Source organism: Kribbella sp. NPDC049227 (assembly GCF_043197265.1).
Lineage (GTDB): Bacteria > Actinomycetota > Actinomycetes > Propionibacteriales > Kribbellaceae > Kribbella.
The window spans coordinates 283,015-397,637 of the sequence record NZ_JBICST010000009.1 but is presented as its reverse complement, the minus strand read 5'-3'; the positions used below and the strand labels follow the sequence as shown (position 1 = coordinate 397,637).

At 68.7% G+C, this 114,623-nt stretch carries 105 protein-coding genes and 1 tRNA gene (2 of these 106 only partly in view); 57 read left to right on the top strand and 49 right to left on the bottom strand.

Features of this window, described 5'->3' with window-relative positions:
• A protein-coding gene (locus tag ACGFH6_RS38390) for an aspartate-semialdehyde dehydrogenase (RefSeq protein ID WP_393394577.1) crosses the window boundary here: on the top strand, positions 1-653 show its 3' portion. The gene continues 454 nt to the left of window position 1, outside the view; the window shows 653 of its 1,107 coding nt (coding positions 455-1,107); its start codon lies beyond the left edge, outside the window; the stop codon is at positions 651-653.
• Between the two features lie 62 nt (positions 654-715).
• Here ACGFH6_RS38390 and ACGFH6_RS38385 read toward each other — a convergent pair whose 3' ends face one another.
• Positions 716-1,705 (bottom strand): helix-turn-helix domain-containing protein, encoded by a 990-nt coding sequence (locus ACGFH6_RS38385; RefSeq protein ID WP_360457006.1) that lies wholly within the window; start codon positions 1,703-1,705, stop codon positions 716-718.
• Between the two features lie 1,256 nt (positions 1,706-2,961).
• On the opposite strand from ACGFH6_RS38385, the gene ACGFH6_RS38380 reads away from it, so the two are divergent.
• From ACGFH6_RS38380 to ACGFH6_RS38305, 16 genes are all read left to right on the top strand, one after another.
• Positions 2,962-3,828 (top strand): ABC transporter permease, encoded by an 867-nt coding sequence (locus ACGFH6_RS38380; protein ID WP_393394574.1) that lies wholly within the window; start codon positions 2,962-2,964, stop codon positions 3,826-3,828.
• A gap of 16 nt (positions 3,829-3,844) precedes the next feature.
• Positions 3,845-4,633, top strand: a complete 789-nt coding sequence (locus tag ACGFH6_RS38375; protein ID WP_393394571.1) for an ABC transporter ATP-binding protein — start codon at positions 3,845-3,847, stop codon at positions 4,631-4,633.
• Positions 4,634-4,635: 2 nt separating this feature from the next.
• Entirely contained in the window at positions 4,636-5,742 is a 1,107-nt protein-coding gene (locus tag ACGFH6_RS38370; protein WP_393394568.1) for a glycosyltransferase, read from the top strand.
• Complete coding sequence (locus ACGFH6_RS38365; RefSeq protein WP_393394566.1) at positions 5,739-7,061, top strand: glycosyltransferase; 1,323 nt, start codon at positions 5,739-5,741, stop codon at positions 7,059-7,061. Before ACGFH6_RS38370 ends, ACGFH6_RS38365 begins: the two co-directional genes overlap by 4 nt.
• Entirely contained in the window at positions 7,058-7,945 is an 888-nt protein-coding gene (locus ACGFH6_RS38360) for a hypothetical protein (protein ID WP_393394563.1), read from the top strand. The genes ACGFH6_RS38365 and ACGFH6_RS38360 overlap by 4 nt, the downstream gene beginning before the upstream one ends.
• Positions 7,946-7,949: 4 nt before the next feature.
• Positions 7,950-9,137 carry a hypothetical protein gene (locus ACGFH6_RS38355; RefSeq protein ID WP_393394560.1) on the top strand — a complete coding sequence of 396 codons (1,188 nt, stop codon included), beginning with the start codon at positions 7,950-7,952 and terminating at the stop codon, positions 9,135-9,137.
• Entirely contained in the window at positions 9,134-9,745 is a 612-nt protein-coding gene (locus ACGFH6_RS38350) for an acyltransferase (protein ID WP_131361405.1), read from the top strand. The genes ACGFH6_RS38355 and ACGFH6_RS38350 overlap by 4 nt, the downstream gene beginning before the upstream one ends.
• Positions 9,742-10,833, top strand: coding sequence for a DegT/DnrJ/EryC1/StrS family aminotransferase (locus ACGFH6_RS38345; protein WP_393395108.1), 1,092 nt, complete (start codon positions 9,742-9,744; stop codon positions 10,831-10,833). The genes ACGFH6_RS38350 and ACGFH6_RS38345 overlap by 4 nt, the downstream gene beginning before the upstream one ends.
• A gap of 1 nt (position 10,834) precedes the next feature.
• Positions 10,835-11,842 carry a Gfo/Idh/MocA family protein gene (locus tag ACGFH6_RS38340; protein ID WP_393394556.1) on the top strand — a complete coding sequence of 336 codons (1,008 nt, stop codon included), beginning with the start codon at positions 10,835-10,837 and terminating at the stop codon, positions 11,840-11,842.
• The gene (wecB, locus tag ACGFH6_RS38335; protein ID WP_393394554.1) at positions 11,839-12,891 is read left to right on the top strand and encodes a non-hydrolyzing UDP-N-acetylglucosamine 2-epimerase; all 1,053 of its coding nucleotides are present in this window, start codon (positions 11,839-11,841) and stop codon (positions 12,889-12,891) included. The genes ACGFH6_RS38340 and wecB overlap by 4 nt, the downstream gene beginning before the upstream one ends.
• 4 nt (positions 12,892-12,895) lie before the next feature.
• Positions 12,896-14,086: an acyltransferase family protein gene (locus tag ACGFH6_RS38330; protein WP_393394551.1), complete on the top strand. Its 1,191-nt coding sequence runs from the start codon at positions 12,896-12,898 to the stop codon at positions 14,084-14,086.
• A gap of 25 nt (positions 14,087-14,111) precedes the next feature.
• Positions 14,112-15,413, top strand: a complete 1,302-nt coding sequence (locus tag ACGFH6_RS38325) for a nucleotide sugar dehydrogenase (protein ID WP_393394548.1) — start codon at positions 14,112-14,114, stop codon at positions 15,411-15,413.
• Positions 15,410-18,013 carry a glycosyltransferase family 4 protein gene (locus tag ACGFH6_RS38320; RefSeq protein WP_393394545.1) on the top strand — a complete coding sequence of 868 codons (2,604 nt, stop codon included), beginning with the start codon at positions 15,410-15,412 and terminating at the stop codon, positions 18,011-18,013. The genes ACGFH6_RS38325 and ACGFH6_RS38320 overlap by 4 nt, the downstream gene beginning before the upstream one ends.
• Position 18,014: 1 nt before the next feature.
• Entirely contained in the window at positions 18,015-19,166 is a 1,152-nt protein-coding gene (locus tag ACGFH6_RS38315) for a glycosyltransferase (protein ID WP_393394543.1), read from the top strand.
• Positions 19,167-19,275: 109 nt separating this feature from the next.
• On the top strand, positions 19,276-20,313 hold the full coding sequence (locus ACGFH6_RS38310) for a hypothetical protein (RefSeq protein ID WP_393394540.1): 1,038 nt from the start codon (positions 19,276-19,278) through the stop codon (positions 20,311-20,313).
• Between the two features lie 34 nt (positions 20,314-20,347).
• Entirely contained in the window at positions 20,348-21,028 is a 681-nt protein-coding gene (locus ACGFH6_RS38305; RefSeq protein WP_393394537.1) for an SDR family NAD(P)-dependent oxidoreductase, read from the top strand.
• Here ACGFH6_RS38305 and ACGFH6_RS38300 read toward each other — a convergent pair.
• From ACGFH6_RS38300 to lipB, 7 genes are all read right to left on the bottom strand, one after another.
• Positions 20,985-21,878, bottom strand: coding sequence for a carbohydrate kinase family protein (locus ACGFH6_RS38300; protein WP_393394534.1), 894 nt, complete (start codon positions 21,876-21,878; stop codon positions 20,985-20,987). The two genes, ACGFH6_RS38305 and ACGFH6_RS38300, sit on opposite strands and share 44 nt — an antisense overlap.
• 60 nt (positions 21,879-21,938) lie before the next feature.
• Positions 21,939-22,568, bottom strand: coding sequence for a CoA transferase subunit B (locus tag ACGFH6_RS38295; protein ID WP_393394531.1), 630 nt, complete (start codon positions 22,566-22,568; stop codon positions 21,939-21,941).
• Position 22,569: 1 nt separating this feature from the next.
• On the bottom strand, positions 22,570-23,358 hold the full coding sequence (locus ACGFH6_RS38290) for a CoA transferase subunit A (RefSeq protein ID WP_393394528.1): 789 nt from the start codon (positions 23,356-23,358) through the stop codon (positions 22,570-22,572).
• 122 nt (positions 23,359-23,480) lie between these two features.
• Positions 23,481-24,413 (bottom strand): tetratricopeptide repeat protein, encoded by a 933-nt coding sequence (locus tag ACGFH6_RS38285; RefSeq protein WP_393394525.1) that lies wholly within the window; start codon positions 24,411-24,413, stop codon positions 23,481-23,483.
• Positions 24,414-24,456: 43 nt separating this feature from the next.
• Positions 24,457-25,158 (bottom strand): carbohydrate-binding family 9-like protein, encoded by a 702-nt coding sequence (locus ACGFH6_RS38280; RefSeq protein ID WP_393394522.1) that lies wholly within the window; start codon positions 25,156-25,158, stop codon positions 24,457-24,459.
• Positions 25,151-25,567 carry a hypothetical protein gene (locus ACGFH6_RS38275; protein WP_360442779.1) on the bottom strand — a complete coding sequence of 139 codons (417 nt, stop codon included), beginning with the start codon at positions 25,565-25,567 and terminating at the stop codon, positions 25,151-25,153. The genes ACGFH6_RS38280 and ACGFH6_RS38275 overlap by 8 nt, the downstream gene beginning before the upstream one ends.
• 9 nt (positions 25,568-25,576) lie before the next feature.
• On the bottom strand, positions 25,577-26,215 hold the full coding sequence (gene lipB / locus ACGFH6_RS38270; protein WP_393395105.1) for a lipoyl(octanoyl) transferase LipB: 639 nt from the start codon (positions 26,213-26,215) through the stop codon (positions 25,577-25,579).
• An 89-nt stretch (positions 26,216-26,304) separates the two neighbouring features.
• Between lipB and ACGFH6_RS38265 the strand changes: the two genes are divergently transcribed.
• From ACGFH6_RS38265 to ACGFH6_RS38255, 3 genes are read left to right on the top strand one after another with little or no spacing between them, the layout of a single operon-like run.
• Positions 26,305-27,270, top strand: a complete 966-nt coding sequence (locus ACGFH6_RS38265) for a DUF4268 domain-containing protein (protein ID WP_393394518.1) — start codon at positions 26,305-26,307, stop codon at positions 27,268-27,270.
• Between the two features lie 8 nt (positions 27,271-27,278).
• Complete coding sequence (locus tag ACGFH6_RS38260) at positions 27,279-28,259, top strand: GIY-YIG nuclease family protein (protein ID WP_393394515.1); 981 nt, start codon at positions 27,279-27,281, stop codon at positions 28,257-28,259.
• 44 nt (positions 28,260-28,303) lie between these two features.
• Entirely contained in the window at positions 28,304-28,660 is a 357-nt protein-coding gene (locus ACGFH6_RS38255) for a YciI family protein (RefSeq protein ID WP_393394513.1), read from the top strand.
• Between the two features lie 40 nt (positions 28,661-28,700).
• On the opposite strand, the gene ACGFH6_RS38250 is transcribed toward ACGFH6_RS38255, so the two are convergent.
• Positions 28,701-28,777, bottom strand: a tRNA-Pro gene (locus ACGFH6_RS38250).
• 9 nt (positions 28,778-28,786) lie between these two features.
• Positions 28,787-29,740 (bottom strand): metallophosphoesterase, encoded by a 954-nt coding sequence (locus ACGFH6_RS38245; protein WP_393395102.1) that lies wholly within the window; start codon positions 29,738-29,740, stop codon positions 28,787-28,789.
• A gap of 32 nt (positions 29,741-29,772) precedes the next feature.
• Here ACGFH6_RS38245 and ACGFH6_RS38240 point away from each other — a divergent pair, with 32 nt between their 5' ends.
• Positions 29,773-30,240: a GatB/YqeY domain-containing protein gene (locus ACGFH6_RS38240; RefSeq protein WP_393394510.1), complete on the top strand. Its 468-nt coding sequence runs from the start codon at positions 29,773-29,775 to the stop codon at positions 30,238-30,240.
• 50 nt (positions 30,241-30,290) lie between these two features.
• On the opposite strand, the gene ACGFH6_RS38235 is transcribed toward ACGFH6_RS38240, so the two are convergent.
• The 4 genes from ACGFH6_RS38235 to ACGFH6_RS38220 form a co-directional block, all read right to left on the bottom strand.
• A complete protein-coding gene (locus ACGFH6_RS38235) occupies positions 30,291-32,699 on the bottom strand; it encodes a penicillin-binding protein (protein ID WP_393394507.1) in 2,409 nt (802 codons plus the stop codon).
• A gap of 143 nt (positions 32,700-32,842) precedes the next feature.
• On the bottom strand, positions 32,843-35,194 hold the full coding sequence (gene lon, locus ACGFH6_RS38230) for an endopeptidase La (protein WP_393394504.1): 2,352 nt from the start codon (positions 35,192-35,194) through the stop codon (positions 32,843-32,845).
• Positions 35,195-35,318: 124 nt separating this feature from the next.
• A complete protein-coding gene (locus tag ACGFH6_RS38225) occupies positions 35,319-36,440 on the bottom strand; it encodes an ArsA family ATPase (protein ID WP_393394501.1) in 1,122 nt (373 codons plus the stop codon).
• Positions 36,437-37,387, bottom strand: a complete 951-nt coding sequence (locus ACGFH6_RS38220; RefSeq protein WP_393394498.1) for an ArsA-related P-loop ATPase — start codon at positions 37,385-37,387, stop codon at positions 36,437-36,439. Before ACGFH6_RS38220 ends, ACGFH6_RS38225 begins: the two co-directional genes overlap by 4 nt.
• Before the next feature lie 62 nt (positions 37,388-37,449).
• Between ACGFH6_RS38220 and ACGFH6_RS38215 the strand changes: the two genes are divergently transcribed.
• The 5 genes from ACGFH6_RS38215 (at position 37,450) to ACGFH6_RS38195 (ending at position 40,794) form a co-directional block, all read left to right on the top strand.
• Entirely contained in the window at positions 37,450-37,611 is a 162-nt protein-coding gene (locus tag ACGFH6_RS38215) for a DUF4177 domain-containing protein (protein ID WP_165553378.1), read from the top strand.
• Positions 37,608-38,069, top strand: coding sequence for a RidA family protein (locus ACGFH6_RS38210; protein ID WP_393394495.1), 462 nt, complete (start codon positions 37,608-37,610; stop codon positions 38,067-38,069). Before ACGFH6_RS38215 ends, ACGFH6_RS38210 begins: the two co-directional genes overlap by 4 nt.
• Positions 38,070-38,078: 9 nt before the next feature.
• On the top strand, positions 38,079-38,909 hold the full coding sequence (locus ACGFH6_RS38205; protein WP_393394492.1) for an NUDIX hydrolase: 831 nt from the start codon (positions 38,079-38,081) through the stop codon (positions 38,907-38,909).
• Positions 38,906-39,682 carry an MBL fold metallo-hydrolase gene (locus ACGFH6_RS38200; RefSeq protein WP_393394489.1) on the top strand — a complete coding sequence of 259 codons (777 nt, stop codon included), beginning with the start codon at positions 38,906-38,908 and terminating at the stop codon, positions 39,680-39,682. Before ACGFH6_RS38205 ends, ACGFH6_RS38200 begins: the two co-directional genes overlap by 4 nt.
• Positions 39,683-39,846: 164 nt before the next feature.
• Positions 39,847-40,794, top strand: coding sequence for a type IV toxin-antitoxin system AbiEi family antitoxin domain-containing protein (locus ACGFH6_RS38195; RefSeq protein WP_393394486.1), 948 nt, complete (start codon positions 39,847-39,849; stop codon positions 40,792-40,794).
• A 193-nt stretch (positions 40,795-40,987) separates the two neighbouring features.
• Here the strand turns inward: ACGFH6_RS38195 and ACGFH6_RS38190 are convergent, their stop codons facing one another.
• Positions 40,988-41,665 carry a Crp/Fnr family transcriptional regulator gene (locus ACGFH6_RS38190; RefSeq protein WP_131361434.1) on the bottom strand — a complete coding sequence of 226 codons (678 nt, stop codon included), beginning with the start codon at positions 41,663-41,665 and terminating at the stop codon, positions 40,988-40,990.
• 134 nt (positions 41,666-41,799) lie between these two features.
• Here ACGFH6_RS38190 and nth point away from each other — a divergent pair, with 134 nt between their 5' ends.
• Genes nth through ACGFH6_RS38160 form a run of 6 tightly spaced genes read left to right on the top strand, consistent with a single transcriptional unit; the run spans position 41,800 to position 46,334 of the window.
• Complete coding sequence (nth, locus tag ACGFH6_RS38185) at positions 41,800-42,576, top strand: endonuclease III (protein WP_393394483.1); 777 nt, start codon at positions 41,800-41,802, stop codon at positions 42,574-42,576.
• Positions 42,573-43,163 (top strand): TlpA family protein disulfide reductase, encoded by a 591-nt coding sequence (locus tag ACGFH6_RS38180; protein ID WP_393394480.1) that lies wholly within the window; start codon positions 42,573-42,575, stop codon positions 43,161-43,163. The genes nth and ACGFH6_RS38180 overlap by 4 nt, the downstream gene beginning before the upstream one ends.
• Positions 43,160-43,930 carry an NUDIX hydrolase gene (locus ACGFH6_RS38175; protein ID WP_393394477.1) on the top strand — a complete coding sequence of 257 codons (771 nt, stop codon included), beginning with the start codon at positions 43,160-43,162 and terminating at the stop codon, positions 43,928-43,930. The genes ACGFH6_RS38180 and ACGFH6_RS38175 overlap by 4 nt, the downstream gene beginning before the upstream one ends.
• On the top strand, positions 43,927-45,099 hold the full coding sequence (locus ACGFH6_RS38170; protein ID WP_393394474.1) for a MarP family serine protease: 1,173 nt from the start codon (positions 43,927-43,929) through the stop codon (positions 45,097-45,099). The genes ACGFH6_RS38175 and ACGFH6_RS38170 overlap by 4 nt, the downstream gene beginning before the upstream one ends.
• Positions 45,100-45,145: 46 nt before the next feature.
• Positions 45,146-45,655 (top strand): SigE family RNA polymerase sigma factor, encoded by a 510-nt coding sequence (locus tag ACGFH6_RS38165; protein WP_393394472.1) that lies wholly within the window; start codon positions 45,146-45,148, stop codon positions 45,653-45,655.
• Position 45,656: 1 nt separating this feature from the next.
• Positions 45,657-46,334: a hypothetical protein gene (locus tag ACGFH6_RS38160; RefSeq protein ID WP_393394469.1), complete on the top strand. Its 678-nt coding sequence runs from the start codon at positions 45,657-45,659 to the stop codon at positions 46,332-46,334.
• Here the strand turns inward: ACGFH6_RS38160 and ACGFH6_RS38155 are convergent.
• From ACGFH6_RS38155 to ACGFH6_RS38140, 4 genes are all read right to left on the bottom strand, one after another.
• Positions 46,291-47,142, bottom strand: coding sequence for an alpha/beta fold hydrolase (locus ACGFH6_RS38155; protein ID WP_393394466.1), 852 nt, complete (start codon positions 47,140-47,142; stop codon positions 46,291-46,293). The two genes, ACGFH6_RS38160 and ACGFH6_RS38155, sit on opposite strands and share 44 nt — an antisense overlap.
• A 53-nt stretch (positions 47,143-47,195) precedes the next feature.
• Positions 47,196-47,657 (bottom strand): phage holin family protein, encoded by a 462-nt coding sequence (locus ACGFH6_RS38150; protein WP_393394462.1) that lies wholly within the window; start codon positions 47,655-47,657, stop codon positions 47,196-47,198.
• Positions 47,658-47,751: 94 nt separating this feature from the next.
• A complete protein-coding gene (gene nhaA, locus ACGFH6_RS38145) occupies positions 47,752-48,966 on the bottom strand; it encodes a Na+/H+ antiporter NhaA (protein ID WP_393394459.1) in 1,215 nt (404 codons plus the stop codon).
• A gap of 91 nt (positions 48,967-49,057) precedes the next feature.
• A complete protein-coding gene (locus tag ACGFH6_RS38140; protein WP_393394456.1) occupies positions 49,058-50,005 on the bottom strand; it encodes a glutathione S-transferase family protein in 948 nt (315 codons plus the stop codon).
• A gap of 211 nt (positions 50,006-50,216) precedes the next feature.
• On the opposite strand from ACGFH6_RS38140, the gene ACGFH6_RS38135 reads away from it, so the two are divergent.
• Positions 50,217-50,975 (top strand): GntR family transcriptional regulator, encoded by a 759-nt coding sequence (locus ACGFH6_RS38135; protein ID WP_393394453.1) that lies wholly within the window; start codon positions 50,217-50,219, stop codon positions 50,973-50,975.
• Here ACGFH6_RS38135 and ACGFH6_RS38130 read toward each other — a convergent pair.
• Entirely contained in the window at positions 50,960-51,535 is a 576-nt protein-coding gene (locus tag ACGFH6_RS38130; protein ID WP_393394450.1) for an AAA family ATPase, read from the bottom strand. The two genes, ACGFH6_RS38135 and ACGFH6_RS38130, sit on opposite strands and share 16 nt — an antisense overlap.
• A gap of 6 nt (positions 51,536-51,541) precedes the next feature.
• Positions 51,542-52,216 (bottom strand): sugar isomerase domain-containing protein, encoded by a 675-nt coding sequence (locus ACGFH6_RS38125; protein WP_393394447.1) that lies wholly within the window; start codon positions 52,214-52,216, stop codon positions 51,542-51,544.
• A 111-nt stretch (positions 52,217-52,327) separates the two neighbouring features.
• Here ACGFH6_RS38125 and ACGFH6_RS38120 point away from each other — a divergent pair, with 111 nt between their 5' ends.
• Together ACGFH6_RS38120 and acs are read left to right on the top strand one after the other, a co-directional pair.
• Positions 52,328-52,765 (top strand): MarR family winged helix-turn-helix transcriptional regulator, encoded by a 438-nt coding sequence (locus ACGFH6_RS38120; protein ID WP_393394444.1) that lies wholly within the window; start codon positions 52,328-52,330, stop codon positions 52,763-52,765.
• Between the two features lie 247 nt (positions 52,766-53,012).
• Positions 53,013-54,947, top strand: a complete 1,935-nt coding sequence (gene acs, locus ACGFH6_RS38115; protein WP_393395099.1) for an acetate--CoA ligase — start codon at positions 53,013-53,015, stop codon at positions 54,945-54,947.
• Positions 54,948-55,012: 65 nt separating this feature from the next.
• Here acs and glnII read toward each other — a convergent pair whose 3' ends face one another.
• Positions 55,013-56,059: a glutamine synthetase gene (glnII, locus tag ACGFH6_RS38110; protein ID WP_393394441.1), complete on the bottom strand. Its 1,047-nt coding sequence runs from the start codon at positions 56,057-56,059 to the stop codon at positions 55,013-55,015.
• A 124-nt stretch (positions 56,060-56,183) separates the two neighbouring features.
• Here glnII and ACGFH6_RS38105 point away from each other — a divergent pair, with 124 nt between their 5' ends.
• The 3 genes from ACGFH6_RS38105 to ACGFH6_RS38095 all read left to right on the top strand — a co-directional run bounded on the left by ACGFH6_RS38105 (position 56,184) and on the right by ACGFH6_RS38095 (position 59,041).
• Positions 56,184-56,624 carry a hypothetical protein gene (locus tag ACGFH6_RS38105; RefSeq protein WP_393394438.1) on the top strand — a complete coding sequence of 147 codons (441 nt, stop codon included), beginning with the start codon at positions 56,184-56,186 and terminating at the stop codon, positions 56,622-56,624.
• A gap of 87 nt (positions 56,625-56,711) precedes the next feature.
• Complete coding sequence (gene asnB, locus ACGFH6_RS38100; protein ID WP_393394436.1) at positions 56,712-58,553, top strand: asparagine synthase (glutamine-hydrolyzing); 1,842 nt, start codon at positions 56,712-56,714, stop codon at positions 58,551-58,553.
• A 71-nt stretch (positions 58,554-58,624) separates the two neighbouring features.
• Positions 58,625-59,041, top strand: a complete 417-nt coding sequence (locus tag ACGFH6_RS38095) for a MarR family transcriptional regulator (RefSeq protein ID WP_360442688.1) — start codon at positions 58,625-58,627, stop codon at positions 59,039-59,041.
• A 145-nt stretch (positions 59,042-59,186) separates the two neighbouring features.
• Here the strand turns inward: ACGFH6_RS38095 and ACGFH6_RS38090 are convergent, their stop codons facing one another.
• The 3 genes from ACGFH6_RS38090 to ACGFH6_RS38080 form a co-directional block, all read right to left on the bottom strand.
• Positions 59,187-59,570, bottom strand: coding sequence for a hypothetical protein (locus ACGFH6_RS38090; RefSeq protein ID WP_393394433.1), 384 nt, complete (start codon positions 59,568-59,570; stop codon positions 59,187-59,189).
• A gap of 187 nt (positions 59,571-59,757) precedes the next feature.
• Positions 59,758-63,348 (bottom strand): discoidin domain-containing protein, encoded by a 3,591-nt coding sequence (locus tag ACGFH6_RS38085; protein WP_393394430.1) that lies wholly within the window; start codon positions 63,346-63,348, stop codon positions 59,758-59,760.
• A 205-nt stretch (positions 63,349-63,553) separates the two neighbouring features.
• Positions 63,554-63,982: a pyridoxamine 5'-phosphate oxidase gene (locus tag ACGFH6_RS38080; protein WP_393394427.1), complete on the bottom strand. Its 429-nt coding sequence runs from the start codon at positions 63,980-63,982 to the stop codon at positions 63,554-63,556.
• Between the two features lie 58 nt (positions 63,983-64,040).
• On the opposite strand from ACGFH6_RS38080, the gene ACGFH6_RS38075 reads away from it, so the two are divergent.
• Positions 64,041-64,697, top strand: coding sequence for a winged helix-turn-helix transcriptional regulator (locus ACGFH6_RS38075; RefSeq protein WP_393394424.1), 657 nt, complete (start codon positions 64,041-64,043; stop codon positions 64,695-64,697).
• A gap of 81 nt (positions 64,698-64,778) precedes the next feature.
• Here the strand turns inward: ACGFH6_RS38075 and ACGFH6_RS38070 are convergent, their stop codons facing one another.
• The 10 genes from ACGFH6_RS38070 to pseB form a co-directional block, all read right to left on the bottom strand.
• Positions 64,779-65,402 carry a class I SAM-dependent methyltransferase gene (locus ACGFH6_RS38070; protein WP_393394421.1) on the bottom strand — a complete coding sequence of 208 codons (624 nt, stop codon included), beginning with the start codon at positions 65,400-65,402 and terminating at the stop codon, positions 64,779-64,781.
• 64 nt (positions 65,403-65,466) lie between these two features.
• Positions 65,467-67,710, bottom strand: coding sequence for a hypothetical protein (locus tag ACGFH6_RS38065; RefSeq protein ID WP_393394419.1), 2,244 nt, complete (start codon positions 67,708-67,710; stop codon positions 65,467-65,469).
• Positions 67,711-68,168: 458 nt separating this feature from the next.
• On the bottom strand, positions 68,169-69,821 hold the full coding sequence (locus ACGFH6_RS38060; RefSeq protein WP_393394416.1) for a cation acetate symporter: 1,653 nt from the start codon (positions 69,819-69,821) through the stop codon (positions 68,169-68,171).
• On the bottom strand, positions 69,818-70,159 hold the full coding sequence (locus ACGFH6_RS38055; protein WP_393394413.1) for a DUF485 domain-containing protein: 342 nt from the start codon (positions 70,157-70,159) through the stop codon (positions 69,818-69,820). Before ACGFH6_RS38055 ends, ACGFH6_RS38060 begins: the two co-directional genes overlap by 4 nt.
• Positions 70,160-70,264: 105 nt before the next feature.
• A complete protein-coding gene (locus tag ACGFH6_RS38050; RefSeq protein ID WP_393394410.1) occupies positions 70,265-71,101 on the bottom strand; it encodes a class I SAM-dependent methyltransferase in 837 nt (278 codons plus the stop codon).
• A gap of 38 nt (positions 71,102-71,139) precedes the next feature.
• Positions 71,140-71,874, bottom strand: coding sequence for a cytidylyltransferase domain-containing protein (locus tag ACGFH6_RS38045; RefSeq protein ID WP_393394407.1), 735 nt, complete (start codon positions 71,872-71,874; stop codon positions 71,140-71,142).
• A complete protein-coding gene (locus ACGFH6_RS38040; protein ID WP_393394404.1) occupies positions 71,865-72,677 on the bottom strand; it encodes a hypothetical protein in 813 nt (270 codons plus the stop codon). Before ACGFH6_RS38040 ends, ACGFH6_RS38045 begins: the two co-directional genes overlap by 10 nt.
• Positions 72,677-74,191 (bottom strand): hypothetical protein, encoded by a 1,515-nt coding sequence (locus ACGFH6_RS38035; protein ID WP_393394401.1) that lies wholly within the window; start codon positions 74,189-74,191, stop codon positions 72,677-72,679. The genes ACGFH6_RS38040 and ACGFH6_RS38035 overlap by 1 nt, the downstream gene beginning before the upstream one ends.
• Before the next feature lie 25 nt (positions 74,192-74,216).
• A complete protein-coding gene (pseC, locus tag ACGFH6_RS38030) occupies positions 74,217-75,341 on the bottom strand; it encodes a UDP-4-amino-4,6-dideoxy-N-acetyl-beta-L-altrosamine transaminase (RefSeq protein WP_393394398.1) in 1,125 nt (374 codons plus the stop codon).
• 10 nt (positions 75,342-75,351) lie between these two features.
• Positions 75,352-76,332 carry a UDP-N-acetylglucosamine 4,6-dehydratase (inverting) gene (gene pseB / locus ACGFH6_RS38025; RefSeq protein ID WP_393394395.1) on the bottom strand — a complete coding sequence of 327 codons (981 nt, stop codon included), beginning with the start codon at positions 76,330-76,332 and terminating at the stop codon, positions 75,352-75,354.
• 186 nt (positions 76,333-76,518) lie between these two features.
• Between pseB and ACGFH6_RS38020 the strand changes: the two genes are divergently transcribed.
• Entirely contained in the window at positions 76,519-77,547 is a 1,029-nt protein-coding gene (locus ACGFH6_RS38020; RefSeq protein WP_393394393.1) for a PseG/SpsG family protein, read from the top strand.
• Between the two features lie 115 nt (positions 77,548-77,662).
• On the opposite strand, the gene ACGFH6_RS38015 is transcribed toward ACGFH6_RS38020, so the two are convergent.
• Entirely contained in the window at positions 77,663-78,721 is a 1,059-nt protein-coding gene (locus tag ACGFH6_RS38015) for a putative sugar O-methyltransferase (RefSeq protein WP_393394390.1), read from the bottom strand.
• 187 nt (positions 78,722-78,908) lie between these two features.
• On the opposite strand from ACGFH6_RS38015, the gene ACGFH6_RS38010 reads away from it, so the two are divergent.
• Positions 78,909-79,904, top strand: a complete 996-nt coding sequence (locus ACGFH6_RS38010) for a glycosyltransferase family 2 protein (RefSeq protein WP_393394387.1) — start codon at positions 78,909-78,911, stop codon at positions 79,902-79,904.
• A 12-nt stretch (positions 79,905-79,916) separates the two neighbouring features.
• Positions 79,917-80,669 carry an N-acetyltransferase gene (locus ACGFH6_RS38005; RefSeq protein WP_393394384.1) on the top strand — a complete coding sequence of 251 codons (753 nt, stop codon included), beginning with the start codon at positions 79,917-79,919 and terminating at the stop codon, positions 80,667-80,669.
• Positions 80,670-80,726: 57 nt separating this feature from the next.
• Here ACGFH6_RS38005 and ACGFH6_RS38000 read toward each other — a convergent pair whose 3' ends face one another.
• Positions 80,727-81,464, bottom strand: a complete 738-nt coding sequence (locus ACGFH6_RS38000) for a class I SAM-dependent methyltransferase (protein ID WP_393394381.1) — start codon at positions 81,462-81,464, stop codon at positions 80,727-80,729.
• A gap of 288 nt (positions 81,465-81,752) precedes the next feature.
• On the opposite strand from ACGFH6_RS38000, the gene ACGFH6_RS37995 reads away from it, so the two are divergent.
• The 4 genes from ACGFH6_RS37995 to ACGFH6_RS37980 are packed head-to-tail and all read left to right on the top strand — an operon-like array spanning position 81,753 to position 88,762.
• Positions 81,753-84,035, top strand: a complete 2,283-nt coding sequence (locus ACGFH6_RS37995; protein ID WP_393394378.1) for a glycosyltransferase — start codon at positions 81,753-81,755, stop codon at positions 84,033-84,035.
• Positions 84,035-84,856, top strand: coding sequence for a hypothetical protein (locus ACGFH6_RS37990; RefSeq protein ID WP_393394376.1), 822 nt, complete (start codon positions 84,035-84,037; stop codon positions 84,854-84,856). Before ACGFH6_RS37995 ends, ACGFH6_RS37990 begins: the two co-directional genes overlap by 1 nt.
• Positions 84,849-86,516, top strand: a complete 1,668-nt coding sequence (locus ACGFH6_RS37985) for a hypothetical protein (RefSeq protein WP_393394373.1) — start codon at positions 84,849-84,851, stop codon at positions 86,514-86,516. Before ACGFH6_RS37990 ends, ACGFH6_RS37985 begins: the two co-directional genes overlap by 8 nt.
• A 2-nt stretch (positions 86,517-86,518) precedes the next feature.
• Positions 86,519-88,762 carry a glycosyltransferase family 2 protein gene (locus ACGFH6_RS37980; RefSeq protein ID WP_393394371.1) on the top strand — a complete coding sequence of 748 codons (2,244 nt, stop codon included), beginning with the start codon at positions 86,519-86,521 and terminating at the stop codon, positions 88,760-88,762.
• Positions 88,763-88,766: 4 nt separating this feature from the next.
• On the opposite strand, the gene pseI is transcribed toward ACGFH6_RS37980, so the two are convergent.
• Positions 88,767-89,816, bottom strand: coding sequence for a pseudaminic acid synthase (pseI, locus tag ACGFH6_RS37975; protein ID WP_393394368.1), 1,050 nt, complete (start codon positions 89,814-89,816; stop codon positions 88,767-88,769).
• Complete coding sequence (locus ACGFH6_RS37970) at positions 89,813-90,334, bottom strand: GNAT family N-acetyltransferase (protein ID WP_393394365.1); 522 nt, start codon at positions 90,332-90,334, stop codon at positions 89,813-89,815. The genes pseI and ACGFH6_RS37970 overlap by 4 nt, the downstream gene beginning before the upstream one ends.
• Positions 90,335-90,417: 83 nt before the next feature.
• Here ACGFH6_RS37970 and ACGFH6_RS37965 point away from each other — a divergent pair, with 83 nt between their 5' ends.
• Entirely contained in the window at positions 90,418-91,998 is a 1,581-nt protein-coding gene (locus tag ACGFH6_RS37965) for a glycoside hydrolase family 10 protein (RefSeq protein ID WP_393394362.1), read from the top strand.
• A 3-nt stretch (positions 91,999-92,001) separates the two neighbouring features.
• On the opposite strand, the gene ACGFH6_RS37960 is transcribed toward ACGFH6_RS37965, so the two are convergent.
• Positions 92,002-94,443, bottom strand: a complete 2,442-nt coding sequence (locus tag ACGFH6_RS37960) for a hypothetical protein (protein ID WP_393394359.1) — start codon at positions 94,441-94,443, stop codon at positions 92,002-92,004.
• Positions 94,444-94,551: 108 nt separating this feature from the next.
• Here ACGFH6_RS37960 and ACGFH6_RS37955 point away from each other — a divergent pair, with 108 nt between their 5' ends.
• Genes ACGFH6_RS37955 through ACGFH6_RS37940 form a run of 4 tightly spaced genes read left to right on the top strand, consistent with a single transcriptional unit; the run spans position 94,552 to position 96,983 of the window.
• Positions 94,552-94,743, top strand: a complete 192-nt coding sequence (locus ACGFH6_RS37955; protein WP_393394357.1) for a hypothetical protein — start codon at positions 94,552-94,554, stop codon at positions 94,741-94,743.
• An 11-nt stretch (positions 94,744-94,754) separates the two neighbouring features.
• A complete protein-coding gene (locus ACGFH6_RS37950; protein WP_393394354.1) occupies positions 94,755-95,006 on the top strand; it encodes a phosphopantetheine-binding protein in 252 nt (83 codons plus the stop codon).
• Positions 95,003-96,244, top strand: coding sequence for an AMP-binding protein (locus ACGFH6_RS37945; protein WP_393394351.1), 1,242 nt, complete (start codon positions 95,003-95,005; stop codon positions 96,242-96,244). The genes ACGFH6_RS37950 and ACGFH6_RS37945 overlap by 4 nt, the downstream gene beginning before the upstream one ends.
• Positions 96,234-96,983, top strand: a complete 750-nt coding sequence (locus ACGFH6_RS37940; RefSeq protein ID WP_393394348.1) for an SDR family NAD(P)-dependent oxidoreductase — start codon at positions 96,234-96,236, stop codon at positions 96,981-96,983. The genes ACGFH6_RS37945 and ACGFH6_RS37940 overlap by 11 nt, the downstream gene beginning before the upstream one ends.
• A gap of 50 nt (positions 96,984-97,033) precedes the next feature.
• Here the strand turns inward: ACGFH6_RS37940 and ACGFH6_RS37935 are convergent, their stop codons facing one another.
• Entirely contained in the window at positions 97,034-98,425 is a 1,392-nt protein-coding gene (locus ACGFH6_RS37935) for an FAD-binding oxidoreductase (protein WP_393394345.1), read from the bottom strand.
• A gap of 177 nt (positions 98,426-98,602) precedes the next feature.
• Between ACGFH6_RS37935 and ACGFH6_RS37930 the strand changes: the two genes are divergently transcribed.
• Both ACGFH6_RS37930 and ACGFH6_RS37925 read left to right on the top strand, forming a co-directional pair.
• Positions 98,603-99,817 carry a DUF2786 domain-containing protein gene (locus tag ACGFH6_RS37930; protein WP_393394342.1) on the top strand — a complete coding sequence of 405 codons (1,215 nt, stop codon included), beginning with the start codon at positions 98,603-98,605 and terminating at the stop codon, positions 99,815-99,817.
• The gene (locus ACGFH6_RS37925) at positions 99,814-100,365 is read left to right on the top strand and encodes a dTDP-4-dehydrorhamnose 3,5-epimerase family protein (RefSeq protein ID WP_393394340.1); all 552 of its coding nucleotides are present in this window, start codon (positions 99,814-99,816) and stop codon (positions 100,363-100,365) included. Before ACGFH6_RS37930 ends, ACGFH6_RS37925 begins: the two co-directional genes overlap by 4 nt.
• On the opposite strand, the gene ACGFH6_RS37920 is transcribed toward ACGFH6_RS37925, so the two are convergent.
• Positions 100,328-100,924 carry a TetR/AcrR family transcriptional regulator gene (locus tag ACGFH6_RS37920; protein ID WP_393394337.1) on the bottom strand — a complete coding sequence of 199 codons (597 nt, stop codon included), beginning with the start codon at positions 100,922-100,924 and terminating at the stop codon, positions 100,328-100,330. The genes ACGFH6_RS37925 and ACGFH6_RS37920 overlap by 38 nt on opposite strands.
• 135 nt (positions 100,925-101,059) lie before the next feature.
• On the opposite strand from ACGFH6_RS37920, the gene ACGFH6_RS37915 reads away from it, so the two are divergent.
• Entirely contained in the window at positions 101,060-102,547 is a 1,488-nt protein-coding gene (locus tag ACGFH6_RS37915; RefSeq protein WP_393394335.1) for an MFS transporter, read from the top strand.
• On the opposite strand, the gene ACGFH6_RS37910 is transcribed toward ACGFH6_RS37915, so the two are convergent.
• The 4 genes from ACGFH6_RS37910 to ACGFH6_RS37895 form a co-directional block, all read right to left on the bottom strand.
• Complete coding sequence (locus tag ACGFH6_RS37910) at positions 102,548-103,525, bottom strand: GNAT family N-acetyltransferase (protein WP_393394332.1); 978 nt, start codon at positions 103,523-103,525, stop codon at positions 102,548-102,550.
• A gap of 40 nt (positions 103,526-103,565) precedes the next feature.
• Positions 103,566-104,594 (bottom strand): alpha/beta hydrolase-fold protein, encoded by a 1,029-nt coding sequence (locus ACGFH6_RS37905; RefSeq protein ID WP_393394330.1) that lies wholly within the window; start codon positions 104,592-104,594, stop codon positions 103,566-103,568.
• Positions 104,595-104,612: 18 nt separating this feature from the next.
• Entirely contained in the window at positions 104,613-106,307 is a 1,695-nt protein-coding gene (gene argS, locus ACGFH6_RS37900) for an arginine--tRNA ligase (protein ID WP_393394327.1), read from the bottom strand.
• A 126-nt stretch (positions 106,308-106,433) separates the two neighbouring features.
• Positions 106,434-108,650: a CDP-glycerol glycerophosphotransferase family protein gene (locus tag ACGFH6_RS37895; protein WP_393394324.1), complete on the bottom strand. Its 2,217-nt coding sequence runs from the start codon at positions 108,648-108,650 to the stop codon at positions 106,434-106,436.
• Positions 108,651-108,718: 68 nt separating this feature from the next.
• Between ACGFH6_RS37895 and ACGFH6_RS37890 the strand changes: the two genes are divergently transcribed.
• A complete protein-coding gene (locus tag ACGFH6_RS37890; RefSeq protein WP_393394321.1) occupies positions 108,719-109,498 on the top strand; it encodes a cell filamentation protein Fic in 780 nt (259 codons plus the stop codon).
• A 259-nt stretch (positions 109,499-109,757) separates the two neighbouring features.
• Here ACGFH6_RS37890 and ACGFH6_RS37885 read toward each other — a convergent pair whose 3' ends face one another.
• A complete protein-coding gene (locus ACGFH6_RS37885; RefSeq protein ID WP_393394319.1) occupies positions 109,758-110,606 on the bottom strand; it encodes an HAD family hydrolase in 849 nt (282 codons plus the stop codon).
• Positions 110,607-111,028: 422 nt separating this feature from the next.
• Between ACGFH6_RS37885 and ACGFH6_RS37880 the strand changes: the two genes are divergently transcribed.
• Positions 111,029-112,717, top strand: coding sequence for a chitinase (locus ACGFH6_RS37880; protein ID WP_393394316.1), 1,689 nt, complete (start codon positions 111,029-111,031; stop codon positions 112,715-112,717).
• Between the two features lie 9 nt (positions 112,718-112,726).
• On the top strand, positions 112,727-113,644 hold the full coding sequence (locus tag ACGFH6_RS37875) for a helix-turn-helix domain-containing protein (RefSeq protein ID WP_393394313.1): 918 nt from the start codon (positions 112,727-112,729) through the stop codon (positions 113,642-113,644).
• Here the strand turns inward: ACGFH6_RS37875 and ACGFH6_RS37870 are convergent.
• Together ACGFH6_RS37870 and ACGFH6_RS37865 are read right to left on the bottom strand one after the other, a co-directional pair.
• Entirely contained in the window at positions 113,641-114,090 is a 450-nt protein-coding gene (locus ACGFH6_RS37870) for an aminoacyl-tRNA deacylase (protein WP_393394310.1), read from the bottom strand. The two genes, ACGFH6_RS37875 and ACGFH6_RS37870, sit on opposite strands and share 4 nt — an antisense overlap.
• Before the next feature lie 4 nt (positions 114,091-114,094).
• On the bottom strand, positions 114,095-114,623 hold the 3' end of the coding sequence (locus ACGFH6_RS37865) for an MFS transporter (protein ID WP_393394307.1). 698 nt of this gene lie beyond the right edge of the window; the window shows 529 of its 1,227 coding nt (coding positions 699-1,227); its start codon lies beyond the right edge, outside the window; it ends in the stop codon at positions 114,095-114,097.

The following is a 114,623-nucleotide window of genomic DNA, read 5'->3' as shown; positions in this document are numbered from 1 at the left end:
CGATGGGTGCGCTGCACCACCGCTTCGAGCTCGAGCAGCTGGTCGTCGCGTCGTACCAGGCGGCCTCGGGTGCCGGGCAGGAAGGCATCGACGCGCTGTACGACCAGCTGATGAAGGTGGCGGGCAATCGCGACCTCGGCACCACGCCGGGCGACGTCCGCCGGGTGATCGGCAACGCGCTCGGCCCGTTCCCGGCGCCGCTCGCGCTGAACGTCGTTCCGTGGGCCGGTTCGCTCAAGGACGACGGCTGGTCGTCGGAGGAGCTCAAGGTCCGCAACGAGTCGCGCAAGATCCTCGGCCTGCCCGACCTGAAGGTGTCCGCGACCTGCGTCCGGGTGCCGGTCGTCACCACGCACTCGTTGTCGGTGCACGCGCGGTTCGCTCAGGAGGTCGACGCCGACGAGGCCCGCGAGGTACTGCGGGACGCTCCGGGCGTGCTGCTGTTCGACAACCCGGCGGAGGGCGAGTTCCCGACCCCGGCCGACGTGGTCGGCACCGATCCGACCTGGGTCGGCCGGATCCGCAAGTCGCTGGACGACCCGAACTCGCTGGAGCTGTTCGTCTGCGGCGACAACCTGCGCAAGGGCGCGGCGCTGAACACGGCGCAGATCGCCGAGGTCGTCGCCAAGGAGTTCACCGCGACCGCGTCCTAGAAGTCCCTTGTGGCAAAGGCCCGTCGCCTGCCCGCCCGCCCCGGCGAGCAGGCGACGGGTGTCTAGAGCCAGTTCTCCCGTGCGGCGTGCAGGGCGAGCTGGAAGCGGGTGCTGGCGCCGGTGCGGTTCATCAGGCGCTCCAGGTAGCGGAAGAAAGTACGTCGGCTGATACCCAGCGTACGGGCAATCGTGTCGTCCGCGGCACCCGTGGCGAGCAACGCGAGCAGGCGGCGCTCGATCGGTTCGAGCCGGTCGTCCTCGGTGCCGACCGACGCGTGCAGCGGCAGCGCGTTGCGCCAGCACAGCTCGAACATCCCGATCAGGGCGGTCAGCAGGCTGCTCGGCCGGATGATCAGCAGCGACCGGTTCACATCGGTGTCGCGCACCGACATCGACACGAACGCGATCGAACCGTCGATGATGGTCAGCTTGGCCGGTACGTAGGGCAGGACCCGCGCCTGCTCGCCGGCCTCCACACAGGGCAGGATGTTCTCGGTCAGGTACCCCGGCACCTCGACCGACTCAGGCGAGTACACGACCCGGTAGGAGACGCCCCGCTTGAGGTGGTCGATCTCCTCCTGGTTCGGCCCGCCGATGTAGTACGGCGGCGAGTCGATCGCCAGGATCTCCCGCTGCGCACCGCCCTTGATCTGGTGGATGCGTTCGACGATCGCGCTGCCGGTGACGACCTCGATCAGGTGCGTGGTCGACTCGTTGTGCACGGTCCGGCGGAACTCGTCGTACGCGTTCAGCACCTCGATCCGGGCCTGCTTCAGCTCGGACTCGCGACGCAGGGTCATCGCCTCGAGGCCGGCGTCGGGTGGCACGGGCAGGAAGCGGGAGTGGTCCGAACCGGACCGCCGCGCCAGGCCCGCCTGCACCAGCCCGCCGAGGGTGGCGTCGATGGTGGCGTCGCGGTCGGGGACCGCCTCGTCCAGTTCGGTGATCGACGACGGACCGGTCCGCAGCAGGTGCTGGTAGACCTTGATCTCGTCGTTGCTGAGTCCGAGCACCTTCAGATGGTCGGCACGCTCCGTGTCCGTTGTGCTCACAACTCTCTCCTCCCTTCCGAGTGCTGTCACTGCCCGCTACCGCCCCTCCAGAGTAGGGCGGTCGATCCAGTGCCGATCGCACTGTCCGTGTCGCCCTGAATGCACCCAGCGATATTTGTTGTCCTGTCAGCATTCTTGTGCCGTGTCACCATCTGGCCACCATTTCTGCGCAGTTGTGAGCGAGAATTGAGGTCCAGCAGCCCGGCGACGGACCACCTGAGCGCCGCCGGGCTGCTGTTCCAATTCTGGCCCGAGTTCGCTGTTCCGTCAGCGGAGCCCGTTTCGGTTGGGTCTCGATCCCGGCGCATCGGTGCCCTCGCACTCCCGTGCCATCACCGGCTGTGCTGGAGGGTGTACAAACTGTGCATCTCCATCGTGAGGCCGATGAGGAGGAGAAGCGCCGATGCGACCGGTTCCGCCCCGTTCCGCCGCTCGCTGTGGTGCTGCCGTCCCCAGTGTCCGGTCGTGGCTCCCCGTCCTTGAGTCACGCTGCCGGGCAGTGTCTTCCGTCACCGGCCTCGGGTCCGTCTCGACGTCTGCTGCGCGCACCTGCTGGCGATCGCAGCCGATCCGGGGACGTGCCCACGGCGCGATGACCGCCGCCCTGGTCATCGTGCCTGCCGATCCGGTGTCCGCCCGTCCCGTCTCCGCCCCGCGCGGACGGGTCACCGGATCGCCGGTTGCGGCCGTGTCGCCCCTGACACGGCCCGGGCCCCGGGAGGTGCCGAGCGGAGCTCCGTGGATGGTGAGGCTGTCCATGGCGCGCGGGGACCTCGTGTCCCCCGTCCGGCTCGCCCCGGCCAGGAAGCACCGCCTGGGGCCCACCGCCGGCTGACACCGGTCCAGACCACTCGTGGGGTGGTGCGACACATCACGCCGCCGCTGCGAACTTCGCGGCCCCGCCGGACGTCGTACAGGGGAATTGACCGCGATTTGATCTTGCTCCCTGGTGTTCGCGAGAGTGCTCGGTGAGCATGGTCCGCGCGCCGTTTCCATGCTCTGGAAGGCGTTTTGGCCGTCGCAGGTTGTCAAATGTATATTCCGGATAACGATCGGCGACGGACGATTTCTTCCAGTGGTTCCCTCGGTCGGGCGCGGCAGTGGTAGCTGTCTGTACGTCGTTGCTCACTATGGAGGACCACCGTGTCGTCGGCCAAGTGCCCGGTCCGCTACTCTGCTCCCGGTCTGCGTGGCTGCGAACGGCAGGAGTTCGGCCGGCGCGGACTCGACTTCCGGCAGAGAGAGGCGTCGCCTGAATGAACGCGACTAGCGTCGACGAGGAGTTCAACCCGTCGGTGCATGTGTACGAACCGCACAAGGTCGGCCTGCCGCCGTTGCGTCCCTATTTCAAGGCGCTGTGGCAGCGGCGGGAGTTCGCGGCCGAGATGTCCCGGACGAACATCCGGGCCGCCAACAGCAACACCTTCTTCGGACAGGTGTGGCTGGTGCTGAACCCGTTGCTCCTGGCGGCTGTCTACTACCTGCTGACCGAGATCATCGCGGGCGGTGCGAGCAAGACCGACGGCGCGGAGCGGTTCGCGCACATGTGTGGCGGCCTGTTCGTCTTCTATTACTTCTCCGGTGCGATGACGGCCGGAGCGACCAGCGTCGTCGGCGGCGGCAAGCTGCTGATGAACATGTCGTTCCCGCGGATGCTGCTACCGCTGGCCGCCCTCCGGACCTCGTTCTTCCGCTTCCTGCCGACGATGGTCGTGTATCTGGCGATCCACCTGATCATGGGACAGCCGCTGCGGTGGCCGATGCTGCTCGCGCCGGCGTTCCTGGTCATGCTGACGTTCTTCGCCGCCGGCATGGGCATGGTCTTCGCCGCGCTGCAGGTGTACTTCCGGGACACGACGTCCTTCCTGCCGTACTTCGTCCGGATCTGGCTGTACCTGTCCCCGGTGCTGTGGTTCGCCGAGCAGGCCCCGGCCAGGTTCAAGGGCTTCATCCAGTACAACCCGCTCTACTCGCTGATCGGCGGCTGGACCGACCTGCTCGTCCGCGGTGACATCCCGCCGTTGAAGATGTGGGTCGGGGCAGGGTTCTGGGCGGTCCTCGCCGCCGTGGTCGGCTCGTTGTTCTTCATGTCGAGGGAGCGTGAGTTCGTTGTCCGTCTCTGAGGCTGAGAAGAAGTCGATGCAGAAGACCGAGCCGGCCGTGCCCGCCGTCAAGGTGCAGGATGTGTCCATCACCTACCGGACCACGTTCGAGCGGGTGCCGACCTTCAAGAGCGCGATCGTCCGGTTCGGCCGCGGCGAGCGGGCGATCCGGGAGGTCAAGGCCGTACAGAACGTCTCCTTCGACGTGAACCACGGCACCACCATCGGCATCATCGGTGCGAACGGCGCCGGCAAGTCGACGCTGATGCGGTCGATCGCCGGCATCCTGCCGCCGACCTCGGGCCGGATCGAGGTGCACGGCCGGGTCAGCACCCTGCTGTCGCTGGGCGTCGGCTTCAACGCGGCCCTGTCCGGCCGCGAGAACGTCGTACTCGGTGGACTGGCCGCGGGCCTGAGCCGCAAGGCGATCCAGGAGCGGTACGAGGAGATCGCGGAGTTCGCCGAGCTCGGTGACTTCATGGAGATGCCGATGCGGACGTACTCGTCCGGCATGTTCAGCCGGCTGGCGTTCTCCGTCGCGGTCCACATGGACCCGGACATCCTGCTGATCGACGAGGCCCTGTCGGCCGGCGACGCGTCCTTCAAGACCAAGGCCGCGGCCAAGATGAACGAACTGGTCACGAACAGCCGGACCATGTTCCTGGTCAGCCACGCGATGAGCAGCGTCCGGGATCTGTGCAACGACTGCATCTGGCTGCACAAGGGCAAGGTGATGATGCGCGGTGAGCCCAACGAGGTGATCACGGCGTACACCAAGTTCCTCCAGGTCGGCGAACAGGAATCCGTCTCTCTCGAGGACCTCTGACCATGCCCGATTCCGGGTCCCGCAGTACGGCGCCGGACGTGGGGATCATCACGACCGGCCACGACGTGGCCGACGCACGCCTGCACAAGATCACCGCGGCCCTGCACCAGCGCGGCCTGAGCGTCGAGCTGTGGGGCCTGGGTGAGGCCGAAGGCGGGCCGGTCGGCGCGGTCGTCCACGCCGGTCCCCGGGGCAACATGGTCCAGCGGATGGCCCGGACCGCGGTGCTGCCGTGGCGGACCAAGGCGAAGGTGGTGATGACGGTCGATCCGGACATGATCCCGGTCACCCGTCTCGTCAGCACCCTGCGCCGTCGCAAAATGGTTGCCGACGTTCACGAGGACTACGACCTGCTGCTCGCCGACCGGGCCTGGGCGAGGGGACCGGCCGGCCTCCCGGCCCGGCTCATCGTCCGGGCGAGTTCCAAGCTGGCCGCCGGCGCCGACCTGACCGTCGTCGCCGACTCGCATCTGGCCCCGCACGAGGCGAAGCGGCGACTGGTCGTCCAGAACTTCCCCTACGTGCCGTTCCTGGCCCCGACGCCGCCTTCGGGCCCGCCGCGGGCCGTGTACATCGGGGACCTGCGGGCCAGCCGTGGCCTGTTCGACATGGTCGAGACCGTCGCCGCGGCACCGGACTGGTCACTCGACCTGGTCGGCCCGGTGGCGTCGTCGGACTGGGACCAGCTTCAGGCCCGGATCGAGCAGTCCGATCTGGCCGGCCGGGTCCGGTTGCACGGGCGCCAGCCTCCGGTCGACGCGTGGCGGCTCAGCCAGGGTGCCTGGGCCAGCCTGGCCATGCTGCAGCCGACACCGGCGTTCGTGGAAGCGATGCCGTCCAAGATCTACGAGTACCTCGCCAGCGGTCTTCCCGTCCTGTCCACCCGGCTGCCCCGGCAGACCAAGGTGATCGAGGAGTCCGGTGGCGGAATCCTGGTGGACTCGGTGGCAGAGGCGTCCGAGGTCCTGCGGCGCTGGTCCGCGGATCCCGGCGAGCTGGAGAAACTGCGCGACCACGCGCTTCAGTGGGCGGCCGAGCACCTGCCCGCGACCACGCCGTACGACGAACTGGCCGACGCGATTCTCAACTTGCTAAGAGGAAGTGCATGAAGGACCGCCCACACATGCTGTACGTCGCCTGGGGCTTCCCGCCCTGCCGAGGAGGCGGTGTCTACCGGGCCCTGGCCACGGCCAACCGGTTCGCCGCGCTCGGCTGGAAGGTGACCGTGCTGACGGCCGACCGCGAGACCTTCCACCGGTTCACCGGCGCCGACCTGACCCTGGAGGAGCGGGTCGACCCGTCCATCGAGGTCGTCCGGGTGCCGTTCGACTGGCCGATCCTCGAGGCCGACCTGCGCCGGTGGTCCAAGCGCCGTGCCCTCAACCCGAAGGTCTGGAGCAAGTGGCGGACCAAGCAGGACCACGTGCCGTTCCCGGAGACCGGGTACGGGCCGTGGCGCTCGGTCATCGAGAAGGCCGCGGACCGGATCCACAAGGCCAACAAGGTCGACCTGACGGTCGCCACCGCGAACCCGAACGTCGCGTTCACCCCGGCGTACCTGCTGCACAAGAAGTACGGCGTGCCATACGTGATGGACTACCGCGACGCCTGGCTGCTGGACGTGTTCACCGGTGACCGGTTGCACGAGCCGAAGAGCCGCGCGGCCCGCTGGGAGAAGAAGCTGGTCGACTCCGCGCGCGAGATCTGGTTCGTCAACGACCCGATCCGGGACTGGCACGAGAAGCTCTACCCCGCGCACGCGCACAAGATGCACACGGTCTCCAACGGCTTCGATGCCGACCTGGTGCCGGACACCACGGACCGTGGCCCGGCCGGCGACCGGCCGTTGACCTTCGGGTACGTCGGCACCGTGTCGCCGAAGGTCCCGCTGACCGAGTTCGTCGAGGGCTGGCAGCTGGCCCGCTCGCAGTCCGGCGAGCTGGACGGTGCGAAGGCCAAGATCTACGGCTACCTCGGGTACTACGCCCAGCCGCGCGCCGACATGCTTGCCACGATCAACAAAGCCACCGACGACGGGGTCAGCTACGAGGGACCGGTCGGCAAGGCGGAGATCGCCCGGGCCTACGACGAGTTCGACGTCCAGTTGCTGATGCTGGGCAAGGGGCGGTACGTGACCAGCGGCAAGGTGTTCGAGTACCTGGCGACCGGGTTGCCGATCGTGTCCGTGCACGACCCGGAGAACGCGGCGTCCGACGTACTGCGTGGTCATCCGTTGTGGTTCCCGGTGACGGACGTGACGCCGGAGGCGATCGCGGCCGCGCTCGTCGAGGCGGCGCACGCGGCCCGGACCGCCGACGAGGGGATCCGGGCGAAGGCGCGTGAGTTCGGTGCGTCGTACCGGCGGGATCTGCAGCTGGATCCGCGGATCGAGTCGCTGGCCGCGTCCGTGCAGGGGGTGGCGGCGTGAAGACCGTCGTCCTGCTGAGCACCCGGCGCCTCCCGCCGACGTACTTCGACACCGTCCGCGAGGACCTCGGCAACCAGGAGTTGTCCCTCGACGTCATCGCCTGGATGCCGCCGTCGGGGTGGGTCGCCGACAAGGTCAACACCTTCACCCTCATCGGGCCGGGCCGGATGCCCAAAGCGCCCGCGCCGGAGCCGGTCGTCGAGGCTGACCCGACCGAGGAAGCCCCGGACGCGGTCATCGCTCCTGAGGCTGTTGCCGGGCCGGAGTCCGTGGTCGGTGAAGCTGAAGTAGCACCCGCCGCGGCTGAGGTCCCCGCCGATGCGGCGGAAGACGAAGCTGCCACACCGGCCGCGTCCGCCGAGGAAGTGGAATCCAAGGCCGATTCCCCCCAACCCACCGAAACCCCGGCAGGCGCCGCGCCCACCACCCCGGCGGGTGCCGCCTCGACCACCCCGGCGGGTGCCGCTGGCGCTGCGTCGGGTGGTGCATCCGCCTCCTCTCGGCCTGCGGGGAAGCCGCGGGTCACTGGGTTGAAGCGGGTTCGGAAGGCTTTGGGGTGGCGGTATCGGAGGGCTCGGAAGGTTGCGGGCAAGGTGTTGCCCAAGGCAATCAAGACGTCGGCGCCGGTGAAGTTCCTGCGCGGGAACCGGGCCAGCAAGGACCTGGGCAAGACGTACTGGGGCCGGATCGAGAGCCGTCGCGACGTACTGACCACGATCGCGCAGGCGGATGTCGTCATCGCCCTCGACGCCGGTGCGATCTGGGCCGGCTGGAACCTCGGCCAGCGCCGCGGCAGCGTCCCGGTCGTCCTCGGACTCCCGGCTGCCCGCCGCGAGCTGGATCAGCTGAAGGCCACGACCAAGGCCGCTGCAGGTAATGGATGACGCGATGACGGTGACGCGTTCGATCCGCGAGCACCTGCCGGCGCCATTGGCCCGGACCGCTGGAGCGGTCCGGCGGCGCCTGCGTGGTGTGCGGTACTCGTTCGCGCAACTGCCGGCGTTCCCGCCGGTGGCCACGACCCCCGTGCGGATGCTGGTCGGACCGACCAACTCCGCCGGTCAGGGGCACGCCTGGGCCCAAGCCGCCCAGACGATCCCCGGGGTCAGCGCCGTCTCGTTCACCTTGCAGCGCAAGGCCCAGTTCCAGTTCGTCCACGACTACGGCGTACCGCTCGCCTGGTTCGGCCAGCCGCGTTGGCAGCGGTCCCAGGAGCAGCACATCGTCGGTTCGTACACGCACGTGATGGTGGAATCGCTGCGCCCGATCTTCGGTGCCCGCGGCTTCCCGGACGCGTCGCCCGACATCGCGACCATGGTCGATGCCGGTATCAACGTTTCCCTGCTCTTCCACGGTTCCGACATCCGCCTGCCCAGCCGGCACGCGAAGCGCGAGCGCTGGTCGCCGTTCGTCCCCGGTGACGAGCTGACCGAGCGCCTGGAGACGCAGGCCCGTCGGCACGCCGAGCTGGTCGAGCGCCTCGGCCTGCCGGTGTTCGTGTCCACGGTCGATCTGCTCGACGACGTACCGGACGCGCGATGGTTGCCGGTGGCGATCGACGCGACGCGCTGGCAGCAGGCGGCCCGCCCGCTGTTCACCGGCGAACGACCGGTCGTCGCGCACGTCCCGTCGAACGCGAAACTCAAGGGCACCGAGGAGATCGACGCCGTCCTGACCCGGCTGCACGAGTCCGGCGCGATCGAGTACCGGCGCATCACCGGCGTACCGCACGACCGGATGCCGAGCGTCATCGGCGACGCGGACATCGTTGTCGACCAACTTCGGATCGGCCTGTACGGCGTGGCCGCCGCGGAAGCACTGGCCGCCGGGCGGATCGTGGTGTCGTACGTCGGTGATGCCGTTCGCCACCGCGTGCATAGTCTGACTGGGCGAGAGGTGCCGATCGTGGAGGCGGATCCAGACACCCTGGGTGATGTTGTCACGGGCCTGATCGCCGATCGTGACGCCGCGGCCGAGCGGGCGGCCGCCGGCCCCGGCTACGTGGCGGAACTGCACGACGGAAGCCGCTCGGCCGCAGCACTCACCCCCTGGCTCACTTCGAAGGAGATCCTGTGACGTCCCGCATCGCGCCCACCGCCGACGTCGACGACAGCGCCGTGATCGGCGACGGTTCGTCGATCTGGCACCTGGCCCAGATCCGTGAGAACGCGGTGCTGGGCGAGAACTGCATCGTGGGCCGCGGCGCCTATGTCGGAACCGGGGTCCGGATGGGCAAGAACTGCAAGATCCAGAACAACGCCCTGGTCTACGAACCGGCCTCGCTCGAGGACGGCGTGTTCATCGGTCCGGCCGTGGTGCTGACCAACGACTACTTCCCGCGCGCGGTGAACCCGGACGGCTCACTGAAGAGCGGGCACGACTGGGAGCCGGTCGGCGTCACCATGAAGGAAGGCTGCTCGCTCGGTGCGCGCAGCGTCTGCGTGGCGCCGGTCACGATCGGCCGCTGGGCCACCGTCGCCGCGGGTGCGGTGGTCACCAAGGACGTGCCAGACTTCGCGCTGGTCGCCGGGGTTCCGGCCCGCCGGATCAAGTGGGTCGGCAAGGCCGGAGTTCCGCTGCTCGACGTCGGGAACGGCGAGTGGAAGTGCCCGAACACGGGCGAGACGTACATCGAAACCGACGGACGGCTGCGGCCGGCCGGTGAAGACATGGAGGAGAACTGATGGTGCAGCCGATTCCGGCCGCGAAGCCGATCATCGGGAAGGAGGAGCGCGAGGCCGTCGACCGGGTGATGCAGTCCGGCATGCTGGCCCAGGGCCCCGAGGTGGCGGCGTTCGAGCAGGAGTTCGGCGCAGCGCTCGTCTCCGGCCGAGCCTGCGTCGCGACGAACTCGGGCACGTCGGGTCTCCACCTCGGCCTCCTGGCTGCGGGCGTCGGACCGGGTGACGAGGTCATCGTCCCGTCCTTCACCTTCGCCGCGACCGCGAACAGCGTCGCGCTGACCGGCGCCACCCCGGTGTTCGCCGACATCGAGCCGACGTACTTCTGCCTGGACCCGGCCGCGGTCGAGGCCGCGATCACCGAGAAGACCAAGGCCGTCATGCCGGTGCACCTGTTCGGTCACCCGGCGAACATGACCGCCCTGCAGGCCATTGCGGACAAGCACGGCATCCAGATCTACGAGGATGCCGCGCAGGCGCACGGCGCGACCTGGAACGGCGCGCAGGTCGGCAGCTTCGGCGAGTTCGCGATGTTCAGCCTGTACCCGACCAAGAACATGACGTCCGGTGAGGGCGGCATGAACTCGGTCGCGAACGCCGACATCGAGCGCCGGATGCGCCTGCTGCGCAACCAGGGCATGCTCAAGCAGTACGAGAACGAGCTGGTCGGCCTGAACAACCGGATGACCGACCTGCACGCCGCGATCGGCCGGGTGCAGCTGACCAAGCTGACCGGCTGGACCAAGCAGCGGCAGGAGAACGCGGCCTTCCTGGACGCCAACCTGCAGGGTGTCGCCGTACCGGCCGTGGCCGCCGAGGCGACGCACGTGTACCACCAGTACACGATCCGGGTGACCGACGACCGCGACGGCTTCGCGAACGCGCTGCGCACCGAGTACGGCGTCGGCTGCGGCGTCTACTACCCGATCCCGAACCACCGGCTCCCCTCGTTCCAGCGCGAGCTGGACCTGCCGGAGACCGAGAAGGCCGCGGCGCAGGTGCTCTCGCTGCCGGTCCACCCCTCGCTGTCCGAGGACGACCTGGACCGGATCGTTTCCGCAGTGAACACCGTGGCGAAGGCTGGTGCGTGAGATGGCGAACCTGCGAGCCGGACTGATCGGCCTGGGCATGATGGGGCGCCACCACGCCCGCGTGCTCGCCTCCCTCGAGGGCGTCGACCTGGTCGCCGTCGCCGACCCGGGTGGTGACAAGTTCGGCGTGGCCGGCGGTCGCCCGGTGCACGAGAACATCGAGCAGTTGATCGCCGAGGGCATCGACTACTGCATGGTGGCCGTCCCGACGCAGTACCACTCGGAGATCGCGAAGGCGCTGGCGGAGGCCGGCGTACACGCGATGATCGAGAAGCCGCTGGCCGGATCCGCGTCCGAGGCGACCGAGATCGCCAAGGCGTTCGAGGCGGCCGGCGTCATCGGCGCGGTCGGTCACATCGAGCGGTACAACCCGGCGCTGCAGGCGCTGCGGGTGCGGCTGGAGGCCGGCGAGCTGGGCGACATCTACCAGATCACCACCCGCCGCCAGGGCCCGTTCCCGGCCCGGATCGCCGACGTCGGCGTGGTGCTCGACCTGGCCACCCACGACATCGACCTGACGGCCTGGGTGACCCAGTCGCCGTTCATCGCGGTGTCCGCACAGAGCGCGCACAAGTCCGGCCGGCAGTACGAGGACCTGATCGCGGTGACCGGCAAGCTTGCCGACGGCACCGTGACCAGCCACCTGGTCAACTGGCTGTCCCCGATGAAGGAGCGGCTCACCGTCGTCACCGGTGAGAAGGGCGCCTTCATCGCCGACACGCTGCTGGCCGACCTGTCCTTCCACGCCAACGGCACGGTCGCCACCGCGTGGGACGACGTCGCGCACTTCCGCGGTGTCAGCGAGGGCGACATGATCCGGTACGCGATCAGCAAGCCGGAGCCGCTGCGCACCGAGCACGAGGCGTTCCGCGACGCGGTGCTGGGCAAGGAGGCCGACATCGTCACGCTGAAGCAGGGTCTGCAGACCGTCGTCGTCGCCGAGGCCGTGATCCAGTCCGCGGCCGAGGACCGCACCATCAAGGTCGCCCAGGAGCCCGCGCAGTCATGAAGGTCCTGAGCGTCGTCGGGGCACGACCACAGTTCGTCAAACTGGCGCCGGTGGCGGAGGCGTTCGCCGCCACCGAGCACCAGCACGTGATCGTGCACACCGGGCAGCACTACGACAAGAACATGTCCGACGTGTTCTTCGCCGACCTGCGCATCCCGGACCCGGACGTCCACCTGGGCGTCGGGTCCGGCAGCCACGGTGTCCAGACCGGCGCGATGCTGGCCGCGATGGACGCCGTACTGGACGAGCACCAGCCGGACTGGGTGCTGGTGTACGGCGACACCAACTCGACGCTGGCCGGGACGCTGTCGGCGGTGAAGATGCATCTGCCGGTGGCGCACCTGGAGGCCGGGCTGCGGTCGTTCAACCGGCGGATGCCGGAGGAGCACAACCGCGTCCTGACCGACCACGCGGCCGACATCCTGCTCGCCCCCACCCAGGTGGCGATGGACCACCTGGCCAACGAGGGTCTGACGGACAAGGCGCGGCTGGTCGGCGACGTGATGACGGACGTGTGCTTCCGGGTCCGCGACGCGGTCCAGGACAAGCCGCTGGACCTGCCGTTCCAGCGCGGCGAGTACGTCGTCTCGACCATCCACCGGGCCGAGAACACCGACGACCCGGCGCGGCTGGCGGCGATCATCGACGGTCTCGCGGCCGCTGGTGCACCGGTGCTGCTGCTCGCGCATCCGCGGCTGGTCGCGCGCTGCGCGGAGTACGGCATCAAGCTCGACCGTCCGGACGGTTCGCTGCACGTCCGGGAACCGCTGGCCTACCCGGAGATGGTCGCGGCCGTGCTCGGCTCGGCCGGTGTGGTGACCGACTCCGGTGGTCTCCAGAAGGAGGCGTTCCTGCTCGGCCGGGTGTGCACCACGTTGCGCACCGAGACCGAGTGGGTGGAGACCCTGGACGACGGCTGGAACGTCCTGACATCTGATGTGAGCAAGTTGCCTGAACTGGCCGCCCGGCCGGCTCCGGCATCAAACCGCCCCATGCCCTATGGAGACGGCCACGCCGCAGGCCGGGTCGTTTCCGCTCTCGCGGAGTAGACATATGACGAAGGCCGCCGAGGAAGACCAGAGCCAACTGCCAACGCCGGGGACCCAGTCCCCGGCGTCGGCCGTTGCCGAAGTCACGGCGGGACCAGGCACCTCCGGTCCGGAGGCGCCACGCAAGCGACTGCCCAGAGTGGAGTCGCTGACCGGCCTGCGGTGGTGGGCGGCGTTCTTCGTGTTCTGCCACCACATGTCCAACCTGGCGCCGCTGCCGATCCTCGACTTCCTCAAGTGGGGCACGTCGGGGGTGACGTTCTTCTTCGTGCTGTCCGGTTTCGTGCTGACCTGGTCGGCCCAGCCGGGGACGAAGATCCGCACCTTCTACCGGCGCCGCTTCGCCCGGATCTGGCCGGCCCACATGGCCGCGCTGATCGCGGCCTTCTTCGTGTTCTACCGGGTCGATCCGCCGGCCGACATGCCCTGGATCAAGCCGATCTCGCTCACCGTGCTGCTGCTGTCGGTGCTGCTGCTGCACGGCTGGACCAACGACCCGACCATCCTGTACGGCGGCAACCCGGCGTCCTGGACCTTGTCGGTGGAGGCGTTCTTCTACGCGTACCACCCGTTCGTGCAGCGGGCCACCGCCAAGCTGAAGACCGGCGGTGGCCTGGTCTTCTGTGTGGCCATCCTCGTGCTCTCGGGGGCCTACCGGCTCTCGTTGTTCCATTTCCCCGGGGTCATACCGGTGTTCCCGCAACCGGTGCTGCACTCGACATCGTTCCTGTTCGGCATCGCGCTGGCGATCACGCTCCGGTCCGGCTGGAAGCCGCGGATCCCGGTCTGGTTCGCGTTCCTGGTCGTCGGGTTCGGCCTGTTCACCCTGTACTACTCCGGCGAGCACCCGGCCAAGGTCCCCTTCGGCATCACCATCGGCCTGACCCAGAAGGAGATTCTCACCCTGCTGTACGGCTTCCTGATCTTCGCCGTCGCGATCCGCGACACCCGCGGCGGCAGGTCCTGGCTACGCAGCAAGCCGCTGGTCGCGCTCGGCCAGTGGTCCTACTCCTTCTACCTGATCCACGCCACCATCCTGTACGCGATCCTGGAGATCCACGGCCCGGCCGGCAAGGTCGGCTGGATCAACCTGATCTGGTACGCCGGTGTCTGCGCCCTCTCGATCCTCGCCTCGTGGCTGATGTACAAGTTCGTCGAGCATCCGCTGGAACGGAAGCTACGAGGCCCCCGATGAAGAATCACTACCTAGTGGAGTTCCTGTGCGTGTCAGTGTTGTTGCCTTAGGCAAGATCGGGCTGCCGTTGGCGGTCCAGTTCGCGGCCAAGGGTCATCAGGTCGTCGGTGTCGACATCAACGAGAAGTTCGTCGAACTGGTCAACGCCGGCCAAGAGCCGTTCCCGGGTGAGGCCCACCTGGCCGAGCTGCTGGCCGAGACCGTGGCCGACGGCCGCCTGCGGGCGACCACGGACTACGCCGACGCCATCCCCGGCAGCGACGCCGTCGTCGTGGTCGTGCCGCTGTTCGTCGACGAGGAGACCGGCGAGCCGGAGTTCGGCTGGATGGAGAACGCCACCCGGTCGCTGGCCGAGCACCTCAGCCCCGGCACCCTGGTCAGCTACGAGACCACCCTGCCGGTCGGCACCACCCGCAACCGGTGGAAGCCGATGATCGAGGAGATCTCCGGTCTCACCGAGGGCCAGGACTTCCACCTGGTGTTCTCGCCGGAGCGGGTGCTGACCGGCCGCGTCTTCGCGGACCTGCGCAAGTACCCGAAGCTGGTCGGCGGCCTGTCCGAGGAGGGCGCCAAGCGCGCCACCGCGTTCTACGAGGCCGTGCTGGACTTCGACGACCGTCCGGACCTCGAGCGCGGCAACGGCGTCTGGGACCTGGGGTCGGCCGAGGCGGCCGAGCTGGCGAAGCTGGCCGAGACCACCTACCGCGACGTCAACATCGGCCTGGCGAACCAGTTCGCCCGGTTCGCCGGCCAGAACGGCATCGACGTCCACCAGGTCATCGAGGCGTCGAACTCGCAGCCCTACAGCCACATCCACCGGCCCGGTATCGCGGTCGGCGGCCACTGCATCCCGGTCTATCCCCGGCTGTACCTGTGGACCGACCCGGAGGCCACCGTGGTCCGGGCTGCCCGCGAGGCGAACCTCGGCATGCCGGAGTACACCGTCGGCCTGCTCGAGGGCGCGTACGGCGACCTGACCGGAGCCAAGGTGGTCGTGCTCGGCGCGGCGTACCGTGGCGGCGTGAAGGAGACGGCGTTCTCCGGGGTCTTCCCGGCCGTGGAGGCGCTGAAGTCCCGCGGTGCGGAGGTTTCCGTGCACGACCCGCTGTACACCGACGAGGAGCTGCAGCAGCTCGGCTTCACGCCGTACGCGCTGGGCACGCCGGTGGACGCGGCGGTGCTGCAGGCCGACCACTCGGAGTACGCGCAGCTGACCCCGGCCGAGCTGCCGGGTGTCAAGGTGCTCGTCGACGGTCGTGACCGCACCGACCCGGGCCGGTGGGTGGGCGTGCGCCGGATTGTGATCGGAAGGTCGGTCAGCCAGTGACACAGGCCGACCTGCGGGTCGTGATGATCGTCGCCAACGACGTCACCAACGACAGCCGGGTCCGCAAGGAGGCCGCAGCGCTGGCCGAGACCGGAGCAGAGGTGACTGTGCTCGGTGTCTCGGCCAGCGGACTGCCGTCGAGGGAGATGCTCGACGGCGCGCTGATCGTCCGGGTGGCGGTTCCCTTCACACTGCGCGAGGAACGCAAGCGCAGGCGCAAGGCCCGCCGGGACTGGCGGCCGCCGTTCGCCGGCTACCGGTACCGGGGCACGTACGTCGCTCGCGACCAGCGGATCGACGCCGGGTTGCAGGAGCTCAAGGCGGACTCCGGGCATGCCATCGCCGCGGCCAAGGCGGGCAAGGGCAATCCGATCAAGTACAAGCTCGGCGTCGGCGGCCGGCTGCTGCGCCGTTCGCGGTGGCAGGCGGCGCGGAAGGCGACCTGGGTCCGCAAGGGCGTCGGGAACAAGGTCGACGTGCCGTTCAAGTTCGGCTGGCGCGCGTACGACGGCGTGATCCACCGGATGCCCTGGCCGGCACCGTGGCGCAAGCTGCATCCCGAGGCGCTGGACCTGGAGCTCGCGTTCGGTGACCTGATCGACCGGCTCGAGCCCGATGTGGTGCACGCGCACGACATGCACGTGATCGGCGTCGCCTCGCGTGCCGCCGGCCGGGCGAAGCTGCGCGGCAGGGACCTGAAGGTCGTCTACGACGCACACGAGTACGTGGCCGGGCTGTCGCAGTACGGCGCCCGGACCCGCCGCTCGATCGCGGCCTGGGCGAACCACGAGGCGGAGTACATCAACGCCGTGGACCGGGTGGTCACGGTCAGCCCGGCCATCGCGCGCACGCTGACGAAGGATCACCACCTCGACCGCGAGCCGACGGTGATCATGAACACGCCGAACCCGGCGGATGTGTCGGCCGAGGTGTCCGACATCCGCAGCCGGATCGGTCTGGCGTCCGAGGTGCCGCTGCTGGTCTACAGCGGCGGCGTCACCCGGGCCCGTGGCATCCACACCGCGGTCCAGGCTCTGGTGGACCTGCCGGACGTGCACCTGGCCATCGTGTGTGTGCCCGGTGTCGCGACCGACGCGGTCAAGGAGTTGCAGACCCAGGCCGCGGACCTGGGCGTGGAGGACCGGTTGCACTGCCTCGATCCGGTCGAGCCGGACGAGGTGGTCGCGTTCCTGCGCACCGCGGACGTCGGCCTGATCCCGATCCTGCGGTACCCGAGCCACGAGATGGCGCTGCCGAACAAGCTGTTCGAGTACGCCTTCGCCGGGCTGCCGGTGGTGGTCAGCGACATGCCGAGCATGAAGGAGTTCGTCGACCGGACCCGGATCGGCGAGGTGTTCGTCGCGGCGGACGCGCACGACCTGGCGTCGAAGGTGCGGACGGTCCTCGGTGACCTGGACAGCTACCGCGAGAAGGTGGCGGACCCGGGCTACCAGCAGGAGGTCTCCTGGGCCGGGCAGGCCGACAAGCTCCGCGGCCTGTACGGCGAACTGGTCGGCCGCACGCTGGAGCGAGTCCAGCCCGGTGGCCGGGTCGAGAAGAAGCAGAAGCGTCTGCTGATCGGTCCGGTCAACAGTGCCGGTCAGGCCTGGCTGTGGGCGACCGCGCTCGAGCGTGAGGTGCCGGGGCTCGTCGCCGAGTCCCTCACCACGGGCAGTGGCGCGTTCGACTTCCGGGTGCACCGCACCGGGTCGTACCGGCAGTACCGGTCCGATCTGCGGTGGCAGCTGGAGCTCACGGCGTACGTACTGCGCGAGGTCACCCACGTGCTCCTCGAGGCCGGTCGGCCGATGTTCGGGCAGCAGCGCGGGCAGATGTTCAACATCGACATCCCGATCCTGGAGCAGGCCGGCATCAAGCACGGCCTGATCTTCCACGGCTCGGAGATCCGCGACCCGTCGCTGCACCGGGCGAAGTACCAGTATTCGCCGTTCCGCGACCCGGACGACGAGCTGAGCCAGCGGCTGCAGTCGGCGAACGACCTGCTGCGGACTCAGCTGGATGTCTACGAGGGTCCGGTGTACGTCACCACTCCGGACCTGCTGGAGTTCGTCGACAACAGCATCTGGCTGCCGTTGGCCGTCGACGTCGACAAGTTCGCGTCGACCCAGCCGGTGCTGGACCGAGAGGTGCCGGTGGTGCTGCACGCGCCGTCGGCCAGTGCGCTGAAGGGATCGGCGTACGTCGACCCGGTGCTCACCGATCTGGATGCGCGGGGCCTGATCAAGTACCAGCGGGTCCAGGGTCTGCCGCACTCCGAGCTCGCCGAGATGGTGCGCAGCGCGGACATCGTGGTCGACCAGCTGCTGCTCGGGTCGTACGGCGTCTTCGCCTGCGAGGCGATGGCGGCCGGGCGGGTCACCGTCGGGCATGTGGCGGACCCGGTCCGCGACCTGCTGCCGACCGGCCTGCCGATCGTGGAGGCCAACCCGGACGACCTGTCCGAGGTGATCGAGCGGCTGGTCTCCGAGCGCGACCCGGCCCGCAAGATCGCCGATGCCGCGCCGGAGTACGTCCGCGAGCTGCACGACGGCCGCAGGTCGGTCGAGGTGCTGCGGCCCTTCATCACCGGCGAGAGGTGACATGCGGGTTCTGATGATCGCGCAGTCCCCGATCGCCGGGGACTCGCGCATCCTGCGGGAGGCGACCGCGCTGGCCGGCGCGGGGCACACGATCCACATCATCGGCCGCGACGTACCGGACGGCTTCGTGGTCGGGCCGGGCGTCACGGTCGAGTCGGTCTCCCGCTCGGCCGGACTGCGGGCCGGCAACGGCGGCCTCGCGGTCGGGCACGGCCGGAACGGGCCGAAGGTCCTGGTCCAGCGGTTCGGCCGGTGGTTGCTGCTGCCGGAGCACCGCAACCGGACCGAGAAGCAGTGGCGTACCGCCGCGGCCCCGCGAGTGGCCGCGGCAGGGCCGTTCGAGGTCGTGCACGCGCACGACTTCAACACCCTCGAGCTCGCCGCCGAGTACGCCGGGAAGTGGTCGGCCAAGCTGGTGTACGACACGCATGAGCTGTGGTTCGATCGCGCGCTGCCCGGCCGGCCGACGCCGTGGTGGCGGGCGCGGGGGCGGAAGCGCGAGGTTTCCCTTGCTGGTAAGGCGTCCTTCGTCATCACCGTGTCGGACGGGATCGCCGCCCGGTTGCGCGAACGTGGGTTGAGCGACGTTCGCGTCGTACGGAACACGTTCCCGCGGTCGGACGACGTACCGCCGCCGTCGGACGTGCCGGAGGGTTTGCTGTACGCCGGTCGCATCGGTGCGGGTCGTGATCTGCCGACTGTGGTGGCGGCCGCGCGTCAGTTGGCGCCGTTCCGGACCGTGCTGATGGGGTCCGTGGATCCCAACTACCGCTTGGATCTCGGGCCGGTGGAGACCGTGGCGGAACGCTCGATCGACGAGGTCGACGACACGCTCCGGTCGTACGGCATCTCGCTGGTCACGCTCACCAACACCTGCGAGAACCACCGCCTCGCTCTGCCGAACAAGCTCTTCCACGCAGTCCGGGCGGGTGTTCCCGTCGTAGCCGCCGACCTCCCCGAACTGCGCGCAGTGGTCACGGCCCACAAACTCGGCACTCTCTACGAGCCGGGCAATCCGGCCTCCCTCACCGCTGCGGTCCGCGCCTTGGTCGAGAACTACCCGACGTACGCCGACGGAGTCCGCACGGCAGGCACAGACCTCAACTGGGAAACAGATTCAGCCCACCTGGTCGAGGCCTACGCCGAGCTCTGACAACGGGGCCCGGCCAGTGCCGGGACAGGCACGGGAAATACTTCCTGATGAACGGAGCCTTCAGGCGGTGTTCATGTCGGGGTGGGCTGAACCGGTTAGGTTCAAGCGCATGATCACGACGCGTCGGACCCTGCTGAAGGCCGGTGCGCTGGGAGCCGGCCTGGCCGCGACCCCGGGCCTCTCGATCGCCGCCCGGCCGCGGCGCACGAGGGTGCTACTGGCAACGAACGAGCCGTGGGGGACGTACCACGCGCAGCCGCTGCTCGCGGAGGCCAGGCGGCGCGGCTGGGAGCTGGTGCAGCTGGTCCCGGACCGGTCGCAGATCACGCCGACCGATCCGGTTCCGGTGGCGACGTTGGACGACGTACCGCGGGCTGATCTGCTGGTCGTGAACGGCGCTTCGGACTGGCCGGCAGATTGTGCGGCTGCGTTGAAGCGGATGCCGTTGGTGGCCAGTTCGCTCGCGTACCTGAACCCGGTGGAAGCGCCACGGGCCAAGGAGTTCCGCTCGCGGCTGGAGCTGGTGACGGCCGCGTCTCCGGCCGAGTCCGACGTGTTCGCGGCGTACCTGGGCTGGAAGCGGCGGGTGCGCATGGTCGGGTCGCCGCAGACCGACAACCTGCCGGACTACACGCCGCAGGCGGACCGCGTGCTGGTGCTGACGAGCGTGACCCACCCGGATCAGACCGGCAACGCCGCGCCCGGGACGCAACTGCTGCTCGACTCGGCGGCGAAGCTGGAGGCGGCGGGCAAGCACATCGTCGTCGGCCTGCACCCGCGCGAGGACCCGACGCTGTGGGACCAGTACGAGATCAGCGCACTCGGCTCGATCCCGGCCTCGGCCACCGCGGAGTGCGCTGTCGGCATTCCCGGGACCGTGTTCCCGATCGTGGCGGCGGTCGGCGTACCGCTGGTCGGTTGCGTGGACCCGAAGCTCCAGGTCCCGGACTACATCCTTGATGTCTGCTCGTCGACGATCGACAGTCCGGAGCAGGCCGGGGACGCCGTCGAGAACGCGCGCCCGGCGAGCCGGGGTGCCGTCTTCGCCGCCGTCGGGCCCATCGGCGGCTCGGCCCGCCGCCTGTACTCGGCCTGGAACACGGCGACCCGGAGCACGACGCGCAACGTGACTGTTGCGGGCGCTTGACCTCCAGTCGGCTTGAAGTGGTTGCATCCGGCGCATGACTCTCACCGGACTGCACGTTCTCGTCACCGGAGCCGGCCGCGACACCGGCCGGAAGCTCGCTCTCGCCTTCGCGGCGGCCGGGGCCGAAGTACTCGCCACCGCCCGGACCAAGGCCGCGGCGGACGAGACCGTCGACCTCATCCTCGCCGCCGGTGGTACGGCGACCTCCGCCGTCCTCGACCTCGCCGACCCGGCGTCGATCGATGCCCTCCGCATCGACCGCCTCGACATCCTGGTGAACAGCGGCGCCCGCTATCTGGGCGCGGTCGCGAACCCGGCCGACATCGCCGACACGATCGCCGGGGTGGCAACCGGGACCGTACTGCTCACCGAGCGGATGCTGCCGCTGCTCCGAGCCTCCGAACGCCCGGACATCGTCAACCTGGTCTCCGCCACGGGGGAGCCCGGACAGCATCGCTCGGCCGCCCATGCGGCGTACTACGCCGCGAAGCACGCCCAGGCCGGGTACGCCGAGATCCTGTCCGAGCGGCTGCGGCCCGAGGGGATCCGGGTGATCTCGCTGTTCCCACCGGACTTCGTCCAGGACGGCCCGCGAGAGACCGGCGCCACCCTGACCGCGCAATCAGTGGTCGACTGCGTGATGTTCGCGGTCGGTCAGTCGCGCGACTGCTTCATCCGAGCGTTGTACTTCGAGCAGCTAACTCCTCGGCCGTGATGAGATCCGTGTGGGTGCCGCGGGAGCCGCAGGCCCAGGCGCCCGCGATCGATCCGGCGACGGCGGCGTCGTACCAGCTGACGCCGTCGAGCCAGCGGGCCAGGAACGCCGCGACGTAGGCGTCGCCGGCGCCGTTGGTGTCGACGACGGGCCGGTCGGGGAGCTCGATCGCCGGGACGTGCTGTGGCGGCCGGTCGGTGAAGTGCAGGTAGCTGCCGTCGGCCCCGGCCATCGCGACCACGACCCGGGCGCGGCCCTTGGCGAGGATCCAGTCGACCGCGTCCAGGGTGAGCGCGCTGGTCGAGACGAAGACGATGTCCGCGGCGGTGGCGAAATCCTTGTGGTAGTCGTTGCGGCCGTCCCAGTCGTGCAGGTCGGTCGAGATCGAGCAGCCCCAGGCGAGCGCGTCGGGCAGCGCCTGCCGGGCGAAGTCCATGATCGACACGTGGACGTGCTCGGCCTGGGCGCAGCTCGTCCGCCAGAGGTCCGGGTCGACCTGCAGCCCGGCCGGGTGGCGTCCGTCGTACAGCGCCAGGCGCCGGCCGTCGGGCGTGACCAGGTTGACCGAACGCCGCGTGCCGCTGGAGTGGAACGCCACATGCAGCGGCACCCGGAGGTCGTCGTACAGCTTGCGGATCCGGTAGCCCTCTTCGTCGTCGCCGATCACGTCCGCGAGCCCGGTCCGCAGCCCGAGCAGGTGGCATCCGAGCGCGACGCCGTGACCGGTGTGGCCGACGTACGACTCGACCGGCTCGACGTGGATCGTCTCCACGTCGTCCAGGGGCAGCCCGGGCACGCGCACGATCGTGTCGATCCCGACCCCGCCGATCACAAACACATCCAGCTCCACCTGTCCCGTATACCCGACTTTCGCCCACGATCACAGGTGTCTTTCAGGAGCTGAACACACTCATTGCTTGATCGGCGCGCCCGTCTTGGCCTGGAGTTCGTCGAAGGTGACGCCGCCGGCGAGCTCGACCAGCCGCAGACCGTCGTCGGTGATGTCCAGTACGGCGAGGTCGGTGATGATCCGATCGACCACGCCACGCCCGGTGTAGGGCAGGTCGCACTCCTCGAGGATCTTGTGCGAGCCGTCCTTGGCGACGTGTTCCATCAGCACGATCACCTTCTTGGCGCCGTGCACCAGGTCCATCGCGCCGCCCATGCCCTTGACCATCTTGCCGGGGATCATCCAGTTCGACAGGTCGCCCTTGGCCGAGACCTGCATGGCGCCCAGGATGGCCGCGTCGATCGCGCCGCCGCGGATCATCCCGAACGACAGCGACGAGTCGAAGAAGGAGGCGCCCGGCAGCGTCGTCACGGTCTCCTTGCCGGCGTTGATCAGGTCCGGGTCCTCGTCGCCCTCGACCGGGTACGGGCCGACGCCGAGGATGCCGTTCTCGCTCTGCAGGACGACGGTGACGCCGTCCGGGATGTAGTTCGGGACCAGCGTCGGCAGGCCGATGCCCAGGTTCACGTACGAACCGTCCTCGAGCTCGGAGGCGGCGCGGGCGGCCATCTGCTCACGGGTGAGTGGCATCTCAGGCCTCCAGCTTCTCGCGCGCGGCCTCGTAGGCCTCGCGGGGTTGAACGGTGCGCTTCTCGATCCGCTTCTCGATGTTCTTGCCGACAGCAACTACCCGCTGGACGTAGACACCGGGCAGGTGGATCTCGTCCGGGTCCAGCTCACCAGGCTGGACCAGCTCCTCGACCGAGGCGATCGTGATCCGCCCGGCCATCGCTGCCAGCGGGTTGAAGTTGCGCGCGCTCCGGTCGAAGACCAGGTTGCCGTGGGTGTCGCCCTTGAGTGCGTGCACCAGCCCGAAGTCGGTGGTGATCGAGTCCTCCAGCACGTACGTCGTACCGTCGATCTCGCGGGTCTCCTTCGGCTCCGAGGCCTTCGCGACCGAGCCGTCGGGGTTGTACTTCTGCGGCAGCCCCCCATCGGCGACCTGGGTGCCGACCCCGGCCAGGGTGAAGAACGCGGCGATCCCGCAGCCACCGGCCCGCAGCTTCTCGGCCAGGGTGCCCTGCGGGGTCAGCTCGACCTCGAGCTCACCGGTCAGGAACTGCCGGGCGAACTCCTTGTTCTCCCCGACGTACGACGATGTCATCTTGGCGATCCGCTTGTCCGCGAGCAGGATGCCCAGGCCCCAGTCGTCCACGCCGCAGTTGTTCGAGACCACGCTGAGCCCGCTCACCCCCTTGTCGTGCAGGGCGGTGATCAGCTCCATCGGGTTGCCGCACAGCCCGAAGCCGCCGACCGCGAGGCTCGCGCCGTCGCCGATGTCGTCGACCGCGGCCCGCGGTGAGTCGTACGTCTTGTCCATCAGGCTGCTCCGTTGCATGTCTGAGCTGGGTCGTTCCCGACTCTAACCAGCGGGGGACGACTCCCGCGATGTGGCCGCGACCACAGATGTGCCGCCGTACCACCCGGACATGTGGTCGGGTGCTATGCGGATGCCTCGGAGGCGTTCAGTACGGCGAGCTCGTGCAGCGCCTCGAAGTGGGCGTCCTCCAGCTCCGGGAACACGAGGACGGCCGAGAGGTGGGTTCGGGCGGCCGGGAGGTTGCCGCACAGACGGGCGGTCCGGGCCAGGCCTATGCGGGCCGCGGCGGCGGTCTCGGGGAGGTCCGCACGCTCACTGACGTCCAGAGCCTGGCTGTAGTCGTCCCGCGCGTCTTCCAGCTTGCCGAGCCGTCGATAGAGGTCACCGCGCTGACACAGCAGTACGCCGACCTCCTCGTCCAGGCCCAACTGCTCCGCAAGAGCCAGAGACTCCGTGGTGAGGTCCAGAGGCTCGTCCCCGGTCTGCCGGAGCGCGCCGACCGCCAGGAACATCCCCCAGGCGTCGTCGAGCATCCGGAACCGCCCCAGCGCCGTCCGCAGCGCCTGAGCCGCCTCATCCGGGGTCTCCGTCGTCAGGCCCGGATACCCGCGGCAGAGCTCGACGGCGGCCCGCGCCCAGGCGTCACCGCCCTCGTTCCGCTTCAGCACCTCTTCGACCAGCTCGGCCGACTCGAACGGTCCGAACACCAGTGACCAGAGCAGCACGGTCACGGAGTACCGGAAGGGTCCGGTGGTCGCCGCCACGATCTGCTGGGCCAGCTCCAGCTGCTCCTGCTCGGCCGACGCAGCACCGTGCAGCACAGCCAGCAGGTACTCCTCGTCCAGCCCGACCGGCACGCTGCGTCCGAGCATGCTGAGCACCCGCTCCGCGGCCGCAGCGGCCTCGTCCTGGAGCCCGCGCGACCACCAGTAGGCCGAGTACCGCGCGACCAGCCGGAGGGCGGTGCGCAGGTCGCTCTCGCAAGCGCGCTCGATCGCGCTGACGACCTGATCCGCCTCGAGGCTGTGCAGGCCGCCTGAGCCCCCTGAGTTCACGTACCTCATTGTCCCCCGGGGGTGGTAACCCCACGTCACCGGGTCAGAAGCGCAGTACACCCCATCGGTCCGGGAGGTGCATGTCCTCGACGTACTGGGGTGACCAGACCCAGAACTCCAGGTCGGTCCCCTTCACGTACGCCCCGTCGACCACCTCGTGCGGCCACTGGCAGCGCATCAGGTTCATCCGCCACTCGTCGCCCGCGATCGGCGGCGTCGCCCGGCCGGCGTTGTACGACGCCAGGTCGGCCCACGGTACGGCGAGCTCCACCGACCACCCGGTGTCGGTGTCGGACGGGTCGTTGACCGTGCCGTCGACGTGGATCGCGGTGCGCAGGCCCGGCAGGTTCGTCGGGTCCACCGGTATGCCGCCGTCGACGTACGGCTTCGGCAGGGTCAGCTCCCAGATCGTGCCGAGCGGGTTGATCTCGAACTCGTAGTAGTTCTGCCCGTCGCCGTCCGGGTCGAGGAACAGTTCGAAGTTGTTCTCGTGGAAGAGCTTGGTGTTCTTCTCCCGCATCGTCGACCACACGTGCGGCTCCTCGAGCAGCCCGCCGACGTACAGGTACTCGTCGTCGTACATCAGCTTGGCCCGGGACTGGTAGCGCGGCGCCGGGCCGGCTCCCGTGATCGGCACGAAGTCGGTGGTCCACGGCGCGACGTCCCAGGCGGGATCGGTCAGGGTGCCGTCGAGGTTCGGCGCGGCCGGGGTCCGCGGGCAGTCGTAGACGGGCAGGTCAGGCATCAGCACGCTCCAGCAGTCGGGCGACGAGGTTGGCGAGCAGGAAGGTGATCGTGGTGAGTGCCGGGACGATGGCCAGCGTCCACGGCGACGACAGGTTCCCGGACAGGAACGCGATCACGAGGATCAGCATGAACGCGACCCCGAGGAAGGCGATCAGCCGGGCATGCGGCAGTGCGAGCCGGCTGAGGGCGAGACCGCCGAGGACGATGGTCACCACCACGATCAGCACCAGCAGCGGGAAGCCCAGCGGACCGCAGTTCGTGGTGTCGCGGAACCGTTCGCAGCCGCGCTCACTCAGCCACACCAGCCCGACGGTCGCGAAACCGCACAGCAGCCCGACGACCGCGACGATCAGCAGTGGCGGCAACGGCGGGGCGTCGTACCGGTCCTCGTCGTCTTCGGAGCTCATTGCGGCAGGTTATCGGGATCGGACAGCCCCCAGGGAGTGGGCGATCGCATCCCGCACCTCGGCGTCGGTCGGCGTGGGTACGCCGCGCTCGGCGGCGAGCTCGGCCAGCGAGACCATCGTGACGTCGTGCAGCCCGCAACTCGTGAATGTATGAAAGACGTCCATGGCGGGATCCACGTTGACCGAGAACCCGTGGCTGGTCACACCCCGGCGGATCCGCATCCCGATCGAACAGAGCTTGCGGTGGTCCTCGGTCCAGACGCCGACCAGGCTGCTCGCGCCCTTCGGTGTCTCCCGCCGTACCAGCGGGAACCCGAGCGAGCCGAGCGCCTCGATCAACCCGTTCTCGAGCCAGCGCACGATGTCCACCGGTCCACGCTGTTTGAGGTCGATCACCAGATACCCGACCAGTTGCCCGGGCCCGTGGTACGTCGCGAAGCCGCCGCGGTCGACCGCCACCGACGGGATCGCAGCCGCCTCCGCGGGCAGGTCGTCCAGCGAGGTCCGCGGTCCGTACGTGATCACCGGCGGATGGCTGAGCAGGAACAGCCGGTCCTCGGCCTTGCCCTCCACCCGCTCCTCGACCCAGTCGCGCATCTCCTTCGCGGCAACCTCGTAGTCCACTTCGCCCAGATCGACCCGCTGCATCGTCACCCGCCCAGCGTAGGCCGGGGTGACCCGGCACCGGAGAGAGCATGGCACCAGCCCCACTGCCATCGATGGAGGGTGAGTGTCCTATGGAACTCGGAAAGCTCGCGTACGTCGATCCGCGCAAGGTCTGGCGGCACGAAGCTCACGACTTCACTCCCTGGCTGCTGGACAACGCCGACGCTCTGGCCGACGTCCTCGGAATCGATCTCGAACTCACCTCCCACGAACATCCCGTCGGCGGCTTCGCCCTGGACCTCATCGGGCGGGACCTGACCAACGACTGTGTGCTCATCGTGGAGAACCAGTTGACCGGCACCGACCATGCACATCTCGGCCAGATCCTGACGTACGCAGCGGGAACCGACGCGGCCACGATCGTGTGGGTGTCGAGGTCGCTGCGGGACGAGCACCGGCAGGCACTCGACTGGCTGAACAACCTGGCGGGCGACCGAGCCCGGTTCTTCGGTATCGAGCTCCAAGTGGCGCGGATCGGCAACTCGCCGTACGCGCCGCTCTTCCGGTTGAGGGCACAGCCGAACGACTGGCATGCGCAACTGTCGGCCCTCGCGAAGTCGAGCACGCAGGCCTCACTCAGGGGGCAGCTGTACCGAGACTTCTGGTCGCGATTCCTCGAGCGGGTGCACAAGGAGCGTCCGTCCTGGACGAGGGCGAGGATCCCGCAGAACGCCAACTGGATCACCATGCCGGCCCCGGTCAAGGGCGCAGTGATCGGGGTGAACTTCACCCAGAACCAGCAGATCCGCACCGAGTTGTACATCGACTCCGGCGAGGCCAGGACGAACGACGCGATCTTCGCGGCCTTGCACGACCATAAGGACGAGATCGAGGCGCAGTACGGCGCTGAGCTGTCCTGGGAACCGCTGCCGAACCGGCGAGCCTGCCGGATCGCCGTGTACGCCGCCGGCGATGTCGCCCAGGCGGATTCCTATGACGAGTACATCTCTTGGTTCGTCAGCGTGGGAACCAAGTTCCGGGCCGCCTTGGATCCGTACGCTGCCGTGGTCGCCGCAGCCACCGGCAGATCGTCGTAGGGAGTGGCATGGATGCTCCCCAGTTCTCGCGACACAACGTCTCCGGCCTCTACAGCGTTGCACACCTGTTCCAGCAGGGGAAACGCTGCGGTGTCTACATCCTCGAGTTCGGCAACGGGGAGCGGTACGTCGGCCAGGCGGTCGACGTGGTCCGGCGCTTCGGAGCGCACCGGCGGAACCTCGGCGACATCACGTTCCTGGAGTTCTCCCCGTGCAAGCCCGCGGAGCTCAGTGACCTCGAGGTCCGGATGATCCGGCAGCAACGCGCGCGTGGTCACCAGTTGCGCAACATCGTCCACGGCCTGGGTCCCCTCGGCGACTCGGACCTCGATCCGCTCGTCCTCCCGTCGGAGCAGCACGCGTGGCTTACCAGCCCGGTCGAGGAGCCGCCTGCTGACGGCGTACGGGCCGACGACGACGTGCAACGGCACCGGCATCGGGCCAAGTACGAGCAGTTGCGGCGAGAGCCTGCCTTCCCGCTGCTGGCGGAGATCCTCAACTGGTATGTGCCGGTGTGTCTCCCGCAGCCGGCCCGCACCGAGCGGACCTTCTGGGCCCTCAGCGCACTCCCGGGCACGAACCGGACCCGGCAGGCCCACCGGCTGTGCACGCTGTCGGTCAACAAGATGGAAACCTTCTTCCTGGTCGTCGGTGAGGTCGACGGTGAACGGTTCTTCGGCGGCGGGGTCAACCTGTCCTTGCGGACCCTGACCGAACAGGCGGGCGCCCTCAGTTCCCTCAAGCGCCGGCACCAGCACCTCTCCTTCGCACGAACGGCCTACGAGTCGGGCGGCGGCGATGTGGTGTCGATCACCTTCACAGGCATCGAGGCGTACTTCGATCTGTGGGACGTCCCGGGCGCGGTCGACGCGGCCCGGACCATGAACCTCATGCTGATGCGCAAGGGCCCGACGTTCCAGTGGCGATCACACTGCTACGACCTCGCGGACTGGGGCTTCGCCTCGGAAAGTGAGCTGGCGACGCTCTGAACGCACGGCCATTTTCGTATGTCTTTCAGCGTACGTTTCGACGTATGCGATTCGACCGCTACACCGTGACTCTGCTGACGTTGCGACCGGATGCGCCGGTGATGACGGACGACGAGGCGGCCGCGCTGCAGGACAGGCATCTCGCGCACGGCGCCGACCTGCAGGAGCGCGGGCTGATCCTGGCCCGCGGGCCGCTGACCGAGCAGGACGACGAGCGCTACCGCGGCTTCTCGATCTGGTCGGTGGACGCTGCCACTGCCCGCGCGCACGTGGAAGCAGATCCCGCGGTGCTGGCCGGCCGGCTGGCGGTCGACGTCATGACCTGGATGATGCCCGCCGGCAACCTGCGGTTCGCCAAGGTGCGGCCGCCCCGGTCGATCGCCGAGGCATCGGAGGACTGACAACGAAAAAGAGGCCCCTCACCGAGGGACCTCTTCCACGTGGTCGGGCTGACAGGATTTGAACCTGCGACCTCTTCGTCCCGAACGAAGCGCGCTACCAAGCTGCGCCACAGCCCGAAGTCGCCGTTAGCTTACATGCGCCGACCGTAGGGACGAAATCGGGTTTATCCGCGGCACCAAGGTCAGCAGCGTCGCCTCCGGCCGGCAGGCGAATCGGATCGGCGCGTACGGCGACGTCCCCAGCCCGGCGGACACGTGCAGGGCCGCCTGGCGGCCGCCGGAACCCCATGTGGACAGGCCCTTCACCCGGGACGTGTCCAGATCGCAGTTGGTCACCAGCGCGCCGTACAGCGGCACCGCCAGTTGTCCGCCGTGGGTGTGGCCGGCCAGCACCAGCGGATAGCCGTCGCTGACGAACCCGTTCAGCACGCGCTGGTACGGCGCGTGCGTGACGCCGATGGACAGGTCCGCCGTCGGGTCCACCTCGCCCGCGACCTCGTCGTACCGGTCGCGCTTGATGTGCGGGTCGTCGGTGCCGGCGAAGTCCAGCCGCAGGCCGTTGACCTTGAGCGTCGCCTTCGCGTTGTTCAGGTCGGTCCAGCCGGCGCCGGTGAACTCGCGCCGCATCTCCTCGTACGGGAGGTCCGGGCCGTGCGGCTTGTGCCGCTGCTTGTGCGCGGGCAGCAGGTACTTCCCCGGGTTCTTGAAGTGCGGCTTCCAGTAGTCGTTGGAGCCGAACACGAAGACCCCGGGGACGTCGAGCAGGTCGCCGTACGCCCGCAGCAGCGGCCGCACCGCGGCCTCGTGGGAGATGTTGTCACCGGTGTTCACGATCAGGTCGGGCTCGAGCGCCGCCAGGTCGTTGACCCAGTTGATCTTGCGCTCCTGGGCCGGCATCAGGTGCAGGTCGGACAGGTGCAGCACCTTCAGCGGCTCCGAGCCCTCGGGGAGCACCGGGACCGTCACTCTGCGCAGTGTGAACCAGCGCACCTCGACGGCGGCCGCGTACGCGACGCAGGCCGCTCCCACGGCGCCGACGACCGCCGTGGCCTTGAAGGTGGTGGTGGCAAGCCCGCGCAAACTCATTCCACCAGCCTGCCACAATGCTGGTCATGTCCAACTCCGGAATGAAGCAGCGCCTGCACGACGACATGACCGCCGCCCTGAAGGCGCGCGACGAGATCCGCAAGTCGACCCTGCGGATGGCGCTCACGGCGATCACCAAGGCGGAGGTGGCCGGCAAGGAGGCCCGGGAGCTGTCCGACGCCGAGGTCGTCGACGTCCTGAGCTCGGAGGCGAAGAAGCGCCGTGAGTCGGTGGTCGCGTACCGCGAGGCCGGTCGCGCCGAGCTCGCCGACAAGGAACAGGCCGAGGCGGACATCCTGGCCGAGTACCTGCCGGAGCAGCTCAGCCGGGAGGAGATCGTTGCCCTGGTCACCGAGGCCGTCGCCGCCACCGGCGCGGCCGAGCTCGGCCCGCGCGGCATCGGCAAGGTCATGGGTGCCCTGCAGCCCAAGGTCAAGGGCAAGGCCGACGGCGCCGTTGTCTCCGCCGAGGTGAAGCGCCAGCTCGGCGCCTGAGCACGCAGAAAGGGCCTCGTCCGCTGGTGGACGAGGCCCTTCTGCAGGTGCTATCCGTGGCCGCGGCCTCCGCAGTTCGGGTACTTCGGGTTCCACGGCGGGCAGTTCGGGTTGATCGTGATCGGGCCGCCCGGGGGTTTGGTCGTGTTACCCGGGGGCTTCGGGCTGTTCTGGGGTTCGTCCTTCTTGCTGCCGTTGGAGACGAAGATCGTGACCTTCGAGCCCTCCGGCGCGCCGTCGCGCTGCCGCGGGTCGGTGTAGGCGACGGTACCCGCGGTCTCCTCGGAGTTGACCGTGCCGGAGGCGATCTCGACGTCGAAGCCGGCCTGACGCAGCTTGTTCGCGGCGTCGTCGGGGTTCATGCCGTTCACGAACGGCAGGTCCTTCACGTTCCCGCGCATGGTCTTGTCCGACGGCTTGGTGAAGTGGGTCGTCGGGAGGCCCTGGAGCGCGCCTTGCATCGCGGTCTCCCAGATCGGGCCGGCCGTGAGGGCACCGCCGGCTTCGTGCATCTCCCGGCCGTCGAGGGTCTGCCCGACCAGTCGCTTGTACGGCGGCGACGCGTCCGCCACGACCGCGGCGGCGGCGACCTTGGACGAGTAACCGGAGTACCAGACTGCCTTGGCCTCCTGGATCGTACCGGTCTTGCCGGCCAGGTCGCTGCGGCCGAACCTCAGGGCCTGACCGGTCCCGCCCGGCTCCATCACCATGTGCAGCACCTCGTTGACGCCGTCGGCGACCTCCGGGGCCAGCACCTGCTTGCAGTCCGCGCCGGGCGTGCTGATCGCCTTGCCGGCGGCGTCCTTCGCCGAGGTGACCAGCCACGGCTTGCAGTACATGCCCCGTGCCGCGAAGGCGGCGTACGCGTTCGACAGCTGCAGCGGGGTCACATAGCCGACGCCCAGTGTCATCGACGGGTACTGGCCGAGCGGGTCGCCCGACTGGGCGTCGTACATGCCGAGCTTCGACGCGATGGTCGCGATGGGGCACAGTCCGACCTGCTGGGACAGCTGCAGGAAGTAGGTGTTGGTCGACTTCTGCGCCGCCTGGATCATGGTCGGATCCGCCACGTTCGTGGTCGAGTTGCCCGGGGTGTACCCCTTCTCGGCGGTGACATGTCCGGTGCAGGTCGTCCACTTCTTGCCGCCCAGCGGAAGGCTGTTGGGCGAGTTGATCTTGTAGGTGAGCGGGAAGCCCTTCTGGATCGCGGCCGCGATCGTGAAGGCCTTCATCGTCGAACCGTTCTGGAAACCGCCGTACCCACCGGCGTAGGACTTCTCGACGTTGTAGTTGTACGACGTCTGGCCCTTCTTGCTGCCGTACGGCTTGCTCTGCACCATCGCCTTCACCAGCCCGGTGCCGGGCTCGACGATGGTGACCGCCGCGATCGCCTGGTCACCCTTCTTGGTGTGCTGGTCGATCGACTTCTGCGCGGCCTTCTGCACCTTCGGGTCCAGCGAGGTGCGGATGGTCAGACCGGCGGTCTTCAGGTAGTTCGCCGCCGTGGTCCGGTCCTTGCCGAAGGCCTTGTTGTCCTCGAGCTGGGACACGACGTACTCGCAGTAGAACGGGTACGGACCGTTCGCGCAGCCGAGCTTGTTCGGCCGGACCTTCGCCGGGTTGATCACCGGGGTCCGCAGCGCCGCGTTCGCCTGGGCCAGCGAGATCACCTTCAGCTCGAGCATCCGGCGCAGTACGACGTCGCGGCGGTCCTTGGCCCGCTTCATGTCGTTCGTCGGGTCGTACCCGGTCGGGTTCTTCACCAGGCCGGCCAGCAGCGCGGCCTGCGGCAGCGTCAACTGGGACGCGTGCACGGAGAAGTAGTGCAGCGAGGCGGCCTCGATGCCCCAGGCACCGTCTCCGAAGTTCGCGAGGTTGAGGTACTTCTCCAGGATCTCGTTCTTCGAGTACTGCTTCTCGACCGCGATCGCGTACCGCAGTTCGGCGACCTTGCGCTGGTAGGTGTCGGCCGTCGCGGCCGCGACCTCCGCGGGCGTGTTCGCCTTCTCGACCAGGCTGATCTTCACATACTGCTGGGTGATGCTGGAACCACCCTGCTGGACCGTGCCCTGGGACTGGTTCTGCAGCAGCGCGCGCAGAGTGCCCTTGGCGTCCAGGGCGCCGTGCTCGTAGAACCGGTCGTCCTCGATCGCGACGATCGCCTTCTGCATGATCGGCGCGACCTTGTTGAGCGAGACCGGCACCCGGTTCTGCTCGGCCAGTGTGGCGATCAGCGAACCGTCGGCGGCCAGGATGGTGCTCTTCTGCTTCAGCGGGACCTCGTCGAACTGCTGCGGCAGGTCCTGCAGGGTCTCTGTGGTCTTCTCGGTGGTGAACCCGGCCAGGCCGGCGAACGGGATGGCAAGACCGGCGGCCAAGGCCCCCGACAGCACGCTCACCCCGAGGAACAGAACCACAGATTGGACGACTCCCCGGTCGCCCTTTTCCCTGACGCGCATGGTTATAGAGACTACGGGATCGCCTGGTTGGGTTACCTGGGCGAATGTGAGTTCCATCACGCTCCGCGGGGCGTGTCGGAAAGGTTTCATCCAAAAGGAGGAGGGCCCGAGCGAAGTGCTCGGGCCCTCCGGTCGTCCGTCGGTCAGGCGGCGAACTGGTGTGCGTCCACCTGGGCCGGTTCGAGGGCCAGGTCGAGCACCTCGCGGACGTCGCTGACCGGGTGGACGGTCAGCTCCGCGAGCACGGACTCCGGTACGTCTTCCAGGTCCGGCTCGTTCCGCTTCGGGATCAGGATCGTGGTCAGCCCGGCCCGGTGTGCGGCGAGCAGCTTCTGCTTCACCCCACCGATCGGGAGGACCCGTCCGGTCAGTGACACCTCGCCGGTCATCGCGACCTCCGAGCGGACCGGCCGCCCGGACAGCAGCGACGCCAGTGCGGTCGTCATCGTGACACCCGCCGACGGTCCGTCCTTCGGGACGGCACCGGCCGGGACGTGGATGTGGGCGTTCCGCTCGGCCAGGTCGCCGACCGGCAGCCCCAGCTCCGCGCCGTGCGAGCGCAGGTACGACAGGGCGATCTGCGCCGACTCCTTCATCACGTCACCGAGCTGTCCGGTCAGCGTGACTCCGGTCGGGCCGGTCTCCTTGTCGGCCAGCGACGCCTCCACGAAGAGCACGTCACCGCCCGCACCGGTCACCGCCAGCCCGGTCGCCACACCCGGAAGCGCCGTACGCTCGACGGACTCCGGAGTGAACTTCGGCGAACCCAGGTAGCTCTTCAGGTCGCCGGCGCCGATGGTCAGCGCACCGGTGTCCTCGCCGAGTGCCATCCGGGCCGTCACCTTGCGCAGGACCCGGGAGATCCCACGCTCCAGCTGGCGTACGCCGGCCTCACGGGTGTACTCGCCGGCCAGCAGTCGCAGCGCCGAGTCCTCGATGGTCACCTCGTCCGCCGTCAGGCCCGCCCGCTCCAGCTGACGCGGGAGCAGGTGGTCACGGGCGATGACGACCTTCTCGTCCTCGGTGTACCCGTCCAGCTGCACCAGTTCCATCCGGTCCAGCAGCGGCGCCGGGATGGAGTCCAGCACGTTCGCCGTGGCCAGGAAGACCACGTCGGACAGGTCCAGCTCGACCTCCAGGTAGTGGTCCCGGAAGGTGTGGTTCTGCGCCGGGTCGAGGACCTCCAGCAGAGCGGCCGTCGGGTCACCCCGGTAGTCCGCACCCACCTTGTCGATCTCGTCGAGCAGCACCACCGGATTCATCGACCCGGCCTCGGTGATGGCCCGGACGATCCGGCCCGGCAGCGCACCGACGTACGTCCGCCGGTGACCGCGGATCTCGGCCTCGTCCCGTACGCCGCCCAAGGCGACCCGGACGAACTTGCGGCCCATCGCCCGTGCCACGGACTCACCCAGCGAGGTCTTACCCACACCAGGCGGACCGACCAGGGCCAGTACGGCGCCACTGCGGCGTCCACCGACCACACCGAGGCCACGGTCCGCGCGGCGGCGCCGTACGGCCAGGTACTCGGTGATGCGCTCCTTGACGTCGTCCAGACCGGAGTGGTCCGCGTCCAGCACGGCCCGCGCGTCGCGGATGTCGTAGCTGTCCTCGGTCCGCTCGTTCCACGGCAGTTCGAGAACGGTGTCCAGCCAGGTGCGGATCCAGCCGACCTCGGGGGACTGCTCCGCGGTCCGCTCCAGCTTGTCGACCTCGGCGAGCGCGGCCTTGCGCACGTGCTCGGGCAGGTCGGCAGCCTCGACGCGGGCCCGGTAGTCCTCTTCCTCGGACTCGGCCTTGCCGTCCAGCTCGGCCAGTTCCTTGCGGATCGCGGCCATCTGCTGGCGCAGCAGGAACTCCCGCTGCTGCTTCTCCATGCCCTCCTGGACGTCCTTCTGGATCGTCTCGGAGACCTCGAGCTCGGCGAGGTGGTCCTTCACCCAGCCGATCAGCTTCTCCAGCCGCTCGGAGACGTTCGCGTTCTCCACCAGCCAGGACTTCTGCTCGTTGGTCAGGTACGACGCGTAGCCGGCCAGGTCGGACAGCTCCGCGGGGTCGTTCACCTGCTTCACGGAGTCGATGACCTGGTAGGCGCCGCGACGCTGCAGCACCGAGGTCACCAGGGTCTTGTACTCGCGGGCGAGCTCGGCCGACCTGGTGTCGGTGATCTCGTGCAGCTCGGTTGCGCTTACCCACAGCGCAGCACCCGGACCGGTGGTCCCGGCGCCGATCAGGACCCGCGAGGTCCCGCGGATCACGGCCGCCTGGGCACCGCCCGGCAGCCGGCCGATCTGCTCGATCTCACCGAGCGTCCCGGCCTTGGCATATTTCCCGTCCAGCCGCGGTACCAGCAGCACCTGGTCCTGGCCAGAGGCCTGCGCGGCGTCGATCGCCGCCCGTGCCTCCGGGTCGGCCAGTCGGACCGGCACGACCATCCCCGGCAGGACCACGACGTCGTCCAGCGGCAGAACAGGAAGATTCAACGTATCGGTCACGCTGTCACACCCTTACGAAAGATTGAGTCTGACAGGCTCAACCATGGCCCCCACCTGGTCATTCCCGCCGCTTCCGGCGTTCGCTGACGGTGAAAACCGGCGTACCGGGTGTAGTGCTCCGCTCTCAGGCCGTGAGCAGGTCGCCGATGAGGCGCAGGCCGGTGAGGTCGTGGACGTCGTCGGCGAGGGCCGGGACCTCCACCGTCGGGATCGCGCGGTGGCCGCGCCGGAACCGGTCGGCCCGCTTGTGGTCCCCGACGACCTGCTGCATCTTGTCGGCGTGCAACCGCAGTACGGCGGCGGTCAGCGGCGACTTGTCCGCCTCCTCCAGCCGCTCCGCCGCGCCCAGTGACCGCTCGGCCGACAGATCCGGCACGTGGGTGGTGGTCACCCGGTTCAGGACTACGCCGGCCAGCGGCATGCTCTCCTCGCGCAACCGCTCGGTGAAGTACGACGCCTCCCGCAGCGCGTCGTTCTGTGGAGCGGCGACCACCAGGAACGCCGTGTGCGGCTCACGCAGCAGCGCCACGGTCCGCTCGGCCCGCTGCCGGAAGCCGCCGAACAACGTGTCGAACGCCGCAACGAACGTCTGTACGTCGGTCAGCACCTGCGCACCGAGCACCTTGTTCAGCACCGACATGGCCATGTTCACCCCGGCCGACATCAGCCGGAACGGGCCGCGGGCAGGTGCCAGCAGCAACCGCAGGAACCGTCCCTCCAGCAGCGAGGCCAACCGCTCCGGCGCGTCCAGGAAGTCGAGCGCCGACCGCGACGGCGGGGTGTCGACGACGATCAGGTCCCAGTCGCCGGACTGCTCGGCCTGCTTGTGCAACTGGCCGAGCTTCTCCATCGCCATGTACTCCTGCGTCCCCGCGAACGACGACGACAGGGCGACGTAGAAGGGATTCGCGAGGATCTGCTCGGCCTTCTCCGGTGTTGCGTGGGCGATCACGACCTCGTCGAAGGTCCGCTTCATGTCCAGCATCATCGCGTCCAGCCGGCCACCGTTCGCCGGGTGGACGCCGGCCACCTCGCGGGGGGTGTTGTCCAGTTCGGTCAGCCCGAGCGACTGCGCCAGCCGCCGGGCCGGGTCGATCGTCAGGACGACGACCTTCCGCCCGCGTTCGGCGGCCCGCAACCCGAGCGCCGCGGCCGTGGTCGTCTTGCCGACCCCACCGGCGCCGCAGGTGACCACGATGCGCGTACCCGGGTCGTCGATCAGCGCATCCAGATCCAGAGCCGTCATCCGCGGAACTCCTCGGCCAGGTCGATCAGGGTGCCGTTGTCGATGCCTTCGGGCTGCAGCTCCAATTCGGTCACCTGCTTGCCGAGGGCATCTATCCGGTCGCGGTTCTCGCGTTCCAGCCCGATCCGGACGGCGTGGTCGTGCGCCTCCGCGATCAGGGTGTCCACCAGCCCCTTGCTCACGGCGACACCGGCGGCGCGCAGCCCTCGGGAGATCTCGGCGGCGGGCAGTTTCTCCTTCACCGCAAGGGCGATCGACTCGTCGTCGAGCGGGCTGTTGCGGACCATGTTCACGACGATCGAACCGATCCGCAGGTCCAGCTCCTCCAGGTGCTCGACCGCGTCCAGCGTCTCCTGGACCGGCATCTCCTCCAGTAACGTGACCAGGTGGATCCGGGTGACGTCGGAGCGCAGCATGCCCATGATCGCGTCCGCCTGGTTGCGGACCGGCCCGACCTTGGCCAGGTCGGCGACCTCGTGGTTCACGTTCAGGAACCGTGCGATCCGCCCGGTCGGCGGTGCGTCCAGTACGACGGCGTCGTACGCGAGCCGCCCGTGCGACTTGCGCCGGGTCGCCTCGTAGACCTTGCCGGTCAGCAGGACGTCGCGCAGACCCGGGGCGATCGTGGTGACGAAGTCGATCGCGCCCACCTTGTCGAGCGCCTTCCCGGCCCGGCCCAGGTGGTAGTACATGTCGAGGTACTCCAGCAGCGCGGCCTCGGCGTCGACGGCCAGCGCGAACACCTCGCCGCCGCCCGGACCCTGCGCGATCCGGGTCTCGACGTACGGCAGTGGCGGGAGGTCGAAGAGCTGGGCAAGCCCTTGCCTGCCTTCCACCTCGACCAGCAGGATCCGCTTGCCCTGCTCGGCCAGCGCGAGTGCCATGGCAGCCGCAACGGTCGTCTTCCCGGTGCCGCCCTTGCCGGTCACCACGTGCAGCCTCGCCATGGTCTCCAGGGTAGGACGTGGGCCACACCACACTCGCTACGGCGCCCGTTAGAGTCCACCTCATGAAGAAGTTCGAGTACTTCACCGCACCGCTGCTGGTCCACTCGACCAAGGAGATCCTGGACAACTTCGGCCAGGACGGCTGGGAGCTGGTCCAGGTCGTCCCGGGCCTCAACCCGGAGAACCTGGTCGCCTACTTCAAGCGGGAGATCGAGGACAAATGAGCCACCCCGAGGAGAAGCTGACCGAGCTCGGCCTCAAGCTGCCCGACGTGGCCAAGCCGGTGGCGGCGTACGTGCCGGCGATTCGGACCGGCAACCTCGTCTACACGTCCGGCCAGCTGCCGTTGCGCGACGGCACCCTGATCGCCACCGGCAAGGTCGGCGGCGAGGTGAGCGCCGAGGTCGCCAGCGACTGCGCCCAGCAGTGCGCGCTGAACGCGCTGGCCGCGGTCAAGGCGCAGATCGGTGACCTGGCCAACGTGGCCCGCGTCGTCAAGGTGGTCGCCTTCATCGCCTCGACACCCGACTTCACCGGTCAGCCGCAGGTCGCCAACGGCGCGTCCGAGCTCATCGGCCAGGTCTTCGGCGAGGCCGGCCAGCACGCGCGCAGCGCCGTCGGCGTACCGGTGCTGCCGCTGGACGCGCCGGTCGAGGTCGAGCTGATCGTCGAGGTCGCCTGACGGCTCGGCATGGTCCGCGATCTGGATTCCGAACCGCTGTCCGGACGGATGGCGGAGGCTGCCCTCGCCTACGTCCGTGAGGCCCGTACGCCGGTCGCGCCGCGGCCGGCGTCGACGGTGATCCTGCTGCGCGACACTGCCGCCGGACCGGAGGTCTACCTCCTCCGGCGGCAGCAGTCGATGGCGTTCGCGGCCGGGATGACCGTGTTCCCCGGCGGGCGGGTCGATCCGACCGACTCGACCGTCGCCGACTCGTGGTCCGGCCCGCCGCCGGCGTGGTTCGCGGCCCGGATGGGGTGCTCGGCCGAGGCCGCGGCTGCCTTTGTCGCGGCCGCCGTACGCGAGACGTTCGAGGAATCCGGCGTACTGCTGGCGGGGCCGTCGAGTGAATCGGTCGTCGACGACACCACCGGCGACGACTGGGAGGCTGACCGGGTCGCGCTGGAGTCCCGCGAGCTGGGGTTCGCCGACTTCCTGCACCGGCGCGGGCTGGTGCTGCGGGCCGATCTGCTCGGCGCGTGGGCGCACTGGATCACCCCCGAGTTCGAACCACGGCGGTACGACACCCGCTTCTTCGTCGCCGCGCTTCCGGCCGGCCAGATCACCCGGGACGTGACGAGCGAGTCCGACCAGGTCGCCTGGATGCGCCCGGCCGACGCCGTCGCCGCGGTGCACGCGGGTGAGCTGCTGATGCTGCCACCGACGTACGTCTGCTGCCGCGACCTCACGTCGTACGACGACGTCGCCGCGATCCTGGCCGCGGCAGGTGACCGTGAGATCCGGCCGGTGCTGCCCGCCGTACGGGTCGAGGGCGACCAGGCCTATCTGGAGACCACATGACTGTCGAGCAGGTGACGCCGTACGCCGCCCGCGTTCTGGCCGCGAACCCGGGGCCGATGACGCTGGACGGCACCAACACGTGGATCCTGCGAGCGCCCGACGCGGATCGGTCCGTCGTGGTCGATCCCGGTCCGCTGCTGGAGGAGCACCTGCAGGCCGTGCTCGATGCCGCCGGCGACGTGGCCGTCGTACTGCTCACGCACAAGCACCCGGACCACTCGGAGGGCGCGGCCTGGTTCGCGAACCGTGCGAGCTGCGCAGTCCGCTCCGTCGACCCGGCGTTCCGGATCCCCACCGACCACGCGCACGGCCTCGCCGAGGGGGACGTGATCACCGCCGACAACCTCCGGATCGAGGTCCTCCCGACGCCCGGTCACACGCTCGACTCGGTCTGCTTCTGGCTCCCGCAGGACGGCTCGCTCCTGACCGGAGACACCGTCCTGGGCCGCGGCACCTCCGTCGTAGCCCACCCAGACGGTGCCCTAGGCCCCTATCTCGAGTCCCTCGAACGCCTCCGAGCCTTCGCCAACTCCCCAGCCGGGGTGGACCGCCTACTCCCCGGCCACGGCCCAGTCATCGACGACCCCACCGCCGTCCTCACCTACTACCTCAACCACCGCCACGAACGCCTGACCCAGGTCCGCGCAGCAATAGCCGCAGGCCACACCACCCCAGAAGCCGTAGTACGCCACGTCTACACCGACGTAAACCCCACCCTCTGGCCCGCCGCCGAACGCTCCGTCCGAGCCCAACTCGACTATTTGAACGGATAACCCCTGAGGCTCGACGATTTGAACGGATAACCCCCGAGGTTGCTGCTTCTCGCCCCATAATTCGAGCGAACAAGCGGCAATTTGAGGGGATGACCCTCGGGAGCGTTGTCCACAGATTTGTGGAGAGGGCGTTCGAGGGCCGCGCGGGCGGGGATGCTGGTCGGGTGAATCCCAGACTCAGCGCACTCGCCGAACGACAGGGCGAGGTGTTCAGCCGTGGGCAGGCTCTCGCCAGCGGGTACACCCCGCGACAGGTCGCCGATCGCCTGGCGGACGGTCGATGGGAGCGCGTCAGGCACGGCCAGTACGCCGAACGCAGCGACGTCAGCGCGATGCCACCGTGGGAGCAACAGCGGGTTCGGCATCTCCGCGCAATCCACGCGGTGCTGAACGCTCATCGGGACGGCGCAGTCGTCGTCAGCCACCAGTCCGCGCTCGCGCTTCACGGCATGCCGCTCTGGGGTCTCGACCTCAAACATGTGCACGTCACCCGTGCCCGCGATCGGGCGGGCGGTCTGGTCGCGGGCGTCCAGCACCACCTGGGCCGTCTGGTGCCAGCAGACGTCAACCACGCCGACGGAGTGCCGGTGACAACCGTGCCTCGTGCTCTCATCGAGACCGCCTGTACGACGTCCTTCGAGGCTGCAGTCGTCGCCGCGGACGCAGTACTGCATGAAGGCCGCGTCGACGAGGCGGAGCTACTCCGGCTGCTGCAGGTGATCGAGTTCTGGCCAGGTAGTCCGGTGGCGCGGGCAGCGGTGCGGTTCGCCGATGCGCGGTCCGAGTCGGTCGGAGAATCGCGCCTCCGGGTCCTGATGCACCAGTTCGACCTGCCCGCTCCGGCGCTCCAGGCCGAGTTCTACGACGCCGACGGGTTCATAGCGCGAGTCGACTTCCACTTCCCGCTGGACGACACCGTGGTGGAGTTCGACGGGCTGCTGAAGTACGGCGGCGGCTCGCCCGACGTACTGATCCAGGAGAAGCGGCGCGAGGATCGGCTCCGAGCCCTCGGTCTCCAAGTGGTGCGGGCCACATGGTCGGACTTCAACCGCCCGGCCCGCCTGGCAGCCGCAATCCGGGGCGCGCTGACCCGCGCCCAGAAGGCAGCCTAACCCGCCGACTCAGCCACCTCCGGCCCGCCTCCGCGCCAACCACATTCGAGGGGATATCCCCTGAAAGAGCCGGTTATCCCCTCGAAATTCGCCCTGACAACCGGCAACTCAAGGGGATATCCGGTGAAATCGCCGGGGTGCCGGAGGGTTCGGGTCGGTGTGATCGGGGTGGGTCGGCAGGTGGGGGTGTGGGTTAGCGAGCTCGGCGTTGGAGGCGGTCTACGTCGAGGAGTACGACGGAGCGGGGCTCCAGGCGGACCCAGCCTCGGGAGGCGAAGTCGGCGAGGGCCTTGTTGACGGTCTCGCGGGAGGCGCCGACGAGTTGGGCCAGCTCCTCCTGGGTGAGGTCGTGGTGGACGTGGACGCCGTCGTCGGCGGTCCGGCCGAAGCGGCTGGCCAGGTCGAGCAGGGCCTTCGCGACCCGGCCCGGGACGTCGGAGAACACCAGGTCGGCGACCACGTCGGAGACCTTGCGCAGCCGGGAAGCCAGCTGGAGCAGCAGGCCGCGGGCCACCTCGGGGCGGCCGGCCAGCCAGCGCAGCAGTTCGTCGTGGGTCAGTGACATCAGTGAGGCGTCAGTGACCGCGGTGACCGTGGCGGAGCGCGGTCCCGGGTCGAACAGGGACAGCTCGCCGAACATCTGACCCGGGCCGAGGACCGCGATCAGGTTCTCCCGGCCGTCGGCCGAGGTCCGGCCCAGCTTGACCTTGCCCTCGACGACCACGAACAGCCGATCACCGGAGTCGCCCTCGTGGAACAGCACCTGGCCGCGGCGCAGCCGGTTCTCGGTCATCGAGGCGGCCAGGGCGTCGGCCGCCTCGTCGTCGAGCTGACTGAACAGCGGTGCCTGTCGGAGCACTGCGGCATCCACTTTGGGCCTCCTAGGACCTTCGACCACGACTTGCGGGTGGGGGTTCGACCCCTCCCGGCACCGGGTCGTGCACACCCGGTTGCCCCAAAACCGTAGCCCCTCGGGTGTCGGACCCGCCACGTAGGCTGTCCTGCATGCCATCCCCGCGTGTCGCGGCTCCGGTCCCAGGGCCGCTGCCGACAGTACCTCTGAAGCTGCCTCGCAAGGCCCCCGTCTTCGTCGACGAGACGCACACCCAGCTCGTCCGCCGGGCCCGGAAGATGCACAAGGTGCTCACCGAGACGTATCCGGACGCTCACTGCGAGCTGGACTTCACCACCCCGCTCGAGTTGCTGGTGGCCACCATCCTGTCGGCCCAGACCACCGACGTGCTGGTGAACAAGGTGACCCCGGGCCTGTTCGCGAAGTACCCGAACGCCCAGGCCTACGCGGAGGCGGACCGGGAGGAGCTGGAGGCGATCCTCAAGCCGACCGGCTTCTTCCGGGCCAAGACCAACAGCGTGATGAAGCTCGGCCAGGCCCTGGTCGACGACTACGACGGCGTCGTACCGAACAAGCTGACCGAGCTGGTCAAGCTGCCCGGCACCGGCCGCAAGACGGCGAACGTGGTGCTCGGCAACGCCTTCGGCATCCCCGGGATCACCGTCGACACCCACTTCGGCCGGCTGGTACGCCGGTTCGGCTGGACCACCGAGCAGGATCCGGTCAAGGTCGAGCACATCATCGGTGACCTGTTCCCGAAGAAGGACTGGACGATGCTCTCGCACCGGCTGATCTTCCACGGCCGCCGTCGCTGCCACGCCAAGAAGCCGGCCTGCGGCGCCTGCCCGGTGGCCCAGTGGTGCCCGTCGTACGGCACCGGTCCGACCAACCCCGAGGCCGCGGCGAAGCTGGTGAAGGTCCCGGCATGAGGGTGCGTACGACGCTGTGGGCGGTCGGCTGGCTTGTCGCCGGACTGCTCCTGGCGTCGTGTGGATCCGACCAGCCCGGCGCGACCGGCCCGACCACCCGGTCCACGGTCGCCGGCGCCGACAAGCTGGTGGCCTGCCCGTCGACCGAGTCGAAACCGCCGGTCAGCAACGGACTTCCGGACGTCAGCCTGCCCTGCCTGGGCAGCGGGCCCGACATCAGGCTCGCGGACCTCCGCGGCCCACTCGTCATCAACGTCTGGGCCCAGTGGTGCACTCCGTGCCGCGAAGAAGCGCCGTACCTGGCCGAGCTGGCGAAGCGGACGACCGGGAAGGTGCAACTGCTGGGGATCGACTACGACGATCCGCGCGCCGAGCTGGCGGTGAAGTTCGCCGGCGATCAGCAGCTGAGCTACCCGCACCTGGTGGACACGGACAAGCAGTTGCGCCAGCCGTTCAAGATCGGTGGGCCACCGATCAGCGTCTTCGTCAACTCCGACGGTGCGATCGCCTACGTCCACCACGGACCGTTCACGTCGCAGCGGCAACTGGACCAACTGGTGCGGGACAAGCTGGGAGTGACGTTGTGACGTTCGAGGGTGTGGAGATCCCGGACTGGCTGCAGCCGCTGGCGAAGGCGTCCGAGGAGGTCGACCCGAAGCTGTTGTCCCGTTTCCTGCCGCCGGACGATCCGTCCGTGCGGCAGTCCGCCGTACTGATCTTGCTTGCCGAGGGCAACGACGGGCCGGAGGTGCTGCTGACCGAGCGGGCCTGGACGTTGCGGCGGCACGCCGGGCAGATGGCGTTCCCGGGCGGCGGCGTCGATCCGGAGGACGGCACCGGCGACGACGGTCTGGTGCGCACCGCCATGCGGGAGGCCGAGGAGGAGACCGGTCTGGACCCGGCGGGCGTCGTCCCGTTCGCGATCTGGCCGCCGCTCTGGGTGCCGGTGAGCAACTTCGGGGTGTCGCCGGTGCTGGCCTGGTGGCGGGAGCCGTCGCCGGTCGCGGTGGTCGACCCGGCCGAGGTGGCGTCGGTGCACACCGTGCCCGTCAGCGCGCTGGTCGATCCGGCGAACCGGATCAGCTGCCTGCACCCGTCCGGATTCACCGGGCCGGCGTTCACCGTCGGCGACCTCTACATCTGGGGTTTCACCGCCGGGCTGCTGGACAAATTGCTGGTGCTGGGCGGCTGGGCGCGCGACTGGGACCCCTCGGTCGTCGTACCGTTGCCCGACCGACTGGTCGAGGCGGCCTGGCGGAGCGAGGGACGACGACCGGAGGACGTGCGGCGGCTGACCGCCATCGAGCACGACCTCGGCCGTCCGGACGGTGACGAGTCGGAAGGTGTGGAGTGAGCAAGCTCGACTACGCGCTGCTGATCATCACCGCGCTGGTGGCGATCTCGGGGTACATCGAGGGGTTCGTCCTAGGTGCCTGCGCCACGATCGGCCTGCTCGCCGGTGCCGCGGTCGGCGTCTGGGGCGTACCGCGGGTGCTGGACAACTTCTCGCCGAGCGTCTCGGTCTCGTTCGCCGCGCTGGTGCTGGTCGTGGTGCTCGCGTCGATCGGGCGGACGATAGGTGCCGTCCTGGGGTCCAGACTCAGGAACAAGATGACCTGGCGGCCGGTGAAGGCCGTCGACGCGCTCGGTGGCGCCGCGCTGGCGGCCGTGTCGGTGCTGATCGTCTCCTGGGTGCTCGGTGTCGCGGTGAGCGGCGCGCGGATCCCGAGCGTGACGTCCGCCGTCCGCGGCTCGCAGGTGCTGGCGAAGGTCGACCAGGTGCTGCCGAGCCGCGCCGACCAGGCCCTGCAGGCGTTCAACGACGTCGTGAACACCGACCTGTTCCCGCGCTTCCTCGATCCGTTCGTGCCGGAGCGGATCCGCGAGACGCAACCGCCGGATTCCGCGATCGCCCGGCAGCCGCTGGTCCGCGACGCCTACACCCGGATCGCCAAGGTCACCGGGGTCGCGAGCTGCTCGCGCGGCCTCGAGGGCAGTGGGTTCGTGTACGCGCCGCAGCGGGTGATGACGAATGCCCACGTCGTCGCCGGTGTCAGCTCGCCGCAGGTCGAGGTCAACGGGAAGTCGTACGAGGCGACCGTCGTACTGTTCGACCCCGAGGTCGACATCGCGGTGCTGTACGTGCCCAAGCTGGACATGGCGCCGCTGAACTTCGACCTGAACGGCAAGGCGGACGACCCGGCGGTCGTGCTCGGGTACCCGGAGAACGGTCCGTTCGACTCCGAGCCGGCCCGGATCCGGTCCGAGGAGCGGCTCCGCGGTCCGGACATCTACGGCGACCGCACGGTCACCCGGCAGGCGTTCTCGATCTGGGCCTCGGTCCGGCCCGGCAACTCCGGCGGCCCGCTGCTCTCGTCCAAGGGCTCCGTGTACGGCGTGGTGTTCGCGGCATCGGTCGAGGACAACCGGACCGGCTACGTCCTGACCGCCGAACAGGTCGCGGACGACGCCCGCGAGGGCGCCAACACAACCCAGGAAGTCTCCACCCAAACCTGCACCTAGCTGCTGCAGCAGATCCGCCACGCCGCCGCGTTGAAGGGGTGTGACGGTGACGATCGATGGGGTGAAGCAGGCGTTGTCGTTCGACGAGCTGGTGCAGTCGAGCGAGCGGCGGCTGCTGCGGCTCGGTCTGATGCTGACCGGCGGCGTGCACAGTGCCGAGGACCTGGTTCAAACCGTGTTCGCCCGCGCACACCGCAAGTGGGCCCGGATCAGTGCGTTGGACCATCCCGAGGCGTACCTGCGGACCATGGTGGTCAACGAGTTCCTCAGCTGGCGCCGGCTGCGCAGGTACGGCGAGGTCCCGGTCGCCGAAACGGCCGACCAGCCGTCCGGTGAGGACATCAGCGCCCGGCAGGCTCAGCGCGACGCCGCCTGGCGCATCCTGTCCGGGCTGCCACGCCAGCAACGCGCCGTGCTCGTCCTGCGGTACTACGAAGACCTGCCGGACAGCGAGATCGCCGAGGTACTGGGCGTCACGCCCGGCACGGTCCGGTCCAATGCCTCCCGAGGGCTGGAGACCCTACGGAACAAGCTGCCCGCCGAGGAGGAGCACTGAGATGGCCAGGCTGACAGACGACGAGATCGGCGAGCTGCTCCGGGAGACCTTCACGGAGAAGGAAGAGCTGACCGACCGTTTGCCCGAGGCAACTACAAGGCGGCGGACCGGCCCGATCCTGCTGGCCGCGGCCGCGGTCCTGATCGTCGTCGCGGGCGCCCTGTACGGCGTCCACCGGCTGACCTCCCCGGCCCCGGAGCCCCCGGCCGCGGCGAAGAGCTTGACCGACACCGACATCTGGGTCGGCGCGATCGAGGCGGGAGCACAGCGGTTCGCGCCGAAGGATGGGTGGAAGGAGCTGGTGCTGCGGCCCGCGTCGGTCGCTGGGCCGCAGGAGTCCGCCAACCGCGCCGAGCTGTCGGATCCGGTCCAGCAGGCGATCGCAGCGCGGCTCTCCGAGACGGTGCCTGCCCACTGGGACGGCCCGGGCACGGTCTATACGACCACGTCGTGCCGACTGAATGGGGTGGCGCAGATCGGGGTCGGCGATCTCGTCGACACGGGTGACCAGGTCGAAGTCCGGATGACCATCACCTACGCCTGCGGCAGCTGGTACGTCGTGACCTATCGCGTCGACCGGTCCGGTGCGGGGTCGATCCTGGAGGTCACCGGCCGGCCGGCGTTCACGACCTGCGCTACCCCCGGAGGGACGCCAGCCAGTCCACGAGCTGGGTGTTGAACAGGTCCGGCGCTTCCTCGTGCGGGAAGTGACCCGACGGAGTAAGGAGCTCGTGGCGCAGCGGTGCCGTGATCAGGCGTGGAGGGGTGACCGCGCTCGGCGACACCGCCGCGTCCTGTGCCCCGTAGATCTGCAGCACGGGTACGGCGATCGGCGTACGCATCTTCGCCGAGTACTTGCGCCCGTCGGGGCGCAGCCGGGACCGGGCGAACCAGCGGTGGTACTCGAGCGCACAGTGCGGTGCCGGCCAGACCTGCAAGGCGGCGCGGTAGCGACGGGACGCCTCGGCGTCGGGGAAGCTGCCGCCAGGCGCCGCCCACGCGCGGAGGAGCTGTTCGATGTGCCTGCCGTCCTGGGCGAGCAGACGACGCTCGGGCAGGATCGGCAGCTGGAACCACGCGGTGCGCGTCAACGCCTTCGGCTGACCGGACCGGGCCAGCAGAAGCGGGTGTGGTGCCGAGACCGCGGCCAGCGCCCGGATCTGACGCGGCGCGAGTACGGCGGCCGACCAGCCGATGAAGCCACCCCAGCCATGACCGACCACGACGGCGTCGGTGGCGCCGAGCGAGCGGATGACGCCGGATACATCAGCGGCGGCGGTGTACGGGTCGTAACCGCGTGGGGTCTTGTCGCTGGCGCCGTACCCGCGCAGGTCCATCGCGACGGCGCGGTAGCCGGCCGCGGCGACCACCGGCAGCTGGTGGCGCCAGGCCCACCAGAACTCGGGAAAGCCGTGCAGGAACAGGACCAGTGGGTCGTCGGCCGCTCCGCATTCGGCGACGTGGAACCGTGCTCCGTTGGCCGCCACCAGTGAGTGCGACCAAGGCCCGTCGACCAGCAGGTCGACGACACCTGCCGGGCTCAGCGCCGTCCGCCGGGCTCAGGAGGGGCGGTGGGCTCAGGTTGGGCGGCGGGGAGGCTCACCTCGTCGCCCTTGCCGATCGCCTTGAGTGCGTCGACCGACTCCTTCGACGTCTTGATCGTGCGCTCCGGACCCTTTGCGCTGCTGAGGGCCCGCCTCCCGATCAGCACCAGCACGGCGGCGATCAGCAGGTAGATCCCGGCGGTGACCAGGAAGGCGAGTGCCGGGTGCAGGCCGAGCGCGTTGAACGCGTACGCCAACGCGATGGACAGCAGGACGATCGCCAGCAGCGCCAGGAAGGCAGCGCCGGCGAACAGGCCCGCGCCGGTGCCGGCCTTGACCGCGCTCTTCTTGAGCTCGGTCTTCGCCAGCTCGATCTCGCCGCGGACCAGGTTGGACAGGTCCTTGCTGGCGTTCGCGACGAGCTGGCCGACCGTGGGCTCGTCCCCGTTCTGCCCCATCGACATGGCACTCCTTCCACCGGTCCGTGGCCCCGACACTACCGCCGCCGTTACCCAACGCCATGCATCTGGCCCATGCGTCTGGCGGCCCGGCTCAGTCGGCGTACGCGCGGTTGCGGCGGAACAGCAACGCGGCGGCGATCAGGGCGGACAACAGCGAGCCGACCAGGACCGCGGCCTTGGCCCGTTCGACCTGCGCGATGTCGTCGCCGAACGCGAGCCCGGCGATCAGCAGAGCGACGGTGAACCCGATGCCGGCCAGCACCGACACGGCGCCGACGTCTCGCCAGGACAGGTCGGAGTTCAGCTCGGCCCGGGTGAAGCGCGCGGTCACCCACGACCCGCCGAAGACACCGATCATCTTGCCGAACAGCAGACCGGCGACCACTCCGATGGCGACGGGATCGGTGAGCATCTCGCGTACGGCGTTCCCGCTCAACGTCACCCCGGCGGCGAACAACGCGAACAGCGGTACGGCGACACCCGCCGACCATGGCCGGAGCCGGTGCTCGATCCGCTCGGCCGGCGCGTGCTCCTCCCCTGGATCGGGGACGACGCGAGTGGCCAGGCCGAGGGCGACGCCCGCGATCGTTGCATGGATCCCCGACTCGTACATGAACCACCAGGCCGCGATGGCGATCGGCACATACAGGAACGGCGTCCGGACGCGGCGACGCTGGAGCACGTACCAGACCGCGATCAGTGCGACCGAGGCGAGCAGCGGCAGCAGGTGGAAACCGTGCGCGAAGAACACGGCGATCACCAGGATGGCGCCGAAGTCGTCCACCACCGCGAGCGTGAGCAGGAAGGCTCGCAGTGCACTCGGCAGTGACGAACCGACGATCGCGAGCACCGCAAGGGCGAACGCGATATCCGTTGCCGTCGGCACCGCCCAGCCGTGCGGCCGGCCGTTCTCGGCGGTCAGGTTGATCGCGAGGTAGATGATTGCCGGAAGCACCATTCCGGCCAGGGCCGCGGCCACCGGCACCACCGCCTCGCTGATCCGCGACAGCGTGCCGACCACGAACTCACGCTTCAGCTCGACGCCGGCCAGGTAGAAGAACAGCGTCAGCGCGCCGTCGGAAGCCCACGCCTCCACGGTGAGCGGACCGAGCTGGGTGTCGCTCACCTGGTGGTAGGTGTCCTGCCACGGAGAGTTGGCCCACACCAGCGCGACCACCGCGGCGGCGAGGAGCAACAGACCACCGGCGGTCTCGGCCCGCAGAGTGTCGGCCAGGAAGGCACGTTCCCGTCCCAGAATGCGGGGGAACGCTCGCTTCTTCTGCCGGATCCTCGGGGGCTCACTCATGCATCGGGCCTTCGCTCGGGGTCACTCGGACGAACGCCGACCAGACTTCCCGGCACACCCGAGGCTGGATTCTACCTCGTGAGCCGCCCGGTCAGGTGGTCCAGACGCGGAGGTCGGGGCCCTTGGGGACGATGCCGGTCGGGTTGATGTTGTCGTGGGTGAGGTAGTAGTGGCGTTTGATCTGGTCGAAATCGACGGTGTCGCCGAAGGCCGGGAGTCGGTACAGGCGGCGGGCGTACGGCCAGAGGTTGGGGAACTCGGTCAGCTTGTTGCGGTTGGCCTTGAAGTGACCGTGATAGACCGCATCGAACCGGACCAGCGTGGTGAACAGCCGGATGTCGACCTCGCGCAGCGTGTCGCCGAGCAGGTACGGCCGATCCGCCAGTCGCTCCTCGAGTACGTCGAGCCGCGCGAACAGAGCGTCGTACGCCGCCTCGTACGCCTCCTGCGTGGTCGCGAAGCCGCAGCGGTACACGCCGTTGTTCACGTCGCGGTAGATGTCCTCGATCAGCTCGTCCATCTCGGCGCGATCAGCCGGGATCAGTTGCGGCGCACCCTCGCGATGGTGGTCGGTCCACTCGGTCGACAGGTCGAGCGTGATCTGCGGGTAGTCGTTCGTGACGACCAGACCCGTCACGGTGTCGATGATCGCCGGCACCGTCACGCGACCCTCGTACGTCGGATCGGTCCGCCGGTACGCGTCGGCCAGGAACTCGATGCCGAGCACCGGATCACGCCCGTCGGGATCGAGGGTGAACCGCCAGCCGCGCTCGTCCCGGATCGGGTCGACGATCGCCACGCTGATCGCATCCTCGAGACCGAGCAGTTTGCGCACGATCACGGATCGGTGCGCCCACGGACACGCCAGGCTGACCACCAGCCGGTACCTGCCGGGCTCGACCGGCCAGCGGTCCTGGTCGTCCGGACCCTCGCCCGGACCGGCGGCGGAATCGCGCGTGATCCGGCCGGTGAATCGGTTGCCCTGGCGCTTCCATTCGCCGGACGCTGAGCTTTCCTTCACGAACTGTGCGGGGCTCATAACGGTAAAACTACCCCCGCCGCTGGAATCGCCCGGCCGCGGACGCTCGCTGGCCGTGAGCCGGTAACTGACGTTACAGTCTGGCTGACAAGGTCGTCCGGGACAGCGCCGTCGCGGTCGGCCGGAGCAGCTCGAACGATCAGCACCACGACCGCGGCACGCGCCCCCCGGCAACCGGTTTGCCGGGCACATTCCCAGGGATACTGACCTCATGGCCCGCCCACGGAACAACCCCGGCGATCTCGCCGAACTCCCCACGGAGCTTCGGACCGATCGCCCGAAGGGTGACCAGATTCGCGAGATTCTGGAGAAACTCACCCGCTCGCTCGCCGTCGGTACGGTACTGCCGTCCGAGCGCGTGCTGGCGGAGCGGTTCGGCGTGGCCCGGATGACGGTGCGCCAGGAAGTGGACCGGGTGGTGGCCGAAGGACTGGCCGCCCGTCGTCCCGGCGGTGGCACCTTCGTTGCCGAGCCGCGGCCGACCCGGATCCTCGCGTCGTCGTTCAGCCAGGACATGATCGACCGCGGTATCACGCCGGGCGCCAAGGTGCTCGAGCATCGCGTCGGCGCGGCCGACGAGGAGCTGGCCCGCGAGTTGGAGGAGCCGGTCGGCACCCCGGTGCTGCACCTGGTCCGCCTGCGGACCGCGGACGGCGAGCCGATGGCAGTCGAGCGCACGGCACTGTCGTTGCGGCGGTGGCCGGGTCTCGACGAGGTCGACTTCGCCGAGAAGTCCCTGTACGGCGTGCTGTCGTCGCGCTGGGGTGTCGCCCTCGGGATGGTGTCGGCGTCGATCGTCGCGGCCCCACCGGACCCGATCGACGCCCAGCTGCTCGAGATCGACTCGACCACCCCGTGCCTGATCATCACCTCGGCCCCGCGGACCGCGAACGACCAGGTGATCGAATTCGGCCGCTCGGTCTACCGCTCGGACCGCTACGACATCACCGTGGCCTACCGCGCCACCTGACCGAGCTCGAGGTAGGCCTCGACCTCTTTGAGGATCAGGTCCATCGGCTTCGTCGCGTCCACCTGGAGATACCCCTGCGCCGGCCGCTTCGTCCGGTGCAGCCACCCTCGGAACGCCTGCTCGCCGCCGGCGTCCGCATCGCCGAGATCGACCGGCTGCAGGCCGACGCCTCGACGCTGGCTTCGCATCGGCACTCTGGCTCTGAGTCGACTGTCGATCACCGCGAGATCGTCCGTACGGGATTCCACGTACTTGTAGGCGACACCGCGCTCGTCGGCGATCTCCCGGCCCGTCGCCATGATCTCCTCGTACTGGCAGGGGCTGTCGATCACCACGCTGAACCCCTGATCCACGAGGCTTCGAGTCAACGCGTACATGACTGGGTAGGCGGCCCTGCCGCTTCCTTCGGCCGGCACGCCACCATCGAGCACGGCGCTCCTGATGACATCGAGATCGACGACGATCGCGCCGTACCGGGCACCGATGTGTCGCGCGATCGTGGATTTGCCGGATCCCGGAACGCCCGACATCTGCAGGAGAAACTGCGTGACGTCGCTCATGGCCGGCTAGACGTTCAGACTGCGGAGGATGTTCGGCGTCTCGCCGGCCGCGGTGAGCTTGGTGACGATTTCGACCGTCAGCGCCTGGACAAGCAGCGCGCCGACCATCGTCGAGGTGGCGCCGGTCCGTTCCGGGCTGCCGTCGACCTCGATCAGCGCGTCACCCGGCACGCCGCAGTTGTCGATCACCACGTCCGCGGTCTCGAACAGCCGCTGACCACCCGGCGCTCGCGACGTCGTCGCCGCACTGTGGGCCATCGACGTCAGCGCGATCACCAGGGCGCCACGCTTGCGCACTCCGAGCGCGAACTCCACCGGTACGGCGTTCCGCCCCGAGTTCGACGCGATCAGTACGACGTCACCCGCGGCGATCTCGTTGATCTCCAGCAGTACGTCGGCCAGCCCGGGAAGCCGCTCGAGCAGCGAACTCTTCTGCAACCCCTCGTGCAGCATCAGCCCGGGCTCGAGCACTGCCCGAACATCGGCCAGCCCGCCGGCCCGCCCGTACAACTCCTCGGCGATCAGGTGGCTGTGCCCCGTCCCGAATACCCAGAACACCCGCCCCGCGAGCGTCGCCTCGACCACCAGACCAGCCGCGACCCGAATCGCCCCGACCTGCGTCTCCGCCGCCCGCCGCGCGACGTCCAACGCCTTCTCCATGTACTCCTCAGCCCCAGCCATGACGCCGAACCTACCGACCCGCCGACGGCTCCACCAGGAACTCACCTGGACCTCTTCCGGAACTCTTCCCGACCGGAATCGTAGGACCGGCCAACGGATAGACTCCGGGCCGTGGACGAGCAGACGCCGAGCGTGTTGTTGCAGACGCCCAGTTGGTTGCTGACCCAGAGCGCGGCGCACGCGCAACGGATCGTGACCGAGTCCTTCGCGGCCGCGGGAGCGCGGCAGTACCACTTCCGCCTGCTCGCGACGCTGGTCGAGTTCGGACCGGCCAGCCAGGCGACGCTCGGCCGGCACACCGGCATCGACCGCAGCGACGTGGTTGCCGCCCTCAACGAACTGGTCGACGAGGGATACGTCGACCGTACCCCGGACCCCGCCGACGGACGCCGCAACATCATCACCATCACCGCCGCGGGCCGCCGCCGGCACAAACGCCTCACGACGCTGGTCGCGAAGGCCCAGGACGAGATCTTCGCCGCGCTGTCCCCGGCGGACCGCAAACGCCTGACCACCCTGCTCGCCCGCGTCCTGTCCCAGCACCAGTGACCCACCACCCGTGACCCAGCACCAGTCACCCAGCACCAGTGACCCGCCACCCGTTGACCCACCGTCCGGCCCGGAATTGGTCCTCTTCGGCGCAGATCGGGGACTGCTCGGCGATACGCCGGTTCCGCGCCGGGGTCCGCGGTTGGTAGAAAGGTAACCGGGCGCTCCAGCGCGCCGAAGCCAGCGAGGAGGAGTCGTCGACGTGACGAATGCAGAGTCACCCCAGTCCGAGGCACTGTCGAACCTGATGCACGAGGAGCGCAGGTTCGAGCCGCCCGCGGACCTGGCCGCCAACGCGAACGTCAAGGCCGATGCCTACGACCGCGCCGCCGCCGACTTCGAGGGGTTCTGGGCCGAGCAGGCCAAGCGCCTGACCTGGTCGGTGGAGCCGACCGAGACGCTGGACTGGAGCAACGCGCCGTTCGCGAAGTGGTACGCCGACGGCAAGCTGAACGCGGCGTACAACTGCGTCGACCGGCACGTCGAGAACGGTCTCGGCGACAAGGTCGCGTACTACTTCGAGGGCGAGCCCGGCGACACCCGGGAGATCACCTACGCCCAGCTCAAGGACGAGGTCAGCAAGGCCGCCAACGCGCTGCTCGAACTGAACGTGCAGCCTGGTGACATCGTCGCCATCTACATGCCGATGATCCCCGAGACCGTGGTGGCGATGCTCGCCTGCGCCCGGATCGGTGCCCCGCACACGGTCATCTTCGGCGGCTTCTCCGCCGAGGCGCTGAAGGACCGGATCCTGGACTGCGACGCGCGCGTCGTGATCACCTCCGACGGCGGCTACCGCCGGGGCGCGCCGGCGGCGCTGAAGCCCGCGGTGGACGCCGCGCTGGTGGACTGCCCCGACGTACGCAATGTGCTCGTGGTGAAGCGGACCGGCCAGGAGACCGCCATGGTCGAGGACCGCGACCTGTGGTGGGAGGACTTCGTCGGCAAGCAGTCTGTGGACCACACACCTGAGGCTTTCGACGCGGAGCACCCGCTCTACGTGATGTACACGTCCGGCAGCACCGGCAAGCCGAAGGGTATCCTGCACACGACCGGCGGCTACCTGGTCGGTACGTCGTACACGCAGTGGGGCGTCTTCGACCTCAAGCCGGACACCGACGTGTACTGGACCGCGGCCGACATCGGCTGGGTCACCGGCCACAGCTACATCGTGTACGGCGCCCTCGCGAACGCGAGCACCTCCGTGCTGTACGAAGGCACCCCGGACACCCCGCACCAGGGCCGCTGGTGGGAGATCGTCCAGAAGTACAAGGTCTCGATCCTGTACTGCGCGCCGACCGCGATCCGCACGTTCATGAAGTGGGGCGCGGACATCCCGGCGAAGTTCGACCTGTCCACGCTGCGGGTGATCGGGTCGGTCGGCGAGCCGATCAACCCCGAGGCCTACATCTGGTACCGCGAGAACATCGGCGGCAACAAGGCGCCGGTCGTGGACACCTGGTGGCAGACCGAGACCGGCATGCACATGATCTCGCCGCTGCCGGGCGTGACCGCGGGCAAACCGGGCGCCGCGATGAAGGCGATCCCGGGCGTCAGCGTCGACGTCGTCGACGACGCGGGCAAGTCGGTACCGGACGGCTCCGGTGGCTACCTCGTCATCACCAAGCCGTGGCCGGCCATGCTGCGCACGCTGTGGGGCGACGACGACCGGTTCGTCGAGACCTACTGGTCGCGCTGGCCGGGTGTCTACTTCGCCGGTGACGGTGCGAAGAAGGACGAGGACGGCGACCTGTGGCTGCTCGGCCGGGTCGACGACGTGATGAACGTCTCCGGCCACCGCCTGTCCACCACCGAGATCGAGTCCGCCCTGGTCTCGCACCCGAAGGTCGCCGAAGCAGCGGTCGTCGGCGCCTCCGACCCGACCACCGGCCAGGCGATCGCCGCCTTCGTCATCCTCCGCTCGGAGGCCGGTGACGGTGGACCGGACGTGGTCCAGGAGCTCCGCAACCACGTCGCCAAGGAGATCGGCCCGATCGCGAAGCCGCGCCAGATCATGGTCGTCGCCGAACTCCCCAAGACCCGCTCCGGCAAGATCATGCGCCGCCTGCTCCGCGACGTCGCCGAGAACCGCGAAGTAGGCGACGTCACCACCCTCGCCGACTCCACCGTCATGGACCTGATCAAGTCCAACCTGGAATCCGGCAAAGCCGACGAAGAGTAGAAACCCTTGAAAACAACAGGCCCCCGGGATTCCCCGGGGGCCTGTTGTGTGTCCGGGCGTGGATGTCAGACCTGGCCGGCCTTCTCCAGGGCGGAGCAGCAGGTGTTCACCAGCAGGCGCGTCACGTCGTACGGGTCGATGTTGGCGTTCGGGCGGCGGTCCTCGATGTAGCCCTTCTTGTCGACCTCGACCTGCCACGGGATCCGGACCGAGGCGCCGCGGTCGGACACGCCGTAGCTGTAGACGTCGTGCGGGGCGGTCTCGTGCGCGCCCGTGAGGCGCTCCTCGATGCCGTGTCCGTACCCCGCGATGTGCTCCTCGACCTTGCCCGGGGCGCCGAGCGACTCGCAGGCGGTGAGGATCGCGTCGTACCCCTCCCGCATCGCCTTGGTCGAGAAGTTCGTGTGGGCGCCGGCGCCGTTCCAGTCACCCTTGGCCGGCTTGGCGTCCAGCGTCGCGGCCACGTCGTACTCCTCGGCGATGCGGTACAGCAGCCAACGGGCCACCCACAGGTGGTCGGCCACCTCGACCGGGCCCGCCGGGCCGATCTGGAACTCCCACTGGCCGGGCATGACCTCGGCGTTGATGCCGGAGATCGCCAGGCCCGCCTCGATACACGCGTCCAGGTGCTTCTCGACGATCTCGCGGCCGAAGACCTCGTCGGCGCCGACGCCGCAGTAGTACGGGCCCTGCGGCGCGGGGAAGCCGACGGCCGGGAAGCCGAGCGGCCGGCCCTCCTGGAAGAACGTGTACTCCTGCTCGATACCGAACCAGGACTCCTGCTCGGCGAACTGTTCCGCGATCGGCAGCAGCTCGGCCCGGCGGTTCGTCGGGTGCGGGGTGCCGTTCACGAGGTAGACCTCGCACAGCACCAGCTTGTGGGCTCCGCCGCGGATCGGGTCCGGGCAGGAGAAGACCGGCTTGAGGACGCAGTCGGAGTTGTCACCCGGCGCCTGGTTGGTGCTCGAGCCGTCGAAACCCCAGTCCGGCAGCGCGGCGCCGTCAGCGAGGATCTTCGTCTTCGAACGCAGCCGCGCGCTGGGCTCGGTCCCGTCGATCCAGATGTACTCGGCCTTGTAGCTCACCGTCGGTCCCTTCGTCACGGCCGACATGTCGGGCGATCCGGACGGCCGAGTCTGACAGTGCCAACCAGCAATTTCGGACCTGTTGCTTCGGTGTGAACGCCGTGTTAACCGGGACGTGACGTAGACCTCCCGGGGCTCTACTGTCTTGGCGGTGACTCTGCTTCTGGCGATCGTGCACGCGGGGCTCGCGGCGGCGTGGGTCGGCGGGATGGCCTATTCGCTGTTCGTCGTCCAGCCCAAGCTCGAGAAGTACTTCGGCCCGAACCGGGACGGGCGTGAGGCCCTTACCACGGTGATTGCTTCAGGCAACCGGTGGAAGGTGGTCGGGCTGATCGCGGCGATCGCGGTCAGCGGGCTCGGCCTGCTGCTGATCGACCACCAGCACTGGTGGATCCACGCGCTCAAGGGCTTCTTGTTGCTCTGCGCCACCGGCATCTTCTGGTACGTCTCCTGGCGGCACTGGCCCGGCCGGGTCTTCGCCACGTCGTCCGAACTACCCGTTCTCCAGCGCCGGCTGATCGTCCTCGCGACCACCATGCTCGGTCTCGCCGGACTCGCCTTCGCGCTCGGGGTGGCCGCCGTACACCTATGACATCCGTCACGGATGCGTTCGTTGTGATCACATATCGTCAGAAATACATTGGAATTGAATGTATCTCCGGAGAGGAGTGCGACGACGATGTGTGGCATCACCGGATGGGTGGCCTACCGGCGCGATCTGGGCTCTGAGCACGACGTGATCGACGCGATGACGGAGACGATGTCGTGTCGCGGACCGGACGCACGAGGCACCTGGTACGCCCCGCACGTCGCCCTCGGGCACCGAAGACTGGCCGTCATCGACCTCCCGGGCGGTGAGCAGCCGATGACGACCGAGGTCACCTCCGACGGCCGCCAGGTCACCCTCGGCATGGTCTACAGCGGTGAGGTCTACAACTACACCGAACTGCGCGACGAGCTCCGCCGCCGCGGTCACCCGTTCACGACGGACTCCGACACCGAGGTCGTCCTACGCGCCTATGCCGAGTGGGGTACGGCGTTCGCCGAGCGGCTGAACGGGATGTACGCGCTGGCCATCTGGGACCCGCGGATCGAGACCCTGGTGATGGTCCGCGACCGGATGGGCATCAAGCCGTTCTTCTACTACCCGACCGCCGACGGCGTGCTGTTCGGCTCGGAGCCGAAGGCGATCCTGGCGAACCCCGACGTCACCCCCGCGGTCGAGATCGACGGGCTGCGCGAACTGCTCACGGTGTCGAAGACCCCTGGCGCCTCGCTGTGGGCCGGCATGTCCGAGGTCGAGCCGGGCACGGTCGTCACTGTCGACCGGGCCGGGATCCACGCCAACCACTACTGGCGGCTGCAGACCAAGGCACACACCGACGACCAGGACACGTCCGTCGCCCGGGTGCGTGAACTGCTCGACGACATCACCCGCCGCCAGTTGGTCGCCGACGTACCGCGCTGTGTACTGCTGTCCGGCGGACTCGACTCCAGCGCGATCACCGGGCTCGCGGCCGGTCAGCTGGCCGAGGACGGCCGCAAGGTCCGCAGTTTCGCGGTCGACTTCGCGGGCCACGCGGACAACTTCCGGCCGGACGAGCTCCGGAGCACCCCGGACACGCCGTACGTGCATGACGTCGCGGACCTGGTCAAGTCGCAGCACTCCGACATCGTGCTGGACAACTCCGTGCTGACCGATCCGGAGATCCGGCGGAAGGTGATCCGGGCGAACGATGCGCCGCTCGGCGGGGACATCTTCAACTCGCTGTACCTGCTGTTCAAGGCGATCCGCGAGCAGTCCACGGTCGCGCTGTCCGGCGAGTCGGCCGACGAGGTGTTCGGCGGCTATCTGTGGTTCCACGACCCGGCGGTGCGCGAGATACCGATCTTCCCGTGGATCGCGTACATGATGACCCGGCGCGGCGACGGGCCGGTGAGCGTACTGCGGCCCGAGCTGCGGAAGGCACTCGACCTCGGAGGGCACCTACGCGATCGGTACGCCGAGGCTGTCGCCGAGGTGGAACGGCTCGACGGGGAGTCCGACGACGAGTGGACGATGCGGAAGATCTGCTACCTGCACCTGACCCGGATGGTGCGGATCCTGCTCGACCGCAAGGACCGGATGAGCATGGCCGTCGGGCTGGAGGTGCGGGTGCCGTTCTGCGACCACCGGCTGGTGGAGTACGTGTACAACACCCCGTGGTCGCTGAAGACGTTCGACGGCAAGGAGAAGAGCCTGCTCCGCGCCGCCACCCGGGACGTCCTGCCCGAGTCCGTCGCCGAACGCAAGAAGTCGCCGTACCCGCAGACCCAGGACCCGGCGTACGCCGAGGCGCTGGCGGGTCAGGTGCGCGGACTGATGGCGGACAACCACGCTGTGTTCGATCTGGTCGACCGGAACGCTCTCGAGCCGTTCACGACGGCCGAGGCGGCAGCACGGGGACGCCGGCATCTCGAGCAGACGTTGTCACTCGCGACCTGGCTGGATCTCTATCGACCTGACCTCCGCCTGACCTGAGCCGACCGATCCTTAGGTGATCCTCATCTAGCTGTGCCACGATTGGCGCCTCTCGTTCGGAGGTGATCGCAATGGCACAGGAGACCCTGCAGCTGCTGGTGAGCATGCACCGGATCGTGCGGCACCTGCGCCGGAGCAGGACGACGGCAGTCCTGCATCCGACGCAGTTCCTCGCGCTGATGCTGGTCGCCGATGAGCAACCCATCCGGATCGGTGAGATCGCGACCCGGGTGCCGTGCTCACAGCCGACCGCGACCACCACGGTCGCCTCCCTCGAGGAGGCCGGGCTCGTCCGTCGCGAGCCCGACCCCGTCGACGGCCGCGCCACCGCCGTCGTCCTGACCGAAGCCGGCGCCGCCACCGTCGAAGCCTCCGGCCAGCAAGCGGCTGCCGAACTCGGCAACCTGCTTCGCCGGCTGAACGAAGAAGACCAGGCCCTGGTCCTCAAAGCCGGCGAAGCCCTCGCCCGAATAGCCGACGACCTCTGATCATTTCCGGGGCAGCCCAGGGCACCTCACCAAATGCCCTTCCTGCACCGCCGACGCCCGCTAGACTTGACTTGCCAAGAGACAAGAGTTCCTCGGAAGTGGACCCGGCAGCTCACCGGACGGTGGACGAGCCGGGTCTCGCGTTTCACAGCTCTCTCAGCTGACAGAACGGCGCAACAGCGCGCCGCCAGTCACTGCCGCGCATCCAGCTCCAGGCAACGGCGTCCGGCACCCAGAGCAGCGGATCCGACTTGGCAGGCAGCACATCCCAGCGCAGCGTCTCGTGACAGCTGAACAGACGTGTCGCGTCGCGTAGCCAACGGCGGTCGTGCGCAGCGGTCGACTCCTCCAGCTCGACCACGAGGCGCTCGGCCGGCTTCTCGTGGTTGAAGTGCAACCGCTCCTGCCCTGGCAGCAGAAGCCCTCTCAGCGCCTTGCGATTGACGGCGACATCACCTGCCGGGCACCGTGCGGCGGCCATCAGGAGTCCCCGGGACTTGGTTTCGTCGACGAACACGTGGATCGGCATTTCCCCGCCCTCTTGAGTGGCAAGGATTGACCTTCACACGTGACGGGAGGGTTTCGGGTTGGGACGCGGGGGCATCCGGGGGCAGCGTGGGGCAGATAAAAGCTGGCCCAGACAGTGGAGCCGGTGTGGAGAGGTGGTGCCGCCGGAGGAACAACGTCCTCCGGCGGCACTGCTTGTCAGTTGCTTGTCAGTTGCGGGTGAGGGTGAAGGTTGGGGTGGTGTTGCGGATGTCTACTGCGTTGTCGGTGAGGGTCAGGTTGGTGAAGGTCGCGGCTCCTCGGGCTGGGCCCTCGCCGGGTTCGGGGAGTTCGTTGGCCCAGATGCCGAAGCCGGACTTGGCGTCGAACGCGTCGCCGGACTTGTGGGCGCCGGAGACAGTGGTGTTGGTGAAGACCGTGTCGGCGACCGGGAACAACGGCGACCCGCCGACGTAGTCGGTCTGGAACATGATCCCGGAGTACGTCGGATCGACCACGTCGAGATCGTTCACCCGGATCCCCTGGAAGATCTTCGTCGCCGAGTAGATCCACACCGCCGGGAACGTCTGGTTGCCCCAGAAATGCCCGCCGGACCGTACGACGCTGGCGTTCTCGAACCGCGTCGGCGGCGTCGCACCGAACCCGTTCATCGGGATGCCGAAGTCGAGCGAGCTGATCGTGATCCCCGGATAGGTGAGCATGTCCGCCGCGTACAGGTTGCGGAAGACGTTGTTCGTCCCGCCGTACACCGCGAACCCGGCGGCCCGCCAGGTCAGCGACGCGGACAGGTTCTCGAAGACGTTGTCCCGGACCTCGCCACCACCGCTGTCGGTGGCGTTGAAGAGTGCGAAACTGTCGTCCCCGGTGGACCGGGCGTCGTTGTTGCTGACGGTGTTGCCCGCCGACCCGTTGGTCATGTTGATGCCGTCGGCAAAGGAATCCCGGATGCGCGAGTTCTTGATCACCGAGTTGTCGGTGTTCGCGCCCCAGTACAGGCACATCTGGTGTTCGGCCCAGATGTTGTCGATGGTCATGTTCGACGTACCGGCGAAGTTGAACACCTTCCCCGGTCCGTCGTTGCGGCTGTCGTAGTTCCCGAAGTACGAGAATCCGCTGAACGTCGACCCGTTCGCCGACGACTGCGCGTCGAACCCGACGTCGGTGTTCGCCTGGCTCTGCGGCGCAACGAAGCGGGTGTACCAAGGACCGGCGCCGACCACGCGAACAGCCTTGCCGTACACGGTGAACTTCGACGATGTCTGGTACTCACCCGGCGGCAGGTAGACACCCTGCAGCGCGCTGTCCTGCCGCACCCGGTCGAGCGCGTTCTGCACGTCCTGCTGGGTGAACCCGTTCGGCGTCACGAACCCGGCACCCGGGTTCGCCAGCGGTGCCACGGCCTCGGTGTCGACGAAGTCGATCGAGTACGTCGTACTGTTCGCCGGATCCTTCTGCAACCGGATCTTCGTCCCCGCCGGGAACGTCGAGTCCAGCATGACGTTCGCCTCGTCGTAGATGTGCCGCGCTGGTCCCGAGCCTGGTGAGTTGTTCGGCGAGGCCTCCGCGCCGTACAGCCAGGAGTACTTCGAGGTCAACGGCAACGTCTTGTGGAAGCTGCCGTTCACGTACACGTTGATCGACGAGGTGATGCCGCCACCGCCGGCCGAGTCCGGGATGGAGAACCGGGTGACAAGCGTGTTCGTGCTGGCCCGCGTGGTGAACTCGACGTACGAACCGTTCGAGTTCAGCGTCACCGCGCGTCGCCCGGAGGCCTCGCCGGCCAGGTCGCCGATCGTGCGGTTCGGCCCGATCACGGTGGCGCCGCCGCCGACCGACGCGTCCTCGGCCTCGAGGTGGTCGTACGGCATGTTCGCGCCGCGACCGACGAAGAACGGACGCTCGCTGGTGTTGTTGGTCCGCTTCACCGGCAGTTCGTTGGCGTCGTCGGCGAGTACGACGCGCACGGTGTACCGCCCGTTCGCGGCCGTCCAGTTGCCTAGAGCAACTGCGGAAGTGGTCGCACCGGGAGCGATCGCGCCGCTGTAGCCGCCCGTCAGAGTGGCGACCACTGTGCTTCCGTTGCGCACGGTCAGAGTGATCCCGTGAGCGCCGGAAGCGGAGGCGACGCTGCCCTGGTTCTTCAGCGCGACCGAGAAGGCAACGTTGTTCCCCGCTGAGGGGTTGCCCGGCGTCCAGTTCACCGCGGCGGCGATCAGGTCCGAGCTGGCGACCGGAGTCACCACCAGCGGGCCGGAGGCGTTCGCGGTGTTGTTCCCGTCGTTCTGCTCGATGATCGCGTTCGACTCGTCGACCTTGGCGCTCAGTGCGTAGCTGCCGGCGTCGCGCGTCCCGATCGATGCGCTGACCGTTGTCGACGCTCCTGCCGCGAGTGCTCCGACAGCAGCCGTTCCCACCTTGCCGGAGCCGAGGTAGAAGTTCACGTCAGTCGCCGTGGAGCCCGCCGTACCAGTGTTGTTGACCGTCGCGCGCACAGTGATCGCATCCGTCTCGACCGGTGAGGTCGGCGTCCACGACACGTTCGACAAGGTGAGATCCGGATTCGGCGCAGGTACGCCCATCACCTGCAGTTCGGCGACCTGGCCGGCCGGGGCGCCGGTGTTCGCGGTGAAGTTCAGCCGTACGTCGGCCACTCGTGCGCTGACCGGGATCGTCACGCTGTTCCCGCTCGGCGGACTGAAGTTGTACGACGCGCTCGGCACGATCGTGGTGAAGCCGGACGCGCTCTGCTCCCGCCCGAGGATCGAGAACGTCTGCGTCCGCGGTCCCCACGCCGAGTCCGGGTTGAGCCGGATGACGATCGAGCTGAGGTCGGCGTTCGACCCGAGTTCCGTAGTCAGCGTGGCCGGGTTGGCGTTGCCCTCCCAGTACGTCGTCACGTCGTCGTCGTTGGCGTTGGCCGGCACGAAGACGTGCACGTACCCGGAGGCGGTGATCGGCTTGCCGGCCGCAAGGTTGCTGCCCGGGCCCGAGCTGCCGTTCCGGGTCGCGATTTTGCTGTTCGGCGATTGGTTGCCCGCAGCATCCTTCGCGCGGACGAAGTAGGAGATCGTCGTACTCGTGGGCTGGTTGTCGGTGTACGTGAGCACACTGCCGGCCACGCTGGTGCGCAGTTGGCCGTTGGCGTAGACGTCGTACCCGGTGACCCCCACGTTGTCGGTGGAGGCGTTCCAGCTGAGCCGGACCTGGCCGGCGCCGGGTTCGGTGAGCGCCAGGTTGCCCGGGGCGGTGGGAGCCTGGGTGTCACCGGTCGCCGGGCCGTAGACCTCGAGCTCGGACAGTTGCCCGGCGGGCCAACCGGTGTTCGCGGTGATCCGGATGCGGACGAAGCGGGTGGTCGCGGTGCCGTAGTCGATGGTCACCGTGTTGCTGGGCGGGGTGAACGCGCGGACGGCCGACGCCGACAGGTCGCTGAAGTTCTGCCCGTCGGTGCTGCCTTGGACCGCGAGGGTCTGGCTGCGGGCACCCCAACCCGACGTCGGCAGCTTGAGCACGACCTGGTTGGTGGCGACGGACGAGCCGAGGTCGACCTGGACCCACTGCGGGAACTCGTTGTTCGCGCTCTCCCAGTAGGTGCCCTGGTTGCCGTCGGTCACGTTCGGCGCGACGTACGTCTGGGTGCTGCTGCTGGCCGACGCGGCCTTGCCGGCGGCGAGGTTGGGTCCGGCGAGTACGGCGGCAGCCGCGGTGCCGGCCGGGGTCGGGTGGACCAGTGGGGCGGCCGCGAGCGCGAGACTCGCGGCGAACAAGGCGGTTGGCAGCCGCCACTTCGGGATTCGCATGGCCTCTCCTGGTGGGCGGGTGGTGAGGACGCAGGGGAGTAGCCGCAGCGCGAAGTCAGAAACTTGCTCTAATTTTGCTCGTTTCTTGCGCAGCGCTGGCCCATTGTTACGGCATCGCTAGCCGAGCGTCAACGGTTCGTGACGCCTGGTGGAGCCTGGGACGGCTCGGCGGAGGATCTGCTGCTTGGTCTGTGTGCAGCGCAGGTCACGCCGAGTTGTCGGCGGAGAGCCAGCGGGATGGAGTGAAGGTGAAGAGCGTGATCGTGCTGCCGGGGTTGTCGACCTCGCTGTGGGCGAACTGCTGCGCGGCTTCCTCCGGCATGTAGCGGCGAAGGATGGTCAGCATCTGCTCCACGGTCGGCCGGGTGATGGAGTCCAGCGTGGCCTCGACCGTGACGTACTTGGTCGGCCAGGTCTCCTCCTGGACCAGGAAGGTGATCACGCCGGCGGCTTTGATCGCGTCGATCCGGGCGGGCGTCCGGCCCTGGGTCGCGGTGAACATGGTGAGTGCTCCGCCTGGTTCGTAGGCATAGAAGGTCGGCACCGTGGTCGGCGGCCGACCGTCGGTGCGGCCGACGCTCACCACCCCGATGTGCTGCCCGGCCAGGAACTCCTCACGCTGTTGCCTACTCATGATCGCCATGAAGCAAGCTTGCAAAAAACAAGTAGACTCTGTCAAGTAGACTGAGTTCATGACGACGAAGACCTACGGCCAGTACTGCGGGGTGGCCCGGGCGCTCGAGCTCGTCGGGGAGCGCTGGGCGCTGCTGATCGTCCGCGACCTGCTGGTCGGCCCGAAGCGGTACACGGATCTGCGGTCGGGGCTGCCCAAGATCCCGACGAACGTGCTCGCCACCCGGCTGAAGGAACTGGAGAGCGCGGGCCTGGTCGAGCGCCGGGTCCAGCCGCGGCCGTCGGGGGCGATCGTCTATGAGTTGACGCCGTACGGGCTGGAGTTGGACACGGTCGTGCTGGCGCTCGGCCGCTGGGGCGCACGGTCGCTCGGCGAGTTGCGGCCAGGCGAGATCGCCACCGCGGATTCGCTGGTGATGGCGCTGCGATCGACGTACCACCCGCTGAAGCGGGGGACCGGCAAGCTCGCCTATGAATTGCGCTTCGGCGAGATCGTCATTCATGCGACGTGTTCGGGCTCGACGCTGACAGCGGAGCCAGGATCTTTCCCCGAGCCCGTGCCGCCCAACCTGGTCGTGGTCGAGGCGATGGCGCCGCTCACCCCGCTGCTGACCGGAGCGATCGACGGCGCGAAGGCCCTCGCCGAAGGCATCGTCGCCAAGCAGGCAACCGCCGCGGACCTGGACGTCTTCGCGACAGCCTTCCGAATCGACTGAAGGGCCGGCTCAGACGAGCCGACCCTTCAGTGGCTCGGAGATCTACGCGGTGTTGAAGTGAAGAACAACGAGGACAGAGCCTTATTCGGCCCACGGTCGGTTCGGCTCAGTCATCCTCATCATCCAGTAGCTCGCTGGAATATGGGTGGCATCATCGATGACCTTGCCCTCGACCTGGCCGAAGGACTGCAGGGCGAGCTTCTCGAACGCCGGCGGCTCCCGGACGTATTCGCCGCGGTCGTTCGCCGACATCCACCGCGAGATCCGGCCCTGGGTCGGCTCGAAGCAGGTGTCGAGGCTGATCACCCGGCCGCCGGGGCCGAGCACGCTCGCGGCCAGGTTGAGCAGATGTGTGCACTGCTCGTCCGACAGGTGGTGCAGCAGCCCGAGCAGCAGCACCACATCGATCGGCGGCAGCGATCGGGCAGCGGCTTCGTCGAAGTTGCCGCAATGGAAGCTGGCGTTCTCACCGCCGAAGCGCTCCTTGGCCCAGTCGATGTACGGCGCATCTGTGTCGAAACCGTGGTAGTTCAGCGGCTGGGGCAGACGCGGGAAGTAGTACGCGGGACCGCAGCCGATGTCCAGGACGGTGTCACCCGGCTGGATCTCCTCGATGCAGCGATATCGCAAGCGGTCTGCGCCGACGATTCGTTGCAGCAGGACGTAGGCGCGCACATGCCTGAGAAGGCCTTTCAGACCGTCCATGGGTATCTCCTCCCGGGGAGTGATCATGCTTCAGCATCTCGACACGTAAATCAACGAAACTCGTTCAGTCCCTCAGTTCGTAGACGATGACTTGCCCTTGGGTAAACCTCCGGTCGGCGAGCCGGTCGAGAGTGTGCTCGGCGACCGTGCCCTTTCGCGTGTCCGCGAAGATCCAGCGGACGCCGTAGTCGCGGCGCAGGGTCTCCAGCACCTCAGGCGTCGGCGCCGTGAGTGCCTTCGTCGTCAACTCCACCCGGTCGGGCCAGGGCGATGGCTGCAGGCTGTAGCCGACTTTGCGTTCGCCTTGGTTGGCCAGCGACTGCTGGGTGTAGGCCCAGCCCTCCATCAGCGTTCGGTGACCGCCGACACCGCTGACCAGGTAGCCACGCGCGTCGCAGACCGGACCAGGTCGTTGTCGCGACAGGCAGGCGGTGTTCGTCACGACCACGTCGTTCGGTCCAGCGTTGCGCTCCAGCCACAGCGCGGCTTGGATCTCGTCCGTGGTGTACAACGGAACCGCCGGGACCGGGATCTGCCCGCCCTCCCCGGTGACCCCGTCCGCCGCGTTGCGCCACTCCGACCAGGGCCGGCTGGGCAGAGCGAGGCCGACCGCGACGCACATCAGCAGCGCCAGGCCGAGGCCACGGACCTGCGGACGGACGGCGCGGAGGACAAGCCAGCCGAGCAGCCCGGCCACGAGTACCGCCGCAAGCCACAGCATCGGCTCGGACACCGCCCGCGTGATCTCCGCCGGGGAGACAGGCCGGGAGTCGATGTTGCCGAACGCCCGGATCGCCAGAGCGAGCGCCGCACCGGCCAGCAGGCCACCGGCGACGACCACCCGGCGGGCCACGCGGGGGCGTCCGGTAACCGCGCCGTGGACCACGTATCCCGCGGCGACGCCGGCGAAGGGCAGCGCGCTGCCGAGGAAGTAGAACTCACCAAAACTCGGATGGTCGACGAGCACGAATCCGAGCAGCGAGGCGACGAGCGTGCCGACCAGCCACCACTGCACCGGATCGGTCCGGGTCCGGCGCTGTACGAGACCAAGGAATGCCACGGCCACCACAGCCCTGCTCACCACCACGGACACAAGGATCGCGATCGCCCAGGTCAGCGTCTGCTGGTCGGCGTCAGGAAGCCCTGCGAGGATCCATCCACCCGGCTCCGGAGCGCCGGTGATACCGGTCAGAGCGGTGTATCCCGGGAAAGCCCGCAAGGCCCCGAACAAGCGCAGCGGAGTACCTGCGGTGCTACCCGCGACAGTCAGCATCGAGGCCACCATCAGACCCCCCAGTGCGACGCCGAAGCCGACGGTCGGCCAGGGGATGCGCCTGTTCCGCACCAGCAGGAACAACGCCGCCAGGCCGGTCCCGCCGAGCAGTAGCGGCACTGCGGTGGGCTTGGAGCCGGCGGATACGCAGACGACCAGCATCACGATCACCCAGGACCGTCTCGGGGCACCGCGGTACAACGCGCCGAGCAGCAGCGCCGCGGCTCCGACGCTGACCGCCGTCCCGAAGGACTGCGACGGACTCAGGAAAACGAGTGGTGCGGACCCGACGCCGCCGACGTACATCCAGATCGCGACCCGCGGGACGACCGTCGTCAGCGCGACCGCGAACGGGGCGGTCCACCAGACACCGCTGACCTGGCGGGCGAGTGCGGCCACCGCGAGGACGAGCCCGATGATGATCGGGGCGAACCAGAGCCTGAACAGCACGAGCTGGGGGTCGATTCCGGTGATCTGTGCGGCCGACGCCAGGTGTGCGTCGGCGAACCAGTGGTACTGCATGGTCTCGCCCGCCACCTGCGGGATCTGCGGCGGGACGGAGCGGCCCAGCTCGTGCACGATCCCTAGGTGCCAGAGCAGGTCCTGGTAGTAGTCGCCGCCACTCTCGGGGACCGGCGTGGCGCTGACCGTGGTGCCGTAGTACATCAGCAACGTCGCCGAGAGGAGCAGCGCCAGCGTGGCGCCCCAGGCGAGCGGCAGCCGCGGCGCGTCCTGCCCCCGCCAGCAGCGCCGCAACCGCGGTACTGCGGCGAAGACCACCACCACCGCCGCGGGCCACACCACCAACCACTGCTGCATCCCAGCGGCCGTGAACAACGCCCACCCCGGCAACTCGTAGGAGAGCCCCACGACGATGCCGAGGCCCACGTCCTCCGGCCAGGTCCGCCGACCCGGCGCGAAAGCTCGCAGCAGCAACACTCCCGGAAGCACCACACAGCCCGAGAAGTAGGCCGAGTAGCGGAGGATGTCGCCGTCGGTCACCCCTGTGCCCGCAAGTACCCAGTACGCGGTCACCGCGGGGAGTAGCCAGACGAGTGCACCCAGGAACCGTGGCCAGGTAGACCTACCGGACCGGCCCGTCATCAAGACGGTCCCTTGGTGACAGGAATCAGGACGGACATAGTAGTGGAGCCTAACCCGTTGCGGAAAACCTTCGTCGCGGAATCACAGGGCGGGGAATGTCTGGTTGCCGCAGAAATGTCCACCGGAGCGGACGAGACTGACATTCTCGAATTGCGTCGGCGGGGCGCGTGCCGCGTGACGGTGTTGCTGTTCGCCGACTGGTTGCCAGCGGCATCCTTCGCGCGGACGAAGTACGAGACCGGTGCGCCGGCCGGCGTTGCCGGCCGACGCCGAAGTGGACGGCTCTGAGTCTCCACAGCCGGACAGCAGAACGGCGGCGGCCGCGGGCATCAGCCCGAGGAACCGCCGCCGACTCCGCATACACGAACGCTGGACCGGCCAGGGGGTGCCTAGTGCTTGGCCGGACCCTCCGCGCCCGCGCCGGTGAGGGAGCGGACGGAGAGCTCGTTGTAGCGGGCTTCGCTGGACCTGTCCTTGCCGAGGTAGGTGCCGAGTACGCCGAACAGGAAGCCGAGCGGGATCGACACGATGCCCGGGTTCGACAGCGGGAACCAGGAGAAGTCGGAGCCGGGGATCATCGACGTCGGAGTACCGGACACGACCGGCGAGAAGAACACCAGGACGACCGCGGAGATCAGGCCGCCGTAGATGCTCCAGGCGGCGCCGGAGGTGTTGAACCGCTTCCAGAACAGGTTGAACAGCAGCGCCGGCAGGTTCGCCGACGCGGCGACCGCGAACGCCAGTGCGACCAGGAACGCGATGTTCAGCTTCTGCGCCGGAATCGCCAGCGCGATCGAGACCGCGCCGATCCCGACCGCCGCGAACCGGGCGACCCGCAGCTCGTCCTTCTCGCTGGGTTTGGTCTTGGCGATGACGTTCGCGTAGAGGTCGTGCGCGAACGACGATGCCGAGGTCAGGGTCAGGCCCGCGACCACCGCCAGGATGGTGGCGAACGCGACCGCCGCGATCAGCGCCAGCAGGATCGAGCCGCCGATCGAGCCGGCGCCACCTCCGACGGACTCGGCCAGCAGCGGCGAGGCCACGTTGCCCTTCGACTCCGCGACCGCGGAACCCTTGCCGGTGTCGAGCAGCGCGGCCGCACCGAAGCCGAGCGCCAGCGTCATCAGGTAGAACGCACCGATCAGGCCGATAGCCCACTGCACCGACCGGCGTGCGGTCTGCGAGTCAGGCACGGTGTAGAAGCGGATCAGGATGTGCGGCAGACCCGCCGTACCGAGGACCAGCGCCAGGCCGAGGGACAGGAAGTCGATCTGTCCGACCAGGTCCTTGCCGTAGAGCAGCCCGGGCTGCAGGAACGCCTCGCCCTTGCCGGACTTGTCCGCGGCCGCGCCGAGCAGGTCGGAGAGGTTGAAGTGAAACTTCACCAGCACCAGGAAGGTGATGACCACTGTGCCGGCCATCAGCAGCACAGCCTTGACGATCTGCACCCAGGTGGTGCCCCGCATGCCGCCGATGGTCACGTAGATGATCATCAGCGCGCCGACCAGGATGATCACGGCCGCCTTCACGCCGTCGCCCTTCACGCCGAGCAACAGCCCGACGAGCGAACCGGCGCCGACCATCTGGGCCAGCAGGTAGAAGATCGACACCACGATCGTCGAGGTCGCGGCCGCGGTCCGGACCGGCTTCTGCTTCATCCGGAACGCGAGCTGGTCGGCCATCGTGAATCGCCCCGAGTTCCGCAGCAGCTCGGCGACGAGCAACAGCGCGACAAGCCACGCGACGAGGAACCCGATCGAGTAGAGGAAGCCGTCGTACCCGAACAGGGCGATCTGGCCGGAGATGCCGAGGAACGACGCCGCGGACATGTAGTCGCCGGAGACGGCCAGTCCGTTCTGCGCACCGCTGAACGAGCGGCCGCCGGCGTAGTAGTCGGCCGCGGTCTGGTTCTGCCGGGACGCCCACCAGGTGATGTACAGCGTCACGGCGACGACCGCGGAGAACAGCGAGATGGTCAGGGCCCGGTTGCCCGGCTCGGCGTCGGCCAGCGGGATCAGGACCGGGATGCTGAGGACGTTCACCGGCGGCGCTCCCTCTTGTACTTGGCGTTCAGCCCACTGGCCAGCGGGTCGAGCTTGCGGTTCGCGAACCGGCCGTAGAGCGCGGCGATCACGAAGGTGGACACGAACTGCAGCAGGCCGAAGATCAGCGCCACATTGATGTGCCCCACCACCTGGTGGTCCATGAAGCCGCGGGCCCAGTTGCAGCAGGCGACGTACGCCAGGTACCAGGCCATGAACGCGATGGTCCACGGCACCACGAAATTCTTGTAGCGCGTTTTCAGCTTGGTGAAGTCGGCCGCCTCGTGCACCGCCTCATAGGCGCGGGCATCCCGCTCGCGCACCATCTCGTTGTCCATGAGTTTCCCTGTTCTCCAATGGCCCAGCGCTGAACCCGAACACGTGCACGTTAGCCCCATGTCGCGGATTTGTGACCCACCGCAACCAAAACGTTTCGGGGAATGCTAGAGATGCGGGGCAACCGGGGCGTCGAGAGTACGGCGGTAGTTCGCCAGGTCGCTGGGCCGGGCCCGGTAACAGTCGGTGAAGTACGGCATCCGGAGCGGCTCCGGCGGACGCGCGGTGTTCTCGTAGATGGCGTCCACCTGGTCGAGTACGGCGTCGCGGCGGGACTCGGTCAGGACGGCGATCCGTGAATGCGACTGGGCCAGTTGGCGCAGGCCGTTGCGATCGAGGTCCTGCCAGTGCCGGAACCGGGTGTCCTCGACCAGCGCGAACAGGCCCGACTGCAGCAGGACCGGCACCGGATCGAACCGGTCGCCGCCGAGGCCGTCGCCCTGCATCGTCTGGACCATCCGCCGGACCCACGGGACCACCGTGTCGGCCCGGTTCCAGAGCAGTCCGAGTACGCCGTTCGGCCGCAGGACGCGGGCGATCTCGGGCAGGGCCCGGGCGTGGTCGAACCAGTGGAACGCCTGGCCGACGATGACCGCGTCGACCGAGGCGTGGGCGAGCGGGATCGACTCAGCCGCGCCCATCATCGTGTCGAGGCCGGGCCGTCGGCGGCAGACCTCGAGCATCTCCTGCGACGGGTCGACCGCGATCACGTCGTGACCGAGCCCGGCCGCGACGGCGGCGAGCTTGCCCGTGCCGGCGCCGAGATCGAGGACCTGCAGCCCGCGTCCCGGCCCGAGGATCCAGGTCAGCGCCTCGGCGGGAAACGTCGGCCGGCCGGCGTCGTACGCGGTCGCCACGGCGCCGAAGGACTGGGCGCGGGCCGCGTTCGAGCCGGTCTCCGGCGTGTCCCGGCCGGTAGCCGGTGCTGGATCATCGGTGGTCATCACCGCAAATCATGCCGTAGCGCCAGGCTGGCGCGCTGTCACTCGCCGAGCTTCTTCTGCTCGATGTGCGCGTTGAGCGCGGCCAGCTCCGGATGCGCGTCCAGCACCGCGACCAGTTCGGCGCAGCTCAGCCGGTCCGCGCCGTACTCCTCGATCAGGATCTCGAGCAACTTCTGGTCGTCCGGGGTGTCCAGTGTCAGCCGGTACTGCGAACCTCCGCCGGACCAGGGCAGGTTCCGCAGCCGGATGTCGCCCGGCCGGTTCTGGTGCAGGTACGGCGTCACGTGCTCGCGGTCGGCCGGCAGCGTCGCCTGCTCGTCCGCGTCGAGCAGTCGCGCGGCGGAGAACACCTCGTAGTCCATTCCGCGCGGATGGGTCCTCTCCAGGCAGTTGGACAGGTAGAGGTTCTCGTCCTTCTCGGACTGCCAGCTGTCGACGCCCTCGGCAACGACCTGCGGATCGATCAGCGGGCAGTCGGAGGTCACCCGGACGATGCCGTCCAGCTGGTGCGCGCGGGTCGCCCCGGCGAACCGGCTCAGCACATCTTCCTCGCTACCCCGGAACACGGGGATGCCGGCCTGCTCGGCCAGGTCTACGACGGGATCGTCGTCGGGGTTCGTGGTCGTTGCCACGATGACCGGAAGCCCGGTCGCGCAGAGCCGGTCGAGGTGGTGCTCCAGGTAGGTTCTGCCGCCGGCGGTCCGCAGGACCTTCGCGGGGAGCCGGGTACTGGTCGCCCGCACCTGGGTGATGATGCCGATCTTCAGTTCCACCGGAACAACTCCCTGATCTCGGCGGGGCAGGCGATGTGGTCGGCGCCCAGCTCGGTATCGGTGAACTCACGTGCGACGTCGAGCGGCACGAACGGCTGGTCCAGCTCCGGCCACAACCGTTTGATCCTGGCCTGCCCGCCGAACGAGGGGTGCTCGTGCTCCAGCACCATCGGATCACCGTACACCCCTGGCTGCAGGCCGATCGAAGCGCCGTACAGGACCGCGGAGCTGAGCCGGTTGGAGGCGACCCGCCGGTGCTTGCGCAGCTCGGTCAGCTGCTTCACCAGGAAGTCGGCGTCGGTCCGCCGCCAGTGCAGGCCGCGATATCCGTGCGTGATCACCCGGAAGCCGGCGTTCTTGTAGACGTTGCGGATCGCGGGTTTCTCGTACTCGTTCCAGTACAGGCAGACCGTCACCGGCCCGCTCTCGTGCTCCTTGATCGAGGCAACGATACGGCCGTGGTCACCCAGCACGTTCTGGCCTTCCCAGCCGTGGAACGGGTAGAAGATGGTGCCTTCGGCATCTTCCGCCCGAGTGGCCAGCTCGGGATGCACCCGCAGCAGATACAGCCAGACGGAGCCGATCACCGAGTAGTTCCGCAGTCCCATCGACCAACCCCGCCGGCGGACGCTGTCCGACCAGACGTACAGCGGCATCCCCGGCGCGAACGTCGTGCCGTGGGCGAATCCGTCCAGGATGTTCCAGCCGTGCTGAAGGTATCCCCAGATGTACGGCGGCTTCTGGTATCCGGCGTACGACGCCATGATGTTCGCGTGCCCGTAGAAGTGGTTCGCGTGATGCATCAGCGTCCCCGGAGCTTCCGCGGCAGTCGCTGAACTCTCCGCACCGTCCGCTTCGCGTGCCGGCGGATCACCCGCAGTGGGCCGGTGACGGTATGGCCTACGCGGTACGGCTTCGATTGGCGGATCCCGACGATCTGGCCATGGAACAGGTACGCCCGCGCGCTGGTGAAGGCCAGCTCCTCCGAGAGGCGGGCGACGGTCTCCAACTGCTCGGCACTACCGAGTGGCCTGACGATCTCGTTGGGTGGCGAAAGCCACTTCGTCACCGTGATTCCGGCCATCGAGGCGAGCCGTGCCGTCAACCCGTCGGGGTAGCCACCCGCAGACCACGGCTGCCTCGATCCGGCTTCCATCGAACGACGGACGAAGCGTGCCAGGTGCGCGACGACCAGTGCGTCGCCACGTGCAGGCACGGGCTCACCGTCTTCGCCCTCCAGCTCATCGACCGGAAGCACTCCGATGCCGGACTCGGAGAACAACCGGAACGACATGCCGTCGAAAATCACGTTGTCCGGAGCGGCGATCTTCGCGCTGTCCTGGTGCTGTGCACGCAACCACTTCACGTAATCGGGAACAACACGCCGCACTGCCGCCTGGTCGTCGACCCGGAGAGCGGCGATGAGGTACTCCTCCAGCAGAACACCCGAGCCACCCGGGACCGCATCGGCCGGGAGCACACCGGGCAGGTCGTCGGCGGCGGTGACGACGTACCAAGCCGGGGCCAGTTCGACGCTCAGGCCGGCCCGGACCGTGTCCTGCACGAAGCGATACGGGTCCATCAGGGCCGGACCGGCGTACCGGTCGGCCATGGTGCGGGCGGCCACCGCGGCCGGCAGCGGTCCACTGACGTCCGTGAGCGCGACCTCGGCGTCGTCCAGTGACGGAAACACTGCGTACGTTTCCGCGATGTCGAGGCCGGCCTCGTCGAGGGCTGCGCGGAGCGGTTTCAGGCCGACGGGTGCGGCGTCGGTGAGATCGCGCCCCCAGTCCTCGTCTCGTGGCAGCGCGGCGGTGATGGCGGGCTGGAGCAAACGCTCGAAGCCGAACTGGTTGTCGGCCCCGAGCAGCAGACGGCCTGAGGAAGCGAGCCGATCCTGTAGGGCGGCCAGAGCATCCGCCCAGCTGAGCTTCGACGTGTCCGGACTGACGAGTCGGCCCAGTCCGTCGAGCGCGACCACCGCGTCGTACCCGGACGAGTTGCCGTACGCCGGGGTAAAGCGGTCCAGGGCGCCGCAGAAGACCTTGTTGTCGGCGAGCGGCCGCTCGATGATTGCGGCGATCTCCTCGGCGTCCGGGGCGGAACGCACGAGGACATCCACCGAGGCGACGCGTGCGGCGACGTCGGCGATCAGGTCCAAGGAGTGCGGACCGGCGAGCAGGACGGAGTCGCTGGGCTGAAGGGCGGCGGCGAAGAGTGCTGCGGCGGCCGGTCCGGCGGCAGACGGGCGTGCGTCGACCGGGTGGAGGTCCGACCAGTTCAGCATCTCGGCGCCGATCAAGATCGATCGGATCACAGGAGTACCTTAAGTGCCATGGGCGCTAGCCAACCAGCTTCGTGATCGTCTCGATCACCTGGTCGACCTCGGCGTCGGTGAGGTCCGGGAACAGCGGGAGGGAAAGTTCCTCGGCGTAGAATCGCTCCGCGTTCGGGCAGAGGCCGCGCCGGTAGCCCTGGTTCGCGAAGACCGGGTGCCAGTAGACGGGGATGTAGTTGACTTGTACGCCGATACCGGCCGCGCGCATGCCCTCGAAGATCTCGCGTCGGCGCCCGCCGAGGACGCGGACTGGGTAGAGGTGCCAGATCGGGTCGACGCCGGCTCGCTGGACCGGGGTCCGCAGTCCGTCGACGTCGCGAAAGGCCTCGTTGTAGCGGGCGGTGATCTCGGCCCGGCGACGCTTGAACTTCGCGAGCCGCTTGAGCTGGGACAACCCCAGGGCGCTGCCGATGTCGGTGAGCCGGTAGTTCACGCCGTACTCGTGGACTTCCTGGTGCCAGGGGCCCTCGTCGGTGATCTCGAAGCGGTCCGGATCGCGGACGAGACCGATGAAGTGGAACTCGTGGGCCCGCCGGCCGATCGACGGGTCCTTGCAGATCACCGCGCCGCCTTCGCCGGTGGTCAGGTTCTTGGTGGGGAAGAAGGACAGCGTGGTCACATCGGCCAGGTCGCCGACCGGACGGCCGTCGGCGGTGCCGCCGATCGAGTGCGCCGCGTCCGCGAGGGTGCGGGCGCCGACGCGATCGGCCAGCGGCTGCAGGGACGCGTAGTCCGCGGCCTGGCCGGCGTAGTCGACCCCGGCGATGACCTTGGTGCGTTCACTGACCACTGAGGAGACGGCGGCCGGATCGATCAGCGCGGTCTCCTCGTCGACGTCCGCGAACACCACCTTGGCGCCGAGCATCGCGGCACACGACGCGGTCGCGACGAACGTCATCGGCGTGGTGACGACCTCGTCACCCGGCCCCACCCCCAGGGCTGCGTACGCGATGTGCAGCGCCGCCGTGCCGGAGGTGCAGCTGACCGCGCGGTGCCCACCGGTCAGCTCCGAGACAGCCTGCTCGAAAGCAGCGACCGCCGGCCCCGTTGTCAGCCAGTCACCACGCAGTACGGCGGTGACTGCCTCGATGTCCTCGTCCGAGATGGACTGACGTCCGTACGGCAGCATTCAGTCTCCTCTACTCGATCTCGAGGATCTTGCGGATCTCGTCGATCGTGTACCACTGGGTGTTGGTGTCCGAGGTGTAGTGGAAGCCGTCGGCCACCGGGATACTGTCGGTGGGTGCCTCGTAACCCCAGGTGGCGAGGTCTGGCTGGAGGACGTAGCGGTCACCGATCGCGAGGGCGCGGCGGCCTTCCTCGGGGCTGATCATCTCCTCGTGCAGCTTCTCGCCCGGGCGCAGGCCGACGTCGTGCATCTTCGCCCCGGGCGCGATCGCCTCGGCCAGGTCGGTGACCTTCATCGACGGGATCCGCGGTACGTACAGCTCGCCGCCTTGCATCAGGTCGAAGGACTCGACCACGAAGTCGACCGCCTGCGGCAGCGTGATCAGGAACCGGGTGCAGCGCAGGTCGGTGATCGGCAGCGACTGGCCGGCGGCGTGCAGTGCCTTGAACTTCGGGATGATCGAGCCTCGGCTGCCCATCACGTTGCCGTAGCGGACCACGCTGAACCGGGTGTCGTACGCCGCCGCGTAGTGGTTGCCGCTGATGAACAGCTTGTCCGCGGTCAGCTTGGTCGCGCCGTACAGGTTGATCGGGCTGGACGCCTTGTCGGTCGACAGTGCGACGACCTTCTTGACGCCGTTGTCGATGCCGGCCTCGATCACGTTCTGTGAGCCGACCACGTTGGTCTGAACGAACTCCCACGGGTTGTACTCGCCGCTGTCGACCTGCTTCAGCGCGGCGGCGTGCACGACGTAGTCGACCTTGTGCATGGCCCGGTGCAACCGGGACCGGTCCCGGATGTCGCCGATGAAGAACCGCAGCCGGGGGTCGTCGGCGAACAGTTGCCGGACCTCCCACTGTTTCAGCTCGTCCCGGCTGAACACGATGATCCGGCGTGGGTTCAGCCGGTTCAGTGCGTGCCGCACGAAGGCCTTGCCAAATGACCCGGTGCCACCGGTGACGAGGATGTCGGAGCCGGTCAGGATGGACACGTCGGCGGGACCCTTCTACAAAGACAGTTCCGGACACTGCGCGGGGTAGTGCAGTCCGAACAATAGCCGCCCCGGCCACGGCAGCTTCAATCCAGACCGCAGTCCGGGGCGATCAGACCGTTCCACAAGTGCGAAGAATCACCCACCGGCCACCGGTGGAAACGGGTGAACAGATACGGTCGGGGCGTGGAGCGGGTCGGGATTCGGTGTGACGTGGGCCCGGAGCGCGGGGTCGGGCATGTGATGCGGTGCCTGGCGCTGGCGGAGGAGTTGCGGCGGCGCCAGGTCGACGTGGTGTTCGTCTGTGACGCGGGCACCGTGCCGTGGGCGGCGGCGCAGATCGCGGCCCGTGGCATCGCGGTGCAGCCGGCAGTGTGGACGGCGGCCGAGCACGTGGACCTGTTCGCGCGGCTGGATCTGGACGCGGTGATCTTCGACTCCTACGACCTCGCCGGGCCGGTCTATCAGGCAGTGCGGGCGACCGGGATGCCGACGCTCGCCCTCGTCGACGGTGAGTTCCGTGGTGCCGAGGCGGACGTGCTGGTGGACCAGAACCTCGCGGCCGAGCTGGACCATCCGGAGTTGCCCCACGGTACGGTGCGGCTGGCCGGGCTGGACTACGTGCTGATCCGCGACGAGATCCTCGAGCAGCGCCCGTCCGCGGTGCCGACGGTCCGGCCGGCGGCGAACGCCGTACCGAAGGTGTTCGCGTTCTTCGGCGGCACAGACGCGTTCGGGGCCGGGCCGCACGTTGTCCGGGCACTCGCGGCGACCGGCGTACCGTTCCGGGCGACCGTGGTCGCGCCGGATGGGGAGCTGGCCGCAAGGATCGCGGCGGTCCAGCTGGCACCTCGGCAGCGGGTCGACGTGATCGGGCCGACGGACCGGCTGGCGGCGGAGGTCCGCGCGGCCGACCTGACGATCAGTGCATCGGGTACGTCGATCTGGGAACTGCTGTGTCTCGGGGCGACGGCCGGGTTGGTGTGTGTCGTCGACAACCAGGTGGTGGGCTACGAGCGGGCGATCGGCACGGGCACGGCGGCCGGCATCGGCGTGCTGTCCGAGCTCGAGCGCGACCCGGGCGCCGCGTCGACGGTGCTGAAACGGCTCCTCACCGACGCCGCCGAACGCGCCCGCCTGGCAGCCGCCGGCTGGCGGCTGATCGACGGCCAGGGCCGCCGGCGGGTCGCCGACGCCCTGCTCAGCCTCTCGTGAACTCGTAGATCGTCACGTCCAGGGTGGCGTGCGAAGACTGACATACTCGCGCAGCGCGGCGGAAACCTTGCCGGCCAGATGATCGGCGTACAGCCAGCGAACGCCGGCGCTTGCGTCAGTTTCTTTTCAGGATGTTGAGTTGGCGGCCGCCGTGGACGAGTGGGTCGCCGTACTGGCCGATCAGGGTGTAGCCGCGGTTCTGGAAACCGTTGAGGATGTCGGCCGAGGTGACCGGTTGGAGCGAGCCCCACTCGCCGGCCTTCTGGGCTTTGACGGTGCCCAGCTTGGAGTTCAGCGAGACGGCGTACTTCACGCCCTTGGCGCACACCTGGTCGATGTAGTTGTCGACCACCTCGGGTTCCATCTCCTGGAACGAGAACGAGTTGACGAACACGTCGAAGTCGCCGTGGACGTCCTCGAGCCGCCAGCTCGGGATCACCGCGGATCGGTGCACCTCGATCGGCCCGGTGTCGGCGATCGAGTCGTCGTACACCTGCATCCGGTCGCGGCCGAACAACTCGGTCAGGTAGTACGACGCGACCGTGACCAGCGGCGGGATGTCGACGTCGACGTACCTGGCCTCGGGGTCGCGCGACATCACGATCTCGCCGAGGACGCCGAACCCGCCGCCGATCTCCAGGAAACTCTTCGGCGGCGTGTCGACGTGGTTCGACAGCGCCGCCATCACGATCAGGTAGTTCAGATACGGCCGCCCGAACCGCACACCCTCGGTCAGGCTCAGCCCGTACGCCTGCGGCGGCGTACCGACCGCGCTCTCGCCGAAGTCGTCCAGGTTCGCCGGCCAGCGGTCCTGGTTCCAGCGCACACCGGCGACGTCGAAGTCGCGGCGGGCCTCGAAGGCGCCGTTCAGCGCCGAGGTGACCCAGTTCTTGTTCGCCCGCGGGTTGGCCTGCAGCGCCGCCTCGTAGGCCACGCCGATCGAGGCGTTGCTGAAACCGTTGCCATACCGCGGATAGAACCACGCCCCCGACGTCGGCCACGACTTGAACCTGTCCAGCCCCAGCGTGCCCATGTCGTGCAGGATCTTGTCGAGTCCGACATCCCAGAAATTGGTCGGCCGGTAGATCGCTGCACAGGCCTTGACCTCCGCGAGGGTCCGCTCGGTCAGCGCGGACCAATCCGTCGACTGCACCATACTGCGCCCATCCGTCATGGCCAGACGCTACCCGATGCGCACCCGCCAGGTCTCCCCGCGGCGCGTACCGGCTGGTCGCCGATGTGTTGAGCACCCTGCGCGCCGTACCCTCGGCCTAATGTGAAACCTGGCCCCAGGCCGGTCAAGGTCGGCACCCGCAGCAGGGTAGCGGTCTTCGAGTAATCTCCCGAACCGGAGGTCTCTTATGCGATCCGATCAGCCGGTGCTTTCCGTCGTCGTGCCGATGTACGACGAGGAGGACGTGCTGCCCATGTTCTTCGAGCGGATGCATCCGCTGCTGGATGGACTTGGGGTTCCCTACGAGCTGGTCGTAGTGGATGACGGCAGCCGGGACGGGACTGCGCCGCTGTTGCTGGAGGCGGCAAAGGACTGGCCGCAGCTACGCGTGGTACGGCTGCTGCGCAACAGCGGTCACCAGGCCGCGCAGTCGGCGGGGTTCCGGCGGGCGCGGGGGGAGTTCGTCGTCACGATTGACGCCGATCTGCAGGATCCGCCGGAGGTGATCGTGGAGTTTCTGGCGGCGGTGCGGGAGCAGGACGTCGATGTGGTGTACGGAGTGCGGTCGGACCGGTCGAGTGATTCGTGGGCGAAACGGACCACGGCGCGGATGTACTACCGGTTGATGTGCCGGCTGGTCGGTAAGGAGATCCCGTTCGATGCGGGCGATTTCCGGCTGGTGTCGCGGCGGGTGGTGGATGCGGTGAACGCGTTGCCGGACGATGGCCGGGTGTTTCGGCTGGTGATTCCGTGGCTGGGGTTTCCGAGCGCTGAGGTGAGGTATGTGCGTGCGGAGCGCGCGGCGGGGGCGACGAAGTACAGCGTGTCGAAGATGGTTCGGCTGGCGTTCGACGGTGTGACGGCGTTCTCGGCGGCGCCGCTGCGGTTGGCGACCTGGTTGGGGTTGCTGGGTGGGGCGATGTCGATGTTGTTCGTGGTCGGTGCGTTGGTCGTCAGGTTGACCGGGCGGAGTGTTCCGGGGTGGACGTCGACGGTGTTGGCGGTGAGCGTGATCGGTGCCATCCAGTTGCTGTGTCTGGGGCTGTTGGGGGAGTACGTCGCCCGCCTGTTCCAGTCGAGTCAGCGCCGGCCGCAGTTCCTGGTCGGCTACGACAGCCTCGAAGACCCCGGCCACCACACCGTCACCGATCCAGTCGAGGAACCCGCCAAGGACATGCCCTAAGCTCCATCCCTGATGAGTTGGTACGACGCGCTCGAGGCCGGTGAGTTGGCTGTGCGGCCGTCCGTGGAGGCGGCGAAGCGGTTCGGCGTCTCGATCGACCGCATGTCGGTGTCCGCCTCGGCCGGTACGACGCTCGCCGAGGTGCTCGCGGCAGTGGAGAAGTCGACGGCCGACGTCATCGTGTTGCGCTACCCGGCACGGGAGACGACCTGGTTCGCCGCGCTGGCGAGCGGTCCGCGCAAGGCCCTGCTGGCCGACACCGTCGTGTACTGGTCGCTCGCGGTCGGCAAGGGACGGCGGCCCGCACCCCTGGCCGGATTCACCATCCGGATGGAGGAGTCAGCCGACGACGAGCTGGTCGACGACCTGGTCGCGGACATCTTCGGCGATTCCGGGAACCACTACTGCGCCAATCCGGTATTCGACCGCTCCCGCGCGCTGGCCGGACGGCAGGACTGGGCCCGGCGGCGGATCGCGGGGACCGGCGCGTTGGTGCTGCGTGGTCCCGACCGGCGGGTGCTGGCGCTGGCCGCGATCGACCAGCAGAGCTCCTGGACCGAGATCGAGTTGGCCGGCGTCGTACCGGCGGAGCAGGGCCGGGGCCGGTACGGTCATCTGCTCGCGGCGATCGAGGACGCCTGCACGACCAGGCGGCTGGTGGTCTCCGCGCAGGCACACCAGACGGGCATCCAGCGAATCTGGGCTCGCTATGGCTTCGAGCCGGTGCACAACCTGGTGACGATCCACCTCGTTGCCGCTCCGTAGGGCCGTTGAGGAGCGTTACCCCAGGTGGCGAGGTCTGGCTGCCGCGGAAAGCCTCGATCACGTGGTCTGGGCAACGTCCACGACTGGGTCCTGCCGGCGGGCGCGGACCAGCACCGACACGCCGGGCAGCTTGCCGACAGGCAAGTACCGTTCAGCGGCGATGACCGCGGTGAGACCGAGGTTGACGAGCGGGGACAGGTCCTCCAGGTCACTGCCCGTGCTCCTCTTCCGCCGCCAGGCCGCCACCGGCCGGAGCAGAACGTTCCACGACCTGACCTCCTCGATCCGCAGGCCGGCCGAGGAGAGCAGGTTCAGCAGACCGTCCCGGTCGTATCGGCGGAAATGACCCACGGCGGTGTCGTGCTCGCTCCACAGCTCCATGTCGCACGGTACGGCGACCAAGGCGGTGCCACCGGGCCGAAGGACCCGGGCGATCTCGCGGACCGCGGACTTGTCGTCCTCGATGTGCTCCAGCACGTCGTACGCGACGACGAGGTCCACCGCCTCGTCGGCCATGGGCAGCGCGATCGCGTCGCCGCGGATCACCGGGAGGCCGCGCCCGCGCGCGACCCCCGCTCCCTCCTCGCCGTACTCCAGCGCCGTGGCGTCCCATCCCCGGTCACGCAGCACCCTGGTGTTCCCGCCGCCGGCTGCGCCGATGTCGAGCGCCCGGCCCGGCTTCTCGCCGGTCCTCACGAGCGCGTCGAGCGACCGGGCGAGCACTCTGCGTCGCTCCCGGTACCACCAGTGCTTCTGCTCGAGTGCGGCGAGCTTACGGATCTCCGCTGCCTCCATAGCCAAAGCTTGGGGGCTGACGGGGGCCAACGCCAGCGCTTGAGCCATCACGTGAGCGTGTCGGCACCGTCGGTGACCACGCCGGTCGCTTGTTCGCGGCGATCGAGGACGCCTGCACCAACCGACGGCCGGTCGTGTCGACACCGCCACACCACACCGGCATCGAGCTGGTCTGGGCCCGCTACGGATTCGAGCCCGTGCATAACCTTCTGACCGTTCACATCGTTGCCGCTACGTAGACAGTGCTTTGGGGGCACATCCAGCTGCAGCGAGGGGAGTTTTGCCGGAGTGACGCCGCGGTTGAGCGTGGTGGTGCCGTTCTACAACGTCGGTGAGTACATCGGCGCTTGCCTGGACTCGATCGCCCGGCAGACCTGGGCCGATTTCGAGGCGATCCTGGTCGACGACGGGTCGCCGGACGACAGCGCGGTGATCGCGAAGGAGTTCTGCTCCCGTGACCCCCGGTTCCGCCTCGTCCAGCAGGACAACGTCGGCCCCGGGCCGGCCCGAGACACCGGCATCGGTTTGGCCTCCGGCGAGTATCTGGCGTTCGTCGACGGCGATGACCTGGTCTCCCGGCACGGCTTCGAGGCGCTGATCCGGACGCTGGACCGGACCGGGTCGGACCTTGCCGGCGGCAACGCCCGGCGGTTCAACAACAGCTTCGGCGTCCGGCCCTCGTGGCTCCACCGGCAGCCCTACGCCCGCGCGCGGTACGCCACGCACGTGTCCGAGGTGCCCGACCTGGTGCTGGACCGGATGCTCTGGAACAAGATCTACCGGCGATCCTTCTGGACCGAGAACGGGTACCGCTTCCCGCCGATCCGGTACGAGGACTACCCCGTCGCCCTGAAGGCGCACCTGGACGCGGTCACCGTGGACACGATCACCGCTCCGGTCTACTACTGGCGCGAGCGCGAGTCCGGCGAGTCGATCACCCAGCAGAAGTTCCAGCTCGGCAACATCCGCGACCGGGTGTTCTCAGCGGGTCTGGTGATGGACCTGGTCGAGGACAGCCTGCCGGTGATCCGCCGCCGGGTGCACGCGCACCTCGCCCAGATCGACCTGCTCACGCTGATGTCCGCGTTCGGCACTGTGCCTGCCGACGAGGAACAACACCTGGTCGAGCTCTCGCGGGAGTTGCTCGACCGGCTCGACAACGAGGTTCTGGCGACCACCCACCGGTACGACCGGATCCAGCACGCGGCGCTCCGGTCGGGTGATGTCGAACTGCTTCGGCGGCTCGCGCAGTTCCGCAACGACGGTGGGCTTCGCGGCGGTGCCCGGACAGTGCCGCGCCCGCGGCGGCCATGGCTGCTCGACTACAGGTACCCGGGCCTGCGCGAGGCCGCCGTACCGCAGGAGCTCTACTGGGTCCCCGACACCGATCTGACCCTGGCGACGAGTGTGCGTGAGGTGGCCTGGGTCGACGGGAAGCTGTCGGTCAAAGGCACCGCGGAGATCCGGCACCTGGAGACCACACCCTCCTCGAGCCTGCAGATCTCGCTCGTCATCGAGGACGTCCCGCACCGGCTCGAGGTACGCCGGTACGACGCGCTGGACCTGCATGGCGACACGACGAGGGTCGGGTTCGAGGTAGTGCTGGACCGCGAGCTGCTCGCCGAGTGCACGGGCAGCCCGACGCATTTCGACGTACGGATGAAGTCCGGGCGACGGGTCTGGCGGGACGTGCTCCGTGGGCAGGGACCGGGAAGTCCTGGCTGGCCGCCCGGTGCGTGGATCGACGAGACGACATGGATCCAGCCCGGGCCGGGCAAGAACGGATGCTTCTCCGTCCGGCGGCTGACGGATCCCTGCCGGTTGACGGCGGTCGAGCGGGAGCCGGGTGCGCTGGTGTTGCGCGGCCGGTCGTCGTTCGACGAGCCGTCGCTGTTCGCCACCCGGCCGGTGGTGGGCGGCGAGGAAGAGGTTCCGATGGAGGTCGACGGGCGCGATTTCACCGCCCGGCTGGCGATCGACGACCTTCTGGCGCGGACGAATCCGGACGACCCGTTCGGCCAGCGGACTACGCGTGTACTCCGGCTCCATGGTCCCGAGCGGGAGCAGAGGGTCTTGCTGTGGACCGCCGGCGAGTCCGCGGTCTCGTACGCCGAGGGCGGCCGGGTGGTGACAGTGACGCGGTCCACCGGTGGATACGTGAACCTGCACGAGTCCCCGATCCGGACGGTGGCCACGCATGCCGTTGCTGCCGGCAACATGTTGGTGGTGCGCGGGTGTGATGGTGGTGACGTCGATTTCAGCTGGCGGCGCTATGTGGCCGACTCCGACGATCACCTGGACGTCGCGTGCCGCCGTACCTTGTCCGATGACGGCTGGGAGGCGGCCGCCGACCTGGACGCGTTGGTCCCGGCGGTCGCGGTGAAGGTCTCGGTGGACCCGTTGGCATCGCTGGCCGACTGGATCCTGTTCGCGACGAAGCCTGACGGCTCGACGCACGCCGTGCAGTGCGAGCCCTTCCTGTGCAGCCGGTTGCCGGTGACGATCTCCCGCGGTGCGCACGCTCTCGCCGTACGCCCGCATGCCGGCACTCTGCACGTGGAGGTGCGCTGATGCATCATCACAATCACTACTACGGTCAGACGCACATCCTGGCTCGCTACGCGGGCCTGGACTTCGACCACCCGCCGCGGCTGCGTGGATACCTGCAGCACGGCTGGAACATCGGCTGTGGCTGGAACCCGGTGCATGAGTTCTACGACGGCGCCTGGCGGTTCACCTGGAGCGACGCGCCGCGGCGGCGTGGGCACGCGCTCGGCCGGCGGAACTACCACAGCATCGGCGCGCCGTTCCTGTACCTGCAGGAGTTGGAGCAGCAGACCGAGCCGGTCGAGCGCGAGGGCACGCTGTGGTTCCTCTTCCACGGTTGGGAGGGCGGCAAGATCCACGGCGATCATCAGCGGCTGATCGACGAGATCCGCGAGACCGAGCCCGGCCCGGTCACCTTCAGCCTCTACTACACCGAGTACGACCGTCCGGAAGTCCGCGCGTACTACGAGGACGCCGGCTTCCGGGTGGTGTCGTTCGGGCGGCGCGGGTTCTCCTACGAGGGCACCGAGCGGCGCTTCCTGTTCAAGCAACTGGACGAGCTGCGGCGGCACAAGCGGGTCGCCGCCAACCGGTTGTCGACGGCAATCTTCTACGGCGTTGCGGCCGGCTGCGAACCGGCGGTGTACGGCGATCCGATGCAGATGGAAGGCGAGAACCCCTTGTTCGGTGGGCAGAGCCGGATCGAGCGGCTCTGGCCGGAGATGCTCGGCAAGTCGATCGACCTGGAAGCTGCTCGGGCGACGACCGACCTGGAGCTGGGCAAGCCCTGGATGATGCCGCCCGCCGAGTTGCGGATGCTGTTCGATTGGAGAGAGCGTGTCTGACCTGCAGGTGGTCCTCGGAGAGATGCAGCCATGGACCGACAGCACCGACCACCGTCCGGCCCTGGCCGCCCTGCTGACCGACGCGCTTCCGAGCGACCGCCGTACGCTGATCGTCGGCCCGCACTCGCGCCCGCTGATCTCGGCCGTCCTCGACCGTGCTGCCGCTACGACGGTTCTCGTCCGGTCCGTGTCGGACGCCGAGGGGTTGGCCGCGGAGTTCGGCGACCGTCTGCAGGTCGTGGCCGGTGCTCTCGACGGTCTGCAGGCTGAGCCGTTCCAGGTGGTCGTCGCCGCGGACGGTCTCGACCGGGTGCTGGGCTACGACAGCGCCGACCTCAGCTGGACCGAGCGGCTCCAGGCTCTGGCGACACTCGCTGCTCCGGACGCGGTGGTCGTGCTCGCTCTCGAGAACGAGTTCTCCCTGCTGAACCTGCTCGACAGCCGTCCGGCCGACCAGCGCCACGGTGACGACGAATGGCGTCCGCTGCACGACGACCCGACCCGCCCGGTGTCGGTCGATCAGCTCGCGTCCGCCTTGCCCTGGACCGCACAGCTCTACGCCGATTTCGGCTCGCGGACGTTCGTGGCAGCCGGCGTCGCCGCAGCTGCCCGGCCAGGGGAACTGCCCACGCGGTTGGCCGTGGATGCCCTGGACGCGGCCGATGTCCCGGTGCTCTCGCCGATCGCCGACGGCGTCGACTCGGCTGCCCGGGCCGGTCTGCTGCCCGCCATTCCCACCGGCTGGATCGCGATCTGCGGCATGCACGCCGAGCACGACCTCTACGCGCAGACCGGCCCATCCGTCCTCACCGCCGACAAGACCCCGACCGGCTGGCAAACCTCGATCACCGGTGGAGCCTCACCTGTTGATGGACTCCGCTTCGACCCCGCGGTCGTGCCTTCCACAGTCCCGGACGGTACGTCGGTGGAGTCCGTCCTGATCCGCTTGGCTGCGGCCGAAGACGTGCCGGCCTTCCGCAAACTGGCTGCGTGTCTCGGAGAGTGGGCCGCAGACTCGCCGGTCCTCCTCCGGTGGGACGACGTGGTGGTCGACGGGGAGACCTTTGCTCTTGGGGTTTCGCCGTGGGTGACCGAGGAGCCGACGGACAGCGCCGACCTGCTGGCGGCTGCCTGGTACCGGTTCCACGAGCGGTTGATCGGTCAGCACCGACGTCACCCGTGGCCGCCGTGGATGGTGGGCGACGATCTCGTGTCGACCTGGATGAGCATGTCCGGGGTCGAGCTGCCGGAGCCGGTGCAGGCGACCTCACCCGACACCCCACCGGCGTCGGCCGGACACGTTGCTCGCGGCAAGGAGTTGGCTGCGGCGTTGGCCGGCGTACTCGAGACGCGTGAGCATGCCGCTGCCGACGTACGCACCGCGTTGGCGGATGCTGAGCGAGCGCGGCAGGAGCTGTTCGAGCTGAGGGGGCACGTCTTCGGCCTCGAGCGCACGCTCGGGTTCCGCAACAAGGCGATGAAGACCCGGGAGAACCGCATCCGCGAACTCCGTACCGAGCTGCAGAAGGTGACCGCGGACCACGATCGCGTTCGCGGATCCCGCTCGTACGCGCTCTCCCGGGTGGTGTTCCACGCCGCGCAGATCCGGAAGCCGCGGGTGGTGGCGCGCAAGGTCGCTCGACGCCTGCGAAAGCGGTAGCCATGAAGCCGCGGCTGAGCGTGGTGGTGCCGTTCTACAACGTCGGTGAGTACATCGGCGACTGTCTGGACTCGATCGCCCGGCAGACCTGGGCCGACTTCGAGGCGATCCTGGTCGACGACGGTTCCTTCGACGACAGCACCGTGGTGGCGAAGGAGTTCTGCACCCGGGACTCCCGGTTCCGGCTGGTCCAGCAGGACAACGCCGGACTCGGGCCCGCGCGCAACACCGGGGCCGACCACGCCACCGGCGAGTACGTCGCCTTCGTCGACAGCGACGACCTGGTCACGCGGCACGGGTTCGGACTGCTGGTCCGGACGCTGGACCGCACCGGCTCGGACTTCGCCGGCGGCAACGCGCGGCGGTTCAGCAACAGCTACGGCGTCCGGCCGTCGTACCTCCAACGGCAGTGCTTCACCCGCGACCGTCTCGCCACCCACGTGTCGGAGACGCCCGAGCTCGTGCTGGACCGGATGGTCTGGAACAAGGTCTACCGGCGATCGTTCTGGAACGAGTACGGCTACCGCTTCCCGGCGATCCGCTACGAGGACTATCCGGTGACGCTGAAGGCGCACCTCGACGCGGTCACCGTCGACACTCTCGCGGCTCCGGTGTACTTCTGGCGTGAGCGGGAGTCGGGTGACTCGATCACCCAGCAGAAGTTCCAGCTCGGCAACATCCGTGACCGGGTCGTCTCCGCGGGGCTGGTGATGGACCTGGCCGATCGCGCGCTGCCGTCGATCCGGCGGCGGGTGCACGCGCACTTCACCCAGATCGACCTGCTCGCGGTGCTGTCGGCCTTCGGCACTGTGCCCGCGGACGAGGAGCAGCAGCTTCTCGGGCTCACCCATGAACTGCTCGATCGGCTCGACCGCTCAGCGCTCGACGAGGCACCACGCTTCGACCGGTTGCAACACGCGGCGCTCCGCGCAGGCGATGTCGAGCTGCTCCGTCGGCTTGCGCAGTACCGCAGCGACGGCGGACCGGTCGGTGACGTGCGTGCGGTACGTCGCTCGCGGAGCTGGCGGCTCGACTACCCGGGTGCGGGTGAGGCCGCCGTACCACAAGAGCTGTATCAGGCGTCGGACGGGGATCTGACGTTGGCGACGACAGTGCGCGAGGTGGCTTGGGTCGACGGCAGGTTGTCGGTCAAGGGGACGGCCGAGATCCGGCATCTGGCGACCGAACGATCCTCGAGCCTTCGGATCGCGCTCGTCATCGCCGGGAGGCCGTATTCCCTGCGGGTACGGCGGTTTCCCACCACAGACCTGCAGGGCCACACGGCGTTGGTCGGGTTCGAGGTACTGCTGGGTCGTGAGCTGCTCGCCAAGTGCACGGCTGGTCCGGCGCACTTCGACGTACGGATGAGGTCGGGTCGTGTTCGGCGGCGGGACACCTTACGCGGGCAAGGGCCGGGCAGCCCGGGATGGCCGCCGGGGGCGTGGATCGACGAGACGAACTGGATTCAGCCGGGCCCTGGCAGGGACGATGCGTTCGCTGTCCGGCGGCTCGCGGATCCGTGCCGGTTGACGTCGGTCGAGCAGACACCGGATGCGTTGGTGCTGCGCGGACGGTCGTCGTTCGACCAGCCGTCGTTGTTCGTCACCCGGCCGGTGGCGGGCGGCGAGGAAGAGGTCCCGCTGGAGGTCGAGGGGCGCGACTTCACCGCGCGGTTGCCGATCCGGCCGATCATCGAGGAGACGAATCCGGACGACCCCTTCACCCAGCGGACGACGCGGGCGTTCCGGCTGCGGGGCCGCGAGGATGAGGAACAGGTGCTGTTGTGGACGGCCGGAGACCGCCTGGTCTCGCGAGCCGAGGGCGGCCGCGCGGTGATGCTGACGCGCTCCACCGGAGGGTACGTGAACCTGCACGAGTCGCCGATCCGTACGACGGCGACCGCTGCTGTTGCCGCGGGCAACATGTTGATGGTGCGCGGCCCCGACTGGGGTGACGTCGAGCTCGCCTGGCGCCGCTACCTGCCTGACTCCGACGACCCTGTCGAGGTGGCCTGTCGCCAGACCATCTCGGACGACGGCTGGGCGGCGGTCGTGGACCTGGACGTGCTGATTCCGAACCAGTCAGCGCAGGACTGGATCCTGTTCGCGACCAAGCCGGACGGTTCCTCCCACGCCGTGCAGTGCGAGCCCTTCCTGTCCAGCCGGCTCCCGCTGACGATCTCCCGCGGCGCGAGCGTGCTCGCCGTACGACCACATGCGGGCACGCTGCACGTCGAGGTGCGCTAGCCGGTCAGAGCAGGTCCCAGGTCAGGGGAGTGCCGGCCTTGGCGTCGGTGCGGAAGGGCCGGCCCTCGACCTGGGTGAAGGCGTCAGGGGCGAGGCCGCCGGCGGGGCGGATCGAGCGGACATTCTCCGGGCCGACCACATCGCCGGCCTTGACGTCCTGGGTGACGTGCAGCGAGCGGCGGAAGCGGAGGACGTTCTGCTCGGCCTGCTTCGGGCCGATGACCGGCTCGCCGAGCGCGAGCTGAGCGACGCGAGTGCCCTCGACCAGGAGCTCCAGCTCGCCCGGCTCGAGGGAGAACGCGGAGTCGACACCGCCGTCGATGCGCTTGAGTGTGACGTGCTTCTCGATCACGGTGGCACCGAGGGCGACCGCAGCGATGGCCGCGCCGATCCCCATGGTGTGGTCCGAGAGGCCGACCTGTACGCCGAGGGCGTCGCGGAGGACGGGGATCGCGCGCAGGTTGGACTGCTCCGGTGGGGCCGGGTAGCTCGCCGTACAGGACAGCACGATGATCTGCTCGTTGCCGGTGGAGCGGGCAGCGCGGACAGCCGCGTCGATGTCGGTCAGCGTCGCGGAGCCGGTGGAGATGATGATCGGCTTGCCGGTCTCCGCCATGCCACGGACCAGCGGGAGGTCGCCGATCTCGTTCGAGGCGACCTTGTACGCCGGGACCTTCAGCCCCTCGAGGAAGTCGATCGCGGTCCGGTCGAACGCCGAGGAGAACGCGACCAGCCCGAGCGACGCGGCCAGTTCGAACAGCGGCCCGTGCCACTCCCACGGCGTGTGCGCCTCGTGGTACAGGTCGTACAGCCGCGCCTCGCTCCACAACTCGTGCTCGGCCGGCAGCCGGAAGGCCGGCAGGTCGACATCGAGCGTCATCGTGTCCGCGGTGTAGGTCTGCAGCTTCAGCGCCTGCGCGCCCGACTCCGCGATCGCCCGGACGATGTCCTTCGCCCGCTCCAGGTCGCCGTTGTGGTTGCCCGACATCTCCGCGATGACGAACGGCTGATGGTCCGGCCCGACCGGCACGCCGCCGATCTCGATCGTGGTCACTGTCTGTTCCCCTGACTGCGGTCGTTTCTTCGGTCCTGCCTGCGCAGGCTGATCGGAATCACGGTGAGCTCGCGGCCGTCGGCGTACCGCTGCTCCGGCGTCCCCTCGGTGAACCGGAACCGCCGGTTCATCTGGCGCACCACCGTATTGTGCTCCAGCACCTCGCCGGTAATCACATCGAGGCCTAGGTCGTCGAACGCGTACGCCGTCGCCTCGCGCATCACCTCGATCCACGCCGGCAGCGTCTCGCCGCGCTCGGCCAGGCCGTCCGCGTCGAGGAAGAAGCCCCAGGCCCCGGCAGGTCCGTCGAGGTCGAAGAAGTTCACCACGCCCGCGGTCACCCCGTCGCGCGTGTAGATCAGCACCCGGCGGCTCGGGTCGGCCGACGTCTTCGCCCACCACGCAGCGTGTTCGTCCGCGGAGATCTCGTGCGAGGTGATGCTGACCTCACGGTTGGCCTGCTGGTTGCGGAGCCGGCGGATGGTGTCGAGGTCGTCTTCGGTCGCGGCACGCAGCATGCACCTAACCTAGCGTCTTCTCTGAAAGGCCTTGATGTGTAAACATCTTTCCACTTCGTCCGGAGCGATAGTCGGAGAGTGACATGAGAGTCTGGCGAGTCATGGGTGTCCTCGGTGCCACGGCAGGGCTGCTGCTGAGCGGGTTGTCCGGTACGGCGTCAGCTGTGCCTGCGGCGTCCGCGGACGGGAGCAACTGCGCGGCGAACCCGGCCACGCCGCTCCGGCAGTTCCGCGCGACCTGGGTGTCGTCGGTGGTCAACATCGACTGGCCGTCGAAGACCGGTCTGACCCCGGCGCAGCAGCAGGCGGAGCTGATCGGCTGGTTCGACGACGCGGTCCGCCAGCACCACAACGCCGTCGTACTGCAGGTCCGTCCGACCGCCGACGCCTTCTGGCCGTCCACGGTCGAGCCCTGGTCGCAGTACCTGACCGGCCGGCAGGGCGGCGACCCCGGCTACGACCCGCTGGCCTTCGCGGTGGCCGAGGCGCACAAGCGGAACCTCGAGCTGCACGCGTGGTTCAACCCGTACCGGCTGTCGATGGGCACCGACATCAACGCGCTGGTGCCTGAGCACCCGGCACGGCAGCACCCGGACTGGGTCGTCTCGTACGGCGGCAAGCTGTACTACAACCCCGGCATCCCGGCCGCCCGCAAGCTGGTCGAGGACGCGATCATGGACGCGGTGTCGCGCTACGACATCGACGGCGTCCACTTCGACGACTACTTCTACCCGTACCCGGTGGCGGGCCAGGTCTTCGACGACGCCGCGACGTTCGCGCAGTACGGCGCCGGCTTCTCGAACCTGGCGGACTGGCGGCGGAACAACATCGACCTGCTGATCCAGGAGCTGGGCCAGAAGATCAAGGCGATCAAGCCGTGGGTGAAGTTCGGCATCTCTCCGTTCGCCGTCTGGCGGAACAAGGCGACGGATCCGGAGGGCACCGACACCACGGCCGGCGTGCAGACGTACGACGACCTGGCCGCGGACACCCGGAAGTGGGTCCGCGAGGAGTGGATCGACTACATCGTCCCGCAGGTCTACTGGGCCGGTGGGTTCGCGCCGGCCGACTACAACAAGATCGTCCCGTGGTGGGCCGATCAGGTCCGCGGCACCCATGTGCACCTGTACATCGGCGAAGCGACGTACAAGGTCGGCACGTCGACCCAGTCGCCGGACTGGGCGGATCCGCTCGAGCTGAGTGACCACCTGGCGTTCGACAGCGCGATCCCCGAGGTGAAGGGCAACATCTACTTCTCCGCGAAGGACGTCCGTGCTGACCGGCTCGGGGCGACCACACTGCTCAACAACACCTGGTACACCCGCCCGGCGCTCATTCCGGCCATGCCGGCCCTCGACTCGCGTGCACCGCTCCCGGTCCACGCTGTTCAGGCCACTCGGACCGGCAGTGGCGTGCAGGTCAAGTGGCGGCGTACGTCGGGTGACACCACGTCGTACGCGATCTATCGGCGTGAGCTGCTGGGCGGCGACCACTGCCCGGACAACGACGCTCGCAACCTGATCGCGACGGTCCGGTCGAGCGGCGCTGCGCAGTCCTACCTGGACACCACGGCGACGCCCGGCAAGACCTACCTGTACTCGGTCACCGCCCTGGACCGCCTCGCCAACCAGAGCGTCCCGATCCCGGCTGTGTCCCTGCGCTGACGGTCAGGGAGTCTGCGTCGGCAGAGCACCGGTGGGGAAGCTTGGAGTCCCCACCGGAAAGCTCGGGCTGCCGGCCGGGAAGGTCGCATTCCCGGTCTGGAAGGTCGCGGTCCCGGTCGGGAAGCTCGAGGTCCCGGTCGGGAAGCTCGACGGCCCCGTCGGGAAGCTTGGCGTTTGCGTAGGCGAGCCTGTCGGGAAGCTTGGGGTGCCGGTCGGGAAGCCCGGCGTCGGCGACGGGGTGCCCGTGGGTGACGGGCTCTGGGACGGGAACGGGTTGTCCGGCGGCGGTGGGTAGAGCTGGTAGACGCGGACCGAGCCGTACTGGAAGCGGAGCTCGGTCAGGCGGTCCAGGTTCTTCGGCGGTGCGCTGACGCGCTCGTCCAGCAGCAGCCACTGCACGCCGTACTTGGTCCGCAGCGTCTCCAGGTTCTCGCGCGTGGGGTTCGCGAACACCTCGTCGTTGAGCCGGAGCGTCTCCTCGTCCCAGTACTTGCTCTGCACGCCGTCCGGGTAGGTGTCGTCCGCCCTGGTCTGGTAGGCCCAGCCCTGCACGAGCACCCGGCGTTCGGCGTACCCCGAGATCCAGTACGAGCCGGTGAGGCAGTGCGAGGCGCGGGCGCGGTGGCAGTGCAGGTTGGTGGCGATCAGGTCGTCGGACCCCGAGTTCCGCCGGATGAACCGTGCCGCGTCGATCCCGCCCGGTGCGATCGACTCGTACTCCGTCAGTGGCGGTGTGGCGAACTTCCGCAACGACACCACTGTCGGCGACACGGTCGTCCCGAGCAGCACTGCGACGGCGATGAGAGCCCAGGTACGACGTGAGCCGCGCAGGACGAGCCCGAAGACGCCGACGCCGATCGCTGCGATGACCAGTGCGACGACCAGGCCCTGCCCGAAACAGTTGGCCGACGTACACGCGTCGTCCGAGCGGTAGCGACCCCAGTAGATCGCGGCGACCCCGATGAGGAGGGCAACGGCCGCGATGGAGAACTCGCGGCGCTCCAGCGACGCGAGACCCCAGGTGGCCAGCAGAACGCCGTAGATGAAGCCGGTGCGGACGAAGAAGAGCTGGGTCAGGCCGTCGTCGTACAGCACCGCGGCAGCCACGATCGCGGCAAGGAAGCCGGCGACGAGGAACACCGGCATCGGATCGCGCTGCACGCGTCGCTTGATCAGCAGCGCGCCGACAGCAGGCATGACCCAGCCGAGGACGACGACGGCGCCGATCACCGCGACCGCGGACCCGCCACCCATCCGGTCGGCCAGCTGGTCGAACGTCTTGCCCGGCTTGAAGAGGACGCTGGACACTGCGCCGCCCAGGACGACGAAGAAGGTCAGTACGTAGGCCGCCGCGACGCTCACGCCGAGCACCAGCGCGCGCAGATTGAGACGCCCGGCCCGGACGGTCAGGTAGATCCACGCCGCAGCCAGTCCGGCGGCGTAGATCGGCAGAGTCGTCGCCTTCGTGAGTGCAAGGGCCGCGATGAGCACACCGGCCGTGACGAACAGCCGGAACAACTGCCCGCGCGTCTGGCCGGGTTTGCGGCGCAGAAGCAGGGTGGTGACCGCGATGAGTGGCAGCAACAGCACTGTGGAGAACGCCTGCGGCGGATTGGTCAGCTGACCGAGCGAGAACGGGCTCTCGGTGAGGACACGGTCAGACGCGGCCCACGGCCAGGCGGTGAGGTCGCCGGCGACGACAGTCAGCCCAGCCGCGATCGGCGCCGCGACAGCGCGGCCGGTGAACAGCATGCCGACGGCCGCCGCACCCAGCACGGTCAACAGGATCCAGGCGAACGGTGCGATCCGGTGCGTCAGAACGTCGAGAGGGATGTTCGTGAGCCAGTGCGACGAGGCGATCTGGTCGTACGCCGCCCAGTGGCCGGTCAGCCACTTCCCGTCCGCGTAGGGGACCTTCGGCGGGAAGTGGTGCGTCAGCTCACCGGCCAGCGCGAGGTTGTGCGGTGCGTCGGAGTCCGGCCGCAGGGCACTCGCGCCGTTCAGCGGAATGAGTTGCGAGCCGACTCGCACGAACCACGCTGCCGCGACGCCGACCGCGACCATCACACCGGCCGTCGCCCACCACGGCGTCGGCCGCTCGGGCAGCTTGCGGCGTGGCAGAGCGCGGTACACCCCGACCGCGAGGGCAGGCATCAGCAGCGCCGCGAACGGCATCTTGAACAGCATCCCGATCGGGTACAGCAGCGTCTCGACGGCCAGTCCGAACGCCGTCCCCAGTACCGCGTCGGCGAAGAACCAGCCGGTGCCGCCGGTGAGCCGCCGCCAGAACATCGTGCCCGGTATGGCGATGATGATCAGCAGGTAGCCGAGATACGCGGCCGGCATCCAGGGCGGATGCTCCTGCAAGGCGACGAACCAGGCCAGTGGAAGGACCAGCAGGCTCACCATCGCGGCCACGCGCATCCCCCGGCCTGGTGTGGTCACCGGTGAAGTGTATGAGTCGCCGGAGTCGCACTCGCAGGAGGCGAGCCGTTTACCGTCTCGACGTTCCCCATTACACTCGGTAACCTCCCAGGTCGAACGGGAGGTCCGATGATCGCCCTCCACATCGCCGGTCTGCCGGTCGAGGAGATCCTGCTCGCCGCCGTCGCGGCCGCGTCACCGCTGATCGCCTTGATCGGCTGGGAAATCTCGAGCCGGGTCAAACGACTGAAATCCCTGGTCCGGCGTCGCGCAGTCACCCCACCGCCGGAGCCACCGCGAGCCGGCGAGCGCACAAGCTAGGCTTTGGCCTCATGAGTTCGATAGCGCGTGGCAGGGTCAGGGAGTTGATGGGCGAGGTGATGACGGCGCAGGGAAAGAACTTGCCGGGCGACGACACCGCCGATCTGCGAGAGATCGGGTTCCGGTCGCTGGACTTCTCCGAGCTGGCCCTCCGGGTGGAGGACGAGCTGGGTGACGAGCTGAACTTCGATGCGCCCGGGCTGCGCCGGATCGCCACTGTCGGCGATGTGCTGGACTTCATCGAGCAACTTCAGTCGGCGTGACCGCTTCGCGCCGGACCACCGCTCTCATCGGTGACGACAACACAGTGGTCGTCGCCGGTAAGAGCCTGACCTGGCGGACCCTGCACAAACTTCCGCAACTGCCTTCACCGGCCGCCGTCCTGGTCGACAACGGCGCCGATGCCCTCGCCGCGTTGCGTCACCATGCGGTCCACGGCACCGAGCTCCTGGTCGCCACCTCGTCACGCGTCGACAGCCGGATGCGCGAGGAGCTGGGCGAGTCCGGGTTCGCGATCGTTCTGCCCAATGGGGAAGTGACCCCGGCGAAGCTCAAGCGCGTCGAGGAGTCAGGCCGCGCCTGGCTGCTCACCTCCGGCTCGACCGGCCGTCCGAAACGTATCGGCCACACCCTGGAGTCCCTGACCACAGTCACCGGCGACCAGCCGCCGCGCACCTGGCTCCTGCCGTACTCGCCGGGCACGTACGCCTGGTGGCAGGTCGTCACGCTCTCGCTGACCCACGCCGACCAGGGCGTGGTCGCCATCGAGCCGGACGAGCTGGAGGACTGGCCGTCGATCGCAGCGACCCACGGGGTCACCGCGGCGTCCGGTACGCCGACGTTCTGGCGCCAGGCCATCTACCGGGACGCCGATGCGTTGGCCGCCGTACCGCTGGAGCAGATCACGCTCGGGGGTGAGCCGGTCGACCAGGCGATTCTCGACCAGCTGCGGGAGATCTTCCCGAAGGCCCGGATCTCCTGGATCTACGCGTCCTCCGAGGTCGGTGCGTCGATCGTGGTGCACGACGGCAAGGCCGGCTTCCCGCGCGAGTGGCTGGACCGCACACCCGATCCGGATCGCCCGATCCTCTCGACCGACGGCGACGAGCTCGTCATCCGGTCGCCGCACCATGGTGCGGGTCTGGTCGGTGCGGTGCACACCGGCGACCGGGTCGAGTTCGTCGGCGACCGGGTGCTGATCACCGGCCGGCTCGACACCGACGAGATCAACGTCGGCGGTTCGAAGGTGTCGGCCGGCATCGTCCGCAACGTGCTGATGGGCCATCCGGGCGTCTCCTGGGCGCGGGTGTTCGCGCGAAAGGCGCCGCTCGTCGGACGGATGGTCGCCGCCGAAGTGGTGCGGAACCCGACGCTGGGTCCGCTCACCCACAACGACCTCGTGCAGTGGTGTTCGAGCCGTCTGCCGGACTACGGCGTACCGCGGCGGATCACCTTCCTCGACGAGATCCCGCAGAAGGAGACACTCAAGAGTGAAGTCTGAATCCAGCGGGGTCCCGCCCGCGTCCGTCGTCCTGGTCTCGGGCGGATCCCGCGGCCTCGGGCTGGCGATCGTCACCGATCTGCTCGCCGCCGGGCTGAAGGTCGCCGCCTTCGCCCGGACCGTGACGCCGGAGCTGACGGCACTCGGCGAGAAGTACCCGGACCACCTGTACTACGGGTCCGTCGACATCAACGACGCCGCGGCCGGACAGGCGTTCGTGCGAGCGGTGGAGACGGCGCTCGGACCGATCGACGGCCTGGTCAACAACGCCGCCATCGGCCAGGACTCGCTGCATGTCCACACCTCGGCCGACCAACTCGCCGAGATCATCAGGACGAACCTGACGTCGCCGCTGGTCCTCACCCGGTTCGTCCTCCGCCGGATGCTCGCGAAGGGCCTCAAGGGCCGGATCGTCAACGTCACGTCGATCTGCGCGCAGCGCGGCTACCCGGGCCTGGTCGCGTACTCCGCCACCAAGGGCGGCATGGACGCCGCCACCCGGTCGCTCGCCCGCGAACTCGGCGGACGCGTGCTGGCGAACGCGGTCGCGCCCGGCTTCTTCGCCTCGGAGATGTCCGCGGTTCTCGGCCAGACCCAGCTCGACCAGATCGTCCGCCGCACCCCCACCGGTCACCTCACCGAGCCCGACGAGGTCGTCCCCGTCGTCCGCATGCTCCTGCTCGACCAGACCAACATCAACGGCCAGGTCCTGGTCGTCGACGGCGCCGCCTCCATCTAGGACGAAGTCCCGGGTACGCCGAGCGTCGTCGGCGTACCCGGTCCGTTCGGTCAGGCCGGCTTGATGTTCTGGTTGCGGTGGAACACGTTGTCCGGGTCGTACTTCGCCTTGATCCGCGCGAGCCGGTCGTACTTGTCGCCGTACGACGCCCGCAGCCGGTCCTCGTCCGGGTCGGTCATCCCGTTCACGTAGCCGCCGATGCCGCTCGCATGGGGCTGCAGCGCGTCCCACAGGCCACGGACCCAGGCCCGCTCCGCGTCGACCATCGACGGCTCGGGGCAGATCGCGATCGAGAAGACCGCGTACCGCTCGGTCCGTCCGCCGCCGAACGCGGTGGCGTCGTCATCGGCCTCGAGGTAGGCGCCGTCGAGGTGGTAGAAGAGCACGACCGACATCGGCGAGGTCTTCCGGGGCACTTGTTCGGTGATCACGTCGATCGCACCGTCGGTCAGTGCGTCGAGGTAGGTGCCCTTCTCGTAGTTGTAGCGGCCCCAGTCGTTCGCCTCGTCCAGCATCTGCTGCAACGCGACGTACGGCATCGGTGACGCGAACTCGAACAACGGCGGCAGCGCGGTACGGATCCGCTCGAGTGCCTCGGCGTGCTCCTGCGGGGAGCCGAAGCCGACCACGACCAGCGCATAACCGGGCTTGAAGTGGTGCTCCGGCGGGACGAACGGCGCGGGCGGCGCGTTCAGGCAGGCGATCACCACGTTGAGGTCGCGCGGCAGGCTCGGGATGACGTCGCGCGCCATCCGCAGCGCCTCGGCACCCTGGTCCAGGCCGAAGAAGATCATGCCCAGTTGCACCATCGGCCCGGCCTCGTGCAGCCGGAACTCGAACTCGGTGACCACGCCGAAGTTGCCGCCGCCGCCGCGGATCGCCCAGAACAGGTCCGGGTTCTCGTCCTCGGCCGCCCGCAGGATGCTGCCGTCCGCGGTGACGATCCGCACGGACTCCAGGTTGTCGATGCTGAGGCCGTACTTGCGGGTCAGCCAGCCCATGCCGCCACCGAGTGTCAGCCCACCGACACCGGTGTGGCTGATCATGCCGGCCGGCACGGCCAGGCCGTGGGCCTGCGTGGCCGCGTCGAGGTCGCCGAGCAGCGCACCGCCTCCGACGCGGACGCGGCGTGCCTCCGGATCGACCGTGACCTGGTTCATCCGGCTCAGGTCGATCATCAGGCCATCGTCGACCGACGACGCACCAGACATGCTGTGTGAACCGCCCCGGACGGCGATCTCCAGGTCGTTGGCGACGGCGAACCGGACCGCGGCCTGGACGTCCTCGGCGGTCCGTACCTGGGCGATCACGGCGGGACGCCGGTCGTGCTGCGCGTTCCAGAGCCGCCGCGCGTCGTCGTACCCGTCCTCGTCTGGCGCCAGCACGGTCCCCTCCAGTGCCGCGCGCAGTTCGTCGAATCCAGCTTCCGCAAGCTGAGTCATTGCGTTTCCTCCCCGATGTGGTGCTGCCAGGCTAGGTGCCTGATCCCCCTGCGACAGCGTCCTTTTGGGCAGATCTTCGCTCGCTGTCTTCAGCCAGGCTTCAGAAACGCCGAGTTTTCCACAAGGGATCGCGGTCCCGTTTGGGCGGGAACTTCGCCGGGTGTCAGACTCGACCGCGTGAGTGACGACGAGATCCTGCGATTGTTGCCGATCGCTGCCGCCGTCGTTGCCCTGCGCGACGATCGTGCCGACGCCGAGCTGGCCCGCCTCGGTGCGTACGACGAACGCGACCAGGCCCAGGTCGATCGTTGCCTGCAGTCGTTTCTGACCGGTCTGCTCCGGACGACGTGGGAGCGCGGCTGGTCGCCGGCCGATGTCGTCCAGCATGCCCGACGGCAGCTGGATGTGGGGGTCGAGCCGCTGCTCCTGGCCGCGATCTCCGCCGAACACCAGGCCTACAAGCCCGCCACGATCGATCCTGGCTGGCTCGACCAGCTCACGGACCTCGGTGTCTCGCCACCGTTCACCGGCCTCGACCTGACCGCCTGGGCCGCCGAGGCCCGCGTCGGCCGCTACCTCACGCTCCACCACGCCCTCTCCCTCGCAGGCTTCCTCCAGACCCTCCCGATCCTCGCCCGCCTCTACCCCCTGCCCGGTACGCCGGTCCGCCGCGGCGAACATCACGTCGTGCCGGTGAACGGCAAGGTGCTGGCGCGGATCCGGGGTCTGCTCGCGAAGGCGGAGGCGACGGAGTTCCCGGACGAGGCGGAGGCGTTGTCCGGCAAGGCGCAGGAGCTGATGGCGAAGTTCTCGCTCGACAGTGCCTTGGTGGAGGCGGATCCGGCGGTGGAAATCCCGGACGACTCGGCCGGCCGGCGGCTGTGGGTCGACACGCCGTACGTGTCGGCCAAGGCGCAGCTGGTCGGTGCCGTCGCGTCGGCGAACCGCTGCCGCACGGTGGTGATCGACGAGCTGGCCGTGGTCACCATCGTCGGTGCCGACCTGGATCTGCAGCTGACCGAGATCCTCAGCACTTCCCTGCTGGTGCAGGCGAATCGGGCGATGCTTGCTGCAGGCAAACACTTCGGCCGGCGCGGCGAATCGCGAACGCGGTCGTTCCGGCAGTCGTTCCTGATGGCCTACGCGCAGCGGATCAGAGAACGGTTGCAGGCGGCCGCGGCGGCGACCCAGGCCGCCGTACCAGAAGCCGACGCGGGGCGCCTGCTGCCTGTGCTGACGAAGCGAGAGGCCCAGGTGGACGCGCTGTTCAGCAAGCTGTTCCCGAACACGACCACTCGGCGGACCCGGATCACCAACGGCGCCGGCTGGGAGGCGGGTCTGACCGCGGCCGACCAGGCCCAGCTCGAGGCCCGCCGGCAGGTACGGCGGTGAGGGCGCACGAAACCACGATCCCCGGTGTGCTGCGGATCGAGCTGGACGTGCAGCCGAACGACGACGGCTGGCTCAAGGAGAACTTCCACCGCGCCAAGCTGGAGCAGGCGGGAGTGCCTGCGCTGGATGCGGTGCAGCACAACGTGTCGTACTTCGCCGAGGCAGGGATCATCCGCGGGATTCACGCCGAGCCCTGGGACAAGTACCTGTCGCCGTCGGCCGGCCGGGTGTTCGTCGCGCTGGTGGATCTGCGCTCCGGCGAGACCTTCGGTGCTGTCGAGACGTTCGAGTTGGGTGCGGGACAGGCGCTCTACGTTCCGCGCGGATGCGGGAACTCGTTCTGCACGCTGACGCCGCACACGGTCTACAACTTCCTGGTGAACGAGTACTGGTCGCCGGAGCGGATCACGGTCGACCTGTTCGACCCCGAGCTCGCGATCGACTGGCCGTTCCCGCGCGAGCAGCTGAGCTGGACCGAGCGCGACGCGGGCAATCCGACGCTGGCTGCGGTCAGGACGCTGGCTGAGGCCGGGTGTCAGTCGGCCTGAGGCCGCACAGCACGATGTCGAGCAGCCGGTGAGCCTGCTCGGGCTCCATGTCGCGGCTCATGTTGATCCCGCCGACCAGACGCATGATGTCCGTCAGGTCGAGCTCGGGCCGCACCTCGCCGGAGGCCTTCGCCCTGTCCAGCAGCAGCTGACCGGCGTCCCTGACGTTGACCTTGCAGGTCTGGAAGAACTCCGAATCCTTGCCTAAGGCAACTGTGAGCTCGCCGGCCAGGGACTTCTTGGAGATGGCGTAGCCGACGAAGCTGCGCAGCCAGGCGGCCAGCGCCTCGAACGGCTCGAGTTCCTCGGCGAAGCCGTACGCCCGGTCGCAGACCGACTGGATCTCGTCCACGTAGACCGCCTCGAGCAGGGCGGTCCGGTTCGGGAACCGGCGGTAGAGCGTGCCGATGCCGACGCCGGCCCGGCGGGCGATCTCCTCCAGTGAGGTGTCGGCGCCGTTCTCGGTGAACGCCTCGCGGGCGGCCGTGACGAGCAGGTCGTAGTTCCGGGCCGCGTCCGCGCGGGTGGGCCGCATGGACGGCAGTGGTGGCCTGCCCATCGGACCTCCTCACAGTCGGCAGCGTCGAAGTTCCCGCAGAATATCGCTTGCAAAGCGGAGGGGGCCTCCGTATTGTATCCGGAGGAGCGCTCCGCTTTCTGTCTCAACTGTAGCCCCTCCGGGGTAAGGAGCAATATGTCGGCAACAGCCGCGGCGCCGTCCGGCGCCACCCCAGGCACGCCCGCGCGGCGGCCAGGGGTCGTTCTCGCGGTCATCCTGATCACGCAGTTGATGGTGATCCTGGACGGCACCGTGGTGAACATCGCGATGCCCAAGATCCAGCACGCGCTCGACTTCAGTCCGTCCAGCCTGTCCTGGGTGCAGAACGCCTACGCGCTCGCGTTCGGCGGTCTGCTCCTGCTCGGTGCCCGGGCCGGGGACCTGCTCGGTCGGCGCCGGGTGTTCGTCACCGGTATCAGTGTCTTCACGCTCGCCTCACTGCTCGGCGGTCTCGCGCCGAGCGCGGAACTACTGCTCGCCGCCCGCGTCCTGCAGGGCATCGGCGGTGCCATCGCCGCACCGGCCGCGCTGACCCTGCTCATGCTCACCTATCGCGAAGGTCCCGAGCGGCTGAAGGCGCTCGGGTACTACAGCCTGGTGTCCTCCGGCGGCGGCAGCGTCGGTCTGGTCCTCGGCGGGATGCTGACCGACTGGGCGTCCTGGCGCTGGGGTCTGTTCATCAATGTGCCGATCGGCATCGGTCTGGTCATCGCGGCCCGGCGGGTGCTGACCGAGACCGCGCCGGAGACCGGCCGGTTCGATGTGGCCGGTGCGCTCACCTCGACGCTCGGCATCACCTCGCTGGTGTTCGGCTTCATCCGGGTCGCCGACGTCGGCTGGACGTCGGCCGAGGTCCTGGGTGCGTTCGCGGTCGGCGTGGGGCTGCTGGTCACGTTCGTCCTGGTCGAGCGCCGGGTCAGCCACCCGATCGTTCCGCTGCGCCTGTTCCGGTCCGCCAACCGGTCGGCGTCGTACGTGACCATGCTGCTGGTGGTCGGGACGATGTTCGGGATGTTCTTCTTCCTGACGCAGTACCTGCAGGGTGTGCTCGCGCTCAGCCCGCTGGCAGCCGGTCTGGCCTTCCTGCCGCTGACCGGTCTGCTGTTCACGGCGTCCCGGGTGGTGCCGCGACTGGTCGCCCGGATCGACGGCGGCAAGCTGATGCTGACGGGGTCCACACTGGTCGCGCTGGGCACGGTGTGGCTGACGCAGCTGGACGCGAACAGCACCTATCTCGCCGACGTGGTCGGTCCGATGCTGCTGTTCGGCATGGGCGCCGGGATGATCTTCATCCCGCTGGTCAGCCGGGCCATCTCGGGCGTCGCACCGGAGGACTCGGGCGCCGCGTCCGGCATGCTGAACGTGGTCCAGCAGGTCGGCGGCGCGCTCGGCCTGGGCATCCTGGTCACGATCTTCGGTACGGCGAGCCGCAACTCCACCTCGACCATCCCGCGCGAGGTGCTGACCGACGGCGTGCACGCGGCCTTCATCGGATCCCTGGTGTACGCCGTCCTGAGCCTGACGATGATCGTGATCAGTGTCCGCCCCTGGACGTGGTTCCGGCGCCGGCCGGAGCCGATCGAGGCGACTGCGGAGCCGGTCGTCGTGGACTCACACGTCTGATCAGAGCGGCAAACGGTACGTGATCCACTTGCTGTGAATCGCGAAGCCGAGGCCTTCGTACAGGCCGAGCGCTCCAGTGGGGTTGTCGGCATCGACGCCGAGACCCGCCCGCTGGAAGCCGGCCTGTACGGCCTCGGTCAGCACCTTCGCCAGCGCGGCCCGGGCCAGCCCGCGGCCACGGTAGGCCCGAAGAGTCCCGACCTGGCCGATGTACAGCTCCCTGATCCCGGTGGCCTCGGTGTCGGCGACCCACTCGTAGCCGAGCACGTACGCCGCGATCGTGTCACCGTCCAGGACGACGTACGACTGTCCTCGGCGGAAGGCGCGGGAGCCGGTGACCCAGTTCTTCCAGCTCTCGGGGTCCCGCGGGGTCGAACCCCAGTGGTCACGGAAGGCCTCGTTGTGGGTCACCCGCAAGCCCTCGTCCATCGCCGGGTCGAACTGCGCGAGCCGCAGTCCATCGGCGAGCGTGGCCTCGGGCACCGCGGCGTCCAGCGGGCGTTTCATGTCGAAGAAGTAGCGGCACTCCTCGAAGCCGGAGGTCCGCAGCAGCCGGTCTGCGCCGACGTTCGTGCTGATCGTCGCGGTGTTGATCTCGCCGGTCGTGCCCGGGTGCTTCTCGGTGTGAACCTCGCCCGCGCGCTGGATCAGCCACCGCAGCAGCGCCGTACCGAGTCCCTGCCGGCGCCATTGCGGATGGACGGTGCCCTCCGCCCGGATCCGGGCGACGTCCACCACCGAGCTCGGGGCGTACACCTTGCCGTACCCGACCATCCGCCCGCCGGCCCACAGGCCGACGGTGTCGCGGGAGGTGTCCAGCTGCGCGTCCTCCAGCTCCTCGATCAGGTCGTCGGCGTCGTAGTTCTCGCCGTCCTGATCGGCCTTCTCCCGCGCGGCGAGCAGCTCGGCCCACGCTTCCGCGTCGCCCTTGTCGATCGGGCGCGCGTCGATCCCCTCCGGCCACGTCATAGTCCCCATGGCCCGAAGGTACGGTGTGGCTCCGGCCGGAGCACGCGAATTACTGCAGTTGCTCGCAGAGCCACCGCACCGCGAGCGGGTAGCGGTACTCGATGCCGCCGTGGGTCCCTTCGAACAGCTCGAAGTGCACACGCTCCTCGGGTACGCCTGCCTGCTGCACCTCCCGGTGGAAGGCGGTGGCACCGAAGTCGAGGTAGAACTCGTCCTGCTCACCCGCATCGATCCACACCGCTCGCAGTGAGCGCAGCGCGTCGGCATACTGCGGCTGGCGAGCCATCTCGACCGGGTCGTGGGACAACCAGCGCTCCCAGACCTCCGGGATGAGCCTGCCCAGGTCGTCGTACGGCAGCAGCACGGTGCCGTCGGGTTCAGCCGAGTACGCCGAGGAGTAGCCGTACATCTCGAGCATGTGCAGGTCCTCGTTCGAGGTCCGGCCCGCCTTGCTCGCGAACGACTCGAAGAACTTCTCGTAGCTGCCGTCGTACTTGTCGCGCAGCGTCCGGGCCCGGGCCGGGAACTCCGGCGTGTAGCAAACGCCGAACGCCGCGTCGCCGGCGTGCGTCGCCAGGGCCCCGAACACGTCCGGCCGCAGCATCGGCGTCACCATCGCGGTGTAGCCGCCGCTCGACTTGCCGGTGATCGCGCGGTGGTCGCGGTCGGCGATGGTCCGGTACTTCGCGTCGACCCAGGGCACGATCTCCTCGCACAGGTACGAGTGGTACTGCCCGGTGCCGGGGGAGTCGAGGCACTGGCTGCCGCCGTACCGCGTCCAACTGTCCACGAACACGACGATCGCCGGCGGTACGTCGCCCGGCGCGAAGAGCGCGTCGAGCAACTCCGGGAACGGCTGCCGGAACGGCGTCCGGTTGAACCACATCCCGATGTGCCCGGTGTACCCCATCGTCACGTAGATCGCCGGGTAGCGCCGGTCGGAGTCGTCGTACCCCGGCGGCAGGTAGACGAGCACCGGCCGCTCGTGCGGATCACCCAGCGGGTTCCCGCGCAGCAAGGCGCTGTCGTACGTCGTCTGCTCGAACCGGCCGGCGAGATCCGCGGACCACGGCAACATGGGCAACCTCCGGGAGAGTCACATCGCATCTGGGGCCGTGATACCGAGCAGGCCGAGTCCATCCTGCAACACTTTCCGGGTCGCCGCGCAGAGCGCGATTCTGCTGGCTCTGGTCGCGCCCTCGCTGGTCAGCACCGGGCACTGCTCGTAGAACGCGGACAGTGCGGCGGCGACCTCGTAGAGGTAGGTGCAGAGGCGGTGCGGTTGAAGGGTCTCCGCGACCTGGGCGACCGTGCCGGCGAACCCGGTCAGCAGCAGTGCGAGTCTCACCTCGGCCGGGTCCTTCAGGTCGGTCACCTCGCCGTCGGATGCGCCGGCCTTGGCGAGCAGCCGGGTCAGCCGGGCATGCGCGTACTGGAGGTACGGCCCGGTGTTGCCGGTCATTGCGACCATCCGGTCGAGGTCGAACCCGTAGTCGTTGCCCCGGTCGCTGGACAGGTCGGCGTACTTGACCGCGCCGATGCCTACCGCGCGTGCGGTCGTCTGCCGGTCGACTCCGTCGCGACCCTCCAGCAGCGAATCGGCCCGCGCCACCGCCTCGTTGAGCAAGACGGTCAGCTTCACCGTGCCGCCTGCCCTTGTTTTGAAGGGCTTTCCGTTCGGTCCGAGCACAGTTCCGAAGCTGACGTGCTCGGCGGTTGTTGTCGGCGGCAACCAGCCGGCCGTTCTGGCGAGAGTGAAGATCTGGTCGAAGTGCAAGGATTGCCGGTGGTCGACGACGTATACGATCCGGCTGGCGTGCAGCGTGTTCACCCGGTGCCGAACGGCGGCGAGATCGGTCGCGCTGTAGCCGAAGCCGCCGTCGGACTTCCGCACGATCACCGGCAGCGGCTGGCCGTCCCGGCCGAGGAACCCGGGCAGGAACGCGCACAACGCCCCCTCGGACTCGGTCAGCAGACCGGCCGCGGACAGCTCGTCCACGATCGGCTGCAGATCGTCGTTGTAGGCGCTCTCGCCGACCACGTCGTCCCGGGTCAGGGCGGATCCGAGCAGCGCGTACACCTGCTCGAAGTCGTCCAGCGAAACCTCGACCATCCGGCGCCAGATCGCCCGCGTCTCTGGATCGCCGGACTGCAGCGCCACAACACGCAGTCTGGACCGGTCCGCGAAGGGGCCATCGGCATCGAAATGCTTCCGGCTCCGCTCGTACAGCAGCTGCAATCCCTGCAGATCAAGGGATTCCGGGTCCAGCTCCTCGTCCTTGAGCTGCTCGATCATCATTCCGTACTGCGTGCCCCAGTCACCGACGTGGTTCTGCCGGATCACCTCGTAGCCGACGTACCGCAGGACGTTGCAGAGCGCGTCACCGATCACCGTCGACCGCAGGTGGCCGACATGCATCTGCTTCGCGACGTTGGGCTGTGAGTAGTCGACGACGACACGCTCGCCGCGCGGCCCGAACGTCAGCGGCTCGTTGACCGCCGCGGCCAACGTCTCGGACCGCAAGGTCAGGTTGACGAAGCCGGGTCCGGCGATCTGCGGCGGCTCACACAGGTCGTCGACATGTAGCTCGGCGACCAGGCGGGTGGCGATCTCCCGCGGCGGCCGGCCTAGGGCATTCGCCAGGCGGAGCGCGAGGTTGGTCTGGTAGTGGCCGAACTCGGGTCTGGTCGCCGACCGCAGTTCGGGATCGAGTTCGCCGTACGACGGACCGAAGGCGGCCGCGGCGGCAGTGGACAGTCTGGTGGCCAGAACAGGCAGAACAGCGGACATGAAGGGTCCTTCAAAGGGAGACGCACTGGAACAGGGACTCAGGTGTTCAGACAGTGCGTCGTCGTCGCAGGCTGAAGCGGAGGCGCGCGGCGCTCACGGACTTCAGGCTGATCGACATGTCAGCCATTATGCATGAAAGTGCGGCGAGGCTGCCGGAGAGCGCTCGTGCAGCGGCACGATCGCCGGTACGTCGGTCTCGCCGAGGAACACCCGCCGTACGACTCGCTCTGCCGCCCGGCCGTCGTCGTACTCGCAGAACTTCTCCCGGAACAGCTGCCGGTGCTTGGACGCCTCGGCCGCCGCGAACGCACCGGTCTGCAGGATCGTCAGCAGCTCCTCCGGCGACCGTGCGACCAGCCCGGGCGGGAACTCGGTGATATCGAAGTAGGTGCCGCGCCGGCGGTTGTAGAAGCGCTGATCCTCGGCCAGCAGGACGACCGGGCGGTCCAGGTTCGCGTAGTCGAAGGTGATGGAGGAGTAGTCCGAGACGAGGACGTCGGCGGCCAGCATCAGGTCCTCCACCCGCGGGTGCCGGGACGCGTCGATCACCTTGCCGGAGTGGACCTCCGGCGTCGTCGACAACGAGTAGTGCGTCCGCACCAGCACCCGGCCGTGCTCCCCGACCGCTCCGGCCAGCCGGTCCAGGTCGAGGTGGACGCCGGTGCCGCCCAGGTCGACCACACCGGTCGGGGTCCGGATCGAGTCGATGCCGTCGCGGAACGTCGGCGCGTAGAGCACGACGAGGTGCGAGTCGTCGAAGCCGAACGACGCCCGGATCGCGCGGACCTCGTCGATGCTCGTGGTGAGCAGACGGTCGTTGCGCGGGTAGCCGTACTCGAGCTCCTCGAAGTACGCCGGGTAGGTCCGCTCCCAGATCTCCGACGAGTACCGGTTCGAGGACAGGTTGAAGTCCCAGCGGTCGACCTGGCGCATCAGCTCGTCGAGGTCGAGGTCCTTCGCCGCCTGCGGGAAGTGCCGCAGGTCGGTCCCCATCGTCTTCAGCGGCGTACCGTGCTGGGTCTGCAGGTGGATCTGCCCGTCCCGCTTCTCCAGCTCCTTCGGCCAGTTCATGTTGCTGATGAAGTACGTCGCCCGGTCCAGCAGCTTGCCGTACGCCGGTGAGCCCGCGACGACGTACTCGACACCCTCCGGGACGGCGGCGACGTGGTCGGAGTCGACCACCCAGACACCGCGCAGCTGCGGCGCCAACTCGGCCGCCTTCTCGTAGATCGCCCGCGGGTTACAGGCGTACTGCTTGAACCAGTAGGCCGTGTAGGCGGCCAGGTTCGGGTCGAGCTTGGCCCGGTGCAGCAGCTTGCCGACGGTCTTGCGCGGGCTCGGGACGTGCAGCACCTTCGCGCTCAGCTTGAGCGTGGAGTACGTCGCGTAGTCGTCGTGGATCAGCAGCCAGCGTTTGAAGCCCCGTCCGGTGCGGTCGGAGGTGTACCCGTCGGGCTTCCACCGCTTCGCGAACGCGTGCGCGGCGTGGAAGAAGTCGGCCCGGTCGTCCGGATCGATCCGCTCCGGCTTGGCCAGTACGGCGAGGACGTGGTCCAGCGACCGGTCGAACGCGAACCGCCGCCAGCCGGCCAGCTCCGGGTCGGACTGGATGAACGCGTGCACCCGGTCGTACTGGCGGAAGATGTCCCACTGCCTGCGGCCGCCGGTGGCGTGAATGTTGCCGCCGGTCCGGTGCTGCCGGTAGTGCACGACGACCCGGTCCAGGGTGGCGATCCGCTCGGCGGTCAGCATCGTCGAGTAGGTCCACGGCGCGTCCTCGTAGAAGCCGTCCGTGAACGCGAACCCGTGCCGGCTGAGGAAGTCGCGCCGGCAGGCCTTGTTCCAGACCACCTCGAGGAAGGTGAGGAAGATCGGCCGCTCGGCCGCGGTGAACACCCCGGCGCCCTCCCGGGCGAACGCGTCGTGCCGCCGGTTGCCGACCACCCGGCCGTCCCAGAAGATCCGCTCGTAGTCGAACAGCACGATGTCCGGCCGGCCGGTGTCATCGATCCGGCCGGCGATCGCCTCGAGCGAGCCGGGCAGGTACAGGTCGTCAGCGTCCAGGAACAGCACGTACTCGCCGCGGCACTCCTTCAGCCCGGCGTTCCGGGCCAGGCCCAAACCGACGTTCTCGTCCAGGTGCAGCGCCCGCACCCGCGGGTCGGCGGCGGCGTACTCCGCCAGGATCCGGCCGGAGCCGTCCCGGTCGGCGTCGTCCACCCCGATGATCTCGAAGTCGGTGAACGACTGGCTCAGCACCGAGTCCAGGCAGGGTCGCAGCCACGCCCGGGAGGCATGGCAGGGGACCACGATGCTGAACTTGGGGACGGTGCCGAGCGCCATGCCACGTCATCCTAGGGTGTCGCTGGTGGTCCGGCGTGGGACCACCATCGACGCCCTAGGGTGCAGGTATGAGTGTTGATGTGTTCGAGCCACTGGGTGGGCTGGAGGGGGTCGGGTCGGCGGCCCGGGCCGCACGGGACGCGGTCGACGTGCTGCTGCGGGACCGCGGTCTGCGCAAGGTCGGCTCGGACGTGACCGCCGAGGCCCTGCTGCGTGGCGCCCACGCGTCCGCCGCGCTGGCCGGCAGCCCAGCGACGCTCGACGAGGTACGGCGTGGCGCCGCCGACGGACTGGCCACCGGGGCGGTGCGGATGACCGGCGAGCTGATGGCGCTCGCGCCGCGGATAGACACCGCGCCGGTGCAGGTCTGGACCAGACTGCACCAGTTGGCGGCCGCGGACCTCGGACCGGACGAGCAGCTGGGCCATTTGCGAACCACCCGCGAGACACTGCCCGACGACATCCCGGGCCTGCCGCCGGCGCCGCCCGCGGACGAGATGTGGGAGCGGCTGAGCGCCCTCGCGCAGAACCTGACCCGCCCGACCAAGGCGCCCGGCCTGGTCGTCGCGGGCATCGTCCACGCCGAACTGGCTGTCCTGCGTCCGTTCCCCACCGCGAACGGACTCGTCGCCCGGGCCGCCGAACGCTGTCTGTTGGTTGCCCGGGGCATCGACCCGGTCGGGGTCACGGTGCCGGAGCTTGGTCACTACGAGTTGGCCGGATCGTATGGATCGGGCCTCGGCGACTACGCAGCGCGAGGATTGACCGGGGTTCGTGACTGGTTATTGCGGACCTGCGAAGTCCTGACACTCGGTGCCGAACGGTCACCGCTGGTCCGGTCCCGGTAACGTGCGAACGGCGCTCTCTGACGAGAACGCCGTCGCTGGCACGCCATCCTGGTTACCATGCGTGCACCTGTTTGCCGCCACAGGACTAGGCCTGGGTCGCGCTGCCCGGTTGGGATGGGCTGGTCGCCGCGTGGGTGCCTGGCTGCCGTGCAATCTCTACCGGACCCGAAGGTCCTTTGTGCTTCCTTTGTACTCCTGAATACCCTTTCTGTGAAGGGGAAGCTCGGTCTTCATGCAGTTGAGAACAATGAAGCAACCTTCAGCTTTCCGGACCGCCGCCCAGGCTGTCCGAGGCCGGCCGCGACCGCCGGCGGGAGGCCAGCAGGAACGCCCCGGCCGCCAGTCCGGCGACCAGGCCGGCCGCCATCGCGGGACGCCGTACCTCACGCAAACGTGACCGCTCGGTCAGACCGACGGGCTCCTTGAAGTCGAGGACCGGCCAGTCACGCTCGGCAGCGAGCCGCCGCAACGCCTTGTCCGGGTTGACCGCGTGCGGGTGACCGACCGTGGCCAGCATCGGTTCGTCGGTGATGGAATCCGAATAGGCGAAGGAGTTCTCGAGGTCGTAGCCCTCGGCCACGGCCAGCGCCTGGATCGCGGTCGCCTTGTTCGGGCCGTAGGCATACTCCGCGATCTCGCCGGTGTACTTGCCATCAGCAACTACCATGCGGGTGGCGATCACCTTGTCCGCGCCGAGCATCGCTCCGATCGGCTCGACCACCTCGGCACCCGACGACGACACGATCACCACGTCCCGGCCGGCCGCGTGATGAGCCTCGATCAGCTCCACCGCCTCGTCGTGGATCATCGGCGTGACGATGTGGTGGAGGGTGTCGGCGACGATCGCCTGCACCGTCCGGACGTCCCACCCAGTGCACATCGCGGAGATGTATTCCCGCATCCGCTCCATCTGGTCGTGGTCGGCGCCGCCGAGCAGGTAGACGAACTGAGCGTAGGCGCTGCGCAGGACCGTCCGCCGGTTGATCAGCCCGCCGGCATAGAACGGCCGCGAGAACGCGAGCGTGCTCGAACGGGCGATTATGGTCTTGTCCAGATCGAAGAAGGCGGCGGACCGAGTGGTCCCGAGGGGCTCCATGAGGTCGAGCATAGGCATCGGAGAGAAACGCCGAGGGGCCCGGGCTTTTGTGTCGGCCGGTCTCCCGTTAGACTGTTTGGCAGTGTGACAGTGACACTGGCTTGGGAGGCCTGATCGGCACTCCTCGGCGCTCGGTCCACACGTGCTCGGTCGCAACCGAATCGAGATGTGTGAGATCCGATTTTGGGGGGTACATAACCCCTGACAGTGGCAGACTGTCGCCTCCTGATCGGCCCCCGGCTCCTCCCCCCGAGCCCGTGGCCGAAGACGGCCCCCGGTCACCCCCCCGCCGGGGGCCGTCGCCTTTCTACCGGCGGATTTTCGCAACGGTTATGTCAAGAATCTGTACATTCTTCACCTTTTGGCAGCGTGAGAGCGCGCTCACTTTATGCAGGGTCTTGACAATGTAGTTGCGCAGTCACAGTTTGTAAGCCATGAACCCGCCTGCACACCGCCCCCAGGCCGCGATCATTCCCGTCCTGCTCACGCTGCTCCTCGCCCTCGCGGGCCTGGTCCTGGTCCCCTCGACCGGGACGGCCGCCACCAATCTCGTCACCAACGGATCCTTCGAAACCGGCACTACCTCCGGGTGGTCCTGCCCGGCCGGCACGGTCTCCGGCTCGGCCCGCACCGGTAGCTACGCGCTCCAGGCCACTCCGAGCGGATCCGACATCGCCCGTTGCTCCCAATCCATACCGGTACAGCCCAATACGGCGTACACCTTGTCCGCCTGGGTGAAGGGATCGAACGTCTATCTGGGCGTCGACGGCGGACCCAGCACCTGGACCACCAGCAGCGCGTGGAGCCAGCTGACCGTTCCCTACACCACCGGCTCATCAGCTACGTCCGTGACGATCTATCTGCATGGCTGGTACGGCCTCCCGGCGTACCAGGCCGATGACGTCGTACTGGACGGTCCCGGTGGGACGGCGGACACCACGCCACCGTCGACTCCCGGTGGACTCACCGTCGGCAGCCCGACCTCGAGTTCGTTGCAGCTCAACTGGTCCGCCGCGTCGGACGCGAACGGCATCGACCACTATGACGTGGTGCGCGGGACGTCGGCCGCACAGAACGTCGGCGCCGTGACCAACTGGACCGCGACCGGTCTGAGCCCGAGTACGACGTACAGCTTCAAGGTTCGGGCGTGTGACCCGAGCGGCAACTGCTCGCTGTACGGCGCCACCGTCTCCGGTACGACGTCCAGCGGCCCGACGACCCCACCGGCCGGCAGCCTGCCGAAGCACGTCCTCACCGGGTACTGGCAGAACTTCAACAACGGTGCGACGGTGCAGCGCATCTCCGACGTACCGGCGGCGTACGACCTGATCGCGGTGGCGTTCGCCGACGCGGACGCCTCCCGGCCGGGCGCCATCACCTTCAACCTGGACTCCGCCGGGCTCGGTGGCTACACCGTCGCTCAGTTCAAGGCGGACATCGCCGCGAAGAAGGCTGCCGGGAAGAAGGTCATCCTGTCGGTCGGTGGCCAGAACGGCACCATCTCGGTCGGCGACTCCACCGCCGCGAACAACTTCGCCGGCAGTGCGCTCGCCGTACTGCACGAGTACGGGTTCGACGGGATCGACATCGACCTGGAGAACGGCGTCAACGCGCAGTACATGGGCCAAGCGCTGCGGAGCCTGCAGAGTCAGTTCGGCAGCGGTCTGGTGATCGCGATGGCACCGCAGACGATCGACATGCAGAGCACTTCGTTCGAGTACTTCAAGCTCGCGCTGGCGATCAAGGACATCCTGACCGTGGTCAATGTGCAGTACTACAACTCCGGCTCGATGAACGGCTGCGACGGGCAGGTGTACTCGCAGGGCACGGTCGACTTCATCACCGCGCAGGCGTGCATCATGCTGCAGGGTGGGCTCCGGCCCGACCAGGTCGGCCTCGGCCTGCCGGCGTCGTCCCGTGCGGCTGGCAGTGGGTACGTCTCGCCGACGATCGTCAACAACGCGCTGGACTGCCTGACCAAGGGCACCAACTGCGGCAACTTCAAGCCCAGCACCACGTGGCCGGCGCTGCGTGGCGCGATGACCTGGTCGACCAACTGGGACGCGCTGAACGGCAACGCGTTCGCCAACCAGGTCGGATCCCACGTCCATTCACTGCCCTGACGCGCAGACATGCACAGCTACCGACCTGCTCCGGTGCTGGAGGCGCTCGGTGTCTGCTCGGAGGACGAGCAGCTCTACCGGGCGCTTCTGGCCCGGCCGGAGTGCACCACCATCGATCTGTCCCACGACACCGGCTGGGCGACCACTCGCGTCGGCCGGCATCTGCGGTCCCTGCTGGCACTCGGCCTGGCCTCCCGCACGCCGGGGCGTCCTGCGCGCTACGTCCCGGCCGTACCGGAGGCCGCGGTCGAGTTGCTCGCGCTCCGGAAGCAGGCCGCGATCGTCGAGGCCCGCGTGGGTGCCTCGGTGCTGACCGCGGAGTTCCGGGCGCGGCATGACGCGTTCACGGTGGTCCGCGGGGCGGAGGCGATCGCTCAGCGGTTCAACCAGGCGCAGCAGTGCGCGCAGGACGAAGTACTGGTGCTGGATCGGCCGCCGTACGCGGTGGTTCCGATCGAGCCACGGCGGGCGCATGGTGTGTCGTACCGGACGATCTACGACATGGCGTCGCTGTCGGAGCCGAGTGACCTGATGGCTGCCCGCTCTGCGGGTTGCCGGATCTTGCGCGACGTACCGCTGAAGCTGGTCGTGGTGGACCGCCGTACTGGGCTGCTGCCGACGAGTCCGGATGTGGTGGTCGAGCTCGGGCCTTCGAGTCTGCTGGACGGGCTGCTGCGGTTGTTCGAGCTGCTGTGGAAGCAGGCGAGTCCCTTGGCTCCGTCTGCCTCGGAGGGTCCGCTCAGCTTCGAGGATCAGCAGTTGCTGTCGCTGGCGGCGGCCGGACTGACAGACCAGGCCATCGCCCGGCGGCTCGGTGTGGCCCAGCGGACGGTGGAGCGCCGCATGCAGCGGATCCTCAGGTCGCTGGACGCCACCACCCGTTTCCAGGCCGGCCTCCGGGCGGGCCAGCGTGGACTACTCGTCTAGTCGGTCACATCGGCGACGGTGGCGTTCAGGAACTTGGCCAGGTCCTCGGCGTTCACCGTCATCCCCACGCCGTGGTCGCCGCCGCCGATGGAGATGGTGCCGGTGATCCGCTCGTCGGCGATCACCGGCCAGGCGTGGGTGCTGCCGAGCGGGGTGATGGTGCCGCGGACGTAGCCGGTCACGTCGAACGCGGTGTCCTTGTCCGGCATCGAGATGCGGTTGACGCCGAGCAGTGCCCGGAGCTTGGGCCAGGCGATCTCGCGGTCGCCGGGGACCAGCACGAACCGGTAGTCGTCGTCGGCCAGCCGCACCACGATCGTCTTGATCAGCCGGGCCGGCTCGATGCCGCGTGCGGCCGCGGCCTCCTCCAGCGAGTTGACTCGTCCATGCCGGGTCACCTCGTAGCTGAGGCCCAGCTGATCGGCTGCATCGGTCGCTTTGGTCACCTGGCTAGTTTGGCACCTTGCTCGGAACGCCCCTGAGGACGATCGACAGCACCAGCGCCACCAGGAACAGTGCCCCGGCTTCCAGTACGACTCCACTCCAGCCCGCGCTGCTCCACGCCGTACCTGCGAGACCGCCGAAGACGGACGAGCCCAGGTAGAAGGAGAAGAGGTACAGGCTGGCTGCCTGTCCGGTGCCGCCGCCTCCGGCGTGTGCCCGGACGGCGACCCATCCACCGGCGACACCGTGGACCGCGAAGAAGCCTGCGGTCATCACTGCGAGCCCCAGGATGATGAGTGGGAGCGGCGCGGCCAGAGTGATCGCGACCCCGGCCAGCGTGATCAAGCAGCCGACCGGTACGACGACGCGACGCCCGTACCGGTCTGCAAGCGATCCTGCCGTCGCCGAGCCGACCGAGCCGAGCAGATAGACGCAGAAGACCAGCCCGGCCATCCCCGAGCTCAGCAGGTACGGCGCTTCGGACAGCCGGAAGACGGCACCGTTGTAGACGGCAACGAACGCGCCCACCGCGGTA

Coding starts and splice junctions, on each gene's coding strand:
- ACGFH6_RS37910 (WP_393394332.1), bottom strand. CDS start 103,525: ATGGGGACTATGACGTGGCCGGAGGGGATCGACGCGCGCCCGATCGAC.
- ACGFH6_RS38355 (WP_393394560.1), top strand. CDS start 7,950: ATGACGGTGACGCGTTCGATCCGCGAGCACCTGCCGGCGCCATTGGCC.
- ACGFH6_RS37890 (WP_393394321.1), top strand. CDS start 108,719: ATGAGTGTTGATGTGTTCGAGCCACTGGGTGGGCTGGAGGGGGTCGGG.
- ACGFH6_RS38130 (WP_393394450.1), bottom strand. CDS start 51,535: ATGAGCGACGTCACGCAGTTTCTCCTGCAGATGTCGGGCGTTCCGGGA.
- ACGFH6_RS38365 (WP_393394566.1), top strand. CDS start 5,739: ATGAAGGACCGCCCACACATGCTGTACGTCGCCTGGGGCTTCCCGCCC.
- ACGFH6_RS38295 (WP_393394531.1), bottom strand. CDS start 22,568: ATGCCACTCACCCGTGAGCAGATGGCCGCCCGCGCCGCCTCCGAGCTC.
- ACGFH6_RS38050 (WP_393394410.1), bottom strand. CDS start 71,101: ATGACCACCGATGATCCAGCACCGGCTACCGGCCGGGACACGCCGGAG.
- ACGFH6_RS38135 (WP_393394453.1), top strand. CDS start 50,217: ATGGCCCGCCCACGGAACAACCCCGGCGATCTCGCCGAACTCCCCACG.
- nth (WP_393394483.1), top strand. CDS start 41,800: ATGCCATCCCCGCGTGTCGCGGCTCCGGTCCCAGGGCCGCTGCCGACA.
- ACGFH6_RS37885 (WP_393394319.1), bottom strand. CDS start 110,606: ATGCTCGACCTCATGGAGCCCCTCGGGACCACTCGGTCCGCCGCCTTC.
- ACGFH6_RS38055 (WP_393394413.1), bottom strand. CDS start 70,159: ATGGACAACGAGATGGTGCGCGAGCGGGATGCCCGCGCCTATGAGGCG.
- ACGFH6_RS37880 (WP_393394316.1), top strand. CDS start 111,029: ATGAACCCGCCTGCACACCGCCCCCAGGCCGCGATCATTCCCGTCCTG.
- ACGFH6_RS38210 (WP_393394495.1), top strand. CDS start 37,608: ATGAGCCACCCCGAGGAGAAGCTGACCGAGCTCGGCCTCAAGCTGCCC.
- ACGFH6_RS38315 (WP_393394543.1), top strand. CDS start 18,015: ATGCGGGTTCTGATGATCGCGCAGTCCCCGATCGCCGGGGACTCGCGC.
- ACGFH6_RS38305 (WP_393394537.1), top strand. CDS start 20,348: ATGACTCTCACCGGACTGCACGTTCTCGTCACCGGAGCCGGCCGCGAC.
- ACGFH6_RS38240 (WP_393394510.1), top strand. CDS start 29,773: ATGTCCAACTCCGGAATGAAGCAGCGCCTGCACGACGACATGACCGCC.
- ACGFH6_RS38375 (WP_393394571.1), top strand. CDS start 3,845: ATGCAGAAGACCGAGCCGGCCGTGCCCGCCGTCAAGGTGCAGGATGTG.
- nhaA (WP_393394459.1), bottom strand. CDS start 48,966: ATGAGTGAGCCCCCGAGGATCCGGCAGAAGAAGCGAGCGTTCCCCCGC.
- ACGFH6_RS38380 (WP_393394574.1), top strand. CDS start 2,962: ATGAACGCGACTAGCGTCGACGAGGAGTTCAACCCGTCGGTGCATGTG.
- lipB (WP_393395105.1), bottom strand. CDS start 26,215: ATGCAGCGGGTCGATCTGGGCGAAGTGGACTACGAGGTTGCCGCGAAG.
- ACGFH6_RS38260 (WP_393394515.1), top strand. CDS start 27,279: ATGGATGCTCCCCAGTTCTCGCGACACAACGTCTCCGGCCTCTACAGC.
- ACGFH6_RS38015 (WP_393394390.1), bottom strand. CDS start 78,721: ATGACGGATGGGCGCAGTATGGTGCAGTCGACGGATTGGTCCGCGCTG.
- ACGFH6_RS38265 (WP_393394518.1), top strand. CDS start 26,305: ATGGAACTCGGAAAGCTCGCGTACGTCGATCCGCGCAAGGTCTGGCGG.
- ACGFH6_RS37970 (WP_393394365.1), bottom strand. CDS start 90,334: ATGCTGCGTGCCGCGACCGAAGACGACCTCGACACCATCCGCCGGCTC.
- ACGFH6_RS37920 (WP_393394337.1), bottom strand. CDS start 100,924: ATGGGCAGGCCACCACTGCCGTCCATGCGGCCCACCCGCGCGGACGCG.
- ACGFH6_RS38215 (WP_165553378.1), top strand. CDS start 37,450: ATGAAGAAGTTCGAGTACTTCACCGCACCGCTGCTGGTCCACTCGACC.
- ACGFH6_RS38200 (WP_393394489.1), top strand. CDS start 38,906: ATGACTGTCGAGCAGGTGACGCCGTACGCCGCCCGCGTTCTGGCCGCG.
- ACGFH6_RS38140 (WP_393394456.1), bottom strand. CDS start 50,005: ATGAGCCCCGCACAGTTCGTGAAGGAAAGCTCAGCGTCCGGCGAATGG.
- ACGFH6_RS38290 (WP_393394528.1), bottom strand. CDS start 23,358: ATGGACAAGACGTACGACTCACCGCGGGCCGCGGTCGACGACATCGGC.
- ACGFH6_RS38040 (WP_393394404.1), bottom strand. CDS start 72,677: ATGCATCACGCGAACCACTTCTACGGGCACGCGAACATCATGGCGTCG.
- ACGFH6_RS37895 (WP_393394324.1), bottom strand. CDS start 108,650: ATGGCGCTCGGCACCGTCCCCAAGTTCAGCATCGTGGTCCCCTGCCAT.
- ACGFH6_RS37950 (WP_393394354.1), top strand. CDS start 94,755: ATGAGTTCGATAGCGCGTGGCAGGGTCAGGGAGTTGATGGGCGAGGTG.
- ACGFH6_RS38330 (WP_393394551.1), top strand. CDS start 12,896: ATGACGAAGGCCGCCGAGGAAGACCAGAGCCAACTGCCAACGCCGGGG.
- ACGFH6_RS38095 (WP_360442688.1), top strand. CDS start 58,625: ATGGCACAGGAGACCCTGCAGCTGCTGGTGAGCATGCACCGGATCGTG.
- ACGFH6_RS38070 (WP_393394421.1), bottom strand. CDS start 65,402: ATGGACGGTCTGAAAGGCCTTCTCAGGCATGTGCGCGCCTACGTCCTG.
- ACGFH6_RS37965 (WP_393394362.1), top strand. CDS start 90,418: ATGAGAGTCTGGCGAGTCATGGGTGTCCTCGGTGCCACGGCAGGGCTG.
- ACGFH6_RS38010 (WP_393394387.1), top strand. CDS start 78,909: ATGCGATCCGATCAGCCGGTGCTTTCCGTCGTCGTGCCGATGTACGAC.
- acs (WP_393395099.1), top strand. CDS start 53,013: ATGCACGAGGAGCGCAGGTTCGAGCCGCCCGCGGACCTGGCCGCCAAC.
- ACGFH6_RS38280 (WP_393394522.1), bottom strand. CDS start 25,158: ATGCCTGACCTGCCCGTCTACGACTGCCCGCGGACCCCGGCCGCGCCG.
- ACGFH6_RS38125 (WP_393394447.1), bottom strand. CDS start 52,216: ATGGCTGGGGCTGAGGAGTACATGGAGAAGGCGTTGGACGTCGCGCGG.
- argS (WP_393394327.1), bottom strand. CDS start 106,307: ATGTCCGCTGTTCTGCCTGTTCTGGCCACCAGACTGTCCACTGCCGCC.
- ACGFH6_RS38080 (WP_393394427.1), bottom strand. CDS start 63,982: ATGAGTAGGCAACAGCGTGAGGAGTTCCTGGCCGGGCAGCACATCGGG.
- ACGFH6_RS38160 (WP_393394469.1), top strand. CDS start 45,657: ATGGCCAGGCTGACAGACGACGAGATCGGCGAGCTGCTCCGGGAGACC.
- ACGFH6_RS38205 (WP_393394492.1), top strand. CDS start 38,079: ATGGTCCGCGATCTGGATTCCGAACCGCTGTCCGGACGGATGGCGGAG.
- ACGFH6_RS38000 (WP_393394381.1), bottom strand. CDS start 81,464: ATGGAGGCAGCGGAGATCCGTAAGCTCGCCGCACTCGAGCAGAAGCAC.
- ACGFH6_RS37905 (WP_393394330.1), bottom strand. CDS start 104,594: ATGTTGCCGTGGTCCGCGGATCTCGCCGGCCGGTTCGAGCAGACGACG.
- ACGFH6_RS38255 (WP_393394513.1), top strand. CDS start 28,304: ATGCGATTCGACCGCTACACCGTGACTCTGCTGACGTTGCGACCGGAT.
- ACGFH6_RS37915 (WP_393394335.1), top strand. CDS start 101,060: ATGTCGGCAACAGCCGCGGCGCCGTCCGGCGCCACCCCAGGCACGCCC.
- ACGFH6_RS38075 (WP_393394424.1), top strand. CDS start 64,041: ATGACGACGAAGACCTACGGCCAGTACTGCGGGGTGGCCCGGGCGCTC.
- ACGFH6_RS38370 (WP_393394568.1), top strand. CDS start 4,636: ATGCCCGATTCCGGGTCCCGCAGTACGGCGCCGGACGTGGGGATCATC.
- ACGFH6_RS37955 (WP_393394357.1), top strand. CDS start 94,552: ATGATCGCCCTCCACATCGCCGGTCTGCCGGTCGAGGAGATCCTGCTC.
- ACGFH6_RS38005 (WP_393394384.1), top strand. CDS start 79,917: ATGAGTTGGTACGACGCGCTCGAGGCCGGTGAGTTGGCTGTGCGGCCG.
- ACGFH6_RS37875 (WP_393394313.1), top strand. CDS start 112,727: ATGCACAGCTACCGACCTGCTCCGGTGCTGGAGGCGCTCGGTGTCTGC.
- ACGFH6_RS38085 (WP_393394430.1), bottom strand. CDS start 63,348: ATGCGAATCCCGAAGTGGCGGCTGCCAACCGCCTTGTTCGCCGCGAGT.
- ACGFH6_RS38235 (WP_393394507.1), bottom strand. CDS start 32,699: ATGCGCGTCAGGGAAAAGGGCGACCGGGGAGTCGTCCAATCTGTGGTT.
- ACGFH6_RS38275 (WP_360442779.1), bottom strand. CDS start 25,567: ATGAGCTCCGAAGACGACGAGGACCGGTACGACGCCCCGCCGTTGCCG.
- ACGFH6_RS38220 (WP_393394498.1), bottom strand. CDS start 37,387: ATGGCGAGGCTGCACGTGGTGACCGGCAAGGGCGGCACCGGGAAGACG.
- asnB (WP_393394436.1), top strand. CDS start 56,712: ATGTGTGGCATCACCGGATGGGTGGCCTACCGGCGCGATCTGGGCTCT.
- ACGFH6_RS38340 (WP_393394556.1), top strand. CDS start 10,835: ATGGCGAACCTGCGAGCCGGACTGATCGGCCTGGGCATGATGGGGCGC.
- ACGFH6_RS38225 (WP_393394501.1), bottom strand. CDS start 36,440: ATGACGGCTCTGGATCTGGATGCGCTGATCGACGACCCGGGTACGCGC.
- glnII (WP_393394441.1), bottom strand. CDS start 56,059: ATGTCGGCCGTGACGAAGGGACCGACGGTGAGCTACAAGGCCGAGTAC.
- ACGFH6_RS37990 (WP_393394376.1), top strand. CDS start 84,035: ATGCATCATCACAATCACTACTACGGTCAGACGCACATCCTGGCTCGC.
- ACGFH6_RS38310 (WP_393394540.1), top strand. CDS start 19,276: ATGATCACGACGCGTCGGACCCTGCTGAAGGCCGGTGCGCTGGGAGCC.
- ACGFH6_RS37980 (WP_393394371.1), top strand. CDS start 86,519: ATGAAGCCGCGGCTGAGCGTGGTGGTGCCGTTCTACAACGTCGGTGAG.
- ACGFH6_RS38090 (WP_393394433.1), bottom strand. CDS start 59,570: ATGCCGATCCACGTGTTCGTCGACGAAACCAAGTCCCGGGGACTCCTG.
- ACGFH6_RS37935 (WP_393394345.1), bottom strand. CDS start 98,425: ATGACTCAGCTTGCGGAAGCTGGATTCGACGAACTGCGCGCGGCACTG.
- wecB (WP_393394554.1), top strand. CDS start 11,839: ATGAAGGTCCTGAGCGTCGTCGGGGCACGACCACAGTTCGTCAAACTG.
- ACGFH6_RS38180 (WP_393394480.1), top strand. CDS start 42,573: ATGAGGGTGCGTACGACGCTGTGGGCGGTCGGCTGGCTTGTCGCCGGA.
- ACGFH6_RS38150 (WP_393394462.1), bottom strand. CDS start 47,657: ATGGGGCAGAACGGGGACGAGCCCACGGTCGGCCAGCTCGTCGCGAAC.
- pseC (WP_393394398.1), bottom strand. CDS start 75,341: ATGCTGCCGTACGGACGTCAGTCCATCTCGGACGAGGACATCGAGGCA.